General features: G+C 55.3%; 91 protein-coding genes, 2 pseudogenes and 2 riboswitches (1 of these 95 running past the window's edge). Of the genes and pseudogenes, 43 read left to right on the forward strand and 50 right to left on the reverse strand.

The annotated features are described in order from the left end of the window. Both V6N04_RS12485 and V6N04_RS12490 read left to right on the forward strand, forming a co-directional pair. Positions 1-378: pseudogene (locus tag V6N04_RS12485) on the forward strand (AAA family ATPase); the annotation flags it as partial. Then, positions 375-1,448, forward strand: a complete 1,074-nt coding sequence (locus V6N04_RS12490) for a ParB/RepB/Spo0J family partition protein (RefSeq protein WP_371170508.1) — start codon at positions 375-377, stop codon at positions 1,446-1,448. The pseudogene V6N04_RS12485 and the gene V6N04_RS12490, both read left to right, overlap by 4 nt. A gap of 177 nt (positions 1,449-1,625) precedes the next feature. Here the strand turns inward: V6N04_RS12490 and V6N04_RS12495 are convergent, their stop codons facing one another. Further along, positions 1,626-2,114: an ureidoglycolate lyase gene (locus V6N04_RS12495; protein WP_371170509.1), complete on the reverse strand. Its 489-nt coding sequence runs from the start codon at positions 2,112-2,114 to the stop codon at positions 1,626-1,628. Next, on the reverse strand, positions 2,111-3,526 hold the full coding sequence (gene puuE, locus V6N04_RS12500; protein ID WP_371170510.1) for an allantoinase PuuE: 1,416 nt from the start codon (positions 3,524-3,526) through the stop codon (positions 2,111-2,113). The genes V6N04_RS12495 and puuE overlap by 4 nt, the downstream gene beginning before the upstream one ends. A 182-nt stretch (positions 3,527-3,708) precedes the next feature. On the opposite strand from puuE, the gene ampH reads away from it, so the two are divergent. The 11 genes from ampH to hemA all read left to right on the forward strand — a co-directional run bounded on the left by ampH (position 3,709) and on the right by hemA (position 13,884). Next, positions 3,709-4,914 carry a D-alanyl-D-alanine-carboxypeptidase/endopeptidase AmpH gene (gene ampH / locus V6N04_RS12505; protein WP_371170511.1) on the forward strand — a complete coding sequence of 402 codons (1,206 nt, stop codon included), beginning with the start codon at positions 3,709-3,711 and terminating at the stop codon, positions 4,912-4,914. 137 nt (positions 4,915-5,051) lie between these two features. Then, on the forward strand, positions 5,052-5,504 hold the full coding sequence (locus tag V6N04_RS12510; protein ID WP_371170512.1) for a c-type cytochrome: 453 nt from the start codon (positions 5,052-5,054) through the stop codon (positions 5,502-5,504). A 21-nt stretch (positions 5,505-5,525) separates the two neighbouring features. After that, positions 5,526-6,890, forward strand: a complete 1,365-nt coding sequence (locus tag V6N04_RS12515) for a cbb3-type cytochrome c oxidase subunit I (protein ID WP_371170513.1) — start codon at positions 5,526-5,528, stop codon at positions 6,888-6,890. Position 6,891: 1 nt separating this feature from the next. Beyond that, positions 6,892-7,698, forward strand: coding sequence for a CbbQ/NirQ/NorQ/GpvN family protein (locus tag V6N04_RS12520; RefSeq protein ID WP_371170514.1), 807 nt, complete (start codon positions 6,892-6,894; stop codon positions 7,696-7,698). Between the two features lie 83 nt (positions 7,699-7,781). Beyond that, a complete protein-coding gene (locus V6N04_RS12525; protein WP_371170515.1) occupies positions 7,782-9,725 on the forward strand; it encodes a nitric oxide reductase activation protein NorD in 1,944 nt (647 codons plus the stop codon). Continuing rightward, complete coding sequence (locus tag V6N04_RS12530) at positions 9,722-10,258, forward strand: cytochrome c oxidase subunit 3 (protein WP_371170516.1); 537 nt, start codon at positions 9,722-9,724, stop codon at positions 10,256-10,258. The genes V6N04_RS12525 and V6N04_RS12530 overlap by 4 nt, the downstream gene beginning before the upstream one ends. Further along, positions 10,258-10,521 (forward strand): hypothetical protein, encoded by a 264-nt coding sequence (locus V6N04_RS12535; protein WP_371170517.1) that lies wholly within the window; start codon positions 10,258-10,260, stop codon positions 10,519-10,521. Before V6N04_RS12530 ends, V6N04_RS12535 begins: the two co-directional genes overlap by 1 nt. 76 nt (positions 10,522-10,597) lie before the next feature. Beyond that, positions 10,598-10,798 (forward strand): hypothetical protein, encoded by a 201-nt coding sequence (locus tag V6N04_RS12540; RefSeq protein WP_371170518.1) that lies wholly within the window; start codon positions 10,598-10,600, stop codon positions 10,796-10,798. Then, positions 10,798-11,046, forward strand: coding sequence for a hypothetical protein (locus V6N04_RS12545; protein ID WP_371170519.1), 249 nt, complete (start codon positions 10,798-10,800; stop codon positions 11,044-11,046). The genes V6N04_RS12540 and V6N04_RS12545 overlap by 1 nt, the downstream gene beginning before the upstream one ends. A gap of 18 nt (positions 11,047-11,064) precedes the next feature. Further along, positions 11,065-12,282 (forward strand): NnrS family protein, encoded by a 1,218-nt coding sequence (locus tag V6N04_RS12550; RefSeq protein WP_371170520.1) that lies wholly within the window; start codon positions 11,065-11,067, stop codon positions 12,280-12,282. A 378-nt stretch (positions 12,283-12,660) separates the two neighbouring features. After that, positions 12,661-13,884 (forward strand): 5-aminolevulinate synthase, encoded by a 1,224-nt coding sequence (gene hemA, locus V6N04_RS12555; RefSeq protein WP_371170521.1) that lies wholly within the window; start codon positions 12,661-12,663, stop codon positions 13,882-13,884. Positions 13,885-13,897: 13 nt separating this feature from the next. Here the strand turns inward: hemA and V6N04_RS12560 are convergent, their stop codons facing one another. From V6N04_RS12560 to V6N04_RS12605, 10 genes are all read right to left on the reverse strand, one after another. Continuing rightward, on the reverse strand, positions 13,898-14,617 hold the full coding sequence (locus tag V6N04_RS12560) for a sirohydrochlorin chelatase (RefSeq protein WP_371170522.1): 720 nt from the start codon (positions 14,615-14,617) through the stop codon (positions 13,898-13,900). Between the two features lie 57 nt (positions 14,618-14,674). Beyond that, entirely contained in the window at positions 14,675-16,237 is a 1,563-nt protein-coding gene (locus tag V6N04_RS12565) for a cytochrome D1 domain-containing protein (RefSeq protein ID WP_371170523.1), read from the reverse strand. Further along, positions 16,212-17,426: a heme d1 biosynthesis radical SAM protein NirJ gene (gene nirJ / locus V6N04_RS12570; RefSeq protein WP_371170524.1), complete on the reverse strand. Its 1,215-nt coding sequence runs from the start codon at positions 17,424-17,426 to the stop codon at positions 16,212-16,214. Before nirJ ends, V6N04_RS12565 begins: the two co-directional genes overlap by 26 nt. A gap of 1 nt (position 17,427) precedes the next feature. Further along, the gene (gene ahbB, locus V6N04_RS12575; RefSeq protein ID WP_371170525.1) at positions 17,428-17,916 is read right to left on the reverse strand and encodes a siroheme decarboxylase subunit beta; all 489 of its coding nucleotides are present in this window, start codon (positions 17,914-17,916) and stop codon (positions 17,428-17,430) included. Beyond that, on the reverse strand, positions 17,913-18,365 hold the full coding sequence (locus V6N04_RS12580; protein WP_371170526.1) for an Lrp/AsnC family transcriptional regulator: 453 nt from the start codon (positions 18,363-18,365) through the stop codon (positions 17,913-17,915). Before V6N04_RS12580 ends, ahbB (V6N04_RS12575) begins: the two co-directional genes overlap by 4 nt. Next, positions 18,362-19,360, reverse strand: coding sequence for a siroheme decarboxylase subunit beta (gene ahbB, locus V6N04_RS12585; protein ID WP_371170527.1), 999 nt, complete (start codon positions 19,358-19,360; stop codon positions 18,362-18,364). The genes V6N04_RS12580 and ahbB (V6N04_RS12585) overlap by 4 nt, the downstream gene beginning before the upstream one ends. Before the next feature lie 3 nt (positions 19,361-19,363). Continuing rightward, positions 19,364-20,515 (reverse strand): cytochrome D1 domain-containing protein, encoded by a 1,152-nt coding sequence (locus V6N04_RS12590; protein ID WP_371170528.1) that lies wholly within the window; start codon positions 20,513-20,515, stop codon positions 19,364-19,366. Further along, complete coding sequence (locus tag V6N04_RS12595; RefSeq protein ID WP_371170529.1) at positions 20,512-20,817, reverse strand: c-type cytochrome; 306 nt, start codon at positions 20,815-20,817, stop codon at positions 20,512-20,514. The genes V6N04_RS12590 and V6N04_RS12595 overlap by 4 nt, the downstream gene beginning before the upstream one ends. Then, positions 20,810-21,574 carry a uroporphyrinogen-III C-methyltransferase gene (gene cobA / locus V6N04_RS12600; protein WP_371170530.1) on the reverse strand — a complete coding sequence of 255 codons (765 nt, stop codon included), beginning with the start codon at positions 21,572-21,574 and terminating at the stop codon, positions 20,810-20,812. The genes V6N04_RS12595 and cobA overlap by 8 nt, the downstream gene beginning before the upstream one ends. 279 nt (positions 21,575-21,853) lie before the next feature. Next, the gene (locus V6N04_RS12605) at positions 21,854-22,225 is read right to left on the reverse strand and encodes a 4a-hydroxytetrahydrobiopterin dehydratase (RefSeq protein WP_371170531.1); all 372 of its coding nucleotides are present in this window, start codon (positions 22,223-22,225) and stop codon (positions 21,854-21,856) included. Positions 22,226-22,403: 178 nt separating this feature from the next. Here V6N04_RS12605 and V6N04_RS12610 point away from each other — a divergent pair, with 178 nt between their 5' ends. Then, positions 22,404-22,811: a hypothetical protein gene (locus tag V6N04_RS12610; protein WP_371170532.1), complete on the forward strand. Its 408-nt coding sequence runs from the start codon at positions 22,404-22,406 to the stop codon at positions 22,809-22,811. 14 nt (positions 22,812-22,825) lie between these two features. On the opposite strand, the gene V6N04_RS12615 is transcribed toward V6N04_RS12610, so the two are convergent. From V6N04_RS12615 to V6N04_RS12630, 4 genes are all read right to left on the reverse strand, one after another. Further along, positions 22,826-23,245: a cupredoxin domain-containing protein gene (locus V6N04_RS12615; RefSeq protein ID WP_371170533.1), complete on the reverse strand. Its 420-nt coding sequence runs from the start codon at positions 23,243-23,245 to the stop codon at positions 22,826-22,828. Next, positions 23,242-23,400 carry a hypothetical protein gene (locus V6N04_RS12620; RefSeq protein WP_371170534.1) on the reverse strand — a complete coding sequence of 53 codons (159 nt, stop codon included), beginning with the start codon at positions 23,398-23,400 and terminating at the stop codon, positions 23,242-23,244. Before V6N04_RS12620 ends, V6N04_RS12615 begins: the two co-directional genes overlap by 4 nt. Positions 23,401-23,421: 21 nt before the next feature. Next, positions 23,422-25,248 carry a NapC/NirT family cytochrome c gene (locus V6N04_RS12625; RefSeq protein WP_371170535.1) on the reverse strand — a complete coding sequence of 609 codons (1,827 nt, stop codon included), beginning with the start codon at positions 25,246-25,248 and terminating at the stop codon, positions 23,422-23,424. Positions 25,249-25,376: 128 nt separating this feature from the next. Then, positions 25,377-27,053 (reverse strand): cytochrome D1 domain-containing protein, encoded by a 1,677-nt coding sequence (locus tag V6N04_RS12630; RefSeq protein WP_371170536.1) that lies wholly within the window; start codon positions 27,051-27,053, stop codon positions 25,377-25,379. A gap of 268 nt (positions 27,054-27,321) precedes the next feature. On the opposite strand from V6N04_RS12630, the gene V6N04_RS12635 reads away from it, so the two are divergent. Next, on the forward strand, positions 27,322-28,821 hold the full coding sequence (locus V6N04_RS12635) for an O-antigen ligase family protein (protein WP_371170537.1): 1,500 nt from the start codon (positions 27,322-27,324) through the stop codon (positions 28,819-28,821). A gap of 9 nt (positions 28,822-28,830) precedes the next feature. Here V6N04_RS12635 and V6N04_RS12640 read toward each other — a convergent pair whose 3' ends face one another. Genes V6N04_RS12640 through V6N04_RS12655 form a run of 4 tightly spaced genes read right to left on the reverse strand, consistent with a single transcriptional unit; the run spans position 28,831 to position 32,717 of the window. Then, positions 28,831-29,496, reverse strand: a complete 666-nt coding sequence (locus V6N04_RS12640) for a polysaccharide deacetylase family protein (protein ID WP_371170538.1) — start codon at positions 29,494-29,496, stop codon at positions 28,831-28,833. 1 nt (position 29,497) lies between these two features. After that, a complete protein-coding gene (locus tag V6N04_RS12645) occupies positions 29,498-30,535 on the reverse strand; it encodes a lipid II:glycine glycyltransferase FemX (RefSeq protein WP_371170539.1) in 1,038 nt (345 codons plus the stop codon). Next, complete coding sequence (locus V6N04_RS12650; RefSeq protein WP_371170540.1) at positions 30,535-31,737, reverse strand: GNAT family N-acetyltransferase; 1,203 nt, start codon at positions 31,735-31,737, stop codon at positions 30,535-30,537. The genes V6N04_RS12645 and V6N04_RS12650 overlap by 1 nt, the downstream gene beginning before the upstream one ends. Next, positions 31,737-32,717, reverse strand: a complete 981-nt coding sequence (locus V6N04_RS12655) for a glycosyltransferase family 2 protein (RefSeq protein ID WP_371170541.1) — start codon at positions 32,715-32,717, stop codon at positions 31,737-31,739. The genes V6N04_RS12650 and V6N04_RS12655 overlap by 1 nt, the downstream gene beginning before the upstream one ends. Positions 32,718-32,875: 158 nt before the next feature. On the opposite strand from V6N04_RS12655, the gene V6N04_RS12660 reads away from it, so the two are divergent. Both V6N04_RS12660 and V6N04_RS12665 read left to right on the forward strand, forming a co-directional pair. Next, on the forward strand, positions 32,876-33,961 hold the full coding sequence (locus V6N04_RS12660; protein ID WP_371170542.1) for a GNAT family N-acetyltransferase: 1,086 nt from the start codon (positions 32,876-32,878) through the stop codon (positions 33,959-33,961). Next, complete coding sequence (locus V6N04_RS12665; RefSeq protein WP_371170543.1) at positions 33,954-35,123, forward strand: DegT/DnrJ/EryC1/StrS family aminotransferase; 1,170 nt, start codon at positions 33,954-33,956, stop codon at positions 35,121-35,123. The genes V6N04_RS12660 and V6N04_RS12665 overlap by 8 nt, the downstream gene beginning before the upstream one ends. On the opposite strand, the gene V6N04_RS12670 is transcribed toward V6N04_RS12665, so the two are convergent. The 9 genes from V6N04_RS12670 to V6N04_RS12710 all read right to left on the reverse strand — a co-directional run bounded on the left by V6N04_RS12670 (position 35,101) and on the right by V6N04_RS12710 (position 48,665). After that, positions 35,101-35,871, reverse strand: a complete 771-nt coding sequence (locus tag V6N04_RS12670; protein ID WP_371170544.1) for a class I SAM-dependent methyltransferase — start codon at positions 35,869-35,871, stop codon at positions 35,101-35,103. The genes V6N04_RS12665 and V6N04_RS12670 overlap by 23 nt on opposite strands. A 132-nt stretch (positions 35,872-36,003) precedes the next feature. Next, entirely contained in the window at positions 36,004-38,613 is a 2,610-nt protein-coding gene (locus V6N04_RS12675) for a right-handed parallel beta-helix repeat-containing protein (RefSeq protein ID WP_371170545.1), read from the reverse strand. 463 nt (positions 38,614-39,076) lie between these two features. Further along, positions 39,077-39,520, reverse strand: a complete 444-nt coding sequence (locus tag V6N04_RS12680; RefSeq protein WP_371170546.1) for an acyltransferase — start codon at positions 39,518-39,520, stop codon at positions 39,077-39,079. A 79-nt stretch (positions 39,521-39,599) separates the two neighbouring features. After that, positions 39,600-41,006 (reverse strand): oligosaccharide flippase family protein, encoded by a 1,407-nt coding sequence (locus tag V6N04_RS12685; protein ID WP_371170547.1) that lies wholly within the window; start codon positions 41,004-41,006, stop codon positions 39,600-39,602. A gap of 104 nt (positions 41,007-41,110) precedes the next feature. After that, positions 41,111-42,712: a VPLPA-CTERM-specific exosortase XrtD gene (xrtD, locus tag V6N04_RS12690; protein WP_371170548.1), complete on the reverse strand. Its 1,602-nt coding sequence runs from the start codon at positions 42,710-42,712 to the stop codon at positions 41,111-41,113. Between the two features lie 223 nt (positions 42,713-42,935). Continuing rightward, complete coding sequence (locus V6N04_RS12695; protein ID WP_371170549.1) at positions 42,936-45,383, reverse strand: tetratricopeptide repeat protein; 2,448 nt, start codon at positions 45,381-45,383, stop codon at positions 42,936-42,938. 214 nt (positions 45,384-45,597) lie between these two features. Next, a complete protein-coding gene (locus V6N04_RS12700; protein WP_371170550.1) occupies positions 45,598-46,167 on the reverse strand; it encodes a VPLPA-CTERM sorting domain-containing protein in 570 nt (189 codons plus the stop codon). Between the two features lie 216 nt (positions 46,168-46,383). Next, positions 46,384-47,934 carry a hypothetical protein gene (locus V6N04_RS12705; protein WP_371170551.1) on the reverse strand — a complete coding sequence of 517 codons (1,551 nt, stop codon included), beginning with the start codon at positions 47,932-47,934 and terminating at the stop codon, positions 46,384-46,386. 131 nt (positions 47,935-48,065) lie between these two features. Further along, positions 48,066-48,665 (reverse strand): hypothetical protein, encoded by a 600-nt coding sequence (locus V6N04_RS12710; RefSeq protein WP_371170552.1) that lies wholly within the window; start codon positions 48,663-48,665, stop codon positions 48,066-48,068. Between the two features lie 253 nt (positions 48,666-48,918). Between V6N04_RS12710 and V6N04_RS12715 the strand changes: the two genes are divergently transcribed. Beyond that, positions 48,919-59,262 (forward strand): amino acid adenylation domain-containing protein, encoded by a 10,344-nt coding sequence (locus V6N04_RS12715; RefSeq protein WP_371170553.1) that lies wholly within the window; start codon positions 48,919-48,921, stop codon positions 59,260-59,262. Between the two features lie 9 nt (positions 59,263-59,271). After that, positions 59,272-59,931, forward strand: a complete 660-nt coding sequence (locus tag V6N04_RS12720) for a 4'-phosphopantetheinyl transferase family protein (RefSeq protein WP_371170554.1) — start codon at positions 59,272-59,274, stop codon at positions 59,929-59,931. 349 nt (positions 59,932-60,280) lie between these two features. Here V6N04_RS12720 and V6N04_RS12725 read toward each other — a convergent pair whose 3' ends face one another. Beyond that, complete coding sequence (locus tag V6N04_RS12725) at positions 60,281-60,796, reverse strand: TetR/AcrR family transcriptional regulator (protein ID WP_371170556.1); 516 nt, start codon at positions 60,794-60,796, stop codon at positions 60,281-60,283. A gap of 74 nt (positions 60,797-60,870) precedes the next feature. On the opposite strand from V6N04_RS12725, the gene V6N04_RS12730 reads away from it, so the two are divergent. Beyond that, entirely contained in the window at positions 60,871-61,917 is a 1,047-nt protein-coding gene (locus tag V6N04_RS12730) for an alcohol dehydrogenase family protein (RefSeq protein WP_371170557.1), read from the forward strand. Between the two features lie 278 nt (positions 61,918-62,195). Here V6N04_RS12730 and V6N04_RS12735 read toward each other — a convergent pair whose 3' ends face one another. Continuing rightward, positions 62,196-62,741 carry a DUF6151 family protein gene (locus V6N04_RS12735; RefSeq protein ID WP_371170558.1) on the reverse strand — a complete coding sequence of 182 codons (546 nt, stop codon included), beginning with the start codon at positions 62,739-62,741 and terminating at the stop codon, positions 62,196-62,198. A 297-nt stretch (positions 62,742-63,038) separates the two neighbouring features. Beyond that, a riboswitch (glycine riboswitch) is annotated at positions 63,039-63,124 on the forward strand. Continuing rightward, positions 63,125-63,227, forward strand: a riboswitch (glycine riboswitch). Positions 63,228-63,258: 31 nt separating this feature from the next. Here V6N04_RS12735 and V6N04_RS12740 point away from each other — a divergent pair. The 4 genes from V6N04_RS12740 to bhcD all read left to right on the forward strand — a co-directional run bounded on the left by V6N04_RS12740 (position 63,259) and on the right by bhcD (position 67,684). Then, entirely contained in the window at positions 63,259-64,512 is a 1,254-nt protein-coding gene (locus tag V6N04_RS12740) for a D-amino acid dehydrogenase (protein WP_371170559.1), read from the forward strand. Next, positions 64,512-65,459, forward strand: coding sequence for a beta-hydroxyaspartate dehydratase BhcB (gene bhcB, locus V6N04_RS12745; RefSeq protein ID WP_371170561.1), 948 nt, complete (start codon positions 64,512-64,514; stop codon positions 65,457-65,459). The genes V6N04_RS12740 and bhcB overlap by 1 nt, the downstream gene beginning before the upstream one ends. 34 nt (positions 65,460-65,493) lie before the next feature. Beyond that, positions 65,494-66,657, forward strand: coding sequence for a 3-hydroxy-D-aspartate aldolase BhcC (bhcC, locus tag V6N04_RS12750; RefSeq protein WP_371170562.1), 1,164 nt, complete (start codon positions 65,494-65,496; stop codon positions 66,655-66,657). A 61-nt stretch (positions 66,658-66,718) separates the two neighbouring features. After that, a complete protein-coding gene (gene bhcD, locus V6N04_RS12755; RefSeq protein WP_371170563.1) occupies positions 66,719-67,684 on the forward strand; it encodes an iminosuccinate reductase BhcD in 966 nt (321 codons plus the stop codon). Positions 67,685-67,693: 9 nt separating this feature from the next. Here bhcD and V6N04_RS12760 read toward each other — a convergent pair whose 3' ends face one another. Then, positions 67,694-68,308 carry a helix-turn-helix domain-containing protein gene (locus V6N04_RS12760; protein ID WP_371170564.1) on the reverse strand — a complete coding sequence of 205 codons (615 nt, stop codon included), beginning with the start codon at positions 68,306-68,308 and terminating at the stop codon, positions 67,694-67,696. Positions 68,309-68,563: 255 nt separating this feature from the next. On the opposite strand from V6N04_RS12760, the gene V6N04_RS12765 reads away from it, so the two are divergent. Beyond that, positions 68,564-69,937 (forward strand): alanine/glycine:cation symporter family protein, encoded by a 1,374-nt coding sequence (locus V6N04_RS12765; RefSeq protein ID WP_371170565.1) that lies wholly within the window; start codon positions 68,564-68,566, stop codon positions 69,935-69,937. Positions 69,938-70,006: 69 nt separating this feature from the next. Further along, positions 70,007-70,420, forward strand: coding sequence for a universal stress protein (locus V6N04_RS12770; RefSeq protein WP_371170566.1), 414 nt, complete (start codon positions 70,007-70,009; stop codon positions 70,418-70,420). Between the two features lie 1,632 nt (positions 70,421-72,052). Here the strand turns inward: V6N04_RS12770 and V6N04_RS12775 are convergent. The 4 genes from V6N04_RS12775 to V6N04_RS12790 are packed head-to-tail and all read right to left on the reverse strand — an operon-like array spanning position 72,053 to position 76,261. Continuing rightward, positions 72,053-72,835: an arginine deiminase family protein gene (locus V6N04_RS12775; protein ID WP_371170567.1), complete on the reverse strand. Its 783-nt coding sequence runs from the start codon at positions 72,833-72,835 to the stop codon at positions 72,053-72,055. Next, positions 72,832-74,442, reverse strand: coding sequence for a 5-guanidino-2-oxopentanoate decarboxylase (locus V6N04_RS12780; protein ID WP_371170568.1), 1,611 nt, complete (start codon positions 74,440-74,442; stop codon positions 72,832-72,834). The genes V6N04_RS12775 and V6N04_RS12780 overlap by 4 nt, the downstream gene beginning before the upstream one ends. Then, on the reverse strand, positions 74,439-75,623 hold the full coding sequence (locus V6N04_RS12785; protein WP_371170569.1) for a pyridoxal phosphate-dependent aminotransferase: 1,185 nt from the start codon (positions 75,621-75,623) through the stop codon (positions 74,439-74,441). Before V6N04_RS12785 ends, V6N04_RS12780 begins: the two co-directional genes overlap by 4 nt. Continuing rightward, complete coding sequence (locus tag V6N04_RS12790; RefSeq protein WP_371170570.1) at positions 75,620-76,261, reverse strand: TetR/AcrR family transcriptional regulator; 642 nt, start codon at positions 76,259-76,261, stop codon at positions 75,620-75,622. The genes V6N04_RS12785 and V6N04_RS12790 overlap by 4 nt, the downstream gene beginning before the upstream one ends. 96 nt (positions 76,262-76,357) lie before the next feature. Between V6N04_RS12790 and V6N04_RS12795 the strand changes: the two are divergent. The 4 genes and pseudogenes from V6N04_RS12795 to V6N04_RS12810 all read left to right on the forward strand — a co-directional run bounded on the left by V6N04_RS12795 (position 76,358) and on the right by V6N04_RS12810 (position 79,505). Continuing rightward, positions 76,358-77,153, forward strand: a pseudogene (locus V6N04_RS12795) (ABC transporter ATP-binding protein). Between the two features lie 40 nt (positions 77,154-77,193). Next, positions 77,194-77,958 carry a transporter substrate-binding domain-containing protein gene (locus tag V6N04_RS12800; RefSeq protein ID WP_371170571.1) on the forward strand — a complete coding sequence of 255 codons (765 nt, stop codon included), beginning with the start codon at positions 77,194-77,196 and terminating at the stop codon, positions 77,956-77,958. A gap of 9 nt (positions 77,959-77,967) precedes the next feature. After that, complete coding sequence (locus tag V6N04_RS12805; protein ID WP_371170572.1) at positions 77,968-78,720, forward strand: ABC transporter permease; 753 nt, start codon at positions 77,968-77,970, stop codon at positions 78,718-78,720. Then, positions 78,717-79,505, forward strand: coding sequence for an ABC transporter permease (locus V6N04_RS12810; RefSeq protein ID WP_371170573.1), 789 nt, complete (start codon positions 78,717-78,719; stop codon positions 79,503-79,505). The genes V6N04_RS12805 and V6N04_RS12810 overlap by 4 nt, the downstream gene beginning before the upstream one ends. 7 nt (positions 79,506-79,512) lie before the next feature. On the opposite strand, the gene V6N04_RS12815 is transcribed toward V6N04_RS12810, so the two are convergent. Both V6N04_RS12815 and V6N04_RS12820 read right to left on the reverse strand, forming a co-directional pair. Further along, a complete protein-coding gene (locus V6N04_RS12815) occupies positions 79,513-80,064 on the reverse strand; it encodes a hypothetical protein (RefSeq protein ID WP_371170574.1) in 552 nt (183 codons plus the stop codon). Between the two features lie 706 nt (positions 80,065-80,770). Then, positions 80,771-81,709, reverse strand: a complete 939-nt coding sequence (locus V6N04_RS12820; RefSeq protein WP_371170575.1) for a LysR family transcriptional regulator — start codon at positions 81,707-81,709, stop codon at positions 80,771-80,773. Positions 81,710-81,892: 183 nt separating this feature from the next. Here V6N04_RS12820 and V6N04_RS12825 point away from each other — a divergent pair, with 183 nt between their 5' ends. The 10 genes from V6N04_RS12825 to V6N04_RS12870 all read left to right on the forward strand — a co-directional run bounded on the left by V6N04_RS12825 (position 81,893) and on the right by V6N04_RS12870 (position 94,332). Beyond that, entirely contained in the window at positions 81,893-82,909 is a 1,017-nt protein-coding gene (locus tag V6N04_RS12825; protein ID WP_371170576.1) for a TRAP transporter substrate-binding protein, read from the forward strand. 63 nt (positions 82,910-82,972) lie between these two features. After that, positions 82,973-83,548 (forward strand): TRAP transporter small permease, encoded by a 576-nt coding sequence (locus V6N04_RS12830; RefSeq protein WP_371170578.1) that lies wholly within the window; start codon positions 82,973-82,975, stop codon positions 83,546-83,548. Then, entirely contained in the window at positions 83,548-84,888 is a 1,341-nt protein-coding gene (locus V6N04_RS12835; RefSeq protein WP_371170580.1) for a TRAP transporter large permease, read from the forward strand. The genes V6N04_RS12830 and V6N04_RS12835 overlap by 1 nt, the downstream gene beginning before the upstream one ends. A 25-nt stretch (positions 84,889-84,913) precedes the next feature. After that, positions 84,914-85,405, forward strand: coding sequence for a universal stress protein (locus V6N04_RS12840; RefSeq protein ID WP_371170581.1), 492 nt, complete (start codon positions 84,914-84,916; stop codon positions 85,403-85,405). A gap of 243 nt (positions 85,406-85,648) precedes the next feature. Beyond that, positions 85,649-87,232, forward strand: a complete 1,584-nt coding sequence (locus tag V6N04_RS12845; RefSeq protein WP_371170582.1) for a hypothetical protein — start codon at positions 85,649-85,651, stop codon at positions 87,230-87,232. A 5-nt stretch (positions 87,233-87,237) separates the two neighbouring features. Then, positions 87,238-88,131, forward strand: coding sequence for an alpha/beta fold hydrolase (locus V6N04_RS12850; RefSeq protein WP_371170583.1), 894 nt, complete (start codon positions 87,238-87,240; stop codon positions 88,129-88,131). Continuing rightward, positions 88,128-90,266 (forward strand): sulfatase-like hydrolase/transferase, encoded by a 2,139-nt coding sequence (locus V6N04_RS12855; RefSeq protein ID WP_371170584.1) that lies wholly within the window; start codon positions 88,128-88,130, stop codon positions 90,264-90,266. Before V6N04_RS12850 ends, V6N04_RS12855 begins: the two co-directional genes overlap by 4 nt. A 21-nt stretch (positions 90,267-90,287) precedes the next feature. After that, a complete protein-coding gene (locus V6N04_RS12860) occupies positions 90,288-92,372 on the forward strand; it encodes a hypothetical protein (RefSeq protein ID WP_371170585.1) in 2,085 nt (694 codons plus the stop codon). Positions 92,373-92,403: 31 nt separating this feature from the next. Continuing rightward, positions 92,404-93,333, forward strand: coding sequence for a formylglycine-generating enzyme family protein (locus tag V6N04_RS12865; protein ID WP_371170586.1), 930 nt, complete (start codon positions 92,404-92,406; stop codon positions 93,331-93,333). Positions 93,334-93,411: 78 nt separating this feature from the next. Beyond that, entirely contained in the window at positions 93,412-94,332 is a 921-nt protein-coding gene (locus V6N04_RS12870) for a phosphoadenosine phosphosulfate reductase (RefSeq protein ID WP_371170587.1), read from the forward strand. 25 nt (positions 94,333-94,357) lie between these two features. On the opposite strand, the gene V6N04_RS12875 is transcribed toward V6N04_RS12870, so the two are convergent. The 3 genes from V6N04_RS12875 to V6N04_RS12885 form a co-directional block, all read right to left on the reverse strand. After that, positions 94,358-96,124: an FkbM family methyltransferase gene (locus V6N04_RS12875; protein ID WP_371170588.1), complete on the reverse strand. Its 1,767-nt coding sequence runs from the start codon at positions 96,122-96,124 to the stop codon at positions 94,358-94,360. 12 nt (positions 96,125-96,136) lie between these two features. Continuing rightward, a complete protein-coding gene (locus tag V6N04_RS12880) occupies positions 96,137-96,874 on the reverse strand; it encodes a methyltransferase domain-containing protein (protein WP_371170590.1) in 738 nt (245 codons plus the stop codon). A gap of 143 nt (positions 96,875-97,017) precedes the next feature. After that, entirely contained in the window at positions 97,018-99,258 is a 2,241-nt protein-coding gene (locus V6N04_RS12885; protein WP_371170591.1) for a glycosyltransferase family 2 protein, read from the reverse strand. Positions 99,259-99,503: 245 nt separating this feature from the next. Between V6N04_RS12885 and V6N04_RS12890 the strand changes: the two genes are divergently transcribed. Together V6N04_RS12890 and V6N04_RS12895 are read left to right on the forward strand one after the other, a co-directional pair. Next, entirely contained in the window at positions 99,504-101,303 is a 1,800-nt protein-coding gene (locus V6N04_RS12890) for an autotransporter assembly complex protein TamA (protein WP_371170593.1), read from the forward strand. Continuing rightward, positions 101,300-105,085 carry a translocation/assembly module TamB domain-containing protein gene (locus tag V6N04_RS12895; protein WP_371170594.1) on the forward strand — a complete coding sequence of 1,262 codons (3,786 nt, stop codon included), beginning with the start codon at positions 101,300-101,302 and terminating at the stop codon, positions 105,083-105,085. The genes V6N04_RS12890 and V6N04_RS12895 overlap by 4 nt, the downstream gene beginning before the upstream one ends. Here V6N04_RS12895 and V6N04_RS12900 read toward each other — a convergent pair. Genes V6N04_RS12900 through V6N04_RS12935 form a run of 8 tightly spaced genes read right to left on the reverse strand, consistent with a single transcriptional unit; the run spans position 105,082 to position 114,048 of the window. After that, positions 105,082-105,978, reverse strand: a complete 897-nt coding sequence (locus V6N04_RS12900; RefSeq protein WP_371170595.1) for an FAD:protein FMN transferase — start codon at positions 105,976-105,978, stop codon at positions 105,082-105,084. The genes V6N04_RS12895 and V6N04_RS12900 overlap by 4 nt on opposite strands. After that, positions 105,975-106,493, reverse strand: a complete 519-nt coding sequence (locus tag V6N04_RS12905) for a nitrous oxide reductase accessory protein NosL (protein WP_371170596.1) — start codon at positions 106,491-106,493, stop codon at positions 105,975-105,977. Before V6N04_RS12905 ends, V6N04_RS12900 begins: the two co-directional genes overlap by 4 nt. Continuing rightward, positions 106,490-107,311 (reverse strand): ABC transporter permease, encoded by an 822-nt coding sequence (locus tag V6N04_RS12910; RefSeq protein ID WP_371170597.1) that lies wholly within the window; start codon positions 107,309-107,311, stop codon positions 106,490-106,492. The genes V6N04_RS12905 and V6N04_RS12910 overlap by 4 nt, the downstream gene beginning before the upstream one ends. Further along, positions 107,308-108,204, reverse strand: coding sequence for an ABC transporter ATP-binding protein (locus V6N04_RS12915; RefSeq protein WP_371170598.1), 897 nt, complete (start codon positions 108,202-108,204; stop codon positions 107,308-107,310). Before V6N04_RS12915 ends, V6N04_RS12910 begins: the two co-directional genes overlap by 4 nt. Continuing rightward, positions 108,194-109,453: a nitrous oxide reductase family maturation protein NosD gene (locus tag V6N04_RS12920; RefSeq protein ID WP_371170599.1), complete on the reverse strand. Its 1,260-nt coding sequence runs from the start codon at positions 109,451-109,453 to the stop codon at positions 108,194-108,196. The genes V6N04_RS12915 and V6N04_RS12920 overlap by 11 nt, the downstream gene beginning before the upstream one ends. A gap of 4 nt (positions 109,454-109,457) precedes the next feature. Then, positions 109,458-111,371 (reverse strand): TAT-dependent nitrous-oxide reductase, encoded by a 1,914-nt coding sequence (gene nosZ / locus V6N04_RS12925; RefSeq protein WP_371170600.1) that lies wholly within the window; start codon positions 111,369-111,371, stop codon positions 109,458-109,460. Further along, the gene (locus tag V6N04_RS12930) at positions 111,368-113,509 is read right to left on the reverse strand and encodes a 4Fe-4S binding protein (protein WP_371170659.1); all 2,142 of its coding nucleotides are present in this window, start codon (positions 113,507-113,509) and stop codon (positions 111,368-111,370) included. The genes nosZ and V6N04_RS12930 overlap by 4 nt, the downstream gene beginning before the upstream one ends. A 59-nt stretch (positions 113,510-113,568) precedes the next feature. Further along, positions 113,569-114,048, reverse strand: coding sequence for a DUF2946 family protein (locus tag V6N04_RS12935; protein WP_371170601.1), 480 nt, complete (start codon positions 114,046-114,048; stop codon positions 113,569-113,571). Positions 114,049-114,223: 175 nt separating this feature from the next. Here V6N04_RS12935 and V6N04_RS12940 point away from each other — a divergent pair, with 175 nt between their 5' ends. Then, positions 114,224-115,042 (forward strand): alpha/beta hydrolase, encoded by an 819-nt coding sequence (locus V6N04_RS12940; protein WP_371170603.1) that lies wholly within the window; start codon positions 114,224-114,226, stop codon positions 115,040-115,042. A 28-nt stretch (positions 115,043-115,070) separates the two neighbouring features. On the opposite strand, the gene V6N04_RS12945 is transcribed toward V6N04_RS12940, so the two are convergent. Continuing rightward, positions 115,071-115,343, reverse strand: partial view of a type I polyketide synthase gene (locus V6N04_RS12945; protein ID WP_371170604.1) — the 3' portion only. The gene runs 5,799 nt beyond the window's last position; 273 of the gene's 6,072 nt are visible here — the last part of the coding sequence; its start codon lies beyond the right edge, outside the window; it ends in the stop codon at positions 115,071-115,073.

Below are 115,343 nucleotides of genomic sequence, written 5' to 3' on the forward strand. Positions count from 1 at the left end.
TTCATCGGCCAGTTGTCCGAGGCGCTGGAAGATTTGGCCCGTTTCACCAACTCTGTCCCCGCGGGGACAATGTCGCTTCCCAAGATATTTGCAGACGTCCGTTTCCTGCTGACGCGTTATGAGGCATCCAACGATTTGCACCGCGCGATGCGGACGGCATTTGGTAAGGTTTTTGGGGAACGATTGGCTGAACATCCAATCGAGATGACGCGCGCCGTTGAACAATCCGGCCGCTTCCTAAGCTCGATCTACGAAATTGATTACCGCGACATGACGCGGGAAACCTGGCGGCGGGCGCGGGGGTCGTTTGACACCGCGTATGAGGAATTCAGGAACAACCTGCTGACCGCTTGGGACAAGCTGGAGGATAGACCATGAGCAAACGACGCGTCTTTGATATCGATTTCCCAGAAGCTGACGCACCAGCGCCACCGACGTCTGAACCCATGGCCGAACCGCGGCGCGGACCAATGGCCTCGGCTATCTCAGAAAACTCCGCTGCCGTCGAAGAACGACAAGCGGTCGAGGCCGAGATTCGTGCCGAGAATGATCGGCTTGCGCATGAACATGTGCGGCTGAAGAAAGCGGGCTTGATCACCGATCTGATCCCGTTGTCGGCCATTCGAACAGACAAGCTAACCCGTGACCGTAAGCCTGGACGGGACGAAGATCTGGACGAACTGAAAGCCTCGATCCGTGACGTTGGCCTTTCAAACCCGATTCGGGTCGAACAGGTGGGCGAGGGGGCATATGAGCTGGTTCAAGGCTTTCGCCGTTTATCAGCGTTCCAAGAACTGTTTGATGAGACCGGCGATGAGGCCTTCGCCCGTATCCCTGCGGGGCTGATGGCGCATGGGGAAGAGCTTGAAATGCTCTATCGTCGGATGGTCGACGAGAACCTTGTGCGACGCGACATTTCCTTTGCTGAGATGGCCGAGCTGGCGCGCGGTTACGTGGCCGATCCAGAGACATCGGCGACCACAGCAGATGAGGCTCTAACCGCCTTGTTCGGGTCTGTATCCCGTCAGAAACGTAGCTACATTAAGCACTTCATGGCGTTGTTGGATGCAATCGGCTCTCATTTGAAGTTTCCCGAGGCAATTCCGCGGGCTTTGGGTCTAATGCTGGAAAAACGCCTGATGTCCGAAGAAGGGGCCGTAGCCAAGGTCAGAGCGGCTCTAGCTGCAGCATTAGTCACTACTCCTGAGGCCGAGCTTGCGGTGCTGCGTGAACAGACCTCTCCGCAGCCCTCTGCGGGCAAGCCGTCAGAGCCCAAACCCAAGGGTGTGGCGAAGACAACATTCCGGCAGGATGTGAAAGGTGGCACTGTTCGCTGTGCGGCGTCTGAGGGCCGGATCGAGATGCGGATCGCGCGGGATTTTTCCAACGTTGATCGTCATCGGTTGGAGGAAGCCGTGAAGGCGTTCTTTCAAGAGCTGGACGGTTAGGCCCAGTCGAAAGGGCAGGGGGTGTCCCCACGGGGACAGCCCAGTCCGAACCCTCCACCGACGGCTGAGAAGTCCCCGTGGGGACATAGATTGTTGGTCAGGGCCGATGGGAACGAGAAAAGGGCGCGTTAGGCGCTCTTATTGTTTAAAAACAGTAATTTAACACAAGAGTCACGGCTATTTGGGCGCTTCGACTGTTTTCGGCGCATCAAACCAGTGTTCCTGAAGGTTTTCACCAGCCCCAACCCGGTCCACCACAGCAAAAAGCCCCTGCGCGCCGATTGGTGCGAGCACGCCGTGCCATGTGCCTTTGTGCAGATTGATCCCTTGCCCCGGTGCGGTCAGAAATGCGCGCAGGTTTACCGGTACGCCACCACCATCCTCGGCAACCGTGACCAGCAGGGGGATGTTGTTCATTGGCAGGAACGCCTGACTGCCCAACGGATGACGTTCGACCATATCCAGCAAGTAAGGGAATTGGCGCGGCTTGCCGTCAAACAAGCTGATCGCCGCGCGTCCCGTCCCGAAATCCAGCAGGGCCAAATCGTGGTGGCGTCCACACATGCCTTGATTGATGATCAAGTCGGGCGAACCCGCAAGCTCGATCACATCCCCAAAGGGCGCGAAGGCTTCGGCGGTCAAAGGCTCGGCGATCAGCGTGCTCATGGCAGTAGGTCCGCCAAGCGAAACTCTGCGATCCGTTCGACCTGGCGGCAGGCTTCTGCAAATTCAGTTTCGCGGTCATTGCCGATCCGACGGTGGAATGCCGCCAGAATAGAGGCTTTGTCATGATCGCGTACTGCGATGATGAATGGGAAGCCGTGTGTGGTCACGTAATCAGTGTTGAGCTGGGTGAAAGCCTCGCGCTCTTCGTCTGTCAGAAGATCCAGACCCGCACCGGCTTGCTCGGACGTGCTTTCGGCGGTCAGCTTGCCGGCAGAGGCCAGCTTGCCTGCCAGATCGGGGTGCGCTTTCAGAACGTCCAGACGCTCGGCCTCGGTCGAGCTACGGAACGCGCGGCAAAGTGCATTGTGAACGCCTGCCGCGCTGTCATGGGCGGGGCCCAGTTCCAGATCAAATGCGCGCTCGGCGACCCAAGGCGAATGCTCGAAGATGCTGCCGTACAGATCGACGAAGCGGGCCTGATCCATCTGACTGGGGCGTTCAAAGCGGGCAGGGGGGTGGGTGGCGGCCCAATGCTGGGCAATCTCGACCCTGCGGGGACACCAGACGCCGTCATGGGCCTGTACGTGCTCTATGAAGCGTTTCAGGCCCGCTATCTTGCCGGGACGTCCTACAAGGCGACAATGCAGCCCCACCGTCATCATAGCAGGCTGACCAGCCTCTCCTTCAGCGTAGAGTGTGTCGAAGGCGTCGATCAGGTAGCGGCCGAAATCGTCACCTGTGACCCAACCGGGGGCCGTGGCGAAGCGCATATCGTTGGCCTCGAGCGTGTAGGGGATGATCAGCTGGTCATGTGACCCTATTTCAGCCCAATAGGGCAGGTCGTCGTCATAGGTGTCCGAGATATAGTCAAAGCCGCCCTGTTCGGCCACCAGCCGCACAGTGTTGGAGGAACAGCGCCCGGTGTACCAGCCACGCGGAGGCTCGCCCACAACTTCGGTGTGCAGGCGAATGGCCTCGACGATGGCGGCGCGCTCGTCCACTTCAGCCATGTCCTTGTGTTCGACCCATTTCAGCCCGTGCGATGCAATCTCCCACCCAGCTGACTTCATCGCAGCCACTTGGTCAGGGCTGCGGGCGAGGGCGGTTGCGACACCGTAGATGGTCAGCGGAATGTCCGCGCCGGTAAACAGACGATGCAAACGCCAAAATCCGGCCCGTGCGCCGTACTCGTAAATCGATTCCATGTTCCAGTGCCGTTGCCCTTCCCACTGGGCGGCACCGGGAATGTCGGACAAAAATGCCTCTGACGCGGCATCGCCATGCAGCACGCAATTCTCGCCGCCTTCTTCGTAGTTCAGAACGAATTGGACAGCGACCTTGGCGTTGCCCGGCCATTGCGGATGGGGTGGATTGGGGCCGTAGCCCCGCATATCACGGGAGTATCTTTTCACATTGACCTCTAAGCGACGTGTTTGGTTTTCCCAGTTATAGGCGAAAGGGCAGGGGGGTCACGAGGATTCAATCAATTGATGACAGTGGAGGAGTGGTTGGATTTTATTGACGGTACCGGCACTGGGTCTATTCTTTCGGTGCCAATACAGAGATTGGCATCAGTTTGTTGAAGGGGGTAAGCATGACGGTTGTGTTGGACAGTTCCAGATTAAGACAGCAAGACGGTTGCACGTGTAGAAAGATTGAGCGTTTGTTGGTCTGCGTTAAACGTGCCTTTGCCGGTTGCCTCACATCTCTGGCGATGACAATCGCGGCTCATGCGGATGCTCTGCTTGACGATGCTGTGGCATTCAACGGCCAAATCCTTCACTTGCAGACGGATGTACCGGGTTTGCTGTTCGCAGCGATCAGAGACGGCGACGTTGCAGTCGCGGGTTTCGGAGAGACGAAGCGAGGGAATGGTATCACTCCAGATGGTGATACGGTTCTGCGTTTGGGATCGATTACCAAGGTGTTTACCGGTGAAATGTTGGCGCAGGCGGTGTCGCGCGACGAGGTGGGATTCACAGATCAGATCGGGCCTTTGCTTCCGCCCAAACTTGCCACGGCATTGGAAAAACATCCGCCAATTCGCTTGATTGATCTTGTCACGCATTCAGGTGGATTGCCGCGAGAAGTCCCGCGGGCAAGCTCTCCTCAGGACGATCCGTTTAAGACGATAACGCTTGATGCGTTTGCGGATTGGCTGCGGGACACACCTTTGCTTTTCGCGCCGAGCACAAGCATTGCGTATTCGAATTTCGGGTTTGACCTGTTGTCAGCAGGCCTTTCGACGGCGGGTGGGGCTGCGTATGAAGATCTACTGGCGGAGCGTATTACCGGGCCATTGAAGATGGAGGACACAGGATTTGTTGTTTCCGCAGAAATGGCAGACCGGTTGATGACGGGTCATGCACCTGATGGCACCCCCATGTTGGAAGTCCCGTCCGGCAAAGTCATCACCGGGTCGGGTGGTTTACGCAGCACAACGAATGATTTGCTGAAATGGGTGCAATGGCACTTGGCAGACACCGAAGATCAAGCCGAAGTGCGCTTTCTGGATCATGCAACCTATGTGCAGCGCGATGGCATGCAAACGGTTCTGTCTATGGACGAATCCGATCGGATGGATGCGATGGGACTTGCCTGGGTTGTGATGAATGAAACCGACGAACATCCGTTCGTTTTGCAAAAAGCGGGGGCGCTGCAGGGGCAGATGTCGTACTTAGCTTTCGCACCAGAGCATGGCACCGCGGTTTTCGTGTCGATAAACCAGTTCGATTTCTCGGCTGCTTACGCGATGACGGAACTGGCGAATGAACTCCTGGCAAACCTAAGCGGCTATTAATCGGATTGCGTGCGCAAGTGTGCGCACGCAGATAGTTTCGACTTAGTTCAGAAATTCCCACCTCCTTAACAATAGTCAAGCTGATTGCCTGACGCCTCCTCTATCCAGAAAATCGGATAACTGAGCTGGAGGCCGATATGCGAGAAGTCATGACTAAGACCATGGCACGTAACGTGTTCTATGGCGGCTCGCTGTTCTTCATTGTGGTCTTTTTGATCTTGTCGGCACATTCGGTTCGCTATGTGGTGAACCAGTCGACAGCAAATGCGCCGCTGACGGACAGTGTCGCCCGTGGCAAACATGTGTGGGAAAAACATGCCTGCATCAACTGCCACACATTGATGGGGGAGGGCGCCTATTTCGCCCCCGAACTGCAAAACGTGATGACCCGTTGGGGTGTGCAAGAAGAGCCTGACGACGCTTTCGAAGTGTTGAAGGGCTGGATGGAAGCACAACCGACCGGCATCGAAGGGCGTCGTCAGATGCCTCAATTCAACCTGAGTGACGAAGAGATTCGCGATCTGTCGGAGTTTTTCCGTTGGGTTAACACAATCGACGCACAGGGTTGGCCGCCGAACGAGGCGGGCTAAGGCCGGACGAGGAGACAAGACATGAAATACCAAACACAAAAAATAGCCTATTGGTACTTCCTGGCAGCGATGGCGATCTTTGCCGTCCAAGTGCTGGGGGGCCTTTTGGCAGGTTGGATCTATGTCAGCCCGAACTTCCTGTCCGAGCTGCTACCGTTCAACATCATTCGCATGCTGCACACAAACTCTTTGATCGTGTGGCTGCTACTGGGGTTCTTTGGCGCGGCTTACTTCCTTGTACCGGAAGAAGCCGAGCGTGAGCTCCATTCACCAATGCTGGCCTACCTTCAGCTGATCATCCTTTTGGTTGGTACGTTGGGCGTGGTTGTTACGTACACGTTCGACCTGTTCCCCGGTCACTGGTTTCTGGGCAAGGAAGGCCGCGAGTTCATTGAGCAACCCGTTTGGGTGAAGCTTGGCATCGTTGTTGCGGCGCTGATCTTCCTGTTCAACATCTCGATGACAGTTCTTAAGGGTCGTAAGACTGCGATTACGAACGTGCTGCTTTTGGGCCTTTGGGGTCTGGTGCTGCTGTTCCTGTTTGCATTCTACAACCCGGCCAACCTTGCGCTTGATAAAATGTTCTGGTGGTACATCGTCCACTTGTGGGTGGAAGGGACTTGGGAACTGGTTATGGCCTCGATCCTTGCCTTCCTGCTTTTGAAGCTGACCGGTGTCGACCGTGAGGTCATTGAGAAATGGCTGTATATCATCGTCGCGACGGCTCTGTTCTCGGGCATTCTGGGGACGGGTCACCACTACTACTGGATCGGCTTGCCGGGTTACTGGCAGTGGATCGGGTCGGTGTTCTCATCACTCGAGGTCATTCCGTTCTTTGCAATGATGAGCTTCAGCTTCGTCATGGTCTGGAAAGGCAAACGCGACCACCCGAACAAAGCAGCGTTGCTTTGGGCATTGGGTGCAGCGACCGTCGCCTTCTTCGGCGCGGGCGTCTGGGGCTTCCTGCATACGCTGCACGGTGTGAACTATTACACCCACGGTACGCAGATCACAGCCGCCCACGGTCACTTGGCCTTCTTTGGCGCCTATGTGTCGGTGAACCTTGCGATCATCACCTATGCCATGCCGATCCTGACGGGCCGCGACCCGTATAATCAGGTTCTCAACATGGTTAGCTTCTGGCTGATGACCGGTGGTATGGCGTTCATGACGTTCGTGCTGACTTTTGCCGGCACCATTCAGACCCACATGCAGCGTGTTCTGGGCGAATACTTCATGGATATCCAAGAAGGATTGGGCCTGTTCTATGTCATGCGCTGGGGCTCGGGATTGTGTGTCGTGATTGGTGCCATCCTGTTCATCTATGCCCAACTGGCCCCACGTCGTGAAGTAATTGCGCGCGGTGCTGAAAGCGAAGGTGCCTGATATGGCCGCTGTAGAAAAAACAACGGAGGGGGCTCGCGCCCCCTTCTACTCACCCGTTTCTGACGAATGCGAAATTTTTGAAGCTGCCGAACGCCATGGGCTGCCGCTGCTTTTGAAAGGTCCGACCGGCTGCGGTAAGACGCGCTTCGTCTCTCACATGGCTGCCCGTTTGGGCCGCCCACTTTATACCGTCGCCTGCCATGATGACTTGTCCGCCGCTGACCTTGTAGGTCGCTATCTTCTGAAGGGCGGGGAAACCGTCTGGGTCGATGGTCCACTGACGCGCGCCGTGCGCGAAGGGGCGATTTGTTATCTGGACGAGGTGGTCGAGGCACGCAAAGACGTGACCGTCGTTCTGCACCCGCTGACCGATGATCGTCGCATCCTGCCGCTTGATAAAACGGGCGAAGAGATTGAGGCCGCTCCCGGCTTCATGCTCGTCGCATCCTATAACCCGGGGTATCAGAACATTCTGAAGACCCTGAAACCTTCAACCCGCCAGCGTTTTCTATCGATAGACTTCGACTTTCCCTCCCACGACCGAGAGATCGAAATTGTCACGCGCGAAAGCGGGCTGGATGTCAGCCGGGCGACGTCCCTTGTCCGGCTGGCAAACAAATTGCGCGGCCTGAAAGGGCAAGATCTGGAAGAGGGCGTCTCGACCCGTCTTGTGATCTATTGCGCCACGCTGATCGAAGATGGCATGGCCGTCGACCGTGCGATCCGCACGGCGATGATCGAACCCTTGTCTGACGATGAAGACGTCAAACGGGGTCTGATGGACCTGGTCACCGCGATCTATGGCTGATGCCACCCTGCGACCGGCCACAGTGTCGGTCGCAGGGTCGGTCGCAGCCTTTACACTGGATAACCTGACACCCGAGGTTCCCCATGTCTGAACGAATTTTTGACCCCTTTGAGCCCGAAGAGACCGTCGGCAAAATCTGGCACGCTTATGCGAGCCGATTGGACGCGCGGGCGTCGCATGACGACAATGCCGTCGCGCTAGACGATATCTCTGGCAGGCTTGGTGTCTTCTTCCGCGGGCTAGGTGGTTCGCATGCGGCCGAGATCAAACCGGCGACGCTGCAAGTCTCTAATCACCGGCTTTCCCTGCGCCGAGCTTTGGGCACATGGCGCGAACGCGAGGCGCGGCCCAGCTTTGATGGTGAGGCATTGCGCCTGCCAGAAACTATCGCTGAATTTCCTGCGCGCGAGGCCAACGCTGCGCTCTATTTCTGGCTGGTCGCGTCGGTCGCCCATGCCCCCGAGACTGTATCTGATGATGACCCGCTGCGCGCCGATTTGCGCGCGCTTCAGGCGTCTATTGCGATGACACAGGCGACGTTGAAAGATTGCCCGGGCCTTCGTGGGTTTTATGAAACCCTGATCGGGGCCTGCCGCGCCAGCCGCCCGGATGCCAAGCTTCCAAAATATGAAGCTGCGATGGAGGGTGCGATTGATCACCTGCTGGGTGGACCAGAACCCAAAGGCAAGCTTGACCGCGAGTTTGTTGCACTGATCCGTCAACCAGATACCGATTTGGACCACCTGCGCGCACCAAACGGGTATCGCCCCTTTCGCGCCGTGCCGATGTGGCCCGATCTGCGCCCGATGGTGAAACGCGCCGCCGCCGACCGGCTGCCCGAAAGCGAAGAACAAGGGCAGGGACCGGGGGACGAGGCCGACGGCACCAAAGCCGCGCGCCGATCAGGCAGTGATCTGGCCGAACGGCGTGACAGTCTGATCCTGCATCGGTTTGAAGCGATCTTCAGTTGGGTTGAAAGCCTGAACATGAACCGCCGGATCGAAGATGACGACGAAGATAACGCCCGCCGCGCTGCCGAAGACCAAGACGAATTGGTGCTGGGGCAGGTGTCCAAGAAAACCGCGACACGGTTGAAGTTCCACCTTGATTTGTCGCCAGAAGATGCGGAACGCGAACGCTTGTCGGGCAAGTATCTGTATCCCGAATGGGATCATCGCAAAGGGACCTATATCCCTGCCCACGCGCGTGTTTTGGCAAGTGTCGCTGACGAAGTTGAGGCGTTGGAGCATGACCCCGCCACCGAACGCCGCATCCGTGCGGTGAAACGCCAGTTTGAAGCTCTGCGTCCTAAACGCGTGATCCTTCCGCGCCAGATGGATGGTGACGAACTTGATCTTGAGGCTGCCATTGCGGCGCAGGTTGAGCTGAAAGCCACGGGCCGCTCCAGCGATCGCGTCTACCGCGCCGCGCGTGTGACGGAACGGGATTTGGCGATCTCGGTCTTGATGGATATCTCGCGATCAACCGAGGCGTCGATTGGCGAGCGTAATGTGATCGACGTGGAGCGAGAGGCGCTGACCGCCCTGTCTTGGGGGCTGAATGCTTGCGGCGATGATTTCGCGATCCATGCGTTTTCATCCCTGAAACGCGACCGTGTGTATGTGCAGGAATGCAAAGGTTTTGACGAGAAAATGGGTCCACGCGTTGAGGCGCGGATCGGTGGGCTGACGCCTGCGTTCTACACGCGGCTCGGGGCTGCGATCCGCCACATGACGGCAGAACTGGACGACCGCCCGAATACGCGCCGGTTGATGTTGGTCATCACAGACGGCAAACCCAACGATCTGGACCACTACGAAGGCCGCCACGGCATCGAAGACAGTCGCATGGCCGTGCGCGAAGCTCGTCGAAAGGGGCACGCGGTGCACGGCGTCGTTGTGGATCAAAAAGGGCAGGGATGGGTACAACGCATCTTTGGCACCGACGGGTTTTCCATCGTGCCAGACCCTACAAGGCTGACTGCCGCGCTGCCCGAGATCTACCGCCAGATCACAGGTGGGGCATGACTGACCAGACATCCGTTCTGGACGAACTGCCCGGAGACCTGATGATCTGGGTGCTGATCGTCTCGGAACTTTTGGTGTTTGGCGCGGGCTTGCTGGCATTTCTGGGCATGCGGGCGATGGACCCGGTTGGGTTTGCCGCCGACCAAGTCCAGCTAAACCGCGTGGCGGGGGGCGTGAACACAATCGTTTTGGTCACCAGCGGATATTGCGCGGCGCGCGCGGTGCAGTCTGCGCGTCACATGCGGGCGTGGCTATCTGGTGCCATGGCGCTTGGCCTCGGTTTTCTGATCGTCAAATGGCTTGAATACGCCGAAAAAGCACGCCACGGGATCGGGATCGAGACCAGTGATTTCTTCACCTTCTACTACCTTCTAACCGGCTTTCACGCCCTGCATGTCGTGGCAGGACTGGTGATCTTTGCGCTGTTGATGCGCTGGGGCAACCCACGCAACTTGGAAGCCGGCGCTGCCTTTTGGCACATGGTCGATCTGGTCTGGGTGCTGCTGTTTCCCATCATCTATCTGGTGCACTGATGCCAACACCGATCCTAAACCGCGCCCTTGTCCTGCTGATTGGCCTCAGCTTGGTCACAACCGTCTTCGCGGGCGTTCTGCCCGAGGCTGGGCCGGTCTTCGTCCTGACCGTCCTTGTCCTGTCGGGCCTGAAATCGCGCGTGATCCTGTCGGATTATCTGGGCTTGCGCACCGCCCCCAGCTTTCGGGGCGGCTTCACAGCGTTTCTGGTCGCGTTCCTAGGGCTTGCGGCACTGATCTATGCCTTGCCAATGGCAATGTGACATTGCTTGACGATGATCAAGGCTGGAGCGCGGATCGCTTGCTACGCTTGGGTCTGAAATTGACAGGAGTCTCATCATGAATTCTCTGAAATTGGCCGTTTGGGTCATGATCCTGGCCTCACCCGCCATGGCACACCACGATAAAACCCCACTGCGCGAAGCCGTTGTCGATGGGCACACGCACGATGTTGGCGGGGCGACCTTCTGGCTCGCGGGTGCAGCTGTTGCAATGATCATCGCGCTGATTGCTGTGCAGAAATCGGTGTTTCGCAAGTGATGGCGGATGCGCAAGACAGGTCCGGCCGTTGGCCGGTCTGGTTGCTGGCACTTGTGCTTTACCCATTTGCCGCAGGCGCGGCGGCAGTGAACCTGTTTTTCCTGACCCTCATGACCCAAGCCATTGGGCTTAACGCTTTGTCGCCGGTGCAATCCATCGTCGGAGGTGTCGCCCTTGGCGTGCCGTTCGCGTGGGTTGCGGGGAAATGGATGCGCGGATTGATCGACAAGGCAGAAGACGAAGCATAGCAAGCGAAGGGGCGGATCATGACCCAGTACCTTAGGCGCATCTTCGGCGAAGGGTTCCGTGCGTTTTTTCTGGGGGCAGCAATCTGGGCCATCTTGTCCGGCGTGATTTGGGAGGTCTGGCTGGGCGCGCAATCCGTTGGTGACGGGATCGAGCTGTCGAACCTCGCCATGTCTCCCTATGAATGGCACGCCCACGAAATGATCTTCGGCTATGCAGGCGCCGCGATTGGCGGGTTCTTTCTGACGGCTGTGGCAAGTGGGCGCGGTTTGGTGATCACGCTCAGTGTTTGCCTGTGGGCGGCGGGGCGACTTGCGCTGTGGCAATCTTCGGGGTTGCCAGCGGAACTTGTTGCTGGGATGGATCTTTCCTTTCTGCTGTTTTTAATCGTGCGGATCGCGGTTCAGCTCGCCCGTCGTCCAAAACCGCAACATGCGGTGTTTCTGGTGTTCTTGGCGGCTCTCATGGCGGGAAATCTGGCAGTTCATCTGGATTGGACCGGCATCATTCCGGGTGTCGCCTATGAAGGCATGCGGCTCGGTTTGCTGGCGCTGATCGGACTGATCGTCGTGCTGGGTGGACGCGTGACGCCCGGATTTATCCGCAATGCGATGAAACGCGCCGAACGACCCGAGGCCACATGGCCCCCCGTCACCCCCCGGCTTGATCGAGGGTCGGTGGCATTTGCTGTGCTGTTACCGTGGAGCCTGTTTGTCCCCGTCCTGAACCCAATGATCGCCCTCGCGCTTGGGGTGGTTCATGGGCTTCGCATGGCCCAGTGGCGCGGAACCTGGACGCTGCGTGACCCTTTGCTGTGGTCCCTGTTTGCAGCGCAGGCTCTGGTCGTCGCGGGCCTTGTTATGTGGGCATTTGCCCAATGGGGCATCGGGGACGAGATCGGCGCACTGCACGTTCTGGGGCTGGGCGGCATCGGCGGCATGACCCTTGCGGTGATGAGCCGCGCAATCCTTGGTCATACGGGCCGCGCGCCCGTTCCACCCACGCCCGTAGCGTGGGGGTATGGGTTGATGATCCTTTCGACGATAACCCGCTGGCTCGCCGCGGACCTTTTGTTCGTCTGGCATGACCTGTTGGTTTTGATTGCCGGCGCAGCGTGGATCGGGGCCTTTGTGCTGTTCCTGGTCGGATTTCTTCGCGCTTTAACCGGCCCGCGCCCAATACGCGACGTTCGGCCAACACCCCCCATTCCCGAGCACATGAAAACGGCTGCGGCTTGACGTTGGTTAAGTGCGTGCCACAGGACTTATGCCACATTCCGGGCAAGGCCCACCCAGCGAGGTTATCCCACAACCTCGTTCAGATTTTCGAATACGGCCTCAGTGATCATGTCGCCTCTGTTCTTGGGTGAGGCCGGCGGCGCAACCGATCACGCCCGGGTTTTCGAACCCATAGGCCAACCGCCCGAGCGCATCTAGGTGTGCTGCGAGGCCGGGTGCCATCCAACTGGGTGGCGGGCGGTTGGTCTTACCTATTTCGTCAATCGGGCGGTTTGATCACGTTTTTGATAATTGCCGCTGACTTGACAAACATCATGTTGACTGGTGCGCCAATCAGGTTCAATGGGCTCAACAGATGATGCACCGGAGGGATGTCCAATGGATTACCAACGCTACTTCAAAACCCGCCTGAACGCGCTGCGCGACGATGGCAATTATCGCGTGTTTGCTGATTTGCAGCGCAAGCGCGGTTCATTTCCGAGCGCGAAACATCGGGGTGCCGATGGCACCGGTGACGTTACGATCTGGTGCTCGAACGATTATTTGGGGATGGGTCAACATCCCGACGTGCTGGCCGCGATGCACAATGTGATCGACACCGTGGGTGCGGGCGCGGGTGGGACGCGTAATATTTCCGGCACAACGCATGAACACGTGTTGTTAGAGGCTGAGTTGGCTGACCTACACGGCAAAGAAGCCGCGCTTTTGTTCACATCTGGCTATGTCTCGAACTGGGCCGCCCTTGGCACACTGGCGTCACAAATTCCGGGCTGCATCGTGTTTTCAGACGCGTTGAACCATGCCTCGATGATTGAGGGTATTCGCCATTCAAAAGCGGCGCGGGTGATCTGGAAACACAACGATCTAGAGGATCTGGAGGCCAAACTGGCCGCTGCCGACCCCGACGCGCCGAAACTGATTGCGTTTGAAAGCGTCTATTCGATGGATGGTGACATCGCCCCGATCAAAGAGATTTGCGATCTGGCCGACAAATACGATGCCATGACCTATCTGGACGAGGTTCACGCAGTCGGTCTTTACGGCCAACGCGGCGGGGGTATTGCCGAACGCGAGGGTCTGATGAACCGTCTGACCGTTATCGAAGGCACGTTGGGCAAAGCGTTTGGCGTCATGGGCGGCTATATTGCCGCCTCGGCCGAGCTCTGTGATTTCGTGCGCAGTTTTGCCAGCGGGTTCATCTTCACCACCGCCTTGCCGCCCGCTGTGGCTGCGGGAGCACGGGCGTCCGTGCAGCACCTGAAACGCTCAAACACAGAGCGGGACAGCCATAAAGAACGCGTGGCAACTGTGCGCGCGGGGCTGGATGCGATGGGCATTCCCCATATCGATAACCCGTCCCACATCATCCCGGTAATGGTTGGTGACCCGGTGAAATGTAAATTCATAACCGACACGCTGATGCGTGACTTTGGAGTCTACATCCAGCCGATCAACTACCCGACTGTGCCCAAAGGGACTGAGCGGTTGCGGATCACACCGTCGCCTGTACACACAGATGCCGACATCGAACATCTGTTGGGGGCGTTGGAAGAGTTGTGGAGCCAGTGCGAGATCGCGCGGGTTCCCATGGCCGCGCAATAGTCACGTCCCGCCGCTAGGCCAGGGCCGCTTGAAGCGGTGTGCCTTGGCCGGCCAGATACGCTTTGATCGCGCGCGCGACCATGGCGTCGACGCCGGGCAACTGGCTGATCACGGGCAGCACCCGCCCTTTGAATCCACCCGCTTTCAGGGCGGCGTGAACGTCTTTGCGCACGTGGTCACCCTCCATCGCGAAGAACGGCAGACACAGGTCGTCTCCGTTTAACCTTTTCACTTTCTCGGGGATGGAAGGGTCTTGCTCTAGAAAACCGACCTCGACACGCGATCCAGTCAGAGCGATTTCTAGCTTTGCCGCGAAATCGCGGGTGGCACGTTCGGGGGCGGGGCGACCGCTGCCTGATCCATGTGCGACCAGAAACAAGGGTTCACCTTCGCATAAGCCTTCGGCCTGCAAACCCGCAGCCGCTAAGCCGGGCAAATCGGGGTCCATTCCGAACGGCGTCATCAACTCGACCGGAGCGTCACCAAGCCGACCAGCGAGGCAGGTCCGCACGAACCATCCATCCGACATGAACAGCGGATAGACCGGCGCGCCGGGCTTGGTTTTGGCCAGCACCTCGTTCACCCGACCGGGCGCGGCCAGCGTGGCGCAACCAAGCTTCACATCGGGCAAATGGGACTGCACACGGGCGACGTAGTCGGCCAACGCAGCCTCGGCCGGTTCAGGCGAGGACGGTTGCCCGTGCGAAATGATCAGGGCGTCGAAATGGTCCATGGCTGGCTCCTTTCAGGGCTGGCGGCGGAATAGGCAGGCAGGTCAAGGCGCGCGGGCCTAGTGGCTGGTGCCTTCCTCGAATGTGATCTTGTTCCAGATATTATACTTTCCAGACGGTTTGCGCATCGGCAGACGTTTGACCTCTTCCAATGTTTTGGCGTCATAGACAATCACCGCACCATCGTCTTCCCAGACCGAGACGAGCGCGTGGCTACCATCTTTGGTGAACTCGACATGGGCAACCGTGGCGCCAATTTCAGGCTGCAAGGTCTTCACGATCTCAAGTGTTTCCTTGTCGATGATGTGCATTTTGTCCTTGTTCGGGCCAAAGAACACGTCAACCCAAACATAGGGTGACGTCTTATGAGAGCGCATGAAGAAGCCGGGGCCTTCGGTCTTAATCCGTTTGACGGTTTCCCAACTGTTCATGTCGATCACAGACACGGTACCATCCTTTAGGTGCGGCGTGGCCATAACGGTCGAGCCATCCCGATCCCACGTGATGCCAGAGCCAAGATGCGGCATGCCGGGCAGGTCCAGATCAGCCACTTTCTGACCGATCACAAGATCAACGACCAAGCCGTCTTCGCCTTTTCGCGAGGCCCCCATGACATGTTCGTAGCTTTGGTCGAAGAAGAAATCATCCAGATAGTCGGGCGTGGTGATCTTGCGGATTGGGAAGTCAGTTTCTTGTGGCGTCGGACCCTCAATACGCCAGTCATGGGTAAATCCGCCTGCAAAAATGTTCAAATCCGGGTGTTCGCTGTACGAGACCTCCCAGATTTCAGGCACATCTTTCAGGGCCAACACGAAGCTTTCGCGAGGCGGGGCCTGATAAACCGCGGACACGCGGCTTGGGGTGCCGTCTTTGCCAACCACATCGTGAACTTCGGCAACGGACAGGTCATCCGTCGACAGGATGGTCAGCGTATTGGGCAGGTAATTGGCGACCGCCAGCCATTTGCCATCGCCCGACATGGCGATGTTGCGACTATTGAGGCCTGCGCGGACGCGGCCGACCTCTTTCAACGCCCAGATACCATATTTCTGGACCCAGCCATCGCGCGACATGATGAACACGTATTTCCCATCGGGAGTGAACTTAGGCCCGCCATGTACAGCAAAAGGCGTCGCGAACCGGTCGAGCACATCAAACGTGTCGCCATCTAGGACCGACACGTGGTGGTCGCCGGTTTCCACGACCAGCGTGATGTTCATCGGGTCCGAGGACCAGACTGGTGCATCCACCGGCGCATAATCTTCATTCACGACGCGACTTGCCGCGATTTCTTCCGGTCCCCATGGCGGGATGACCTCAAGCGGCGTTTTCAAATAGTCGGCAAGTTCGGCGATGCGGGTGTCATCCAGCTCTTCTATGAAGCCGGGCATTTGCGTGGCAACGCGCCCATCGCGAATGACCGCTTGGACGCGCGGCCCACGCATGCGTTTCAAGGTCTCTGGAATCAAGGCCGGACCCTGCGCGCCAAGGCGGTTGGCCTCGTGGCAATCCGCGCAGTATTCCATGTAGTCCGCTTCGGGGTCGGCACTTGCCGCGAAGGGCGAAGCGATCAGGACCGAAGCAAGGATGGTGGCTTTAAAAGAACTGGTGTTTCGGGTCATTGCTTTTTCCTCGGAAGGGGGTGACTTCAAGTCGGTCGGCTTCAGCCACACCAATTTCGTCATTTGTCAGGTAGCAGGCCGGATCTTCGGCCCATGGATCGCCCGTGACTTGCAGGGCGCGGATACGGGTGTTGCCGCCGCAGACATCCTGGATCGCGCAGGCCCCGCAACGTCCTTTCAGGGGGCGAGGGCGGGTGCGCAGGGTGGCGAGCATTTGGTCGTCGCCGGTCCAGAGGTCAGAGAACCTCGCGTCTTTCACATTGCCGACGGTGTAGTCGGACCAATAGGTGTCGGGGTGAACTTTGCCTAGAAAGTCGATATTGGCGACACCCAAACCGGAGGAGTTGCCACCCCAAGCCACAAGGTGCTCGCGCAGGTGGGCGATTTTGTCGGCGTCAAACCGTTCTGCTGCCCAACGCAGGAAGTAGCCTGCGTCAGCGTCGTTGTTGCCGGTCACGATGTCCAACTGGCGGCCTCCGTTTGCGCTTTCCCATGCGCGGTCCAGCAGCAGGTCCATCCCCTTGCGGGTCATCTGGTGATGGGCATCCTCGCCTCGGTTTTTGTCACCACGTCCGGCGTAAACCAGGTGGGACAGATAGAATTTATCGACGCCCTCATCATCGCAAAGCTTGATAAGGTCGGGCAGGTGATGCTGTGTGCCCTCGGTCAGGCAGAACCGCAAACCAACGCGCACATCGCGTTTCTTCAGCTCGCGCACACCGCGCACGGCCGCATCAAACGCGCCGTTCACACCACGAAACCAGTCATTCGTTTCGCCAATTCCGTCGATCGAGATGCCGACATAGTTGAAGCCGATCTCGGCGACTTGATCGGCGGTTTCTCCGAATATCTTTGTGCCGTTGGTGGACAGGGCCAAAACGCGGGTCAGCTTGCGTGCACGTTTGGCTAGTGGAAACAGGTAGGGGCTGTCGAGCGGTTCGCCACCCGACAGGATGATCGCGGGCACTTTGAATTGGCCGAGGTCTTCGAGCGTGTCGAAGGCTTGCTCTTCGGACAGTTCACCGGGAAAGTTCACGTCAGCGGAGACCGTATAGCAGTGGCGGCAGCGCAGGTTGCAGCGGCGTGTCAGGTTCCAGATCACCACTGGTTTCACCATGCCCGAGCCACGGCGTTGGTGGACCGGAGTTGGGTTGGCAAGCTGGTGCATATATTCGGTCAGGCGGAACATATCAGCCCCCTTTCTTGCGAAGCCGAAGCCCCGTCTTCTTCAAAATGCGTGTGGAATAGAGTGTGTCGGACGCGTTCAGAGCATCGCCCAGAAGGGCGACGATCTGCTGGCGTTTTTCCTCGACTTCTTCGCGGGATGATCCATGGACCATTGCGAACAGGTTATAGGGCCAAAGGGGCAGGGCGCGCGGACGTTCGTAGCAGTGGGTCACAAAGGGCAGGGCTCCGATTTTCGGACCCACTTCGGACAAAACCATGTCGTTCACGTCCCACACGGTCATGCCATTTGCGGTCATGCCCAGCTTATAGTGGTTGGGGGCGGCGGCGATCCGGCGGATCACGCCACTTTCCTTCATTGCCGCCAGGCGGGTGGTCAGATCAGCCTCGTCCAGTCCGAGCCTATCGGCCACCTCGGCGTAAGGGGCGGGGACGAGAGGCAGGCCAGTTTGCAGCGCTTCGATGATGGCGCGGTCAGTTGCGTCAATGCTCATGCTGCCACCCTGAAACCGATGAAGAATTCCTGAAGCTTGGGGAAACGGTGGACGGGCAGGCCGGTTTCATCCTCGATCTGATCCGAGATAACGTGGATATCTTCGGGCGTTTCGCAGGCCAGCACGAACCACATGTTCAACACATGTGAGCGTTCGTAATTATGGGCGACTTCAGGGTGGGCGTTGACCATCTCGCAGACCGCGTCGAACCGCTCGGGCGACACTTTCATGGCGCACAGACAGAACGCCCCGCCCATCGCGGCTGCGTCAAAGAACGGACCGAAGCGGGTCAGAACACCGGTTTCGCGTAAAGTGCGTACGCGGGTTAGCAGCTCGTCTTCGTCCAGGCCCAGTTTGTCGGCTAAAGGCGCAAAGGGGCGGTGGTCCAGCGGCAAGTCGTCTTGCAACGCATTCACAAGCGCGCGGTCGATATCATCGAGGGGTGTCATTCTGCGGACTCCTTCGCTTTGGCAATCATCGCGCCGGTTTGGCGAAAACAGCGGGTGGAAAAGAGAACTTTGTGGTCCACGTCACCAAGCGCTGGCAGCGCCTTGGCCTTGTCCAAAACCGCCAACGCATCTTCGCGTGATTGGGCGTGGATCATGCAGTAAAGCCTGTAAGGCCAAACATCCGCGACGGGGCGGCGTTCGTAGCAGAGCGTCACGCCGGGCAGGGCGGCCAGCTGGGTGCCGGCCTCAGATACCCGCCCCTCTGGTACGTTCCACACGACCATCGCGTTTGATTTCCAACCCAGCTGGCGGTGACGCACAATGACGCCAAGGCGCGACAGGATGCCCGCATCACTTAGCGCGCGAATGCGGCTGATCACATTTTGCTCGCTGCGGTGAAGTTGGTCGGCAATGACCGCATATGGGGCAGGGACCAGCGGCATGCCGGTGGTCAGAATGCTCATCAGTTCTTTATCGCCTTTGCGGATCGCGGATTGGTCCAGCGCGCGTGGGCTGGCATGGGTGATGGGTGCTGCGTCGGAGTTCATCTTGAACCCAAGATCGATGTTGAAAGGCTGCATCAGGCGCAGATCCAGCACTCGCAACCCCGTGCGGTCCGAGATACGCGCGAGCGAGGCATTCACCGCATCGCGATCCGGCCCGGTTGCGACAAACCAGATGTTCCACTGGTCCTCGCGTTCATAAGAATGGTTGACGCCGGGATCTTCGTTGATGATCGCCGCGACCCTCTCGATTTGACCTTCGGGCGCAGCGACGGCGGCGAGAGTCGACGCTGACAGAGTGTTCGGTGCACAGGTGGCCCCAACCCGCGTGATGCGACTGGCATCTTGCAGATCGGCAAGGCGGGTCAGTACGTCAGCCTCGGTGGTGCCTGTGACCTTCGCAAGCTCTGCGAAGGGTCTGGGCACCACGGGGAAGTCACGCTGCCAGTCGTCCAGCAGGGCGCGATCAATGGGGTTGGCGATATCCTTCATCGGTTAAAGCCCCGTCCGGTGCGCGCGTGCGGTGAAGAAGATGCCCGATGGGCTGTCGGCATCGATCTCGCGCAGCAGCTCGAACGTATGAGTGTCATAGACTTTGACTTTGTTCTCATCACGCACGCTGACCCAAATCTCATGGCCGCGCGGGGTGAATTCCATGTGCAGCACGGCAGGGCCGGGTTTGAATTCGTGGATGATCTTTTTCGTCATCGTGTCGATCACCTGAATGGTGTCGTTCATCGGGTGGGCGAAGTTGACCCAGACCTGACGTCCATCGGGGCGCGCCATTGCGAAGACGGGTTGGGAATAGGTTTGCGTGCGGCCAGTTTCTTCGAGCGTATCCGCGTCGATCCACAGAACCTCGTGATGGCCCACGGCGGGCAGCACAAATTCGGACCCGGTCAGCGCCCAGCCTTCAAGGTGGGGCATTTTGTAGACAGGCATATCTTCCTGTCCTCGGCCATAGTTCGGCAACACGCGGATCGGCTGGGGATCGTCCGCCCACAGGTCCAGCGCGGTCAGGCCGTCTTCACCGAAAAGGCCGGTGATATAGGTGCGTCCGTTGCCGGTGACCAACGCGTCATAGGGGTTTTTGCCCATGTCGGGGATTTTGGTGATCTGAGGGTCGTCTTCACCGGACATATCGGCAATCCACGTTTCGCCCGTGTCCCACATGGTGAAGACAAAGCGACGACCGGGGGCGTCGACCAGCCCGATGGTTTTCGACCCGGTCGGGATGTCCGCGACCAGCTCCAGCGTGTCAGCATCAAAGACGCGCACGCCGCCGGGTTCGTAGTTCGATACGGCAACCAGTTTACCGTCATCCGAGATCGCTCCGCCGATGGAGTTGCCGGCTTGCACAACGCGGTTTGCAATCTTGCGTTCAACGATATCGACCTTGGTCAGACCACCGTCGCGGCCGAAGACATAGGCGTAGCGTTCGTCGGGCGAATACACCAGCGAGGCATGGGATAGATCGCCCAAGCCTTCGATCCGCGCAAGTGAGGCGCGGTCGGACTGATCGACCAACAGGACAGAGCCTTTGGCGCGTTCGATTACCAGCCCCAGATCGCCGGTGGCGATGGTTTCGGCAATGGCGGTAGTGCCAAGCGTGGCAGCAAGAGCGATGGCGGAGATCAGGGTTTTCATGGGGTGTCCCCTTTCAGCAGATATTGGGCGATCCATGCGGCTTCGGCCTCGGTGATCAAAGGGCGCCATGGAGGCATCGCGGTGTCGGGAATGCCGTCGAGGATGACGGTCGTTAGCACCTCGGCGTCGTAATGTTCGATTGTCTCGGGTCGGATGTCCGGCCCCAACCCACCTTTCAGCGTCAATCCATGGCACGAGCCGCAATCCTGATGCACCAGTCGGGTTAAAGCCGTCTGGTCTATCGGTGCTTCGCCCCCATGGGCGGCGCCGGTTAGAAGCAGCAGTGCCAAAACGCTACGCATGGGCGGCGATCTCCTCGGCGGGATCGGGCATTGCGCCTGCGTAGAGCGTGACGACCTTGCCGATGACAAACAGTGTCGGTGGCTTCAAGCCTGCCGCCCGCGCGTCCTGTGCGATGTGATCTAGGGTCGAGATCAAGCGCTTTTCATCCACAGTCGTGGCTTTTGAGATCGCCATAACGGGTGTCGCACCGGGCAGGCCTTCGGTCATAAGACCAACAGCGATCTGGCCGATATTGGCCACGCCCATGTACACGACAAGCGTCGTGTCAGGATTGGCCAGTCGTTTCCAATCAAGGTCCAACACATCGTCGGCCTGACGATGGCCGGTTACATATTGTACGCCTGTTGCCAGGCCGCGATGGGTCAGTGGAACGCCGGTGACACTGGCCACACCTTGGGCGGCGGTGATGCCGGGGGCATATTCGACTTCGATGCCTTGGGCCTGCAAATGTGCAGCTTCTTCGGATCCACGCCCGAAAATCAGGGGATCACCTCCCTTAAGCCGCGCAACAGTGCGCCCGGCGCGGGCCTCTTCGGCTAAAATCTCGTTGATACCTTCTTGCGGGACAGTGTGGCGGTCTGAGGACTTTCCCACGAAAATCATCTTCGCATCTGCGCGCGCCATGCCGACAATCTCGTCCGAGACGAGGCGGTCATAGACCACCGAGTCGGCCTCAATCAGCATGCGGGTGGCCTTCATGGTCATCAGCTCCGGGTCTCCGGGGCCAGCGCCGATCAGATATACTTTACCGGTCATTCGTTCTCTCGCTCGTCAAATGGCTGGCTGGACGCCACACACCACTTGGCAGACGAAAGCGCTGGTTCGCGCGTGCAAGAAACATCGCCAGCGGGTGAGGCTTGGGCCGGTTTATGACGATAGAATGGGCCGGCGCGCGCGCGGGTGCCTTGACGAATGTTAAGGGGGGAGAGGTTTGGGCGCGGGGCAATGCCTGGTTTGTGGACCAGAGCCGCCGTTCAGAATATTAAGTGCAAGTCCGAACCAGCGTGGCGCGGTCGGTCCGTGAGCATTTTGTTCTCAGCCGCGTTCGTCCAGATTACATAGACAGGTGATCGGCTCCGAAATGTCTGATTGATAGCTTGCAGCGGTCGAAGCGTCCGCAAGTGCATCCATTTTCTTCGCCAACTTAAGATCCAGATGGGTTAGACCGTCGGCGTCGTGTGTTGCCAACGTGACGTCGACAGTTCTGTAAACATTGTGCCACTCGGGGTGATGGTTCCACTTTTCACACCAAATCGCTACGCGGGACATCCAGCCCCAAGCCTCTATGAAATTTGGAAAGATATATACTTTTCGGATTGCATCGCGGTCCGAAACCGCTCCCCAACCGGCGTCTCCCAAGGGGATGAGATGTTCTTGGCGCTCTTCGGGTGTCAGAATGTCTGCCAATTTCAGCTTTCCTCCACTCTAAAGAATATAACTTGACGAACAGCCGACGGGTTTCTGTATCCGTTCCGGGCTCTAAGCTGGCTTTGGGTATTTTCGCCTGTCGTCATTTGTAAAACAACCTCCAATTGGACATACCAACCTTCCCCCCCTTACTCTGAGGTAACCAAAGGAGGTTACCATGCCCACCATTATTGCCTCAGACTACCAAGTCCTGCGCGATGGATCGTTCAGTTTTGACGATGGGGATCGTGAACAGTGGCCATTTAGCGTGCCAAATGCGTTCCACTATTCAACCTCGTTGCGTAACCACGGTTTACTGACGTTCAACATTCGTCCCGCCGATACCGGACGGTTGACTGTTGTAGCCATAGGCTCTGGCCCCACGACAATCATGAACCGACGGACGTTTTCGCAAAGCCATACGCGGATGCATCAAGAGGCGTTCAATTTGGATGCGATTGTGTCGGCGACCAGTGACTCTATCGGCCAAACCATCGGCAGTCTTTTGATCGAGTTTCAGGTCGAAGATGGTCCGTTGATCTTGTCGGATATCGTCGTCCACTACAAAGTTGCTATCCCTGTGTAGGCGCAGAGGCGCGGCTACTCACCCACCACTTTAACCATCCCGATCATCTTCTGCGTTTCCCAATGGGGGCCGCAGAGGTAGCGTTGATCGCCCTCGGTCAGGAAGGTGAACTCTACCGTTTCCTCGGGGAACGCGCGGTCGCTTTCGGGTTCATCTGGGATGATGACGCTGTGGCTGGTGCGTTTGTCGACATTGACCCAGCGCACGGTGGTTCCGACGGGGACGGTCAGTTCTGCGGGGCAGAAGTTGTATTTGTACATTTTCACCACCGTGACGCCATCGGCATCCGCAGACGGCGCGCCGATCAGGTCGACATAGCGGTCTTCGGCCTCGGCGCAGATGGCGGCGGTTTTGTCATCGTCGGCAAAAGCAGAAGACACCGCACAAAGCGCGACGGTGAAGGGCAGGGTCAGTTTGAGCAGATGAAGTGTCATTGGTGATCCTTTCCCAAATCAAAGGGACGCGGCGGCAGGTAAAGCGTTTTCGGATATTGCTGATTTACAGCAATGTTTGAAAGCGCCCACGAGCTTGTCGGCTCTTGCTGCGGTTCTTCTTCACGCTCTGCAAGCATGAAGAAGAACCGCTTCATTGAGGCCACCGCCGCGCCAGTTTACTGCGCGACCACGTCGATGGTGGCCTCGCTGTTGTCCAGCGCGAGGCTGGTGTTTAGCGTCACATGGTGGAACCGAGCGGCGGCAAAATCATCGTGGATGGCAAAGCCAACCGTGTAGACTGTGCCGGGTTCAAGCGGAACGTCACCCACACCACCAGCCAAAGGCCGCGAGAATGTGACAGTCCAGGTGCCATCCGGTGCCAGATTGGCCGAAGCCGCCATTTCACCTTCATTCACCACGCGTCGATCCAACAGGTATCCGTTTTCAGACGCACCATCAGCATAGACCCGCATCAGGTCCATGAACGCGCCATCAGCCAGAAGCTGGTCGATCTCGGCTGCGTCCTTCAGCTGATCCCAACCACCCTGCGCTTTGCCACGGCGGCCTTTGACCTCGATCTTGGTCCGGCTTTCGGCCAAGTATTTCGTGATCGTTTTGTCGGCCTGAAGTTGCGCTGCGACGTCTCCATTTGCGGCGATTGCTTCGGCACCGGGGTCAAACGGCATATAGGTGTTGTCGGCGTGACAGGTGGCCCAGCAACCGACTTGTTCACCCATTTCGATCCCTTGACCGGTGATCATCATGCCAACCTTGATCTGGTTGTCCGGATCCATCTTGCCGCCATCCACGAAGGGGGCAGGGTGGTGACCGCCATCCGTCCATTGCAGGCGGAAATAGGCGTTCTGATCATCATGCGTGGCTTGCAGCACGGCATTGATCACACCGCGTTTGCCGGGGATGGGCGTTGGCTCAAGCTCGTCGCCTTTGCCACCACCGCCGGCGACGATTTTGTTGCCAATGGTCTCAAGCTCGGCCGCGTGGCATGTGGTACATTGATCGCCGCCTTTGGTCAGCGGACGGGCGCCCCCGTGTTGCTTGCCGTTTTGAACCCACTCAAACGAGGCTTGACCCGGATAGAACAGGGTCAGGTCTGTTGAAGGCACGTTGTCCCAGTTGACGTTTGAGGCAACATCGCCGCCAGATGGGGCGCCAGAGGTCGTTGCGCCAGAGGTATCAGACGCCGTTTCCTCAGACCCAGTCATTTCAGCTTCGACCTTGGCGCGTTCATCAACGCGAGCGGCTTCGACGGCAGCCATGATGCGGGCTTTTTGCGCCTCTTCATCGGCTTTACGGGCGGCCGCTTCTTCGGCCTCTTTCGCTTCGACACGGGCAAGGCTGTCCAGATAGGCCTGTGGAATTTCACGGGCGAATTTGGGGTTCGGGGCTTCCAGCGCTTCCAAATACTCCTCGTCCGCGCGATCACGCAGATCGAGGTGTGCAATACCCTTGTGGCAATCGATACAGGTCTGCCCGTTCTCCATCGCGTTCAAGTGTTGCTGACGGGCGCGTGGGGCCTGAAATTCAGGCATCATACTGTCGAAGTGGTGACAGTTGCGGCATTCGCGGCTGTCGGTAGCCTTCATCCGCTCCCATTCATTCATTGCCAGATGCAGGCGCTTGGCGTCAAACTTCTCGGGCGTGTTGATGGTGCCGGTCAGTTTGCCCCAGACTTCTTTTGAGGCTTGGATTTTACGGATGATCTTGTGGGTCCAGTCTTTGGGAACGTGGCAGTCGGAACAAACAGCACCAACGCCAGACCGGTTCACATCGTGAATGGTTCCCTGATATTCTTTATAAACGAAATCCTCCATCTCGTGGCACGAGATGCAGAAATCTTTGGTGTTCGTGGCCTCCATGACGGTGTTGAACCCGCCCCAGAAGATTATGCCGGCAACGAAGACACCTGCGATGCCGGCAAGCGGCATACCCCACAGGAAATATCGCCGCCAGAGTGGCTTTTTGGGTTCTTGACCATTGGTCATAATCCGAGCTCCGTATTGGCTGTGTCTCAGGTTTTTCGAAACGCTTTCGAACGTGCGGCCTGGGGTTCCGGGCAGCAATAAAGGGGCGGGCGTGGTGCCCGCCCCCTGACTTTCGTGAGCAGTCGTCCTTAGGTGACGTGGTTCGAACGATTATAGACGTTGAACTTGCCGGTTGGCGCGTAGAGACCTTTGATGCGCGCCTTCTCTTCCAGCGTTTCGGCGTCATAGATCACGATCTCGCCGTTTGGCTCTAGCGAGTCTGACAAGTTCCAGTTCGAGACCCAAACCTCGGTGCCGTCAGCGTTGAACTCGAAGTGCACAGCGGCGTGGCCTTCTTGTTCGGTCAGCTGGATTGTTTTCACAATCTCACCGGTTTCTTTGTCGATGACCTGAACCGATTGCTGCACTTCCGGGTCGGGGTGCTTGGTTTGGTCCGCCCAAACGTATTTCGACGTTGGGTGGGTACGGATGAATAGGCCGGGGCCGTCTGTTTCAACCGTGTAGCAGACCTTCCAGGCGTTCTCGGCGCTGGCTTCGGGGTCATTGCCCCAAACCGTAACTTCGCCGATCCCAAGGTGGGTAGTCCCGGCAACGGGGCCACATTTCGGATCGTTCCAGTTGGCACCTGGCCCGGGGTGGGGCAGGGCGCCCACATCAATCATGGCCTCAAGCTTGTGATCCTGAGTGTCCACCACAACCATCTTGTTCGAGGCGTTCGCCGCAATCTGGAAGTAGCGACCGGTGGGGTCAAAGAACCCATCGTGCAGGAATTTCGCTGTGTCGATCTTGTCGATGGTCAGATTGTCGAGATCGGTGTAGTCCACCTGCCACATCTGGCCCAGCTCTTTCACCGCGACCAGCCATGTCGGCTCGTTCGGAGTGGTGTAGATGGCGGCCACGCGGCTTTCTTCCACATAATCCCCGTCGATGTTTACACCGCGTGTCGATACGACCTTCAGCGGTTCCAAGGTATCGGCGTCGGCAATCACGAAATGCGGAGGCCAGTAGCCGCCACCAATGACGTATTTGCCATCGCCCGACACCGCAACGTCGCGGGCGTCATAGGCGATCTTAACCTCGGATACCAACATCTTGTCCGGTGTCTGCCAGAGGTCGATCTTGGTCATTTTGCCATCGCGACCCATCGTGTACCAGAAACGGCCGGGGTTCTTGGGCTCTTCGCCCTTGTGGTGCTCGGTCGCCTTGATGACGTGCACCGCATAGCCGGTCGGGATGTGGGTCAGCACCTCTTTGGTGTCACCATCGATGACCGCCACTTTACCGGCGTCACGCTCGATCACGACGAAGAAGTTTTCCCAGTTGCGGCCGTGCAGCGGCTCGGTCGGGTAGTCGGCTTCTTCGACATAGACCTTGCGGGTCTCTTTCATTTGCGCCAGCGACATTTCCGGCGGCTTGGGTGCCTCCATCATGATATAGGTCGCCATGTCTTTGATCTGTTCTGGTGTCATGATGTCCGAGAAGTTGTTCATCCCGCCTTCAGTGCCCCAGGCGATGATCTTTTCAAGACGTTCCTGACCAAGTTGAAGTGTTCCGCCTTCGGTAACAGTGCCATCAGCTGCAGTTTTCTTCCAATGTGGCTCAAGGTTCTTACCGGTGGCGCCTTTGCGCAGAACGCCGTGGCAACCTGCACATTGCTCGAAGTAGAGCTGTTTAGAAGCGTCGAAGGCTTCGGGGCTCAGGGTGGGACCTTCGGCATATGCAGGCATAGCAACACTGCCGAGCATCATGGCAAAGCCAATCCCGAGCGAACTACGAATTTTCTTTTGGGTGGTTCCAAGTGACATGATCACTCTCCGTTTGCTGGTGAGGCAAAAAGAGAATGCAATTTGCAGCGCCCGCGCTTCTTGACATTTGTCAACGAAGGGCGGGATTTTAACTTTTGGATGGCAAGCCGTCGGAGCTTGCAGGTTGCCGGATGTAGGAATCAACCTTCGGTGAGGGCTGCGACAAGTCCTTTGCGTTTCGCGGCACACTGGCTTAAATGCTGAGCCAAGTTATAGTTACATTAGCGCCCGAAATTTTGGCGCAGAGAGTTAATAGGGCACCGATATCGTGGCCACAGCCGAGCACATCGCGCCTAAGTCTTTTGGCGCTGCAAACAGTAAGAAGCGCGTCCTGCCGCTACCGGTCCTGATCTATCTGATCGTGGTCGTGGTGCCGTTCCATTTCAATGCTGGTCCTGTATTGCTGACCGGCGTCCGGGCGTTCTTGCTGGTGCTGATCGTGCCGCTGACGATTAAGCTTTTCACGGGTAAGTTTGGGCGACTTGTGTTCGCCGATTTCCTGTTCTTTCTGCATATGGGATGGGCTGCGATCGCATTGTCAGTCAACAACCCGGACCGGACGGTCCAGTTCATCGGCTCAAACGCGGTTGAATTCTTGGGAGGCTACATACTGGCGCGGGCCTATGTACGCTCGCCCGAGGTCTTGATGGCGGTTTGGAAGGTCCTGTTTGTTGTTGTGATCCTAACCCTGCCATTGGCTGCGTTCGAAGCCGTCACCGCCCGACCCATAGCGATCGAGATCATCAGCAAGCTGCCCGGCATTCAAAGCCTTGCCAATATTGTGATGGAATCGCGTATGGGACTGGATCGGGCTCAGGTCGTCTTTGCACACCCGATCCACTACGGCCTGTTTTGTTCGGTGACATTTTCTTTGTGCGTTGTTGGCATGAAAAAAGAGTGGGGCAATTTTCGCCGCTTGTTGACCACCGGTATGATCTGTACCGGCGTCTTTTTGTCATTGTCCAGTGGAGCGCTATTGCCGGTGGCGCTTCAAATCGGATTGATTATTTGGGCGGCTGTATTCGACAAGCTTAAGGCGCGGTGGATGCTCTTGATGTCGCTGATTGTGCTCGCGTACATCACCATCGATTTGCTTTCGAACCGGACGCCAATTCGCGTGTTCATGAGCTATGCGACGTTCTCTCCGCATAATGCGTTTTGGCGTGGGTTGATTTTTGAGTACGGCATTCAGAATGTGTGGGACAGTCCTGTATTTGGGATCGGCCTGAATGATTGGAAACGGCCAGGCTGGATGCATGCGAGCACCGTTGACAACTTCTGGCTGCTGATTGCGATGCAGTTTGGGATCCCCGGCTTCATCCTATTGGTGATTGGATATTTCGAGATTTTGATCCGCATAGGCGTCAGTAAAGTAGATGCAGATCCGGTCACATGGCGGTTGCGCCGCGCCTATATGTTTTCGTTCATCGGCATGACCCTGACGTTGAGCACGGTGCATGTCTGGACGAATATTTACTCGTTTACGTTCTTTATGCTTGGCAGCGGGGTTTGGTTTATCTTTGCCAAACCGCAAGCTCCTTCGGATGCGCCCGAGATTGAAGAGGAAGCAAGTGGCAGGCGCCCCAACCTTGCGCGGATTTCGAAGGATGCGCCTGTGCTGGCGCGTGGTCGCGCCCCTGAACCAACGCCAAAGAAAGAGACAGCGACGCTTTCCAGACCAAAGGAAGACGCGAGCGCGAAACGTCGTGGGGATGGCGTTCCGTTCACCCGATTCCCAAACGGGTCCGAGCCGAAACGTCGCCGATAATAAGGCGGGTCAGAAAAGCCTTTTACGCGTCATTCCGACGAGGCGCCGCAATCGCCGCTTCAAAGGCAAGTGCCCAGTGATCAAGAGCTCAAAGTCCTTCTTGCGCATCTGCCCCTGGACCGATGCGCGCGGACGAAGAAAAGCGCTTTTGTTCATTGCGCCGCAATCACTGGAATAGGCGCAGGTATATCCGTTCTTGCGAAGGGCTCTCAGAACCGCTGCGTTGTAGCCGCCGAAGGGGATGCCCGCTGTGGTGATGGGGATCCCGCAAACCTCTTCCAACGCGGCGCGAGAGTCTGCAAGTTCGTGGGTTAGATCGGCCGGGGGCAAAGTGCTCCAGTTTCGATGATCTACCCCATGGCTTCCAATGGTCATCCCGTCTGATTGAAGGGTTTGGATGTCGGTCGCATCCAAGGAACCAGCTTGTCCGATCCGACCCGTCAGCACAAAGAAATCCGCAACCAGTCCGCGCGTCTTGAGCTCGGGCAAGCCAATTTCGATGTCCGAGATGTTGCTGTCATCAAAACTGATGCGAATGTCATGGCTGCTCGGGTGGGCTGCGATCAGGTCCAGCACCTGTCGGAACTGGTCTTTGCTGACCCAGTATGCGGCCTCGTCTGGTTCAAGCTCTCGTTTCGGGGTGCCTATGCCATGGAAGATGATGCCAACGGTCATGTTATCTACGCCCCTTAAGACGACCATAGGCGGCCTCTAAGCCCAGAACCAGCGTGGACCACGGCCAACTTGGTCGCGCCTCATAAGGTCCAGGGGCATCAATGGCTACTCCGTTCATCCGATCTTTGAACCGGGCTACGGCGGGGTTCTCTTCGAAATCTACGCCGCCTAGGTCATACCAATCCAATCCGCGATCGCGCGACAGGTTGATTCCTTCCCAAGTCAGGAAGAACCCAGCCCGCAAGCGTCGGCCAGCATCGGCGGTGGCTCCGAACAGATACGTCGTGACTTTGCCAGAGGTGCCGATGACGATCCCCGCCAAGTCTTGGCCGTCTTTGGTGGCGATCAGAATATCATAGCGTAGGTCTTCGCCCTCCAGATCGAAATGAAACTCCGGCGAAATGTCGGGTTGGAATCCTTTCTCTTTCTGGATGTCGTCGAATAGCGAAAGAAATCGCTGTTGCAATTCGGGCGAGTACCCGGTGTCCAATGACAGGCCCGATTTCCACGCATAGCGCAGATCGGTGCGCCACTTGCCCATCAGCTCTTTCAACATAGTGTCGTGGTCTTTGCGCAGGTCCATGGCAAAGGACAGATACGTTGGCACTTTGTCCGTTGGCATGAAATCGCAAACCGCTGCGCTGCGGTCCGTCTGAGGTTTGTCATGCAGCGCGATCCCCGGGAAGCGCAGACGTAATACATGCCCTTCGCGACCACAAAGTTGATCACGCAAGGCTGTCAGGATATCTTGCAACCGGTTGTGATCGGGGTCGTTCCCATCGACGGGCAAAACTAACGGGCCCGATGGCACCCATGCGATTCCGCGACCCAATCCGGGGATGGTCTTTAGTCGGATTGATGTGGCCGCAATCATTCTCCCATCAGCCTCGACCACAAGAAACTTCAGCACGCCACCAATCCGCTTGGCCGCGGCGGTTCCGTAGGTCAGGCTTTGCTCAAAACTAAGGTCACGGAATTGTTGGGACACTTCGGGCCAGTCTTCAGCCGAGATATAACGCGTGGTCACCATGCTACTCATTATATCCTCGTCTTGATCCAATGGCGCGAAAGCGCGTGGAATTTCATCCCGGTGCGTGCGCGGATGCGGGGGGCGAGTTTTATGAACCACAGGCGATAGTAAAGGAAGTTAAAAGCTTCTGACCATGCGAGCACAAGCTTTAACCGACGCCGTGTGCTCGCGGTTGGTCGAGACAGGATGATCTGGTGAACATCCACCATCTGCCCACCGTAAGACAGCTTGTAAGGATATGTGCCCATCCCGCCTTCGACCCTTGTGACGCCTTGTTCGATCATAGCCTTGATCATTTGGACCAGTCCAACTTTACCGATGCTCAGCTTGTCGGCAGTGTCGTCCAAACTACGGGCTGGAAGGCGCCAGTGACATGTGCCGCCGCAGACGAGTGCAAACTGCGCGGCAAGTGGGCCGCTTTTGCCGGTTTGCGAGTGAAACTGCACCTGTTTTTTATCTTTCAGGGTGTCGGCCAGGTCCGGATAGAATGCGCTGCTTCCGGGCCAATCATGGAAATGTCCCCCTTTGCCGACGGCTTGCCACTGGATGTTGTGAAATTCGATGAAGTCTCGGAAGTCCTGCGCGTTGGGCACCGTCGTTTCGGTCTTCATGTCGAAAGCGGTTTCCAGTCCTTTCACGTCGCGCCGATATTGGCTGCGCCGTTTCTTTGAGAGCTTCGTCATGTAGTCGTCAAAGTCGGCAGGCAGTTCGAAGACGGTATGCGCACCCGCAGGTTTATCGATCCGGTCCGCGATCGAAGGATCGATCGAGATTGCTGGGGGCAACATCTCTGACAGCTCCGATACGGGGGTCAGGCTGATGGCGTCGATGCCATCATTCGTTAACAGATCGCGGCATGCGGTGTTCCAGATGGTGGATTGCGCATGCTTCAAGATTGGCAATCGGAAAATCAGGCAATGAGGATCCGTACCCGCCAGACGGGCCAAAGTGACGGGAACGGGTCCCGCCCATAGCCGTTCGATGGAGAACGGAAGGACACCGACGAGCTTACCCCGATCACGCATTACAAGGCACTTTAAGAGGCGGTTCTTCCCGAAATGTCGCCACCAAACTTTAAACCAGCCGGGCGTGAGATAGATGTCGGTATGAGTTTCATTGGCCAGTACTTCCCATTCTGCTTCAAGCGCCATGACCGCTTTGGGGTCGTTCAGCCAAATATGATCGAATGAAGGTGTGACATCATCCGCCATCAGGATACCGGCTCTTTCCCGAGGATCAGGTATCGCAACGATGCCAGCGATAGGCGAACCTTGGCTTTGGTTTCGGGGTCACTACGAAATAGGCGCATGGCTCCAAATACAGTGAGACGTAGCATTGCGGATAGGATGTTGATCAGTTTTGCGCCGATAAACCCGGCCTGCCCGTGATGTTTGCGCGCATAAATCAGATGGCTTTTCTGCATCTGGACGTGCATTCTTGATCGGATTTGCGATGTGCTTTTGGAACCGCCATCCAAATGGATGATCTGGGCCTCAGGCGAAAATACACAGCGCCAACCGGCCTGCCGGATGCGATAGCACCAGTCTGCCTCTTCTGAATATACAAAGAACGCATCGTCCAATGGGCCGACCTTCTCCAGGACGTGGCGGGGGACCAGCATGAACATGCCCGATACCACATCGACATCACGCTCGGATTTGCGATCCCAGTTCGTATACCATGGGCGGGCAAAGAGAGGAACCAGATCACCCAATCGCATCAACCCAAAATCCACGATCGCCAGATTCAAAAACCCGGGCTCGGCAAAACAAGTACGTTGGATCACGTCGGGGCCCTCCAATACCTGGCATCCGACGCATCCGACATCCGGGTGTCGACCGAGCCAATCAAGCATCTTGTCGATGGCCCCGTCCAGAATGATCGTGTCCGGGTTCAGCAGCAGAACATGTGCGCCGCGCGCCACGGCAAGCCCCTGATTGTTGGCGGCAGCAAAGCCGTTGTTCTCGGAATTGGCGATCAGGACAGCTTGCGGGAACTCGTCGCGCACCATTTGCGCCGATGCATCAGCACTTGCATTGTCGACGACAATCATCTCACAACTGGCACTGGTCTGATCGACAATTGACTGCAAACAATCCCGCAACAAATCGCAGGTATTCCAGTTTACGATGATAACTGATACGTCGACCTTGGTCATATCAGATATATCTGAGGTTGTTTCAGCGTCCATGACTAACGTTTCTCTTAAATAATTACTTAACTTCTATTATTTTAACGCCATACAGAATCTATTAATTTATGTCACGGCTTGGATGTGTCAGCGATATCACTGTCCGGGCGATCATTTCAAATGAATGCGACTTAATTGCGTCGATGTCAGGAACGTTAATGCAGATAGAATGCCTATCCGAACTGACCCCCGCCCAGGCGAAGGAATGGGATGCGTTTCTAGAAAACTCGCCTTTTCAACACCCCCGGCAGGATCACCGCTTTGCCGAAACTGAACGGATGGGTGGTGCTCAGGTTTGCTTTGTCACCGGTCGGGAAGACGGACAGATCGTTGCCGCCGGCCTTTTGTCGATGGAGCCGCATCGTTTCCTAAAGGGGCGCTATCAGGACGCGATTTTCCTTAGTGGGCCAGTCGCCGATTGCGTTGACACCATGCAGCGCTTTCTGACTGCTGCCCTGGGGCATCCCGACGTTAAGGGCATCGGGCAGGTGAGAGTGACCCCTTACTGGCTAGAAGACGATGCGCGCAGTCTTGATGCCGCATTGGGCAAGGATGGCTGGGCGATCTCTACTGATGGCGTATTTCGTAATACCGGCATTATCGACATAACGCCCGAACCCGACGAGATCATGGCGCGGTTCTCAAAAAGCGCCCGTCGCGAAGTGCGCCGCGCCGAGAGGGTTGGCGTGACGGTGCGGCCAATCACTGATCGCCCGGGTGCGATCGAATTTCTGCACAGCTTGAACAGGCTTCGGACCTCGCGTGGGCTTTTCTCGCTTGATGAAGAGAGCTTTCTTCAGAGCTTCGAAGATATTTATCAATTCGGTGATATGGGCCGTTTACTTGGCGCATTTCACGAGGACCGATTTGTTAGCGGTTTGTTGATGTACCGAAGTGCCCATACCGCGCATGGGCGCCATTTCACGACCGAGACGGAGCTATTGCACGAACTCAAGAATCTGCGCATTTCTCCGCTGCTTTGGTTGGAGGGGATGAAATGGGCGCGCGATTTGGGGTGCTTGGGCTTTGATGTCGAAGAGTATGTCGAGACCACAGACAAAACTGATAAGAAGTATAATATTTACAAGTATAAGTCTGAACTGGCCCCCAAGGCTGTGATCCGCATAGGGGAGCGAACGAAGGTCTCGAATATGGGTCTGCACCTGACCGGAAACGGTCCCCGATTGGCAAAAGCCATCGTACGTCGTTGGGTGCGTCGGATCAAAGGGTTGCGTCATGACTGAACGCGCACGCCTCTTGCTGGAGTGTGGGGACGAGATGCCAGCGATCCGACCGCTGCTGTCGCGTGATCCAAATGGCGGCGCGTTCGCGTTGTTTGCCGGGCGGCGTGTGAAATACAGTTTCAACACTCGGACTGCGATACGCGAGGCTTGTGACATATTGCGCCTTGTGCCCGGTGATCAGGTGCTTGTCCCAGCCTATAACTGCGGGTCAGAGCTTGATCCCTTGCTGGACGCGGGCCTGGACCTTCAATTTTACCAAGTGGATCGCACGACGCGTCCGGATTTGGACGATCTGGAGCGCAAGATCACTCCGGCCACCAAAGCCATCTATCTGATCCACTATTTTGGAATGCTTCAACCGGATGCACATGCCATCCGAGCCTTGTGCGAAAAAAACGGGCTTTATCTGATCGAAGATTGCGCGCTGAGCTTGCTGAGTGGCGAGGTACCGGCTGAAGGTCTTGCAGGCGATATCAGCCTGTTTTGCTTTTATAAGCTCCTGCCGGTGGTGGCCGGCGGGGCGATTGTCTTGAATTCGGACCGTCTGGAATTTGATGCAGAGTTTGACGCTGCGCCGCCGCGCTCGTTGGTGATGAAGCCGTATTTGCGGCTTGCGCTGCAAACCGTTCTGGGCGCTCGAAACATACGCAAAATAGCAATGAAACGGCGGCGCGTGAGCAACGATGTCCCCCGTGAGCCGTCAACCAGCGAACCAGACATGCCGGTGGGTTACTATTTCGATCCTGCATTGAGGCGTAGCCGCTTGAGCAGCTACACCAAGAAGGCTCTGGTTGGATTTGATGTCATGAACGTTCGCGAAAAGCGGCGCGAGAATTTCGCAACTTACCAGCGCATGCTAAAGGACGAACCGGGTCTTGTGCCGTTGTTTCCAGAATTGCCCTCAACAGATTGCCCGCTGTCTTATCCCGTGTTGGTCAACGATCGGGACGGCCTAGCGAGGAAACTCAGCGTTTTGGGAATTGCCGCAACACCCTGGTGGTCAGGCTATAATCAAAAGCTTGACTGGGGCGGGTTTGCGGATGCGCGATATCTGAAAGACCACATTCTTGCACTACCATGTGGTCAACATCTGAACGAAACACATATCACACTTATTTCCGACGAGGTTAAACGAGGTCTTAGCGCCGTGGCTCAGATTTGAACTGGTAAACAGCCCACGAACCGCCAAACGGTTCCCAGATCTTCTCAAGTGCCGGATGAGCGTCCAGCCTTTCGCGGTAGAACGGATTTTTATAGAGCAGATAGCTGGGGTACTCCGCATCTTGCGCGGCTTTGGCACAGTTTTCTATGACAGGCGCCATGATTTCAAAGTGAAATGGGTTGTACAGATAGGCGATCAGAGGTCTGTGGCGGGGCGTATAATCACGAGCATCTGCCAGAACAGGAGAAACCTTTTTCGCAGTGTGTTCGTTCTGCTTTGATAGGTTGCTCTTGGCGCTGGCGTGCAGTTTTGTGCAAAACTCCACGCCGATAACGTGGTCGAACGGATACCGTGCGGCAGAGGCAAGAATAGCCCCTTTGCCCGACCCATAGTCGAGGAAATCGTATTTTTCGTATGGAAGTTTAAGCGAATGCAAGACGTGGCGGAATTCCAGCTCGGGTGTCGGTTCGTACCGGTTCGCAGCCTTCCGTTTTAGCTCGGATACCGAAAGGTCGGCGACGTCGACAATACCGTGTACGTCCAATTGTCCGCTGTGTCGGCATTGGCCGAGTTTTGCAACAGGGCCCGACCATAGCCTCAGTCGACGAGCGGCACTAAGAATAAGAACCGAACCGGTCTGAGCGACGCCGTTATACTTGATATTCACATGAAGCAGTCGTGCGCGCCGACGCAGCGCATTATAGGGCGCGTCGAACTCCGGGTTCGAAGTGGTTCTTTTGAATAACACGTATACTGACCAAGCTGCTCGTTCTTTGTTACGGCAGTTAGCGATGTTTCATTGCAATTTGGCAAGGGCGAACATGAAAAACGCCCCGCTTCCAGTCGGGAAGGGGGCGCATTTCTAACTTTTGAATGGTGTTTATGCTAACAACTCTGGTTCCGGTACACTGGTCTCAACGAACTGCGCGTCCGCTTCCAGTGCAAATCCGGTGACATCGCCATCGAAGAAGCGATCCCATGCGGTGCCGATAGACCAGCCCCACTCTCCGCCGCCTGCGCCAACGAAGTCGATATCCAGGTCTTCGCGTTCCAGCACCAGCTTGTCGTCAACAAAGACTTGAATGCGATCCGCATCCGCGTCTGCCATGACAATGATCTGATGGTCGTCTGTATCGTCCAGGCCAAGATTGTCGACCTTGATGCCTTGCCAGAACGGTTGATCCTTGTTGGCTACATGGATGCTTAGGCCGTCACCTTCCAGTGCGACACCAAACTTCATGTGATTCCAGACCAGACGCTCCGTGTCGCCGTCGACCGAGTTGCGGTTGTAGTCGATGGCGAAGGTCAATTGATCGCTGTCTTCGTACTCTTCGAAGCGGCCAAGATACACGCTGTCGCCATTGCCATCCAGACGAACACCGTCGCCGTTGCCGATCACGTTGGCATCGCCGCCAAGGGCGTAATCGTCACCGATCAAAGAGCCAAAGTCGATCACATGGTCATCAACGACAATGCCGTCTGAAATGACCGGGCCCTCGTCAACAACGGGATCGTCTTCGCCGTCGTCGTCATTACCTTGATCACCGCCGTCTGTTTGACCATCGTCGCCACCAGGGTTGCCACCATCTGTATGGTCGTCACCGCCGGTTTGACCACCATCAGTTCCAAGGCCTGTTCCGATGCCGAAATCGCTGATTTCACCTTCAAAGAAGCGATCCCAAGCGGAACCAAGGGTCCATCCCCACTCTCCGCCGCCAGCGCCAACAAAGTTCAGATCGAAGCTGCTTTCGTCAAGGACAAGCGCACCATCTACATAGACTTTAAGAACATCGGTGTCTTGATCAGCAAGCACTTGGATAGTGTGCTCTTCCCGATCATCAAGGCCAAGGCCCTCGATTTTGAAACCTTCCCAGAAGGGACGTTCTTCATTGGCGACGTGAACCACAAGGTCGCCGTCGTTCAGCGTAAGGCCAAATTTCATGTGGTTCCAAATCAGGCGTTCGCTGCCGCTATCGACATCGGTCCGATTGTAGGTGATCGAGAAAGCGATTTGGCCGGACTGTTCGAGTTCTTCCAGACGTCCGAGGTAAGCATAGTCCCGGTCGCCATCCATTTGGATTGCACCGTTTTGAAGTGTAGCGTCACCTTGCAGGAAGCCCTCTCTGCTCGGCATGTCACAGAGCTGGATCACGAATTCGCCGTTGGTCGGAGGTGTTGAATCACCGCCGCCCGCTTGGCCATCGCCACCACCGGACTGGTCGCCGCCACCGGACTGGTCGCCGCCACCGGACTGGTCGCCGCCACCGGACTGGTCACCACCGCCGGATTGATTGCCGCCACCAGATTGGCTTCCATCATACTCTGGCTGCACTTTGCTGGCGCCAGCGTTTGTTTGGTCGATTACACCACCTGTCGCCGCAGTGGCGCTGTGCGCGCCTCCGCCCTGCAGTCCTGAGGTGTCTTCGAGCAGGCTAGCAACATAACCGGCCGAGCTGGGGCTCGTGTACTGAACCAGAACGTTTCCATTAACGTTCCAACCGCCTTGGCCGTTATAACCGCCAACCTCATAGGTGATATTGTCGGTGATCGTCACGGTGTTGGAGTTTTCAGACACGATGATGCGCGGCGTCATAATGCTGCCCGACCGACCGGCGTTGTTTCCGTTGCTCAGGTCGCCATCGGCTTGAAGGATTGTATTGTTGCGGATCGCTAGGTTGTCAGTTTCACCGACGGTGATACCGTGAACGTGTGCGTTGTAGATCGTGTTATCTTCGATCAGGATGTTTTTGTAGTACATCTCACGACCAGCTTGGCCCTGGTCCACAAGCTCGTTTCGCATGAAGATCGACTGCGTCCATGCGCCGGACCCGATGTCCAACGTGTTGCCACGGATCACTATGTCTGTGCTGGGGCTGTCAGTGCCGGTGGTCCAGAATTGCAGCATATCCTTGTGGAATGGTGATGCTGGATCCGAATCGAAGTCGTGAATGTAGTTGTCTTCGATGACGACGCGCTGGACGTCAGCAAAGTTCATCCCGTCACCGCTGATTGAATGCACGTCATTTTCGACGACCTTCACATCAGAGCTTTGCAGGATCTTCACACCACGGTGCCAATTGTGCACTTCGTTGTTTTCGATGTTGATGTTGTTGGAGTCGATAACCGTCAGGCCCCAAGCGGTGCCATATCCGGTGTTATCGTCGTCGCCAGAAATTTCGGTGTTTTGAACCGAGATGCCAGAGCTGTTCCGGATCGAAAACGGCTGAAGATAATCAGGATCGCCGTTTGAGTATGTGTAGTCGAACAGCAGATTGTCGAACGTGACATTCTGCGCATTGTTAATTTGTACTGACGAGAACTTTGCCGGTGCCGAAGGGTCGGCCGACGTAATGGTTACTGTGGACCCGAACTTCGAGCTGAGGTTCAGTTCTCCATAATTGCCAGACGCGAGGACAATTGAATCGCCGCCCTGGGCACTGCTAATCGCTGCAGAAAGCTGAGAAGCGTTGCTTACGTTATAGATGGTCATCTTTCACCTGCCATATTCCTATCTCCACTTTCCCATACGCAGAGATGTGAGTTCGTGCACCCCGGAGATAGATAATCAGTAGCGTTGAGGCGTAAACGCGCCGAGATTGTGTTCCATGCGTGTTTTTTCGCTCAAGGAAACAATGAAATTTGGACGTTTTGGCGTAAAAAACGCGGAAAACTGCCGATTGTTGAGCTATCCGCCTTAAATGCTGCCCCAATTGGGTCGCAATTAGGGCGTGTAAAATGATTCGTAATCTGTGACGCGCATCACAATTGTTCCCAAAACAGATACGGTAGGGTCGTTCGCCGGGGGTGATTCTCTCTCAAAGCGGGTCGAGGTGCGGTTGGAAGAACATGGTCCAGCCAGAGTGGCTCAAATAGGCCCCTATATATAGAGTGTCGTTCCACCTAGCGAAAAGCGCGCAGATGTGGGGCCCTGATCGGCGCTTTGTCGGCAATGATCAGGATTGTTGTTCAGGAATTAGGATGCCGTATTCTGTGGTCATAATGTCTGTGCGCATGATCTTGGCGGGATTGCCGGCGACGATTGTGCAATCTGGCACATCTTTTGTGACCACGCTGCCAGCCCCGATGATGCAGTGATCCCCGATGGTGACGCCGGGCATGATGATCGAGCCAGCCCCGACAAAACAGTAGGAGCCGATACGGGTATCCACATGTTTGTTGTTCACGAAATCATGGGTCAGGATGGCGACATCAAATGTGACGCTTGTGTGGGACCCGATATAGATACCGCCCGGATTGGTATAATCCAGCCGCGCCTTGGACGAGATTCGGGTGTTCTCGCCAATATGCATTCCAAAGTAGCGTGTCAAAATGGCGCGACGCAGGATCGTCCGATAGTGATAGACGTTGTTGCGCACTTGGTGGATAGGATACTGCATGGGCGGTTCCGGTTCTTAGGCCTAAGAAGTCTAAGGGGGTGTGGGGATTTCGACAATGTTATTGTCGTCCTGCGCCGGGCTAGACCTGACCCCTTTCGGAGACATAGCGACGTAGATATTGCATGGTGATCGGAGCGGCGAGGAAGACAGCGAAGATTAACACCATGATCGTGCTAAGCGAGGTCGGCGATGGGATCGTTGCGTACTTGAGCGATGTGTAGAGTCCGACCAAGAACAAACAAAACAAAGACAGACCGAGAGAGACAGCGATCGGACGAACGGAAATTCCAAGACGCCACCAGATCAGTCCGATCGACAAGCCAAAACCGACGAATTCGCCAATTGCTGCGATCCAGATGACTGGCAATAGCTCTCCAGTCACGATGGCGGCGTACCATGCAAAGGGTAGGGCGACCACACGCGCAAGGCTAGCGATCATCGAGTTCTCGGTCTGCGCCATAGCAAGTGAGATAGCGTTTCCACCCGCCTTGAACATCCGCAGTACCTGCACCAGCGCCAGCCAGGGCAAGATTGGGATGATCGCCTCGTATTTGGGACCAAGCAGCAAGTGGACCACAGGGCCGCCCAGCAACAGGACACCAAGGACAAACATCAGGCCGAGTATCAAGTAGGCTTGAATGATCGTCATGGCCAATTTTTTGAACTGTGCGGGCTCTTTTTGGTTTCTCGACAATTGCGGAAGGAAGAAGGACTGGACGCTCGTCTCTAACACCAGTGTCGGTGTCAGCGTAAGGGTGAACCCCATTGAGAACAGGGCCAGCGCTTCAAGCCCCAGCTCGCGCCCGACCACCAGTTTCTCGCCGTTGAAAATGACGAACAGGACTGCACCGCCCAACAGAATAGGCCAGCCGAAGCGGAAAGCGCGGATCATCGTGTCACGTTCAAAACTCATTCGGAACGGGCGTTCTGCCAAAAGGTGCGAGAATACGGTCGTTAGCGCCCACTGGATCAACAGGGAATATAGCATGACGCGGTAGTCACCATAGATATGATGCAGGGGCCATAATGCGACCACCGATATGATCGTTGGCAGAAGATGAGCGAGGATATTTGGTGTGTACTTCATCTGCCGTTGCAGGCGGTAGATGTCAAAATGGGTCAGGCCCGCGATGATGGGTACAACGGCCAACAGCTGATAGGTCCATGCCAGCTCTGGGATCCCCAAGAAGTTCGCCAGAGGGTGAGCGATGATAAACAGCGCACCGGCTGAGATGAAGCTGCGCAGGAAGTTGAAGCCTTGCAAGCCGGTCTGTAGCCGCGGATCGTCGCCGTTCTCGTTCTGGATGATGTATTGAGGCAGCCCGAGGGTCGACATCATTTCGACAATCGCCATGCTGATTGCGAAGGTTGACGCGATGCCGTAGTCCTCGACGCTGATCAAGCGGGCGACCACCAGATTGCGGACGAACAGCATCAGATAGAAAAACGAGTTCCCAGACAGCAGAACAATCGCGGATTTAAACATGGGCTGGAAACTCTTGTGACGGGCCAATCAGTGGCATGAACTGGTAATACAGCGAAAACGTATGAAAAATGAAGTGCCTGTTATCAGGTGTCTCGTGGCTTGTCTTATAATGGGACAAACCGTGGTAGGCGGGGCAGGCTTTGGTTCATGAAGTTGATCAGCCGAGCGTCAGCGTCGGCTTCGGTTTCGTCAGGACGGATAGGGGTAACATAGCGCACCAGCGCGCCGTCCGTCCGGCCCATCGTCAAGCTGTCGACCACGACGCCAATCTTGGCTTTGAAGTCATTGGTTTCCCGCTTCCCACGTTGCTCGAACCAGTAATAGACCAGCTGCTTACTTAGCCCCTTTTGGATGACAGAACGGTTGACAAAGAAGTCTCCGTAGGCTGGGACGTTGGTATTGATTTCGGTCGGTGAAAGGCTGAAGACTTCCCACCCGCCAACGGGCAGGCAGACTTCGGGCGAATGAATGCCGCTGCCTTCGGTTTGCTTGTCGTAGAATGCCACAAACATATTGATGTAGTCGGGCGAGCCGGGTGCGGAATAGGTCGTGTTCAGATAGTCGGTCGCTCCCAGAACCTGCTCGATTTCGGGGTCCAGACGAGAGCTTGTGCCGGACCACCCCTCGACCTGTCTGGGAAAGAGTGTGAAGGGCTCGCGGTCGACCTTGACGGTTTCGCCGTCCTGCAATGTTGACCAGCCCACTGATACGGCGAGTGTTAGCACTGCGGCAGTTGCCATGGCGGCGGATGGGTGGATGCCAACGATCCGCCCGGCGATTGGACCAAACCCGTGAGTATCCAGATCGATCGCTTCGCTGAGCGGTTTTGGGTTGGGGGTAAGGCGTTGAAGCAAGATTGCCATGATGAACAGGATCAGGATGCAGATCACGAAGATGACCCACCCTTCGAAGAAGTGCAAAAATCCCTCGGCCTGTTCGATGCCGTGGCTGTCGACCAGAATACCAATGACCCCGATTCTGACCGAATTCATAAATACGGTCAGTGGCGCGGCTGAAACCAGAAGTACGATTTTGTGCCAGATTGGTCCGCGATATAGGATTGCAAAAAGGTATGAAAAACTGAGTATCGGGAACAGATAACGCAGGCCAGAGCAGGCCTCAGCGACCTGAAGCTTATAGACGCCAAGATCGATGATGTTGCCTTCCAAAAAGACCGAAACACCAGCCATGCTGACAAACCAGACGCCAAGCGCGGAAGACAAATATTGCAACAGGATGGTCAGTTTCCAATAGAGGAACTGTGGCAAAGGCAGCATGAAGACAAGGTGAAACACCGGCAGTTGGTGCTTCTTGCCGCGCTTCCAGCCGAAAACCACCAGTGTTACCCCTGCAAGCCAGATAATCATCGCATAGGTCACGACGTCTGGAATGCGCGTCAGGTTGCCCAGTATTGCGACCAGCAGGGAAAACACAACGACGAGGACACCGGGCCACCGGTCGTGGACTGTTGGATTGGGCGGAGGGTTGTTTCGGAGCTCGCGCAGGAACAGGTATAGCGAGATGATCGGGATTAGCGGTCCATGGCTGTACTCTGGCGTGGACCAAGCGGCGCCAAGGGACACAAAACCAATCCAAAAGATTGGCAGCGAGGCGACGATAAGGAGTGTAAACCAGAAAATGCCAGCGATGTTGAAATCGGGCAGTAAGCGCGTGGCATCTTGTGGTTTGTCACTGGTGACGGACATGGATCCTGTCCCTTTGGAAATCAAAACAAAAATCGTGGTCAGTTGACTGGTCAAACTGGTTTGCAAAATATCGTACTATTTATCGGGCATTTTTTGGGCCTGGCCCATAGAAATTTAGCAAAACAGACAAGAAATGTGGCTTTCTCACCTGATTGTGACGGTGATGTTCACCTATCCGAAACGATTTGCCTGCGCACCTGAGATTGATGCGCGTTGTGGCTGATTAATTTCCATCCTCGGTTGGCGGCGCTGTCAGCCGTGCTATCTCTGCATCCATCGTTGCGACAAATGCTGGTGGGTTGTCGGGGTCCAACATTGCTTTGGTCTTTTCAAACTGCGCCAGAGCGTCCTCTTTTCGGTTCAACGCCGCATAGGCCATTGCAAGATGGAACTGTACCGTCGCGTTGCTTGTCATCTCGGCGGCGGCGGGTTCTAAATGAGAAACCGCCTCGTCGTAGTTTTGCAGGCGAAATGCGATCCATCCATACGTGTCTTGGAACGGGGCAAATTCCGATCCTCGCAACCGGCGTGCAACCTTATAGGCGCGTTCCAAACTGGCTGTATCCTCGCGGTGGTCGGCCAGCAGGCTCGCCAGATTATTGGCGACGATTTGGTTGTTGCTGTCCGTCGCGTAGAGATCCTCGTAAATCGTGATTGCGCCATCGATGTCTCCGGCAAACTCCAGTTCGCCAGCTTCGATCCACTTCAGTTCAGGATTGTCAGGCAATGTGGCACGCGCGTTTTGCAAGGTGACCGCGGCTCGTTCTTTGTCCCCTTGCGCGCGCTGCAGGCGATAGAGCGCGATCCAGGCTTCAAAGCTCTGGTCGTTGTCCGTCAGGATGCGTTCGAACAGCGCCTCGGCCTCGGCGGGTTGGTTGTTTTGTGCAAGGATCGAGGCCCGGACAAACAACAGCAATGGTATATCGGGGGTTACCTGCAACAGCCCGTCGACATGGGCGAGTGCGGCCTCGGGATCGTTTTGATCAAGAAAGCGTCGGATGATCGCGATATCGGCATTGTCCGCACCCTCTGTGCCTGCCGAGACGGATGCAAGGAACGCATTCAACTCAGCTTCACGGTTTTGCGCAGCCAGATGTCGGGCTGTAAGATCATTGGCAAGTGATTGGGCTTGTGGGGTGTCAAATCCTCGAAGTGTCCGCGCGACATGTTCGCTGCGGCCCCAGTCTTCCATACTGATGTAAAGACCGCCCAAACTGCCGAGGATCTGCGTGTTTTCTGGTTGAAGACGCAATGCCGCTAGTAGGATGTCCTCGGCAGGACGATATTTCTCTTGGCCGATCAGATAGGTCGCGTACCGTAGGCTTTCTTCGGGTGCATTGCCCGAGTTTTCGACCGCAAGCGCCAACATTTCGGCCATGAGTTCCTTGTTACCATCGCGTTCATGCGCGCGCGCCATTAGTGTCATGATGTCGGGGTCGTTCGGGTTATCAGCAAGAGCTGAGCGTAGGGTTATAATCGCATCGCCTGTCTGATCGTCCTGAATGAGCCAATCCGCGCGTCTTTTCAGAGCCTCAGAATGTGTCGAGTCGCGTTCCAAAACTTCTTCTATCAGGGCGCGCGCACCGACGGGATTTCCCGTGATCTCTAGCATTCGCGCCAATCCAACTTTCACGTTGTCGGTGTCAGCGGAGGGTTCTGCCGAAGCTAGAATACCCTGCATTTCCTCAATAGCTTCAGTGCGAAGGCCAGTATCGAAATTAATCGATGCTCTTAACGAGCGATAGAGAGACTGATGCTTGCCCCCACTTTCAACAAGCTTATCAAGTTCAGCCTTTGCCGCATCGGTGCCGCGAAACTCTGACAAAAAGCGAACCAGTGTGGCACCCGATTCAGGGCTTTCATCATTTGGATCCACCCGCTCGCGTAGCAAAACCTCGGCTTCGTCGGAGTTTCCGCCCGAAATATGCCATTGCACCAGGGCGGACAGGATCTGCTTGTCATCTGGGAAGGCAACGACCATCCGGCTGAGCTGCTCTTCGACGGACGCAGGATCATTGGTCTGGTAAAGGATGCTCAAACGTGTTTGCAGCAAATCAAGCGCTTCTGGGTTTTGTCCCAAAGCCTCATCAACGGCGTTTAGCGCGTTCTTCCAGTCTTGCAAGCGGATGTAGTCATCAATCATGAGCCGCCGAAGCCCAATCCGGTTGGGGTCTTCCTCAAGTAAAGCTATCGCGGCGATATTGGAGTCCCTCCGGGTGGCCTCGTCGCCAGCGATGACGGCATCCCGATAGGCCAGCGCTGTAAGCGACACCCGTGCGGTTAGGTCGTCAGGGGCAAGGTTGGCCAAATATTCGCCGTGACGACGAACCTCGTCCCAATTGCCATTGTTCAAGGCCATTTCCGCCAACGCGCGGCGTCCCTCAATATCGTCTGGGAACTGTTCCACAAGGCGCAAGTATTGACTGTAGGCTTCTGCAATATCCCCGGCATCGCGTTGCATGTTAGCGTAGGTCGCGCGGGCATCGCGGTGCTTGCCATTCAGGCTAAAGACGTTCTGAAATTCGACCTTCGCTCTGGCTACATCGTTGTTTTCGATATGTTCCAGTGCCGTTTTGTAGTGCTCTTCCGCGCGTTCTTCTGAAGACTGGCACGCCGAAAGAACGGTCAGAGTACATGCGAAAATGAAACCTGTCAGGATGCGATTGGTCATGGATATCATAGGGCTCGTAATAAGATGGGCCCACATTCGGGCCGGTAGATCAAAAGATTAGTAGTAATCAGTTTACACAATTTTTGGTGCGAAACACAGACAAGCATATGAGTGACAATAACTCAATTCACAACTCTGCGGGTATTTGCCTGAAATAGGACAATAAAAAAGGGCCGCGGAACGGCCCTTTCTAAAGTCGCGTGACCTATGTTGATCAGGCTTCTTTTTTGCGTTTGCGCGCCAAAGCACCCAGACCAGCAAGACCACCCAGCAGGAGGAAGCCAGCTGCAGGCAGTGGAACTGGTGCAACTTTGAATTCCTTGATGCGGAAGTGGTCATTGCCGCCATCGGCGCCAATGGTGAACGAACTCGCGACAACATTTCCGAAGTAATACGGGTTGCTGGTGCTTTCGTTCGCAACTTTCGAGCCATTCACATAAATATCTGCGTCATCGCGACGACCGAAATACGAGAATGTCACCGAAACAAGGCGAACGGCATAGTCGAATGTGAACGTGATTGCCTCGTCGACAAACCCGTCAAGCTGTGCGCTGCTGTCGCCACGGCCATATACACCCAAACCACCTGAAGTTTGTGTCAGATAGTCGGTACCGCGACCAGCGCGCCATGGGTCGATAGAACCCTGGGCGCCAACGGTCGAAAATGACCCCATTGTGCCCAGCGATGTTACGTCGCCACCGGTCGTCAGATCTACAACAGTTGAGGCACTGGCAGCGGTTGCCATCATGCCTGCAACAGCTGTGGTTGCTAGAAGTTTCTTCATATTCTTACCCTCTTCGTAATGACTTTTTGTAAAACAAAAACACTCGTTTTAATAAACCACCATCTAAAACTTACCATGCGCTCTGGTTTCTGTCACTGCGAAATTGGGCAAAAAGGGTCAAAAATGGGCAACATTATGGCTTTTCAGACTGTTAGCCGTGCCTATTTCCGAGCGATACGCCGCACTGTTTCGCCCAAAGAAACAATGAGGTTTGCCCTATTGGGTTTTCTGGGCGACAGCCGGCAGGCCGTCGACATCTTCAACGATTGGATAACTGGGCTTTTTGCCCCGCGCCTCGCCCTGGGCGTTAAACACCTCGGTGCCGATGGCGGACTGACGCTCCCATCCGGTCAAATCTGCCCCTTCATACGAATAGTCGTCCGCCCAGTTCGTTCGCGGGAATATCAACGGATCATAGGCGGTCCCGTCGCGCGCGGTTCGCACAAGACGTCTGATGCGCATGCCGTGTTCCGTGTCCAGTTCGTATATTCTGGTTTCGTGATGCGGTAGCAGCACAGAGAAGAACGCAGGTGCACTGTCATACGCGCCGTTATTGGCGAAAACTCCGACGTCGATCCGAGAGGATGAGACATCTTCTGAACCCGGGATCACATAGTTGTCCTGCCAGCCGATAGTAATCTTGGCGGAAGTGCCATTTTCGCCAAGTGGCTCGATGGTTACAAGATCACTGTTGCCGCGCAAAAGGTCCCACCTGAACGTCAAGGGACGGCCATTAGGGTCAGCAGTATCGGCGGCAGACAGGATGAACTCGCGGCGGAAATCCGGAGCGCGCCAGACGCGCGAAATGGCTGATGGCGTGTCAAACAATACCTCGCTTAGTCCTTCGCCAAAAACATCAATCCCGGGGCGAGCGTCGGGTTCGCTCAACACGGACAACCGGACCATTGGCGGGATCTCAGTCGGCTTGATCGCATTAGCGAGTGCGACCATCCGAGACAGGTTAATCCCACTGGCTGGAAAGGCTGTTGGGTGCGCCACACCGGTGAAATAAGCCCCGTGATCTGAAACTTGATCACGTCCTCGTCGGTAAACCATCTGGACGGTTGGGGCGATCAAGCCGGATTCCAACAGTCGCGCCTTGGTGTCGGGTTGGAAAGCGGCAAGAATCATCGCTAGCGCCTCTAGATGCGGTTGATCAGCGCCCGAAGCACCGTCGGCGATGACGTAGTAGGGGGTGTTTGCCGAAAACATGTCCTGTCCACCGGCCTCGTGATCTTGGTAGGATGGATAGACGTGAATCTGGCCATTTTCATAGTTTTGATACAGTGCGGTTGCGCCACCAGTCTGCATGCCAGTCAGGGCCATGCGGGGCAGGGACCGAGCAAAGGGGCCGGCGGTGATCGCTGTGGATGAATTCCCGATCAGTGGCGCATCAAAAAGCAGACCAAAGGCAGGCCCATAGTCGATGTTTTGGTCGCGTAGAACTGGATGATAAAGCAATTCGGTCATCTGCGGGTGGTTGGTCAGCGACAAGGGGGAATGTCCCCGGTCTCTGTTCTCGTAAAGATCGCCCACATTTCCCGAGGCGACTCCTCGGGCCATCAGTTCGCGTAATAGCTGGTGTCCGGGTTGGTTCGGCACCGATCCAAGCACTGGGGTGGACGTGCCGCTGGGAAACGAGATTCTGACGGTTGGGCGTTCAGTCAGTGGGGGTGGGGGTAGATGTTGCGGTGCGACATAGGCGACGCCTCCGTTCACATTGACCGGCTGCGGCCCGTCCAGTGCTAGAATTGGCGTCGCACTCAAACATACAACATATGCGACCCATGATAGGACGCGGCGTTTGTAAAACCCTCTCCACATCGGACCCATACTCCCCAGTTCTGGATTGCGGCGCACTCGATATTAGCAGATTCGGTGCAGTTTTTCGCGTCCGCCTATCTTTCGTCTTCAGATTGCATTGAATTTGCATGCGCCCGAAGCATCAACAGTGCGGCGATTATCAGCAAAATCGGCCCGGTTATCTCAAATATCCGCGATGCCCACGAGTTGTTGCCAAACACATGCGTGTGGTAGACATGCAAGAACCGCAGGGCGCGAAGCATCACGAACGCAACCACAGCCGCGACGCCCAGAAGCTCCAACCACATGCGGAGTAACGAATGCCGCAAGCCGACCATGATCCATATCGCCCAAGCTCCTAACAGCCCTGCGACCCCGAGCGCGAACGCCATCTGCACGCCGCGACGCATCCCATACCAGCCTTGAACTTGCGACACGCAACGACCCGCCGCGACGATAAATGTTTGTAAATCAAGCTGTTTGTTGGCCGCCAGGGCGGTAAGAAGTACCGCAGTTGTCAGCCAGAAATACCGGACAAAGCGATGCTGCGTGGACTCAAGAGCTGGCAGGCGCGCAGTTCGAAACGCGAGAAACGCGGCAGCCAAATACAACAATGTCGTTGCCCATCCAAGCAGGTCAGGGTCGCCGATGGCGGGGCTCCAGGTTTCAGTCGTGCAGGTCCAGAAAACATTCATGTCAGTCTCGGTTGGATAGAGGGTCGGCAGAGGATTTTTGCGTCGATGGGTTTAAAATTCATCCCGAAAACAGGCGAATAGATAGTGGATGTTCTTTCGTGGTTTCAATTTGTCGGACAGTTCCAATCAATCATGAGGATTGTTTACCCAACGGAATATTCACGTGTAATTTCGTGTGCAATATGTATCATCAATCTGTAAATGTGCCGTGTTATCGATTTTATTCTAAAACCTTTATTACAAAAGACCTCTGATGTCCCAGTCTGTCGTATCCATTTTTCGTGCCGTGGCCGAAGAAAGCGCTAATTGCATTTCTGTAGTGCAGGGCAACAGCTCGCTTAGCTATAAATCCCTTGATGCATGCTCTGATGCGTTGGCTCAAAAGTTGATCCGCGCCGGAGTAGCAGAGGGCAGTCTTGTTGGTATGTCTGGCCAGCGAGCTGTGGATACGATTGTCGCCACGTTGGCCATTTTGAAGGCGGGCGCGGCATATGTCCCGCTGCCGGGGTATTACTCGGATGAGCGTATTCGGACCATCGTCAAGGATGGTGGATTGGTGGCTATTGCAGGTCACATCCCGGCTATGGATCAGGCGGATATTCCGCAAGTTGACTTCTCACTGGACGAACTAAAAGGCGTGCCCAGTGGACTGCTTGAAGCTACACCCGATCCCGAGGCAATTGCCTACGTCATGTACACATCTGGCACCACGGGCGTGCCAAAGGGTGTGGTGGTGCCGCATCGCGGGATCACACGTTTGGTGCGCGGACAGAACTTCATGAAGCTCGGGCCGGACGAGCGGATATTGCAGAACTCTCCGATCGCGTTTGATGCCTCCACGCTTGAGATTTGGGGCGCGCTGTTGAACGGTGGGACGTTGGTCCTGCCTGACAGTGATGACACGTCGTTGCGTGGTTTGGGCAAGATCATCCAAGACCAGAATATTACCAGCATGTGGCTGACCGCCGGGCTGTTTCACGCCATGGCGGACGAGCGGCCAGAGGATTTCAAGCCGTTGCGTCAGCTACTGACCGGGGGCGATGTTGTGTCGCCCGACAAGGTCGCCAAGGTGCAGGCCGCTTGCCCAAAACTGAAGATCATCAACGGATATGGCCCGACCGAAAACACCACGTTCACGTGCTGCCACCCGATCACCAAGAAAGAAGCGAAGGCTGGCAAGCCGTTGCCCATTGGCAAGCCGATCAAAGGCACAGATGTCTTTGTTGTGGACGAGAATTTGCAACCCGTGGACGATGGCACGCAAGGCGAACTTTGCGCGGCTGGAAAAGGCTTGGCGCTCGGCTATCTGGGGCAGGAAGTGCTGACAAACGAGGTGTTTGTGGCTGCGCCGTGGGATGCTTCCATCCGACTTTATCGGACAGGTGATTTGGTTGAGCGTGACGCCAAGGGCGTCATTCGTTACCTCGGCCGTATTGATAAGCAGGTCAAAATCCGGGGCTTCCGCGTAGAGCTTGGCGGGATTGAGACCGCCTTGGAACAGTTTGCTGGCATCCGTCAGGCTGCCGTCGTTGCCCGCCCGGGTGCTGACGGCGCTGACAAGACATTGATCGGCTACTACGTGGCTAAAAAGGGGTTTGATGACAAAGGCTTGCAGGCCCATCTAGAAACGGTTCTGCCTGACTACGCTGTGCCCGCACATTTGGTTGAATTGGATGAATTGCCGCTCAACGACAACGGCAAGGTGGATCGCAAAGCGTTAGAGGCGCGCAAGCTGGCGACCAAAGCTGTGAAGGCCAAGAAAAGCGCCACGTCTAGTGATGTAAAATCGCTTGTTGTCAGCACATTGGTCGATGTTCTTCAGATTGAGGACGTAGACCTAAACACCAATTTCTTCGACCTTGGCGCATCTTCACTGCACATCGCACGGGTGCATGAGCGTTTGCAGGATAAGCTGAGCCGGGATTTCCCGATCTCTGATTTCTTTCTGCATTCGACGGCGGCGACACTGGCTGCGCATTTGTCTGACCCCAAACTTGCCGAACAACCCGCGCCGAAAGAAGCTCAAATCCGCGACCTGTCCAATAGCGGTCCGATTGCGATTGTCGGATTGGCTGGTCGGTTCCCCGGTTCCAAAGACGCACAAACCATGTGGCAAGGGTTGTTAGAGGGACGTGAGATGATCTCGCACTTCTCGGAGGATGAACTGGATGTCGATCCATCAAAGGACGACCCGGACGCGCCTTATGTCAGGTCCCGTGGTGCAATGCAGGAACCTGACATGTTCGATGCGCGCCATTTCGGTATCCCGCCGAAAGAAGCCGAACGCCTGGACCCGCAACACCGTATTTTGCTGGAAGTTGCGCAGACCGCGCTGGAAAACGCAGGTCACGATCCCGAACGGTTTGACGGACGCATCGGTGTTTTCGCGGGCTCCAGTCAGAACTCGTATTTGCTGAACAACCTGCTGTCGCCTCCGGGAGCTGCTCGCGCCTTGGCTGCGGGTTACCCGGTCAAGGATTTTGCGACGCTCTTTGGCAACGACAAGGATTTCATCGCAACCCGGATTGCGTACAAACTCGGGCTGCGCGGTCCGACGATTACGGTGCAATGCGCGTGCTCGACATCGCTGGTTGCCGTGGCGCAGGCATGTCAGGCCTTGCAACGAGGCGACGCCGACATGGCACTTGCAGGTGGGGTTTCGGTCACCTTCCCGAACAAGCGGCCTTACATGTATCTGCCTGATGGCATGGCGTCTGCAGACGGTCATTGCCGCACATTTGATGCGGACGCGACGGGCACGGTGTTTGGTGACGGGGCAGGGCTGGTGGTTCTGCGCCGGTTGGATGATGCGATTGCCGACGGCGACGACATCCTTGCTGTGATCAAAGGCTATGCGATCAACAATGATGGGCATGACAAGGCGGGCTATGCCGCGCCGTCGATCAAAGCCCAGACCGACGTGATCCGCGCTGCCCATCAGGCGGCGGGGGTCGACGCACGGTCGATCGGGTATATCGAAGCGCACGGGACGGCGACACCTTTGGGTGATCCGATAGAGTTCACGGCGCTGCAAACGGCGTTTTCGTCGGCCACAGATGAAAAAGGGTTCTGCGCCCTTGGCAGTGTGAAAACCAATCTGGGCCATCTGGATATTGCTGCCGGCGTGACCGGTCTGATCAAAACAGCGTTGAGCTTGAAGAACGAGGTTATTCCGCCGCTCCTGCACTACAAAAAGCCCAATCCGCGCATTGATTTCGACAGCTCCGCCTTCTTTCCGGTGGCCAAGAAAATTGATTGGCAGTCAGGCGGCGAACCGCGCCTTGCAGGTATCTCAGCCTTTGGCGTGGGCGGCACGAATATCCATATGGTTTTGGAGGAAGCGCCCAAGGTCGATGTACCCGCCAAACCTATCGAAGATAACAGCCCGCGCTTGTTCCCAATTTCCGCCTCTTCGCCCGATGCGCTGAAGGCTGCGGTTTCTAATCTGGGAGAGTGGGCGACCGAAAATAATGACGCCGAAGTAGATCGCATTACGGCAACCCTGCGCGACGGACGGCAGGGGTTTGGACAACGCGCGGTGTTGCTTGGGCGGTCGGTTACCGATCTGCCATCTGCTGCGAAGGGTTTCACTGGCAAGGGAACGGCTGCGGGCCAACGCGACGCACTTGCGTTCCTGTTTCCGGGGCAGGGGGCGCAGCATGCTGGCATGGCGCGCGACCTTTATGCCAATGAGCCTGTTTTCCGCGAGGCGCTTGGCCTTTGCACCACAATTCTGGAAGACGAGCTTGGCCTGAACCTTCTGGACGTGATCCACGCCCCGGAAGACCAACATGACCAAGCGACCGAGCAGTTAAAGAACACTGCACTTGCACAGCCTGCCATCTTCTCAATCGGGTATGCATTGGCGCAGCAATGGCGCCATTGGGGCATCACGCCTGACGTGATGGTTGGGCATTCCATCGGTGAATTTGCGGCCGCGACAATCGCTGGTGTGATCGAGTTGCCGGATGCATTGAAGCTGATCGCGCTTCGGGGTCGGTTGATGGCCGACTTGCCGCAGGGCGTCATGATCTCTGTCCGCGCGAGCGAGGAGGAGGTTACGCCGTATCTGGGCGACGGTATCGATCTGGCCGCGGTGAACGGTGCGAAATCTTGTGTTGTGGCCGGGCCGGAAGATGCCGCCGATAAGCTCTTGAAACGGCTTGAGAAAGACGAGATCGTCGCCTCGCGCCTGCACACAAGTCATGCTTTCCATTCACAGATGATGGACCCCGCAGTGGAGCCTTTCCGCAAGGCCGTTGCCGGTTTGAACCTGAGCGCGCCACGCATTCCGATCTTATCAACTGTCACCGGCGATTGGATGACCGATGATGAGGCGACGGACCCCGACTACTGGGCCATGCACATGCGCCGCCCGGTTCGGTTCTACGATGCCATTCAACTGCTTTGGGCCGAAAACCAACATATCTTCTTAGAGGCTGGACCGGGACGCACAATGGCCACCCTATCTGGGCAAAACCCGGATCGGAAAAAAGCCCAGCCGGCGATTGCTTCTCTGCCAGCCGCGCAGGCGGAAAACGGCAATTCGCATGAAAGCTTGTTCTCGGCCTTTGGCGAGCTGTGGGCGAATGGCTATCCGGTTGATTGGACGCGGATTGATAACGGCCGACCTGCGGCGTCACGCCTGCCCGGCTTGCCGACCTATCCCTTCCAACGCAAACGGTTTTGGGTCGAACCGGTTGATGTCACGGCGGAGTATGTCGCGCTGGACGCCAGCAACGACGCAGTCACGAGCGGTGAGCCGGATGAGGCGGCTCCTCAACTGACCGCCGGTGAAGCATTGCGCGATATGTTGTCAGAGCTTTCGGGTCTGGAACCGGATGAGATCGATGGCGAAGCCACCTTCCTTGAGCTTGGTTTTGACAGTCTTCTTCTGACCCAAGCGACAAGAGAGCTTAGCGAACAGTTTGGCGTCGATGTGGCCCTGCGCCAGCTAATTGACGGGTTCCCGAATATCGACGCCCTTGCCGATCATATTGAAGCCAATGGACGTTTGCCCGGGTCTGCTCCGGGTGAGAAAGCCGCCCCTGCTGAGCTAACAAAGATCGAAACAGACACGGCGGATGCCTCGCCGTCTTCAGCGCCGATCACAAAGATCGAACGCGAGGCCGACGAGTTAGCACCGGAGCAACGTGCGCACATTGACGCTCTCGTTGAACGATTTACGGCCAAGACCGCGAAGTCCAAGGCGCTGACCGCTGAGCATCGCATGACACATGCCGATCCACGCACCGCGTCGGGCTTCAATCGGCTGTGGAAAGAGATTGTATATCAAATTGTTACGGTAAAATCCAAAGGCTCGCGGCTGTTGGATGTGGATGGCAACGAATATATCGACATCCTGAACGGATTTGGCCCCGGTTTCCTTGGTCATTCGCCCGACAAAGTGGTCGAGGCGCTGCACTCGCAACTCGATGACGGCTTTGAAGTTGGACCGCAAAGTCTTGTTGCGATGGAGGCCGCACAGCTTTTCTGCGAGGTGACTGGTAACGAGCGGGCAAGCTTCGTCTGTACGGGGTCCGAGGCCGTTTATGCCGCCATGCGCTTGGCGCGCACCGTGACCAATCGCGACCGGATTGTTATGTTCGCGCGCGACTATCACGGCAACTTCGACGAAGTGCTGGTGCGGGCCGTTGAGGGGAAAGACGGGCCAAGGACGCTGCCCTTGGCACCGGGTATTCCGCGCGACGCTGTGAAGAACGTGATTGTACTGCCATACGGTACGCCCCAAGCGCTCGATTACATTCGCAAGAATGCCGACAGCTTAGCGGCCGTAATCGTCGAACCGGTGCAAAGTCGTCGTCCCGAATTCCGCCCCGCCGATTTCATCCGCGAAGTTCGTAAGGTGACGGAGCGGGCCGGATCGTTGTTTATCTTTGACGAGGTGGTTACCGGCTTCCGGTTTGGACCACGCGGCGCGCAGGCTTACTATGGCGTTGATGCTGATCTTGTGACCTACGGCAAAGTCGTCGGAGGCGGCATGCCGGTTGGTGTTGTGTCGGGTAAAGCGCGTTACATGGACACGTTTGACGGCGGCCAGTGGCAATATGGGGATGACAGCTTCCCCGAAGCGCCTGTGACCTTCTTTGCCGGTACGTTCGTACGTCACCCGCTTGCGATGGCGTCATTGCGCGAGATGCTCCTGTTCTTCAAATCACAGCCTGATTTTTTCTGGAAAACAGTGAATGCCAAAGGCGATCGATTGGCAGGTAGCATTGATCGCTGGTTTGTCGACAATGACATGCCGTTCCGAATGCCGAATTGCGGGTCGCTCATGTATCTGCGCATTGGCGAGGATCAGAAATTTGGCGCTTTGCTGGGTGCACATATGCGTGATCGCGGTGTGTTCTTGTTGGAAGGCTTCCCATCATACATGACCGCTGCCCATGATGATGAAGACATCGACTATGTGGTAGAGGCGTTCAAGGATTCCGCACTTGAGATGCGGGCGTCAGGGATGCTGTCGGGGCAGGGGGCATCGGACTATACCGGTCCAAACTTGTCCCACGTTCCCCCAAGGCTCAGCTTGTCTGATGGGGCAGAGAAGATCGCAGCTGATATGGCAAAGCCGCTTGAACCGCTTTGCGTGCCGACGACAGATGCCCAACGTGAAATCTGGGGCGCTGTGGTGATGAACCCGGACGTATCTCCGGCATATAATGAAAGCGTTACGCTGAAGCTTGATGGCACGGTGGGCGCCGCGAAACTGATCGCCGCAACCAAGCAGGCCTTTGCACGGCATGACGCGTTGCGGTCGACATTCTCGGATGATGGGACCGAGATGTGGATCGCGCCCGAAAGTGATGCGACGGTTGAACAGGTCGATCTGTCAAACTTAGGTTCCGCCGAAAGGACCGACGCGCTCAACGCCCTTTTGCGGGAACATGTGGCCACTCACTTCGACCTGAGAAATGGACCTTTGATCCGGGCGGCCTTGGTCAAACTAGGTGATACCGAACATCATCTCGTGATCACGGCACACCACATCGTTTGTGACGGCTGGTCCATTGATGTGATCGTGCGCGACATTGGGGAAATTTATACGGCGTTGGTCGATGGGCATACCTCCAGCCTGCCTGCACCGGACAGCATCATCGACTATGCCCGGTTAGAGGTCGAATGGTCGCATTCCGAGGATGCGAACAAGGATCGCGATCATTTCCTTGAGGAGTTTTCAGACTATCTTGATCCATCGACTGCGCCAGTGTTGGACATTCCAACAGATCGTCCCCGATCTGCGGTGCGTAGTGTGACGGCAGATCGGTTTGACGCAGAGATAGGCGAAGACCTTGTCGCCTTGCTGCGCAAGACCGCTGCCGGGCAGGGCTCCACGCTCGTGAACCTCTTGTTGGCTGCTTTCAAGGCTTATCTGGCGCGGATCAGTGGCAGTTCGAATATTACAGTCGCAGTCCCATCTTCTGGGCAAGCTTCGCGGGGAATGAACAGCGTGGTGGGGCATTGTGTCAACCTGATGCCTGTACACACCAAGGTGGACCCTGCGGCCCCGTTTGCCGATGTGTTGAAGGAGACGCAGAGGTCACTTTTGGATGCCAGTGATCACCAGCATTTTGGGTTTGGTGCCTTGGTGCGAGAGTTAAAGCTTCAGCAAGATTCAAGCCGTGTCCCGTTAACCCCCGTCATATTCAACATTGATAACGGGATTGACTTGTCAGACATGCAATTTGGGGATGCAAAGATCGAGTTCATTTCGAACCCACGTATCTTCGAAAACTTTGAAATCTTTCTGAATTTAACGGATAACCGCCGATCGATCACTGCAGAATGGACGTACAATACTGATTTGTTTAACGTCGAAACAATTGAAAGGCACAACGCCCAATTTAGTGAGTTTTTGCAGGCTTTGGCAGAGGGGCCAGCGACTGCGGTCAGAGATTTGCCTCTGATTGATGAAGGAGCACAATTGATGTTGCTTACCCAATGGCGGGGTAACGTTACCGATTATCCGAAGAGTACAAATCTTTCCCGCATTTTTGATCAACAGGTGGAGGCGACCCCAGATGCAACGGCTCTGATCGAGAGCGGGGTGTCTTGCAGTTACCAAGAGCTCGCAGATCGAGCTGCACATATCGCGATCGCTCTTTCGGGTGAAGGTGTGGCCATTGGTGATGTCGTTGGTGTTTGTCTTGAGCGTTCCATCGACATGGTGGCCGCCATGCTGGCTGTGATGCGGTTGGGGGCGGCATACCTGCCACTAGATCCGTCCAACCCAAAAGCGCGTATTCAGTATATTGCAGAGGATTCTCAGGCAATCCGGGTGATAACCAACGCTGATCTGGCAAGCGCGCTGGAGCTTCCCCGTACGTTCTTACTGGATGATCTGGCGACATCCCAGGATGGTCAGCTGCCCAATGTCGATATTGATCCGCTTTCCACGGCATATGTTTGCTACACGTCGGGGTCTACGGGCAACCCTAAGGGGGTGATGGGAACCCATCGTGCCAGCGTGAACCGCTTTGTTTGGATGTGGAACACCTTCCCCTTTCAACCCGGGGAAATGATGAGCCAGAAGACGGCGATTTCCTTTGTTGATAGCGTTTGGGAGATTTTTGGGCCACTGCTCGCGGGCGTTCCACAGGTGATTATCTCGCCTGACACTGTACGTGACCCGACAGCGTTTCTGGGTATGTTGGCCGAACACAAAGTGACGCGCCTGCTGGTGGTGCCTTCATTGCTGAAAGCTCTGGCAGAGACGCAGAGCAACCTGCAACAGACACTGCCATCGCTGCGTTTGCTATTTTGTTCCGGTGAACGGTTGCCGGCCTCGCTGGCACGCCGGATTCAAGAGATCGCACCTAAAGTGACGTTGGTGAATCTCTATGGCTCGTCAGAGGTTGCAGCTGATGTGACTTGCGAAATCGTCCACGATCCCGACACAGACGAGATCCCAATCGGGTCGCCGATCGATAATGCGCGGCTTTATGTGTTGGACGGTGCGGGACACCCTGTTCCCAATGGTACGGTCGGAGAACTTTATGTCGGCGGCGATGTCTTGGCCAAAGGCTATTTGCACCGCCCCGACCTGACTGCGGAACGGTTCGTAAATGACCCGTTTATGGATGATCCCGCCGCACTTTATTTCGCCACAGGTGATCTGGTCAGCAGCTTGCCTGATGGGCGGTTGATGTATCATGGCCGGTCAGACCACCAGGTGAAAATCCGGGGATCGCGTGTCGAGTTGGGCGAAGTAGAAGTCGCCTTGGCATCGCTTCAGGGTGTTTCAGAGGCAGTCGCAACCACCTTCGAGGATGCCGGTGGTGACACACAACTTATGGCATTCGTGACCGCTGTGGGTGCCGCCGCATTGGATGGTCCGGCGTTGCGAGGCGCATTGGCCGAGCACTTGCCGGACTATATGGTGCCTGCTCGGGTCCAAGTTCTGGATGCGATGCCGCTGAACCCCAACGGCAAGACGGACAGAACGGTACTGGCACAAATGACCACACAGTCGGCACCTGTCGATCGACCGCAAGACGCGACACCTCAGACAGATGAAGAGAAGAAGCTGCATAAAATCTGGACCGGTCTGTTGGGATTGGACGACATTGGCATCGATGACGACTATTTTGCACTTGGCGGTCATTCGTTGATGGCGGTGAAATTGTTCGCCCGCGTCAAACGGGAATTTGGCGTTGATTTGCCCATCGCGACGTTGTTGGCCTATCCGACCATACGCAAGCTGGCCTCGCAGGTGGCAGCCGAGGACGCGCCAGTCCTCAAAACCGGAGAGTTCGAGAGCGAGCCTTGGGACACAACGGCCGTTATTCACGCTGGTCCGGGTGATGGCCGCCGCCCTATCTTTATCGCGGGCGGTGTTGGCGGTAATGTGAACAACCTGTTCGAGCTGGGCCAGATCGTCGGCGAGATACGTCCGCTGATCGGTCTTCAAACTCGGGGTGTCATGGGTCACAATATGCACCCCACAATTGAAGAGATGGCGGCAGACCACATCAACAATATCAAACGGCATCAACCAGACGGACCTTACTTGTTAGCGGGGTACTCGGGTGGCGGCTTTGCTGCGTTCGAGATTGCCAGACAACTAAAGGCTATGGGTGATGAAGTCGGTTTTCTTGGGGTCATTGATGTCGAAGCACCTGGCTTCCATGTCGATTTGAGTATCCCGTTCAAAAAACGGTTCAAGATGGAGCAAGAACTGTTGCGTACGCAGGGCGCCAGCGGATTTGCGACACGCCTGATCGCGCGTGTGCGCAGCAAGTTGATGTCGGATAAAGTCGTCCGCGTGTTTAACCGGTTCAACCCTGACGCCTTTCGGCTTGAGGTTCTAAGCCAGCGCTGGGTTGAGGCGAGCGCGAAGTATGATCCTAGCCCCTATGACGGAGATACGTGGCTTGTGATCACCGAGGCTGATGGGTTTGCCGCAACAGTCGCTCGCGAGACGGATCCAGGTTTCGGATGGTCTCGCCTCGTTAATGGCAATCTGCGATTGGCGACCCATTCAGCCAATCACCTAGATATCCTGAAAGGCGAGGCGGCGCGTGATCTTGCGGCGATGATGGAAGAAGAGATCAGGCTGGGTGGAACAGACAAGGGGTAGGGGACCAGTATGTTGCAACCCTTTCTGCCCCCTTCCATAAAAGTGCTGGAATGCCATATTGGTGATGATCGACAGATTAGGTTGATTGAGGCGGAGCAGGTGTTGTCGTCCGACGAGATCGCCCGCGCAAATCGTTTTCGCTTTGACCGGGATCGGGAGCACTTCATCCGCGCGCGCGCTTTTTTACGAAACAGTTTGGCGATCGAAACTGGGCATGGGGCCGCACAACTGTCATTTACCTATGGTCCGCTTGGCAAACCTGAGCTTGTTTCATCGGGGGTCGAATTCAATCTCTCGCACAGTCAGGACACTGCTGTAATAGCTGTCTCGTCATCGGGGCCGGTTGGCATCGATGTCGAACGTATCGATCGATCTGTTGCCGTCAGCGACGTTGCCAAGGTCTGCATGACACCACGCGAACAAAATGTTTTGCAGGATCTTCTACCCAACAAGCGGTGCGAGAGGTTTTTTGATTTCTGGACCGCAAAAGAAGCCAGAATGAAGCTAACTGGGGAAGGGATGTCATTATCGCCGACCTCGATCTCACTTCAACTGACCGATGGCAGGCCGACCGGTTATGACACTCCTCAGTTACTTGGCGCACAGCTCGCCTATATCCCTCTTTCGGACGTAAGAGCCAGGTGTTGTGTCTGCTATACTTGTAATTGATGAAATGGTCGGGTGATTTACCGGTAATCACTCCATTCGCATAAACAGCCGGCCACGAAAATACCTGGCAAGGCCGGAGGAAATAATACGACGCTTTGGGCAAGCAGCCTGATACGTAGTACAGCGATTGCGTTCGCCATCCCTGTTGGAGCTCCTAATTGATGAGACTGTAAATGCAATGAAACCAGCCACCTAAGCCTTCGAGTTACCGAGACTCGTAAACTCGCCAGTTCTCAACCTATCTGGCGAGAACCAGCCGTTCGTTTAATGTGCAGAGAATGGCTGCAAAGAGCCCAAAGTGTTCGATGCTGCGGGTGGTTTGAATGGTTACTTTGGAAATGCCTTAGCGTTATACATGTACGGCCTCAGCCAAGTGTGCAAGTCGCTTTGCGCTGGTTAATGCTGCTTCCTTGGATAATGGCCAAGATTGGGTCAATCCCTCAATAATTACCATCAAATCGCTGGTGCTCACATCGGTTCCTGCCATTGCAACCGTCATCTGTGAAACCTCCGCCTTGTGCTGTTCCAACAACATGCGAAGGTGCGGGTCATTTGGGGCTGAGGCAACCGCTGCGTGGAACAAGCAACCGTGGCTTGCCTCTATCCGCATCCAGTCCGCTACGCGGTCGAGGGTCATGCTCATGCTCTGCAGCGATGATCCGGCGGGGTCGCCAAATACATGGATCAGATACCGTTGATGCCGATGTTCTAGCGCCAATCGAATCATAGCGTCACGAGACGGGGCATATTTGTACAGGGTGCGTAAACTGACACCCGCGGCGTCGCGCAAGTCTTCGACGCTGGGTTCGGCGAACCCCTGCGCAGCAAAAGCACGTTCCAATCCGCTTGCGATCTTGTTCGTCATTTCGTTCATGCTTGACGAAGTAGAGTAGTCCCTCTACTCACGCAAGTAGAGGAAACGTTCTACTGGAGACCATCATGGCCCTTCCCAACTTGATGTGTGGCGCTGTTTTGATCGGCCATGGTGGCCCTGAAATGCTCGAATGGCGCAATGACCTACCAGTCCCAAACCCGGGCGCAAACGATGTGATTGTCCGCGTGGGTGCCGCAGGGGTGAACAACACCGACATCAATACTCGTACCGCCTGGTATTCTAAGGGCGATGCCGAGGATGCGGATGCTACTTGGTCTGGCAAGCCTTTGGAGTTTCCACGCATTCAAGGTGCGGATGTGTGTGGCGTGATTGTAGCCGTTGGGTCTGGAGTCGCTGAAAGTCGTGTCGGCGAGAGGGTTCTGATCGAACCTTGCCTTCGCGTTGCTGATGGTGTCGAGCTAACCCCGCCTTGGTACTTCGGATCGGAATGTGATGGGGGGTTTGCCCAATATGCACGGGTCGACACCCGCCATGCTCATGCGATCAAAAGCGATCTTACCGATATTGAACTGGCTTCGTTCCCCTGTTCCTACTCCACCGCAGAAAACATGCTTACCCGCGCCAACCTTCGGGAAGGCGAGACTGTTTTGGTAACTGGTGCATCAGGCGGGGTAGGTTCGGCCACAGTGCAATTGGCTCGTGCACGTGGAGCAAAGGTGATTGCAATCACCAGCCCCGCCAAGATGGACACTTTGATCGATCTTGGTGCGGAACGGACATTGCCTCGTGACGCCGATCTGGTCACCGAATTAGGAGTAGGTAACATCGACGTTGTGGTGGATTTGGTGGCAGGGTCCAGTTGGTCGTCGCTGCTGGATGTTCTGCGTCCTGGTGGCCGCTATACCGTGGCCGGAGCGATAGGTGGTCCTATGGTCGAATTGGATGTTCGTACACTCTACCTCAAAGACCTCAGCCTATTTGGCTGTACAGTTTTGGAGCCAGAGGTTTTTGGCAACCTCATAGGGCACATCGAACGATCCGAAATCAAACCACTGGTCGCGGAGGTCTTCGCGCTGAGGGACATAACCGCTGCGCAAATGGCCTTCGGTGACAAGGGTTACACCGGTAAAATCGTTCTGGAGGTGGACTGAAAGAAGCAGACATTCAGTTGGCAATGATCAATTGCTGCTTTGTCCCGCACATCGGGCCTAAAAAGCTGAAATGCTGCGCTGGCGACGAATGACCGCTCTGGTGAAGCTGTGCCGTATCGTCACGCCTGAGGTCAGTGACCGGAATGGGCCGAAGTACGACGTATCATCAGCGTTGATAGCAGATGATGGGGGACAGAAAATAACGACAATGGAATGCAACTGAACCAGGTAGTTCTAGTTGACCGATATGCCGGCACCTCGACGATAGGCATAAGCAATCAATCCGGCAGCGAAACATGCGTGGCGATCGGCTTACCGACATCATCGAAAAGCGGGTTTCGTCGCCAGCCACCGGACAGCCGTGACCTGAGGGAGCGCACGGCAAATTTCCTTAAGAGGCGGCCCTGTCCATATTTTGTATCTGGTACGCAGCCCTTGGCGAATTTCCGGAACACGCGTATCTCAATCGGTGGCAACGTATCTTGCTTGGAAAGGTATGCAGTCTGGAGCGTCAGAAACGGAATGGCGCGTGTCGGCAACGTGTTCGCGAGCGGAGTGTGACAGCATGTCGTGAACCATCGAGCTGGTCCTTTGTCTGTCATCTTCGTCCACACGACCTTATCCGCACCTTTCGCGAACTGCGCGGCCTCTGGCGCGACCTGATAAAGATCACAGCCGCCGCATTCATCAAGGATATCTCTGGCGCCAAGACGCGTGGCGAAGCCGCGGCAGCTATCGCAATAGCAAACGACGCGGGTGCCGCCTTCGGGCGCAACAGTGAGCGCGACTTGGCCGCATTTGCATGTCCATGTGGTGGTACTCATGCGTGAGAGGATGACAGCCGGGGCGGTCAGAAGGAAGGGGATTTCTGCCTATTGGTCCGGCTTTCGACGATGCGGCATGGGTCTGCCGGCATCCCGACGCTGAAGCTAACAAAAAAAGGTGTCATGCACGAATGGCCGCAATGCCAATGCTGCAAGTTGGGGCACGGCTCATCGTTCGACTGTAGGCAGTCCTCGCGCGTTCGATCCACAATGTCTACACATTACACTTTCTCGGGATGCTTAGGGTGACATAGAAATCAATAGAAACGTGTTTACAATCCGGGAAAAGTTTCCTATAAGGGATTCGCGGGAGAGCTGCATTCTGTAGCGCCGAAGGAGCAACCGCCCCGGAAACTCTCAGGCTTCAGGACCGCGCAAGAAACTAGAACTCTGGAAAGTGAGGTCATTGGACCTCCGCCCAAGGTGTAAGCACTGCTTCATTCTGAAGTCGTGTGAAACTCTCAGGCCAATGACAGAGGGGGCACTTATATTCGCGGCTAACGCGAGGAGAGGTGCCATGAAAGACAACGCCAAAGTCGCCGTCATCGGGGCCGGTATCACCGGTATCACGACCGCCTATCAGCTTGCCCGAAAGGGCGCGGATGTTACTGTTTTCGAGGCGAACCCTTATCCGGCTATGGAAACCAGTTATGCTAATGGTGGGCAATTATCGGCGTCCAATGCGGAAGTCTGGAACAGTATCCCAACCATGATTAAGGGCGTTCAGTGGATGTTTTCATCTGGCGCGCCCCTACTGATGAACCCCAAGCCGTCGTGGCACAAATATTCTTGGCTGGCGGAATTCGTCGGTGCCATCCCGAACTACGAAGCCAACACTCTTCAGACCGTGAAGTGGGCGATAGATGCACGAAAGCAGCTATTGGAGATGGCGGGGGCGGAGAGTATCGATTTTGATCATGAAGAAACCGGTATCCTGCATTTCTACGAGACAAAAAAGCAGTTCGAAGTTGCGGAAAAAGTTACTGCGCTTTTGAAGAAGGGAGGTCTGGAACGCCGCCCTGTAACAGTAGAAGAGATCAGCAAGATCGAACCCACCCTCAAAGGCGACGTCTATGGAGGGTTCTTTACGGAAAGTGATTTCACCGGCGACATTCATAAATTTACCAGCGCCCTTGCAACTGCTTGCATAAAGCGCGGGGTGGACATGCGCCTGTCGACTGTTGTGGAAAAGCTGCGCAGTGACCATGGAAAAATTGAATTATTTAGTCGGATCGATGACAAGAACGTCAGTTCCTCTCCTGGTCAGCACAAAGAGGTATTTGACCAAGTTGTTGTTTGCGCTGGTGTGCATTCTCGCAAGTTTGCAGCCATGTTGGGGGATCGACTGAATGTGTATCCGGTCAAAGGCTACTCTATAACCGTGAATCTTGAAGACGAGGCTAATCAAGCGGCAGCCCCGATGACCAGTCTGCTGGATGACAATGCCAAGCTTGTTACCAGCCGCCTTGGCAAGCGCCGCTTCCGGGTTGCCGGGACAGCAGAGTTCAATGGTTACAGCAAAGACATCGTCTGGAAGCGCATCGACCCTATGTTGAAATGGTGTCACCGACATTTCCCGGACATGAGCACAGAGAGCTTTGTGTCGTGGGCAGGCTTGCGTCCAATGATGCCAAACATGCTGCCCCGAGTGGGCAAAGGGAACCGACCGGGCGTTTTCTATAACACCGGGCATGGGCATTTGGGCTGGACCTTGTCGGGGGCGACTTCGGACATCGTATCAGAATTGGTAATCACTGAAGGGGCAGCATAATGAACATTCCAAGCTATCAAGACATGTTGCAGGCGCACGAGCGCATTCAGCCTCATATTCGTAGAACGCCAATCCGAAGATCAAATTACCTGAATGAGCTATCCGGCGCTGATCTGTTCTTCAAATGTGAGAACTTTCAAGAGCCCGGCGCGTTCAAGGTGCGCGGAGCCTGCAATGCAGTGTTCGGGCTAACAGATGCGCAGGCAGAGAAAGGCGTAGCGACCCATTCTTCGGGCAATCACGCGTCGTGTTTATCTTATGCCGCCATGCTGCGCGGAATTCCATGTAATGTGGTTATGCCTCACACGGCACCGCAGGCCAAAAAAGACACGGTTCGTCGCTATGGCGGTTTGGTCACGGAATGTGAGCCCTCGACTACGTCGCGGGAAGAAACCTTTGCCAAGGTCCAGGCAAAAACGGGAGGTGACTTTGTTCACCCTTATAACGACCCGCGTGTAATTGCTGGACAAGGGACATGTGCAAAGGAGCTGGTTGAGCAGGCGGGCGACCTTGATATTGTTGTGGCACCGATTGGGGGTGGCGGCATGATCTCGGGCACCTGCCTAACGCTATCGACCCTGGCGCCCGAAACGCAGATTATTGCGGCAGAACCCGAGCAAGCCGATGATGCCTATCGAAGCTTCAAAGCTGGTTACATCATTGCCGATGATGCCCCCAAGACAATTGCCGACGGGCTGTTGGTTCCGCTTAAAGACCTAACCTGGCATTTCGTATCAAACCACGTCACCGATATTCTGACTGTTTCAGAGCAAGAGATTATCGATGCGATGAAGCTTATCTGGAAGCACCTGCGCGTGGTGATGGAGCCTTCAAGTGCGGTGCCGTTTGCTTCCATCCTAAAGAATAAGGACCGCTTCGCTGGCAAACGCGTCGGCATCATCCTGACCGGCGGTAACGTCGATCTAGACAAACTGCCCTGGCTTTGACCCCAACAAATTAAATCATAAACGGAGACCCGCAATGAACAAACCTCTGAACCTCAATGACTTTGACGTAGGCTATGACATTCCTGCTAAGCCCGGAATGGATGAGGCCGACATCCAGACGCCATGCCTTATTCTTGATCTTGATGCACTTGAGCGGAACATTAAAAAGATGGGCGATTACGCAAAAGCCAACGGCATGCGCCACCGAGCTCATGGCAAGATGCACAAATCTGTCGATGTTCTGAAGCTGCAACAGGATTTGGGTGCTGCGGTGGGCGTTTGCTGCCAGAAGGTATCCGAAGCCGAGGTATTTGTCCGAGGCGGTATCAAAGACGTGATGGTGTCCAATCAGGTGACCGTGCCGGCCAAGATTGAGCGTTTGGCCAAACTGCCGAAATTCGGCGCACGCATCTTAGTTTGTGTGGATGACCCGGAAAATGTGAAGGCCCTGTCGGACGCGGCTGTTCGCAACGGCACGCAAATTGAAGCACTGGTCGAAATCGACTGCGGTGCGGGGCGCTGTGGAGTGAACACTACCCAAGATGTCGTCAATATCGCGAAATTAATCGATGCTGCAGATGGCCTGAAATTCGCTGGTATCCAAGCCTATCAGGGCGCGATGCAGCACATGGATCTTTATTCTGATCGCAAGGAAAAACTCGACATTGCCATAGCACAGGTTGCAGATGCCGTTCAGGGCCTGAAAAGCAATGGCTTGGAATGCGATATCGTTGGCGGCGGCGGTACCGGGTCATACTACTTTGAAAGCACGTCAAACGTTTACAACGAACTCCAATGCGGCTCCTACGCGTTCATGGACGCCGATTATGGCCGGATTCTGGACGAGAACGGTAAGCGGATTGATGACGGTGAATGGGAAAATGCACTGTTCCTGCTAACCACCGTGATGAGCCATTCCAAAGCTGACAAGGCCATAGTGGATGCGGGTCTGAAGGCGCAATCCGTCGATTCAGGTCTGCCGTTTGTGTATGGCCGTGACGATGTGGAATACCTGAAATGCTCTGATGAACATGGCATTGTAGGTGATCCAAACGGTGTGTTGAAAGTGAATGACAAACTGAAATTGGTCCCGGGTCACTGCGATCCAACTTGTAATGTCCACGATTGGTACGTTGGTGTTCGCAACGGTAAAGTCGAAACCGTGTGGCCTGTGTCTGCCCGCGGAAAAGCTTACTGATCCCACCAAAGTCGGGCGCAGTTTCGCGCCCGGCCGCAATCCAAATTATCGGAGTGATCGAATGATTATCGTACCTGAAGCGAAAATTGGGAATCTGATTGGCCGCGATGAGTCCTACAAGGCCGTAGAGCAAGTCTTTGCTGCTATGGCCTCTGGCGATGCCTACAACTTTCCAGTCATCCGCGAGGCTATTGGCCATGAAGACGCGCTTTATGGGTTCAAAGGCGGCTTCGATAAGGTCGGACAGTCTTTGGGTCTGAAAGCAGGTGGTTATTGGCCCCACAATTTTGAGAAACGCGACATGATCAATCACCAGTCTACCGTCTTCCTGTTCGACCCGGACACCGGAAAGGCGCGGGCCATGGTGGGTGGTAATTTGCTGACGGCTTTACGAACAGCTGCCGCATCTTCTGTGTCGATCAATCATTTGGCGCGCAAGGATGCCAAAGTTATTGGCATGGTTGGAGCGGGTCATCAGGCGACGTTCCAACTGCGCGCAGCTCTTGAACAGCGCAGCTTTGAAAAGGTGATTGGTTGGAATCTGCACCCGGAGATGTTGCCAAACCTAGCAAAAGTTGCCGAAGAAGCGGGCCTGCCTTTCGAGGCAGTCGAACTGTCAGGGCTGCGTGATGCCGATGTAATCGTTACGATTACGTCGTCATTTGAACCGTCTTTGATGTCCGAACATGTTTCTGACGGCACCCATGTTGCATGTATGGGCACCGATACAATCGGCAAACAAGAAGTGGAAGCCGCTTTGATTACCCGCGCGACGGTGTTTACCGACGAAGTCGCGCAAGCTGTTACTTTGGGTGAAAGCCAGCATGCGATTTCTCAGGGGGTTAAAAACCAATCTGACATTCATCAAATCGGCGCAGTCATCAACGGCACCCATAGCGGTCGGACTTCAGACGACGAACTTACCCTATTTGATGGCACGGGTGTTGGTTTGCAGGATTTGGCAGTCGCGTCCGCCGTCGTTGATCTCGCGGTTGCAGCTGGTGTCGCAATAGAAGTGGATTTCTAGAGCGCCTGTTTAGCGTTCTAGCGACACCCACAGGACAACGGCATCTTCTTCGCTGGTTGAAATACACCCATGTCCCATACCGCTATCGTAGTACAGTGAATCGCCCGCTGTCATCTTAAGCGGGCGATAATGCTCGGACAGGAAGGTCAGATCGCCGCTAAGCACATACATGAATTCTTCACCCGAATGCCTGATCCAGGCTTCAAACTCAGATACATCCCGAGCTTTGATCGTGGATATGTAGGGCACCATGCTCTTGCTGGTCAGTTCGTTACATAACAGCTCATGCGCATAGGTTGCGGTATCTCGTGGCTCACCATGACCTTTGGCTGTGAAATCCCTGCGACCCGAAATGCCCTCATTGCCGCTCTGCATGAACAATTGTGGAGGGTTCATATCCAGCGCATGGGACAAACGGCGCACGATCTCAAAGCTCGGGCGCGTTTGATTGTTTTCTATTTTTGATAGTGTGGACCGTCCTATTCCGGCGGCACGGCCCGTCTCCTCCAGAGTCCAACCTTTGGTTTGGCGCGCTTCACGGATCGATTTGGCAAGCGCTTTGCTGTCCATTTCTGCGGACGTACCATCGGAAATTGTTTCATTGCTGTCGATGTTATCAGTCATGTTTCCTCACTGTCTATCATAGGCATACAACGCCACTCGTCCGATCACAATCGTGTCTATACGAGAAAATGTATTGATTAATAGCATAAATCCCTTATAGGAAACATGTGATCAGTTTGAGGGAATCGCCAGGTGCGACAAGCGATGTGAATTCATCGGCTTGGTTACAGGTTCCGGCGTTCCCTCCCGCACTGTTGCTGCGCCGCATACCGCGTTTGCATGCAGGGCTTAACCGAAACGCATTGGGAGGAAACCATGGAAGCGTTAAACTCGATAGTTGGAGCCATTAATGGCGTAGTTTGGGGGCCACTCATGCTGGTCCTCATCCTGGGGGTAGGATTTTTTCTCCAGGTTGGCTTGAAATTCATGCCGATCCTGAAACTTGGCACAGGCTTTCGGCTGTTGTTCGCAGGTCGTGAAAGCAGCGGCGAAGGACAGATCAGCCCATTCAACGCGCTGATGACGTCGCTGTCCGCGACCATTGGTACGGGCAACATCGCCGGTGTTGCGACAGCGGTATTCTTGGGTGGACCGGGCGCGTTATTCTGGATGTGGATAACGGCGCTTGTAGGCATGGCAACGAAATACGCTGAGGCCGTGTTGGCGGTGAAATACCGCGAAACGGATGAGCTTGGGAATTTCGTCGGTGGTCCGATGTATTATATCAAAAATGGTCTGGACAAGAAGTGGTACTGGCTTGCGCCGGCGTTCGCATTGTTCGGTGGCATCGCGGCATTTGGTATCGGTAACGGTGTTCAGGCTAACGGTGTTGCCAGCGTTCTGAATTCGGAATTTGGTGTCAACACTTCGGTTACAGGTGTTGTTCTGATGGTCCTGACGGCTGCTGTTATCCTCGGTGGAATTGGCCGGATCGGCGCTGTTGCTGGTAAATTGGTTCCGTTCATGGCTGTTGCGTATATCCTTGCTGGTCTTGTTGTTCTGCTGATTAACATTGGTGGTCTCGGCAATGCTATCAGCTTGGTCTTCACACATGCGTTCACGCCATCTGCCGCTGAAGGTGGATTTGCAGGCGCCGCTGTTTGGATGGCGATCCGCTTTGGTGTAGCACGTGGTGTCTTCTCGAACGAAGCTGGCCTTGGCTCTGCTCCGATCGCGCATGCTGCGGCGTCCACAAAAGGACCTGTCAACCAGGGTCTGGTTGCGATGCTGGGCACGTTCATTGACACGATCATCGTGTGTTCAATCACGGGCCTTGCGATCATCGCTTCAGGTGCTTGGACATCCGGCGAATCCGGTGCAGCGCTGACTGCACATGCATTTGAACTCTCGTTGCCGGGATTTGGTGGATCATTGATTGCGATCTCACTGTCGATCTTTGCCTTCACTACGATCCTTGGTTGGTCGTTTTATGGCGAAAAGTGCATCGGGTTCTTCTTTGGCGCAAAATCACTGATGCCCTACCGTATCTTGTGGATCATCATGATCTACTTTGGTGCGACAGCTGATCTTGGGTTCATCTGGCTGTTGGCAGATACTTTGAATGCGATGATGGCCATTCCGAACTTGATCGCCTTGGCGCTTCTCAGTCCGATTGTCTTCAAGTTGACCAAGGAGTTCTTTGCCTCGAACGGTGCAACTGAAGAACCGGATCAAACGGCTGCCGAATAGCTGATCTAAAGGAGGGCTATTCCATGGCCCTCCCAACCAAGAACCAGATAGACTGCGAGGAGATGAGAGATGGTAACGAAAATACTTCTGCCAATTGATCACACGGATGAACAATCCTGGAAAAAGGCACTGCCGATGGCGCGTGAACAAGCCAAACATTATGGCGCAGAATTGCACGCTGTTTCAGTCATTCCTGAGATTATCCAACTGCCGAACCTGCCAGCCAACTATGGCGCAGGGGCGAAGGATCATGTGAGAGGCAAAATACGCGAGATTTTGGCAAGCGGCGGTGAATCGGAAATTACCATTCACATCGAGCAAGGTAGCGTTTACCGCGAGATTTTGAAACTTGCTCACCGCGAAGGGTTCGACATGATCGTCATGGCATCCGCAAAAGGCGACTTCCCAAACTATGAGATCGGGCCGAACCTAGCGCGCGTCGTGCGCAACGCGCATTGCAGCGTTGTTGTCGTCCGATCATGAATACAATCGGGGAACTCTTCATAGTGGCAGAAGTTCCCCGATGCGTCGTGGGAAACTCGAAGATCAACTATCGTATGGGTGCAACAAATTTAGCAAATGCTGCCATTCGAGGAAACCGCAGCGAAAGGACGCATCCGTCCCACGATCCGTACATTCCGGCCTCAAGAAATGCTGAGCGGCGAGCGAATGACCGGAAACTCTGCTGCAAGGCGGAGCCGAAGTGTGTGCACCTGCGGCAATCTTGGTGCTGCGCGCGCAGCGAGACTTGAACACTTCTTCTATGGGCTTTTTCCTCTTTCGTGGCATAGTCTATGAACGACTACTCACAAACCAAGGGGCTTGGAGCGTCACTTTGCTCCTCCCTCAAACGACCTCGCTTTGATGATCGTGTCTCTTTCGGTGTCTCATTGGGTGTTTCAGGCATTGTTTTAGAGATATTGAGACGCTTGACGGCGCGACGTTGAAGAAAATCTCCTTACCGTCCTATTCTGCACGCAGCTTGAATCGACCCCAACAGGTGTGAGTCTAGTTAATTGAATCTAATTAATTAACCAATACTACTAAGTAACCCTATAAACAACATAACATTGATTATGCGCCTTTAAGCAAATTAAAGTCGCAAAACAGTATGTTAGGTAAAAATCGCCCCCCGAACGTCATTATGGAGGTCGTCAAGCGCGTCCTACCATATGTAGTTTGTGGCATTGGATCCTTGTCCGTCGGCAGAGTATTTTCACTAAGGGTGGCCTAGTACAAACAGCGCTACGGTTACGGCTGCGGCAACAACCTACTTGGTCCGTAATCTGAAAAATCGTGCACTGATCCTTGCTGTAGCTAGGATGAATGGCCGATCTTACCGCCGCGTAGCGGCGCGGAATTGCTCGCCCACGCGGCATTTCTTACGCTGAGAGCGACCGCAGCGAAAAATTGCAATGGCTGCAGTGGGCACTTTCCGGCCATTCTCAGCGCGATATACGAAGGGCCGTTTACTGATAGTTCAGCTAGAAATTCTCGAATTCCTGAGTCTCAGAAATTCAAAACTCTAAGTATTTGATTTTGTTGCAACCGCAGTCTCACTAATAGGTGATCCGACATCTCATGCTAGTAAGCGCCACATGAGCCTAGAATTACAGAAAAAGGATATTGGCCAATGCCACCCTTCTTGCGTCGGTTAGATCATCGGATTTTTGGGGACAACCGAGATGCTCTCGCACTCCGAAATGGCCTCAGTCCAGAAAAGAAGCCTCTGGTGCTCCCACTGTTGGTGAAAAATGCCTTATCCTCGCCGTCGCCCGCTTGGAAGTTTTCGGCCAGTAAGACGTCGTGTGTTGGTTTTATGCTCATACTCAAGATCTCCGTTCTTAAGATCTATCACGCATATCACCCTACTCCCTGCTTTTTGGCCCAAGGGGCCCGAGCGTGCTCAGACGGGCATTAGGAGGAACAATCCACTGCACCAAGCGCATTCTGGACCGTAGCCAACCCCAATAGGCCCCTCATCCTCTCATCGCCTGATAGAAGTAATCCATAAGGGGTTGGTGAGATAGCTGAGTAGCGTGCGTTCATCGATATTCTGGGGCTTGCGGTCATGTTTATATTGTTATTCGAACCCCGATGCGCGCTCCTCTGCTCTTAGAACCGCAGCGATAGGCAAGACATTCCGCCGTCAAGCTTAGCGCAATCGGTGTTGTCGATCTCGACAACGTCAAATCCTGCATGGTCCAGTATTTCGGCGGTGCGTGGGGAACCAGCTGCCATTAGGACCAAGTTGTTGAAGCGAATGGCGTTTGCGGCGGCCTCTTCGCCTTCGGCGACATAAAGTACACGATAGCCGTCGAAGCAGCCCGAGGCGTCCAATCGTCGTGTTGACAGGATTGTCTCGGCATCCATTAACGAGCAATCGGTCTTGAAATGTAGCACCCCTTCGGGGGTGAACACTTCGCGTAGTTTATAGCCCCACTCTGACGTGATTTTTTTCAATTCGGCGACACCTTTGGCGTCGGTCCGATCAGAGCGGCCTACTAGAATTTCACGGCCTGTCACAAGGATGTCGCCCCCCTCGATATGCCCGGGACCAGTGATCTCGCGAAGATCATCATAGAACCTGCTAAGTGTTGGCGCCATTTCAGATACTTCACCTAAACGAGACGGCGCGCCGGGCCGCATCAACACCGCGCCCTGCGGCAGACAAAGCGCGGTATCTTCGACGAACTGAGCGTCAGGGAACGCATCGAGTGCGTCAAGTTCGACCACCTCAGCCCCCGTGCTTTTCAGCGCAGCAACATAGGCTTGATGTGCCGCCAACATCCCATCGAAATCGGGGTTCCCGATGTCCTCCGCACGCAGCCCGCCTGCAATCGTCGGCGCCGGTCGGCGGGTAATTGCACGGGAAAATTCGAAAGTCGGGTCGCTCATGTTCGTTCCTTTTCAGGCTCAAAGGTCGGGGCGGTAATCTCGACCATCACTGGTCCATGTGTATTGGATGCCGCGTGCAATGCGTTTGCGACCGCTTGTGGTTCGTTCGCCACCCGCTCAAACGGGATACCAAAAGATGTCGCGGTGGCGGCGAAATCGGGCGGTGTCGGATCACAACCGATGATCTTCACCCCAACATCTCGCATCGAGGTGGCAATCTCTTGGTAGCCATGATTGTTCCAAATCACGAAGGTGATGGGCAGGCCCTCATCCACGGCAGCCATAATCTCGGGCAGTGAAAACTGTGCCCCACCATCGCCGACAATGCAGATGACGCGCGTATCCGGTGCCGCGATCGCGGCCCCAACGGCTGCGGGAATGGCATAGCCAAGTGCGCCGTATCCGGTGGCGGCATTGAACCAACCTCCGGCTCGGTCGTGATCATAATAGAGATTGCCCGCGTAGATTGGTTGCGCGGAATCCCCGATCATCAGAGCGTTGGGTTGTGCTTCCCGCATCGCTTTCAAAACTTCGACCTGCCGTCGGTAATCCGGACCAATCTCGTCCCAGGCTTCGGTTCTAGCGTGAGCCGCGCGCTCTGCCCCCCCAGTCCGGTTTTGTCCTACTGGTAACGCCTTCAGTAATGCCGGAATGACGTTCTTCACGTCGCCGTGAATGGCAAGCTCAGCTGGGTGTCGCTGTAGTTGCGCAGCACATATATCCACGCGGATCAACCTTGGCATCTCTGCCATGTGACCCGTTGCATACATGTCGTAATCAGTTGGCCCCAACTCGGTTCCCAGTGCCAGCACACAGTCTGCATTTTCGATCAGCTTACGCACCGCGGGCAGGCTGGGACTGGCGGGTACAGTCAGGGGATGGCCATGCATCACGCCACGCGCATTGACAGTCTGCACCACCGGCGCATCCATGCGTTCAGCCAGAGACTGGAGATAACCCGTCGTTCGCTTCGCTCCACCACCGGCGAGAATGACCACACGTTCTGCTGCTGTCAGTAGTGCTGCAGCTTCGGCAACTGGTATCGGATCTGCGGCATCTGAAGGGTTAGAGATGGCATCTGCCGGACCCTCTTGTGCACTACCTGCGAGATCCAACGGCACCTCGATGTGCATCGGACCAGGCCGTCTATTGGCAAAGCCTTCAAACACGCGGTCTAGGATCGGATTCAGGTCCTTGGCTTCTGACACCTGCTCTGAAATCAGTGCAACTGTTCTTGCCAGCGCCAACTGGTCGGGCAATTCATGCAGATGCCCCATTCCCTTTCCCAATGTGCTGGTTGGATTGACACCAGATACAACCAGCATCGGTACTGAATCTGCGCGGGCCTGTGCCATAGGGGTCAACGTGTTGGTCAGGCCCGGGCCAGTGATAACAAACGCCACGCCCGGATTGCCCGATACCCGTGCATAACCATCGGCCATAAATCCTGCACCTTGCTCATGTCGCGGGGTGACATGGCGAATACCAGAAGCGGCAAGCCCACGGTAAAGCTCGATGGTGTGCACGCCCGGAATGCCAAACACGCAGGTCACTCCGCGTGTTTTGAGGTTTGATACCAGTGCCTCTCCAACAGTTGGGGTTCTCATGCGACGTCACTGGATTTTTTGTTTGAATGAGCAACGATCCTGTCGACCGCAGTGTTGAATTCATTGTCATCAATGGTCAGCGCCACACGCACCCAATCTCTTAAGCTGTCACCAAAGGCCGATCCTGGCATCACCGCAACACCAGCTCGCAAAAGCTCCCAAGCATACGCATCCCCATCCAGCCCGGTTGCAGACACGTTGATTAATGCAAACATTCCCGCGTTAGGCCGATGCACAGTTAGATCAGATTCACTATTCAGGCGATCTGCCAAAACCGTAGCACGGGCCGCAAACCGTTTTGCCATGCCAGACGCCACATCAGATCCGTTGCGCACGGCTTGTTCGGTCATGTCTGCAATAAAGGGCTGGTTGCCAAACAACATGGTTTCAGAAAGGGGCAACAGTGCCTCACAAAATGAGCTTGGCCCCACACACCAGCCGCTTCGAAACCCGGGCGCAGCGTGCGATTTGGACACCGACGATACCGCGATAACGTGATCGGCCAGCGCCGGGTCCGTCAGCGGTGAGACAAAATCTGCACCATCGAACACCATTTCTTCGTAAACTTCATCCGAAATGATCCACAGGCCATGCCTGATCGCCAATTCGCCGATTTGGGCGATATCATCCGCGCTTAGGATCGAACCGGTTGGATTGTGCGGCGTGGTAAGCAGAATGGCGCGGGTGCGGGGTGTTATGCGGGCCGCAAGGTCACTAGCCTGCATTCGAAACCCGTGTTCCGATCGCAGTGGGACCGGCACCATCTTGGCCCCTGACGCGCAAACAACCCCTTCGTAAGTGGCATACATCGGGTCGCCGACCAAAACCTCGTCGCCAGCCTCAGCAATACCGGCCATCACCGCAAACAGCGCGGTCTGTGTACCCGGAAAACACAGAAAGTTCTCAGGTGTAAAGACCCGCCCGCGCGTTTGCGAATAGCGTTCAGCCAGCGCATCCAACAACCCGGCTTCACCTCTCCCGTTTGAGTAGCCCGTCCGGCCAGAGCGCAAAGCCGATACCGCCGACTCGATCAGCGGCTGTGGCGTCGGTACATCAGGCTCGCCGATTGTCATTTCAACGATGTCGGCGCCAGCCCGGATCAGGTCGCGGGCCTTCAGATGCACTTCCCACTTGGCACCACCTAAGCCTGCCAATCGTTCCGTCACTGCAGTTAACCTCATGGCTTTGCCGCCTTTTCTTCCAATGAAATTCCAATGATTGCACCGACTGAATAGAGGCCAATCCGGGCGAGCTCACCAGTATCAAATGCATCCGGCAACGCCCCGCCTTCCATCCACAACCCGTCGATCACCGCGTTGCACGCAATCGCCAACTGTTTCAATCGCGCCTTCGGACAGTTCTGTCCTGCCTCAGCCAAGGCGCCATCAATCAACCCTTCTAGATGATCTCGGAAATACTCGTAGGTGCGTTCGTGGATCGCTCGCATTTCGCCGTCGTGTTGTACTTTGTTCAAAAACCCGGCCCACAATGCAACCGACCGCGGGTCAACCACCGGGGGCGTCAGCGACGCTGCTACAAACCCCGCAAGCCGAGCCCTTGCAGATCCTTCTAGGACCGAGGACGCCGTTTGGTCCGTCAACATCGTCATGTGATATTCGTAGGCGGACGAAATCAGTTCTTCCTTGGTGCTGAAGTAGTGGCGGATCAGCCCCTGAGTTACGTCAGCCCGTTCAGAAATTTCCCTAACGGTTGCCCCACGCACCCCTTTTTCGGCCACCAAATCCAGCGTGGCTTGCACAAGCGCTTCCTTCCGCGTTTCAGCGGATTCGCGTTTAAATTTCCTGCGGGCAATGCTCACGTTGGGATCCAGTTTGCCAGATTGCTTAATTATACACTTGCATAATTGCTGGATGCGCGTCTTAACTACAAGCGGAAAATGGAAGTGCAGCAAGAAATGGAAACAACCACCGCAGCGACGCCAACACCTGACGCGTCTTCGCAGGACGAGGCGATCCGGGTAGAGGATTTGCATAAGTCTTTTGGCACACTGGAAGTCCTCAAGGGCGTTTCGCTTGCTGCAAAAAAAGGCGATGTTGTTGCGATCATTGGCGGTTCAGGATCGGGCAAATCCACGATGCTGCGCTGTATCAACTTCCTTGAAACCCCCAGTTCCGGCAAGATCGTGATCGGTGGTGAAGAGGTCGAGATGCGCTCTGACGGGAGCCCCGCAAATCGCCGACAGATCGAGCGTATCCGGACTCGGCTTGCTATGGTGTTCCAGCAATTCAACCTGTGGACCCACCGCACCCTGCTGGAGAACATAATAGAAGTGCCGGTGCATGTGTTAAAGGTCCCCAAGGCCGAGGCGATTGCGCAGGCCCATGTGCTGCTGAAACGAGTGGGCCTAGGGGACAAGGCCAACACCTTCCCGGCATATCTTTCAGGCGGTCAGCAACAGCGCGCTGCCATTGCGCGCGCTTGCAGTCGATCCTTCAGTTATGCTGTTTGACGAGCCAACATCGGCGCTGGATCCCGAGCTGGTGGGCGAAGTCCTTAAGGTAATCGGAGATCTAGCCGCCGAAGGCCGCACCATGCTGCTTGTTACTCATGAAATGAAGTTTGCGCGCGAAGTGGCCAGCCACGTCGTGTATCTCTACCAAGGCCGTATCGAAGAGCAGGGACCACCTGCCGAAGTCTTTGGTCGTCCCAAATCTGAACGATTGAAACAATTCCTCAGCACAGTTGGCTGACCGATCAAACCAGAACAAAATATCAACAGGGAGTTACAAAATGAACCTCAAATCACTGCTATTCGCTGGCTTTGCCGCAGCAACGATCACCGCAGGTGCGGCGAGCGCCGATCAGGTCAAGATCGGCATCGCAGCGGAACCTTATCCGCCTTTCGCATCGCTTGACAGTTCGGGCAACTGGATCGGTTGGGAAATTGACGTCATCAATGCCGTATGTACGGCGGCCGAACTGGACTGTGTGATCACACCTGTCGCCTGGGACGGCATTATCCCTTCACTTACAGGCCAGCAGATCGATGCCATTATGGCGTCAATGTCGATCACCGAAGAGCGCCTGAAAACCATCGACTTCAGCGACCCTTATTACAACACTCCTGCAGTGATTGTTGCTGACAAATCGATGGATATCGAAGCAACACCGGAATCACTTGCGGGCAAGATCGTCGGCATTCAAGCTTCGACCATCCATCAGGCCTATGCTCAGGAATATTTCAAGGATTCTGAACTTCGCGTCTATCAGACACAGGATGAGGCCAATCAGGATCTGTTTGCTGGTCGCATAGATGCGATCCAAGCCGACAGTATTGCTATGGCAGATTTCGTGAATTCAGACGCGGGGGCGTGTTGTGAGATTAAAGGCGCGGTCAAAGACGACCCTGCCATTCTGGGCCGAGGTGTCGGCGCTGGAGTTAGAAAAGGGCAAGATCAACTGCTAGAGGCTCTCAACAAAGGTATTGCGGCTATTCTGGCTGATGGCACGCATGAAAAGATAACTGAAAACTACTTCAGCACGAGCATCTACTAAACAGCTGCCGTGACCGGACTGCTCGATATGTTGGGCCTGGCACAGAGCGCGGAACTTCTGTCGCTCTCACCGCCGGGATGGGGAGGCAATCTGCTACGCGGATTGGCCCACTCGCTCCAGATTGCCTTTGGTGCATTTGCGCTTGGGCTGGTGATCGGACTATTCGGTGCATACGGCAAACTCTATGGCGGGAAGGTCACACGTGATCTTCTCGCTATTTACACAACGGTAATCCGCGCCGTTCCTGAGCTGGTGCTGATCCTGATCCTCTACTATGTCGGCACGGACGCGATCAACAAGATCGTAACCAGTCTTGGCGGTGACCGGGTTGAGATCAACGGAGTCGCTGCCGGGATTTGCGTTCTGGGTGTCGTTCAGGGTGCATATGCGACAGAGATCCTTCGTGGTGCTATTCAGGCCGTACCGCCTGGCCAGATTGAAGCAGCAAAGTCCTATGGCATGCCTGCGTTCATGACGATGCGCCGTGTCACGATCCCCGCGATGATGAGTTTTGCAGTTCCGGGCCTTGCCAACCTTTGGCTTATCGCGACCAAAGATACTGCGTTGCTTGCGGTGGTCGGCTTTAACGAGCTGACACTTGAAACCAGACAGGCCGCCAGCAGCACTCGGGCTTATTTTACCTTTTTCTTGGCAGCAGGATTTCTCTATCTGATGGTCACGCTGTTTTCCGGAGGCATCTTCTCTCGCATAGAAAAATGGGCGCGGCGAGGCCAGCCATCCCTGAAAGGGGGTGGCAGATGATCGATTTCAAAGCCCTGATGCAGCCGCATCGTATCGTGATGATGCTGATCTTTGCCGCGATCGTTTTATGGTGCGGGTATTCACTACGATGGGATTGGATTCCGAAATATACACCGTTGGCACTACAAGGGATCTGGACGGCGATCTGGTTGCTGGTCGTTACAGTGGTGCTCGGATTTCTGTTGGCTGTCCCGCTTGGGTTGGCGCAGGCTGTTGGGCCTTGGTATCTTGCCGCGCCCGCCCGGATATTTTGCACCGTCGTCCGCGGGACGCCCTTACTGCTGCAACTCTGGCTGTTGTATTATGGTCTGGGCTCTCTTTTCCCACAGTATCCCTGGATACGATCATCAGAGCTTTGGCCTTATCTACGCCAGGCGTGGCCTTACGCAGTGCTCGCGCTGACGTTGTCATATGCCGGATATGAAGGAGAGGTCATGCGCGGCGCGTTCAAGAGCGTCGCCAAAGGACAGTTGGAGGCTGCGAAGTCATTCGGCATGCCACGACTGACCATGTTCCGCCGGATTTGGCTACCGCAGGCGGTTCGCAACGTGCTTCCGACGTTGGGTGGCGAAACTATTCTGCAACTGAAGGCGACGCCGCTGGTTGCAACAATTACTGTCGTCGATATCTACGCAGTGTCCTCGCGGGTTCGGGCGGATACGTTCATCGTCTACGAACCCCTCATTCTTCTGGCGGTGTTTTATATTCTACTAGCTGGGCTTATTGCGCTGGCATTTCACTGGCTGGAAGTCCGCGTGTTGGGACATGCACCGCGCGACACCTGAGGGCACTCTATAATCCTTTCACGATATTGATCTTTTTGATATTGGGATGAGCAGAATTGTAATCACCGGTTCCCGCACGCACGCCTGTTTGATGGCCCGTTGTATTATTGATTTTGCGCTGCGGAACATCGTTGGCACCGCCAGGTAGTTGGCGGATGAAGTTTTGCGCAATCGACGCGGCGTTGATGGCCCCATCGGAGACAGCCGCATGCAAGGGTTGCGACAGCATCAGTGGGTGCGGGACTGCCAGCGGCGCCGTCAACTGCGACACGTAACTGAGCGTCGCCCCGATTGTGGGTTTAAAATGGCCACTGCAATTGTCCATATAGACGATCCCGCCGTTGATAACGTCCATTTCTCCAGCCGCCACAACGGTGACCGTCGATCCCATCGGTCGGTCGCTGGCAATCGCGGCCATCTGAGCATGGTTCACGAATTTACTTGAATTCTGGTTGCGATATTGCAGCAAGTTGAAAGCCAGTGGGGCCTTCCCGCACGCCTTCATGGCATAAAGAACGCTGCGTGTTCCTTCGGGCACAACAACGTAGAAGGTTGTCAAAAATGCCTGCCATCGATTTGCGCCAAACACTATCGTACATCTTGATTGCCTGGCAGTAACAACGCTCTGTGGTTGATACGAGTTGAACACCGTTGGCGGTGTTTGGTCCACCCAGTCCCCATTCATGTAAGTGGCCGTCGTTATCAACTGACCATTTTGAACCTCAAGCCTGTAAAGTGGAAGGCTGGGCGTCACCAGTTGGCCGTCCGCTTTTGCGGTGGACAATGCGCCAGAGACGGGTTGAGCGGGTTGTGCAGAAAGCGGTAGCTAAGCAAAGCCGAACCAATGACCAGCGTCAGAGCGGCTTTCCAAAAAGCGAAGATATGGGAGCGAGAGTCTTCATTGTACTATCGGGGTCGATATTTTCTGCAATCACGCAAGCTAATGATCCTTTCGTCCAAAGGCGATAACTAATGGTGGTATCGTAGTTATCCAATGCAACCATGATAACACATCCCGCGTCTTAGCGGAAATCCAGTACATGGCATCCACGGGGAAGTTTTCTATTTGAGATAGCTCACACGAAATTCGGTCGAGGAAGGAGACCGGCAATATCGTACAATACCGGACGTAGCGGGTTGTCGGGTGACCGCCGAAGGAAAGGTTTCTTTGCCGATCGGCACGAGATGACGACTTTGACCGCGCTCGTCATCCCCGTTGTGTGGAGTTGTAAGGTTTTGCGGATGGGCGGGCCGCCGAGGTCTCTTCAACCGAGCCGTGCATTGATTGATTGTTGGCCATCTTGGTATTTTTCACCACCATGTGAAGACTTCAGGCAATCCAGAAACAGGTTCAACCTTCGACCCGTGGATGCGCTTTTGCGGACAATGGCGGCCATGGTCGACGAGAATTTTGCTGCATCACATCTGACCAGCTGAATGAGGTTAGAATCCAGAAATGGTTGTGCTGTGTGGGTTGGAAGGAACCCGAGATACCGGCCCGAGAGGATGAGAAGAGCCAGCGCCTCTTCGTTTTGAACGAAGGCAGATTTTCTCAACTTTAGCTTTTGGTGTACGGCCATATTCGGTGAGTTGAAACTTAGCCCCGCGAACGAGAAACTTCTAATTTCGGTAAGTTGAATTTCGCCGGCCCCGCTATCGAACTGCTCATGTCCTTGGCCGCAATACAGGCGCATGTGTTCCCGATAAAGCCCCGTGTAGCTTAACATCGGTGATTGGCGGTGAAGGGGGACAATGCCTAAATTGAACCGCCCGTTGATGACGCCTTCTTCAATTACGTTCGGTGGCTCCATCGCGATATCAAGCGTCACTCCCGGCGCCTTATCGCGAAATAATTGGACCGCGCCGAAGATGTTGGCCTCGGGATTTGACGAAGAATGATCAAAAAAAGCGATCTTTAGTTTCCCCGTTAGGTCCGACCGCGCTTCGTCGATCTGCTCTCGGAATTTGTCGATCGAGGAAAAAAGCTCCTCGGCGGAGTTGAGGACATGTTGTCCATCAGAGGTCAGTGAAAATCCAGCCGGCCCGCGGTGACAAAGCTTTAGTTTCAGCCGGGTTTCTAAGTCAGATATGTGCTTACTGATTGTCGAGCGCCCAATATTCAACTCGAATTCTGCGGCGGTAAATCCTCCACATGCAACCACGGTCTGGAATATTTGCAGAAGCCGGATGTCGGCGTCCGCCAAGCGGGTTATTGTAGATTTAGGGGGAATGGTATGTTTCCTTTTTATCAAACATTACGTCAACTACTTTGCATTAACTCGACGGTAGTTGCAATCTAAGCTCCAAGCACTCGAATGAGTGTGCATGTCAAAAGACAGAATCGCGCTATGCTCAGAAAACATGAGTTTCATACCAAGGGAGGTATTATGACTTTCATCAATAAACTGTCTTCGTTCGCAATGGCGGCTTCGGTCGCGGCGATTGCGTTCGCCGCACCGGCATATGCCAAGAATTTCAAGATCGCGGTTGGCGATAGTGGCGGATCAAGCCAAGAGGCGACGGGCTTGGCATTCAAGGCTGCGCTTGAAGAAATCTCTGGCGGCAAGGATACCGCAACTTTGTTCCTGAACGGCCAACTTGGGTCGGAGCAGGACACTGTAAACGAAGCAGCCATCGGCACACTTGATATGTCGCTGCTTGCTATTAACAACATCACGCCGTTCTCACCTTCGGTGGGCGTGTTTACATTGCCATATGTGATCCTCAGCCTCGAAGACGCCGAGACGCTGACCCAGGGTCCGATCGGGCAAGAGTTGACAGAAAAGACAATTGAGGACGCTGGCGTCCGCATTGTTGCCTGGACCTACACTGGGTTCCGGGTTCTGACAAACTCCAAGAAACCCGTTAAGTCCGTTGCAGACCTTGAAGGTCTCGTGATCCGTGTTCCTAAGAACGAGATCATGATCGACACATACAAGTCTTGGGGCATTAGCCCGACACCAATGGCTTGGTCGGAAACCTTTGCTGGCCTTCAAACCAAAGTTGTTGACGGACAGGACAACCCGTATACGACCATCAACGCGATGAAGTTCTACGAAGTTCAGAAGTACGTAACAGAAATTCGTTACATCTTCTCAATTGAACCTCTGATCATTTCCGAGCAGGTGTTCCAAGGCCTGTCCGAAGAAGACCAGAACAATATTCTTGAAGCAGGCAAGGCTGCCACTCAAGCGTCAGCTCAATTCTTGCGCGACAAAGAAGCTGAAATCAAAGCCCTGCTGGTTGAAAAAGGTATGGAGATCTCCATCCCAGAGAACAACGAACAGGAGTTCATTGATCTGGCGACTGCTGCCGTATGGCCGAACTTCTACGAAAGCATCGGTGGTGTAGAGAAACTGAACGAAGTCTTGGCCGCCATCGGTCGCGACCCCGTTTCGCAATAATCTACTCATTACAAGAAACGGAAGGCGCCCTAGGGCGCTTTCCTCACAAATGGTGAGGGGCAAATGACCAAATTTTGGGGAATTCTCAACAATATAGAAAGCTATATATGCCGGACTTTGCTGTCGGTATTTGTATGCCTTCTATTTTTGCAAGTTATCGTACGAACCTTCTTCAATTTCTCATTTTCATGGGTAGAAGAGCTTTCGGTGTATATGTTCGTCTGGTTTGTTTTCTTTGGCGCGAGCTACGCTGCCAAGATGAATGCCCACAACCGAGTGACGTTTCAATTCAAGTTCCTTTCGCCGCGCGCGATTAGGTATATTGAAGCCTTTGCAGACCTGTTTTGGCTGTTTTTCAACGTCTACTTTATCTATCTGGCGATCGATTTCATCTTCAATAAGATGAACAAGTTCCAGTCATCGCAGACCCTCGGGTTCCATCTGAGCTGGGTTTATATCGTCCTACCGATTGCGTTCACCCTGATGACCATTCGCATCCTCCAGGTGAATTACAGGAAGATCATCTTGGATGAGGATCTGGTCGACCCGGATGCAATTGATCTGGACGAAGTGCGCGCTGAAACCGGTGCTGTAGAAATTGATATCGATACAATTACCCAAGAACAGGAGAAGAAGTGATGGGATCTGAAATCGTACTCCTCCTATTTGGCGGCTTTCTTGGGCTTCTTTTCATCGGAGCACCGATCACAGTTGCTTTGGGTGTTTCGACCCTGTTGACGTTCCTGTACCTCGGCGAAAACCCGATTAAATTCGTACAAATCGCGTTCACATCCGTCGGGTCATTCCCACTGATGGCTCTACCCGCATTTATTCTGGCCGGCGCCTTGATGGAGGCATCAGGCTTATCTCGAAGGCTAATCAACGTGGCCGAAAGCTTCGCCGGCCCCTTCACCGGCGGGATGTCCGCGGCAACTGTCTTTGCTTGCCTCTTCTTTGGCGCGATCTCGGGCTCCGGCCCTGCGACGACTGCGGCAGTGGGCATGCTTATGATCCCGGCCATGATTGACCGTGGTTATAGCCGCAGCTACGCTTCAGCTATTACAGCGTCTTCGGGTGGTCTGGGTATCGTCATTCCACCATCTATTCCGCTTATCATCTTCGGCATTGCGGCACTTGGTATGCCCGCCCCACCCGAAGCAGTCGCAGAGCATGGTCAATTCCAAACAGTATCGATTCCGAAGCTCTTTATTGCTGGGTTCATGCCGGCCTTCCTAATCGCAGGAAGTTTGTTGGTGATGAACTACATTCTGTCTAAGAAGAATGGTTATAAAGGTTCAAGCGAAGGTTGGTCTGCGCGTCAAATTTGGTGCGAGCTGTACCGGGGATTTTGGGCGCTAATGGCGCCGGTCGTGATCCTTGGTGGTATCTATTCTGGCTTCTTCACTCCAACCGAGGCAGCGATTGTCGCGATCTTCTATACTCTGATCGTCGGAACTTTCATCTATCGCGAGCTGAGCTGGGAAAAGCTGTTCACGTCACTGGAGACCACGACTTGGCTGACGGGTCGTGTTCTGTTGATCATGTTTACAGCAACAGTGTTTGGCCGTTTGCTGGTTGAGAACCAGATCCCTGCGGTCATTGCCGAGGGCATGTTGTCGATTACAGACAACCTGTATATCATCTGGACTCTGGTGATCTTCTTCCTGCTTTTCGTGGGTATGTTTATGGAGACGCTGGCAACCATTCTGATCCTTGTCCCGGTGATGTTGCCGGTAGCGTATAGCATGGGCATTGATCCCATCCACTTCGGCGTGGTCATGGTGTGTACTCTGGGTATTGGGTTTCAAACGCCACCTTTGGGCGAGAACCTGTTTATCGCTTCAGGTATTTCGAACATCTCGATCGAGCGGATCTCAGTGGCGGCGCTACCTTTCGCACTTATCAATACCGTCGCGATTTTCATCATCGCTTTCTTCCCGGAAATTGCGCTGTGGCTTCCACGCGTGATGGGCTATTGATCGTTGCAACAGAAAGGAATTCCTAATGCTACCTGAAGTCAAAGACATTCTGTTCGCAACGGACCTGTCGAAGAACTCTGATAATGCGTTGCGCCATGCTCTGACCATGGCGCGCGCGAACGGAGCGAAGTTGCATGTTCTTCACGTAACTGAGCCCCTTTCACAGGATGCAGTCGTAACACTGCAGATGTTTATGCAGGATGACGAATCACGCAAGAAAGCCATTCGGGATCGGCACGAGTCCGTAAAACAGATGCTTAAACAAAATCAGAAGGAATTTCTGAACTCGCTGTCCGGTAAAGACAAAGAGGCGTATTCCGCAGTGGGATCCGTTGAACTTGTTGATGGACACCCGGCGGAAATGATCCTGCAACGTGCGGCCGAGCTTGATTGCCAGCTGATTGTGATGGCAACGCATGAGCAAGGTACGGGTCACACCTTCATTGGCACGGTGACCAAACGTGTTTTGCGACGATCCTCTATCCCAACACTAATCGTGCCAAACCCGTCTGATTAATTTTTACTTCAACGTTGTGAAACTTGGCGGCCTTTGGCCGCCATTTTTTCATGCACTTACAGTCGTCTTCAGTGGATGGCCTCAAATAATATGGAACCTTGCTGGTCGACATGAAAGACCCCGCATGGTTGCGTCAAGATCACAGCAACCTCACAAAGGTCTTTGCGTCACCAATGGCTTCACATTAGACTGCAGAAAAACGGGCATCGAGCAGCCCAGTATTCTATTAGTTGGGGTCACCGTATGAAACTACCCACCATTGCGATGCTGTGGATGGAAGGTCCGTTGAGTTTCCTTGAGCAGCTTTGCGTGAAGTCATTTGTCGATGCGGGGCACAAAGTTGTTCTTTACCACTATGGACCGCTTCAAAACGTACCTGACAAGGTGGAGCTTGCCGATGCGAATGAGGTGTTGCCCCAATCGAATTTTCTGACCCACGAACGGACTGGTAGCCCAGCGCTGCATTCCGACTTGTTTCGATATCGGATGTTGGCAAAAAGCGACAACACGATCTGGGCGGACACAGATGCATATTGCATGAAGCCGTTTATTACGCCGAACGGACATTTCTATGGCTGGGAGTCTGCAAAGCACATTAATGGTGGGGTTCTGGGCCTGCCGCAAGACTGCGATACTTTGCAGCAACTGATCGCCTACACGAATGACGAGTTTGCTATCCCAACATGGTATGGCGAAGACTATGTGGAAGAGTTGCAAGCTGCAAAAGACGCGGGAAATCCGGTTCATGCGGGCGAACAGCCCTGGGGTGTTTGGGGGCCGCATGCGGTTACGCATTTCCTTCACGCGACCGGCGAGGTCAAATATGCCCTACCTCAGGAAGCGCTCTATCCGTTTACCTTCAAAGACCGTCGCCTAATGTTGCGCCGAAATTTCGATACCTCGCCTTATGTGACCGAGAACACTTCCTCGGTACACCTGTATGGTCGGCGCATCCGTGCGCGGATTGTGGAAAAAGAAGGTGGTGCGCCTCACCCTAAAAGCCTGTTGGGGCGTCTGTTGGTGAAACACGGCATTGATCCTGAAAAGGCACCTATCCCCAACAAAGGTAAGCCGAAACAGGACAAAGATAAGAAGCCAACCGAGACCAAGTCAGCGATCGAGGCTGGAGACGATGCAAATATCGCCCCCATCAAACCATCAGAGCGCTATGGTCGTGGGCAACTTAACTTAACGGATCTTGCCGACAATTATGGTTCGGACAAGGGGTCTGCAAAGCATCGGTATACAGAGCTCTATCAGATGCTGTTCCTGCCCTATCGCAATCGTGCTATCTCGTTTCTGGAACTCGGGATGCAACCAGGTCTTGATCCTTCGGAGGCGCCTTCTATCCAGATGTGGATGGAGTATTTTCCAAAAGCGCGCATCCATGGATTTGACTCGAAAGATTTCAGCGGGTTCAGCGCGCCGAGGTTTACGTTTCACCTGGGAAGCATGGATACGCGTGAAGATGTTCGGGCTGCAATCGGATCGCCAGACACACCATTCGATATCATCGTCGATGATGCGAGCCATGCGTCTCATCATCAACAAAACAGCTTTCTGGAACTGTTTGGCAATCTGCGGTCCGGCGGTATTTATATCGTCGAGGATCTGCGCTGGCAGCCTGACGAAATCGAGAAGCCGGGGATCACCAAGACTGCACCACTTTTCCAAAACTACATTAAGCATGGTGTCTTCAAGCACTCGGACCCAGATGTTGCGGAACAATTGAACGCCCTTCGTATTGATATCTCTGGTTGTTTCATCTTTCAGGCCAAGTTCAACAAAAACCGGCGCGATCAAGTGCTGGTGGTCCACAAACGCTAACTCAGATGTCCGAAGAAGACCATAATAAGATCCCAAGCTGGTACGCCGAGATTTTCCCAGCGGGTCCGCGTGATGGATGGTATCATAAACTCGGGCAACATGCCGCTTCATTCGTTGATCGTGGAAAGTCGTGTCTTGTCGTTTCATTCGATAACCTGTCCGACGCTGGGTACCCACATCCCGATATCGAACCATGGGCCGCAAAATTTGTCCGCGACAACGGGTGGAGCCATCTCGGGGTTTATGCGCGCGGGCCAAGTTGGTTTCGCGATGCCCAGCTTATCTCGTTTCTAGAGAAACTTAGAAATGACGGGTTCTTTGCTCAGTTTGACCGGGTTGCGCTGATCGGGACGTCGATGGGTGGTTTTGCAGCGCTCACCTTTTCGTCACTTGCGCCAGGGGCAACAGTGGTGGCCCTTAGCCCTCAGTCTTCACTGTCACCAGATGTTGTCCCTTGGGAAGTGCGGTTCGCCAAAGGACGTGCACAGGACTGGTCCCTGCCCTATTCTGATGCAGCGACACAAGTAGGGGATCATAAGCAGATCTACGTGATCTATGATCCCTTCTTCGAACCGGACAAGCGGCACGTTATGCGACTTCCACAGGCGCGGATCACACATCTGAAAGGGTTCGGGTTTGGACACAAGACTGCGGTGTTGTTGCGTCGGATCGAACAGCTAAAATATGTGATGTACGGTGCCATCAGTGGCACGTTGTCAGAAGAAGAGTTCTACAAACGTGCCAAGGCACGCAAGGGTATCTATCTATATCGGGTATCGATGGAAGCCCATTTGGCCGAGCGCGGTCATGATGATCGAGTGGAGCGCTTTCGAACGGCCTTTCGCCGTCGCCGTCGACTGACAGAACAATTGGCGGCCGCCGAGCAGGAGGCAAGTTGACCCGTCGCAAGAACATCATACTGATGACGATCGACGATGGTGGAGCGTTTTGGCGTTTTCGCGATGCGTTTGGAGAGCGACTGCAAACGCCAAATCTTGATCGTATATTCGCAAGCTCGGCAGCGTTCACATCAGCGTATTGCCAAGCTCCGATCTGCGGTCCATCTCGCAACAGTTTGATGTCTGGCCTGGCGCCCCACCAAACGGGTATGTTGGACAACTATATCAATATATTCACGGTATTGAGGCCAGAACAGCTATGGCAATATAGGCTTAAACAGTCTGGATACTATTGTTCAACTGCGGGCAAGATTCACCATAGCTTCGCACCCATTCCGCGAAAATTCCATGATATCCTCTATTCACACCCACCAAATCCATTGAAACTTGGTCCGCCACGTGACGTCTCGACCGAACGCTATGGCGGCTTGACCGGCGGCGGCGCAACCACTGATCCAGAAGATGACAAACTGTATTATGATCACCAGTCGGCGTCAGACGCTGTCGCATTTTTAGAGAACTATGATGACGACAGGCCGTTCTATCGGGAGGTCGGGTTTCACCATCCCCATATCCCACTGAAAACGCCTGCGGTGTTCAAAGAAATATATGATGTTGAGAACTTCACCCAACCCCCAGATTGGGACGATGGGTTCGAGACGGCGGAATACCCAGATAAATTCATGATTGAAAACATGGATTTACGAGACAAAGATTACTGGCGTAAGTCCGTTCGCAACTATTTCTCTGCCTATTCACATGTGGATCGCCACATCGGCCGGGTATGGGATGCCCTGCAATCTTCGCCTCATGCAAAAGATACGATTTTCATATTCACTTCGGATCATGGCTATCACCTTGGCGATAAAAACCGGATGCGGAAGTTCACGCTTTGGGAAGAGAGCTGTCGTGTACCTTTACTGATCCACGACCCGAGCGTTGAAGCACTAGAAATCGACGATCCTGTCGCACTCTTGGATATCGGACCAACCATCCTCGACTATGCAAACTGCCCTCCCCTGAAGGGTGCACCAGGGCGATCGCTGGTCCCTCAGGTGCGCGGGACATCGGTACCCGACAGGGCCGTGCCAACCTTTCTTTTTGGCAATAGCTCAATGAGGAAGGGCCGGTACCGGATCACGCTCTATCAAAACGAAGAAAGCGAGCTATACGATGTCGAGGCTGATCCTTGGCAAACAAAGAACCTTGGTCGAGATCACCCAGACTATGCCCGTATGAGAGCAGAGTTGGCGCAATGTTGCGCTGAGCATGGATTGATATTACCGGAGGCAAAGGATCAAGCAGTCTGCGGAACCTTCTACGCGGGCTTTTCGGACGCCGACATCGCCCCACCTGCCGGAGACAAAGGGACGATTTCCGGCCTGGATCACACCAAGATAGATCACGCACCAGCCGCCCCTGGACATCATGTTCATTTCTCGACCCTTGACCATGATGGCACCGCACCACTGCCAAATGCCTTCGCCAAGATGCACTACGGGGCAGATACGGGCGGTAAGGTGAAATCCTTTACTGTGGCCGGCAATCGTAAAGACAACGAATTTCTTTTTCCCGGAAGTTTCAACCGGTTCACATTAACTGTTCATCCGGGGCCGGGTGAGAATAACGTGATCGCGCAGAATGATGATCTTATCGTATATGGCGGCAATGGAGACACCAATATCCGGGCTGGAAATTCAAGCTGTTTTCTAGTGGGCGGTTCAGGCCGCAACGTGTTTCAGTCTGGCAAATCTCATAGCTATCTGGAGGGCGGGCCCGGAGACGCACAACTCTACGGCGGCAGTGGATATACCGAGATGATTAGCGGAGCGGGTACGAATTTACTCGTAACCGGGACAGGAAAAACACTGGTCAAGCTGACCGGTGGCTGTAACACAGTCCATATCAAATCGGCTGAGGTCCAGCTGAATATCTACCGTACCGGCCTGCCTCAAACCGTTGTTGGGTATTGTGGCGGTCCGGTCGATATCTCGGACTGGGCTGCGTTGGGACATACCCGCATCGAGACACATAAAACCGACGTCGTGTTGACCTGCGCGACGGAACGGGTTGTCTTCAAAGGAACCAATGTGAATGACTTAAGCCAGGCGTTGACTGGCAAGGTCGAGACGTGACCTGATCGGAAAGTTTCCTCTATGGCAAAGACCAGCTCGGCCAAAAAAATTTCCATATCTCCGAAGCAACACTCAGATCTTGTTGCAGGGAAAACGCTCATTTTGGGCGATTACCAACTGGATTTGACCATTCGCAGCTCGGCGCGGTTGGTTGTCTGCTTTTTTGATGCTGATGAAGATACGTCATGGCTAGATAGTGCTTGTCAGGACGCAAATTTCAGCCAAATCCGGATCGTTGCTGGCTCCGCTTCTGCATTCGGTAACCTAACCTTCCCGTCGTTCGCTCAATCTTTGGCAACAAGTAAACTCGTTCAAGATTTCAACGCCGTCAGCCTTTGCGGTGCAATGGCCGGTGGCGGTGCCGTTCTGCGATCTGGCGCGTATTTCGAAAGGGCCACGTTGGTGGCTTTCGATCCACAACTTGCTCAAGTATCCGGGCCGCAAAGCTCAGGAAATATAGCGTTTAATCCTGGCAGTGTAGGCTACGTATTTCACGACCCCCTCACTGGAAAGCAGACGGCGCTCAACAAGAGTTTGAGTGGCGAAAATATACTCTGGCTGAAATGCTTCGGCATGCAAGAACCCTGTTTGAATGGATTGTGGCGTATGCGCGTGCTGCCGCAAATCGTGGCAGCCGCATTGCGTGATGAACTTGCTCCTGGCCTGTTCTATAAACTCATCCGTCGGCGGAAAGACTACTATTTCTATCGAATAGGCATCGAAGCCGCACTTAACGCAAAGGGTCAAACTCCCCGCGTAAAACGATTTCGTGCAAAATTCCGGGCGCGGCGCGAAAAAGCCAACGAAGAAGCTAAGTTTTCTGACCTGAAGGCGAAAGCTGAACAGATGCGTCCGCAGCTGCCAAATGCTTGGGCGCGCGTAAATGCAACATCAACGGCGCGCTGGCCGAGTGCAGGTGGCAATGTATGGATGCTGGAGCAAACCGGCGATCACCTTCGCTATCTTTCAGATCAATGGCAGCACGTCACGATGGGATTTGAAGAACGCTCCGGTGTCACACTCGCCCAAACACCGGCAATCGCGCTTGGGTTTGTTGGTTTCGGGGCCGGTCTTCAAGTCGAGCGTCCGCTGCCGCGTCGGTTCGAATGGCACGTGACCGACGAAGCACTGAATGGTTCGGCCCCCGCCTTCGGAGCGCTGGCAGAAGCGACAGTTGCATCGGAGAATCGATATGCCGCGGGCGATGTACTGCACAGTGTGATAGCGGTCTCGCAGCCACAATCAGGGATCGTGGCCGAAGACGCATCAGTAAGCGGCAAGGCTTATCGCACCCTAATCAAGAAGGTCGAATTTGGTCATGAGGCACTTCAATCATGGGGGAAATCGCTGGTCGTTGACCGGATCAGGCTAGGGCTGCTGGCGGGTGCGCAAAACAGCACGCAAAACACCGCTGCCGATCACTACACAGAGGTCGCTTCAAACATCACACGGGATATTGCGCGGGTGACTGGGCAATCCACAACGCCCGCGGTCGTTGTCGTGCAGTCAGCCGGATCACAAACAGATGGCGCATCAGAGGTTATGCTGGCCGAAGGCCGCTTTGATATTGAAAATCCAGCGCTTCCAGCGGTCGTCGCAACCCCGACTTATCCATGGCGGCTTATGCCGGGAACACCGATGACATTGAGTGCGGGCGCGTCGCTGACTGTGGATGAGCTCTGCGCTGTTGCGCTTCAGGAAAAACAACAGGGGCGATCGTGGTATTGTCCAAGTCTGCAAATGGCTGTGGTCAAGGGAACCGTCATCCACGCGGAGTTTTCTTCATTGGCTGGATTGGTACTTGAGGACGGTCCGCACGGATTTAGGATCGACCAACAAGGCGAAGCGCCTACCATTCTAAGTGCCAAAGTGGTTTCTGATCGAGGCATAGAAATCGAGTGTGATCGCGCACCCGCGCATGATGGCAGTTTCCTGTGCTATGCTTGGGGGCACAAAGCGCCCGAAAGTAGCAAGGATTGCACAGCTAACCACGGCGCGTTGCGGGATAAGTGGCAGCAAAACAGCATAATTTCTGAGGGCCGGGTGCTTCGCCGTTATGCCCTGGCCGGACGTGTGCCATTGATGTTCGGGGATGCCATTGGTTGATCACCCTACCCCGCCCTGCTGCGCGCCAAATATGGACAAACCTACGCGCGTATCACCAAGTGTTTTGGAAGATATTCCGCACGCGGGCGCCTCTAAGACCCTGACAAATATCTGCCTTGGCGACCTGGTCGCAATCAAGGGCGGTTTCTTTGACATGGGAGCACGGCGGTCCCGATATGAGATCGATATGGACAGCCCTCAACGCAAGGTCAGAATCTCATCGTTTCTGCTTTCAAGATACGCTGTAACGAACGCCCAGTTTTCTGCGTTTGTCGATGAAACCGGTTACAAGACAACAGCCGAGCGCGAAGGCTGGTCATTTGTGTTTTCACAGTTTCTGAACGCACCCGAACTATTTCCAGATTACGCTGCTGGGACACCTTGGTGGCGCCGGGTCGACGGGGCAAACTGGCACGCGCCGGAAGGGCCGGAAAGCGGGATAGAAAATCGTCTTAATCATCCCGTTACACATGTCAGTTGGCACGATGCTACCGCATACGCCAGCTATCTGGGCGCCCGCCTACCGACCGAAGCGGAGTGGGAGTTTGCGGCGCGCGGAGGGCTCCGAGGGGCGAAGCATCCCTGGGGCAATTCTTTGGTGCCAGCAACTGGGCATGCACAGAATGTTTGGCAAGGCTCTTTCCCCGACACGAACACTCAAGACGACGGATACCATGGCACAGCACCCGTTGATGCGTTTGAGCCCAACAACTATGGGTTATTCAACATGACGGGCAATGTTTGGGAATGGTGTTCAGATTGGTTTGGCCCGTTGCCAGAGGGGTCCAGGGGTCGACCACCAAAGGACCCAACCGGCGCTGCGTCAGGCGTGGCAAAGGTCATGCGCGGAGGATCCTGTCTGTGTCATGCATCCTACTGCGAACGCTATTTTGTGCACTCACGCACATCTAACACGCCTGATAGCTCAACTGGGCATATCGGTTTCAGACTGGCCGTCTGACACACAAATGCGAACGATTGAACAGGTGCGCAAAGCCCATTAGAGTTTCCGCAACGTAGGGATCGAAGGGCAGGTATCGTGCTGGAAACACCATCCGACAGGAAACAGAAATGGCGCGAGAATTTCGAAAGTGTCGCTGCCGAGGGTGGCTTTTTCAAAGAACTGAGTTCGGAGCACAAAGCACTCTACGTTGAACAGGGGAAAACCTTGGTCGTGGCATTTGAGAACCTCGACGACGCCCGGCAAGATACCGAGAACCGGCTGCCTTGGGGGATGGATTTTCTGACATCCCATGGCTGGTCTGCGATCGGCATCATGGCACATGGGCATACTTGGTATCGCGATCCGGCGGTCTCGGCGTTTTTTGACCAGTTGGGGAACGACGGCTTCTTTTCAAAGTTCGACCGCGTGGTTTTTTACGGTGTTTCAATGGGGGGATACGCTGCCACGGCCTATGCGTCAGCCTGCCCCGGCGCGGACGTGATTGCGGTGAATCCTCAGGCAACGTTAAGCCGCAATGTAACACTTGGCTGGGAAAACCGTTTCAAACCTGCTTGGCGCCGGGATTACGGCGGTCCTTATGGCTATGGTCCCGACGGTGTGCGGGCGGCAGGCAAGGTGCGCTTATTTTACGACCCAACCATTGCAGCGGATGCAATTCACGCAACACTATACACCGGCGCCAACGTTGAAAAAATTCGCTGTCGCAACATGGGTCACGGGATGCTGACGACTTGGCGACATATGGGGGTGCTGAGCACCATTATCAAAGGGTGCATCACCGGTTCAATCACAGAAGCCGAAATTTACGCCCACCTAACTGCACGCAAGCGCAATCCGTATTATCAGAAGCGACTGCTTTCTCAGTTGCTGCGTAGAAATCGCCCTTACTGGGTTAGCCAATATTGCAACGCCGTTTTGGAAGATTGCGCGCCGCAAAAACGCCCCCATTTCAGGAACGCGATGATTGAAGCCAATAAAAAGCTTGGGCGAAGCTAAGGGAAAGTACAGGCAATTTTACAACTTAATCTGGGAAGTAGTTGTCCTTAAGCCATTGGCGCATCTCTGTAAAACTGGCCTGATGCTGTATTTGCTTGGCCCGCTCTTGGTGATAGTCCACTGCGTCTTTGTGCAGTCGGCTAAGTTTTTCGTCTGAGACCAGAATTTCCCATGTCTCTCGCGCAGCGGACAGTTTGTTGTCAATTGCACCATCGAAATGCCCACCCAACGCGCGTTTTCGATAGTAGTGCAAGTCGGCCGTTCTATCCTTGTTGACCACGTCACCCCGGTCTTGCTTCAACAAGAAGGATTCCGCACTGCGTAACGGATGGTGATCTAGTTGCACGAGATCGTATCTGCCGCGTCGATCGATACCGTTCTCGTGTTTCAACAAGAACTCTTCCGGCACGGGCTCACCCGATCCGTCAAGCCAAATCAATTGATCATGCGTCCCCGGGACGACACCTGGGCGGTGGACGGGCCAACTCTCAAAATTATCGAGGCCGTGAATAATCGATTTGACACCGCGCCTTGCCTGCCAGTGACCAGGATGATGTGTCTCGTGTTCACGAAAAGCCTCGGTCACCCAGGTATCGGTGATCTCCCATTGGGCATTGCTAGAGAAATTCAATTCTGAGATCGACAATACGTGAAACGGACCGGCGGCCTCGAAGAGATCGGTCAGATGTCCTTCTCCGACCTTGATGTTGATAAACTCATCAACATCAGTCTGGATGACATAGTCCGCCCGGCGCACTTGCGGCATATCCACCGCAAATTTCATCGCAAGAGGCTGGAAAAAGGTAGACCCTGCAGCGACAGCGGGATTTGGCAGATGGGTCACAACACCCAGCTCATCCAACCGATCCAACATAAGGTCTGTTCCATCGCTGCAATCATTGGTGAAAACCACGAAATCATTCACACCGATAGAGCGGTGATAGGCAATCCACTCCAAAAGGAACGGGCCCTCATCTTTCATGCAGGTTGGAATAACAATATGAGGCGCATCTGACGCGTGTTTCGGCTCGGATGCTCCACGCGTGTGGATACGCGGCGCCTCTGATTTGGGGTGTCTTGTCAGCACCCAAACACTGCCCGTCACGTATTCCTGTTCGGCGCGAAAGCCCTGTTCATCAAGGTTTTTCAATAAACTGCGTTGTCCCTCGACGCCATAGACAAGCGGATGCACTTCGATAATGATCGTCCGGACACCCTTCAGGTCGACATTTTCAAATACGTCGAGTTCACCACCCTCAATATCTGCAACAATAACGGTCGGACGAAGTTCTTCAATCAGGTCCCCAATCCCATAGGCCGGCAACATGACCTTCTCGCGATAGGGGCGGGAATCCGGCTCCATGCTGGAAGCCCAGAAATTCCCGCGAACATAAAATGGCACGTCCTCAGACGTTTTGTCCGCCGCGATGCCATTGCGTATTTCAACATTCGTTATGTCATTAATACGGTGAGTCTCTTCGATCAGGTCGATCAGCCCGGCATTTGCCTCGATCGATACTACCTTCTCAACACCGCCTATCTTTGAAATTGCACTGGACACCAATCCGACTCCGGATCCAAGCTCCAGAACGCGGTCGCCAGGAAACACCCATTTGCGGGCGGCGGAGCATTCTCCGCCTTCGTATTTGCCCATACGCATCTGACGTTCAATTTGCGGTGTGATGATGGAAGGCACAAAGGGGATACGGACCCCCTGCACTTCGATCACCTCGTCATATTTCAGAGCCGTCATGATTTCGGTTCTTTCGATATCAATAATGTGGTTGGTCATACTGGAACATCTCTATCCGTTCCATTTCTCAACATAGTCGGTTTGATAAGTACCGCGGGTATCGACCTGCCCCATTGGTTTGCGAACGACATAGCACATCACGATAGGGGAATTATTAGGTAGCTTGCCTTTTAGACGCGGGCGTACCCCAGTGACGTTGGGATTTGTCGTTGTAACCACCCGATCCGAGAAATTGGGCAGCAAGGGTTGCAAGATCATATCAAGCACCTCGTACCCCATTGCCTTCTCCCAAAAACCGTACACCATCTCTGGGTTGATCTGGTAAAATGAGTGGTTGATCCAGTTGTTACAAGGTGAGTGTCCAATCAGGACCCCCCCTTTCTTCAGCATCCGGTGCACATTGCGATAAGCGGTCGGAAGTTCGAAGATATGTTCGCAGGTTCCGCCGTCGTAGATCACGTCAAATCGTTCTTCAAGCGCTGGATCAAGTTCACCACTTAAGTCTTGGATAAGGCTTGCTCCTTCAAACTCAGAGAAGTCTAAAGAGTCTACACTTTCATATCCAAGTGCATCGAAAAACGCCTCGGAATAGTGGTTGTCAGCGTTTTGCAGATCGGCCTCGGTTTTCCCTGGCAGATAGTTCTGGATCGTTTCTTCCAGCAACTTCGCCGCTTTGCCTTTGCGTGTCCCAATCCATCGCTGGCGACCCAGCATCAGAAAAGATCCGCCAAGTTCGTGTTGCTTAGTGGTTTCGATAAGGCGCGCGGCCAGTGTGTCAGGAATAGCCATAGTTTGTCTGCTGCTCTGTTATTTGACGGAAGCGACGAAGCTCCTATCTATTCGAATTTTTGAAAACCTATCCCAGCGCCGTCCAGCGCGACAAGTCTGCAAGCGGATTATGCTATCCTTGTGGTATTATTATGTCAGACGGCTCAACCTTCTCGTTGCACAGTAAAAAACCACTTCTCACCCGGATCTCGGTCCACGACCTCGTCCGGGACGACATCAGGACCTGATAGGAACACGTTTGAGCCAAAGTGGCTGTGCATCACAGACAACTTTTGTAGCCTTGGCGCAGTTAGATCATCATAAAAACCTGAGTATTTTTCGGTCGCCCTCAACTCTGCGATTTTTGCTCTGTGGCATTGAACAGAATATGCGTGCGCCATTGCGATATCCGGATCATCCAATAACTGATCTAGCTCGCTTCGCATCATTTGAAGTCTGCTTTGGATAGAGCCGTCTTCCTCGGCGTTGTTGTTCATACGAAACCAATATGCGAGCCCCTGATCTCGATCTACGTGGTTTACACGTCCCCGATCGCGCTTAACTAAAAAGCTCTCGGCTGATCGCACGGCATAGTGGTTCAACTGGACCAAATCGTAGCCATACGAGCGAAGTGTCGACCGCCAACCATTGCGAAACATATCCCGCGGCATCGGTTTTCCTGACCCGTTCACCCAATTAATCTGGTCCCAAAGCTGAGGGCGCAGTCCCTTGGGCCGGTGGACTCCCAACTTGTTGAAGATGCCCGCATTTCGAAACAGAGTTTTGAAACCCCACGCCTGATGAGGCTTGCGCACGAGCTCTGGGGCGCAGCGTAGAAACTGTTCGGTCACGGGCTTGTCGTGATACTCATGCACGTCGCTGTTGCCAAATAATCGCCACGTCATCGAGATCATGTTGGCGTCTGGTACGGCCTCAAACAGCGCATTCAGCGTGCCGTCGCCAGTTTTGATGTTGATGAACTCATCAACATCAATACAAGTCACCCAGGTTGCGTCCTTGATCAGGGCTTCGTCCTCTGCGGCCTGCAAAGCAGCGTGCTGGGGCTTCAAATCGTTGGAACGAAACGGGTTTTCACGATGCTGTAGAATGCCTTTTGACTGCAAAAGGTCCAGCATTGTATCCGTACCATCAGTACAATCATTCGTGTAAACTATGAAGTCATCAACCCCGATGGCTCGGTGATAAGCGAGCCATTCCAAAATAAACGGCCCCTCGTTTTTCATTGTGGTTACGACAGCACAACGCCCCCTGCCCTTCATCTTCGACGTGTCGAAATCGATCTTTGGCATACGCACAGGTTTGTGAGAAAACTCATTGATCGACAAATCCAACAGATCTGTATTCTCGATCAGCGAAGTTTTGGGGACAATTTTTGACACCGAGTCATTTGGGTGACGCAATGCCATAAAACGGAAAAACATACGTGTGCGGCTCGTATCGGGCTGAACATTGCCTACTCTGACCAGACGCCAAATAGCATCATCCGAGGCCTGCCCCGGTGCGATGCACCACCTTTGACGTCCGCCGCGTGCATCAAACTGCACACAGATATGATCACCAAATCTGATGGGCTTGTCAGGCCGGATACGCCAAGGGTAACACTGGCGGCCAACAAGCGCGATCAGCCCGGTTGCTGCCGCGAAGGCGGCATCAAATATGTTTTCTGGGCCTGGTGGAACAAGATCAAACACGTCTATGTTGGCAACTGCGCGCGCGTTGGCAAGAAACCTATGCCGCACAATTTCGTAGATCGTCAGCGCCCCCAAAGGGCTCGTCCAGGGATCGGGCGTAGGAAGCTGCATCCGATCCTTACCCGGTGCTCCGGGTACGCTGAATGGATGAGATTCCGAAGGCAGCCCAGGCTTACCCAAAGGAACATCACTGGTGACAAGCAGGATTTTGCAGTCGCCACCACGCGACGCGAGACCGCGCCGAAGATCACGCGCAAATACCTTATCTTTGCCTGGCTCAGCACGATCAACTATGACGAAGGCCTGAGCGCGCTGGTGTCTTATGTGATAGTCCAACCACTCCAACACCAGCCACGCTGGCTCACCGTTACGCTCCGCAACGATGGCATTTGCGCCCTGCATAAAATCTAACTCCGCCTCGGCGGGGGTTAGCGCGACAACCTGTTCTTGAATTTCAAAAGAAACAGGCGCGTCCGCGGGAAGTGCATAGGTCAGGAACGTCGCTCCACCTATCGATTTTTCGCAAACAAGCTCTGAATTGATCGGGGGATGAATCAGATCGGATGTCACGTCCTGATCGAAAAACAGAGTAACCTCGCGCGTGTCTCCGACCCGTTTTTCAACCACGTCTAACAGCGTACATCCGTCCAGTTCACGACTGGCAAGACGGCGTTCGATCAGCTTAGCGTCCATGCCTCTGAAATCCCCGCCCCGATACCGCAACCATATTAGTCTTTTTACGCTTCTATCCAGAATACGGTGCGAGGTCATCACCTTCAAGAAGATGGTAAGGCAATTCTGTGACGTGCGCTGGGATTAACGCGCCGGTCGCCCCAGCAAGTTCCCGCTTATGGCGTGAAACCGGTGGTGGCCCCAGTGCGATCAGGATAGTCTGGGTGCAGGCATAGCTATGATTTGATTAGCTCGGGAGTTGAGGGTTGCGGCTTACCTCGTTTAAAGCACTGTTATTTATTGTATTTACGCTCACTGCGTTACCTATTCCTCTGTTAGCACTCGACCAAGTCGACCTTAAAGTTGCCGGGGGCGACAAAGACCTGAAATCAGCGCTTGAGAACGCGTCTTTGGTTCTTGCTGCGCAGGATGATGCCGATAAAGATACGCGCGATGTTTTTGCATCTGCGTTGGCCGAGTACGGACGCCTGACTCAGGTGCTCTATGCCAATGGGTATTACAGTGGCACGGTTCGGGTGTTGGTCGATGGGCGCGAGGCGGCACAAATACCGGTCTTCAACGTTCCCACCGCCATCCGTAGCGTGCAGATCTCGGTCACACCTGGCAAGCCCTTCACATTCTCTGTTGCGCAGGCCGCGCCTTTGGCTCCCGGAACTGCGCTGCCTCAGGACTTTCGCAAGGGCGAGGTTGCAAAAAGCGTGCTTGTGCAAAGCGCAGCGGACGCCTCCGTCGCTGGTTGGCGCAATGTTGGCCACGCAAAAGCCGCCCTATCTGGTCAGAAAATCACTGCCAATCACGCAACAAGTACGCTCTCTGCATCACTTTTCTTGTCGCCGGGACCAAAAGTCCGGTTCGGCAGGCTTGTGCAGAAAACCCCAAGCGCGGTGCGCGCCGATCGCATCGCCCGTATCGCGGGTTTTCCAGACGGTCATATCTTCTCGCCTGATGAGTTAGAGAAAGTTGCCAACCGGCTCAGACGGACCGGTGCTTTTTCGTCGGTATCCCTGACCGAGGCTGACACACTGGGGTCAGGGGACACGCTCGACATCGGCTTGGAACTGGTGGACGCAAAGCCCCGTCGCTATGGGTTTGGAGCCGAGCTGTCGTCACTAGAAGGGTTGGAGCTTTCGGCCTTCTGGCTGCATCGCAATATGTTTGGCGGGGCCGAGCGCCTGAAAGTCGAAGGCGGAGTGTCGGGTATCGGTGGCCAACATGGCGGAGTTGACTACAATCTTGGAGTGCGGATTGAACAGCCTGCCACCTTTGGACCGGACACCAACGCCTTCGCCTTTGCCAGCATCGCCTACGAGGATGAGCCGGGTTATATCTCACGCGTGGCCAATCTGGGTGGCGGTGTAACGCGCATCTTCTCGGACACGTTAGAGGCCGAGTTCGGCGCGGCACTTCGGTATTCCGAGACAACAGATACGCTTGGTGATCGCAGGTTCTTTCTGTTCACCCTACCATCGTCCGTGACGTGGGATCGCCGCAATAACAAACTCGACGCGACACAGGGCACCTTCCTAAAGGCCGAGGCCATACCCTTTATATCGCTGGACAACGGCGGCACTGGCGCATGGCTTTATGGTGACGGTCGCGCCTATCGGGGTTTCGGGGCTGAAGACCGGTTCGTGTTGGCGGGGCGGGTACAGGTTGGATCTGTTTTTGCGAGCAATAACAACAATATTCCACCCGATTATCTGTTCTATTCCGGCGGGGGCGGCACCGTGCGCGGCCAACCGTATCAGTCCCTCGGCCTGCCTGCGGGCGACGAAAGCGTGACCGGCGGGCAGTCATTCGTAAGCCTTTCGGCCGAGTTACGCACCCAGATCACAGATACAATTGGCGTTGTGGGATTTGTCGATGCTGGACATGTCGCAGCTGGAAGCTTCTTCGCCGATCAAGGCGACTGGCACGCGGGCGCCGGTTTGGGTGTTAGATATAAGACCCCAATTGGGCCATTGCGTCTGGATGTGGCTGCACCGATTTACGGCGACACCGGCGATGGTGTTCAGCTTTACCTAGGGATCGGGCAAGCGTTTTGAAAAAGATATTCCACATCGCAGCGTTGCTGGCCACATTCATTTGCGCAACCTCGGCTTTTGCGCAAACCGAAACGGATGACCGGGGATATTTGCAGGCGTTTCTAGAGGACAATCTTTCGGATGTCGGCCGCGACATTCGTATCGTTGGTTTCAACGGCGCGTTTTCATCCAGCGCAACGGTCGATCAGATTACGGTGGCTGACGACGAAGGCATCTGGTTGACGATGAATGGGATCGTCCTTGAATGGACCCGCTCCAGCCTGTTGCGCGGCGCGATCAACATCTCTGAACTGTCCGCCAAAGAAATCATAATCGCACGACAGCCGATCCCCGTTGGTGGTGTGCCTGCGCCCGAGGCCGCGGGGTTTTCATTGCCTGAACTGCCGGTTTCGGTCGAAATCGGATTGATCAAGGCCGCGCGCGTGGAACTTGGGGCACCCGTGATCGGAGAGGCCGCTGTGATCCAGCTTGAAGGCACCGCCAAACTGTCCGGTGGTGACGGATCGGCAAAACTTGATGTCCAGCGCATTGACGGAACAAAGGGCACGCTGTTGCTGGACGGTGCTTACAGCAATGCCAGCCGACAACTTGACCTGAATTTAGAGGTCGACGAAAGCGATGGCGGGATCGCCGCCAAGGTGCTTGATCTGCCCGGCCACCCTGCCATTGTGCTGAAAGTCGCGGGCTCTGGCCCTCTGTCGGACTTCATCGCCGATATTAATCTGTCCACCGATGGACAAGAACGTTTGGCAGGTCAAGTCGAGCTGCGCGAAGAGCCTGTACAGGCTGTTTCCACCGATGGAACTCCGGCGGTAACGCAACGGTTCAGCGCGAACTTGTCGGGCGATATCGCCCCGGTCCTTTTGCCCGAGTATCGAGACTTCTTTGGCGACAATGTCTCGCTTATGGCCGAGGGGCAGCGTTCCCCAGATGGTGCGCTTGGGCTGGACGTGTTGCAGGTATACACTGAAGCTTTGCAACTGAACGGGCGCCTAGCCCTTTCTGAGGACGGCTGGCCCGACAGTTTCTCTTTGGTGGGCCGAATTGCCGCTGCGACTGGCGAACCGGTGCTGTTGCCAATCTCGGGGGCAAAAACCCGTGTAAAGGCGGCTGACCTGAACATTCGATATGACGCCGCCAAAGGGGATGTCTGGCGCGCCGACTTTATCCTGACCGCCCTGACCCGCGATGATCTGGAGCTTGAGCGCGCGACGATCACGGCAACCGGGGACCTGATCCGCGGAGAGGGAACTCAGGTGGGGCGCGTCGATGGGGATGTTTCGCTCAAACTTCAGGGTATCGCGCCCAAATCCGGCGATCTGGCACAGGCGGTTGGACCAGCCGTATCGGGTAAGCTGGCATTTGAATGGCGCGAGGATGCGCCGCTTCAAATCGCGAAGCTAGACCTAAGCGGTACGGACTATACCTTGACCGGCGGATTAACCGCAGATGATCTGGAAAGTGGGATCACGGTCAACACCACCGATGACATGGTGCTTCGCGCAAATGATCTTTCGCAGTTCGCGGCCCTTATCGGCATCCCGCTGACCGGCGCCGTTCAGGTCGGTGTTGATGGGACAATGAGCCTATTGGGCGGGTCGTTTGACCTTGCCATCAATGGCACTGGCCGCGATCTAAGCATCGGGCAGAAGCAGTTCGATCCGCTTATCGTCGGGGACAGTACGCTTGATATCGTCGCCGTCCGGGACGAGGCCGGTACGCGACTTGAGAAAGTCGTGATCGCCACCGAGCAAGCCACTGCATCTTTATCCGCAAATTTAAAGACAGACGCCTCCACCGCTGCGTTTGACATCAGCGTGAATGATAGCTCGGTCGTTGATCCCGGCTTGTCCGGTGCGTCGACTTTGATCGGCACAGTGAAACAGACCGGCGAAAACTGGGCGGTATTGGCCGATGTGACAGCACCGGGCGGGGTCGAGGCCAATATCGACGGCTCAGTGCAGATTGGTGACAGCGGACCCGGCCTTTTGAAAGGTGATCTGCGCGTCAAGGCGGCTTCGATTGCCCCCTATGGTCGATTGGCAGGTCGCACATTGTCTGGCGCCCTAAATGCCGAAGGCACCGGGCAATACGACATCGCAACCGGTACGTTCGAGACTCAGCTGAACGCCACAAGCACCAACCTTCGACTTGGAACCCCGTCTTTGGATGCGCTGACCCGCGGTCAGGGCAGTTACACCGTTCGCGCCCATCGCGATGACACCAAGGTTGTGTTTCTGGACGCTCTGTCAGCCACCACGCCTGAACTAAACCTGCAAGCCACCGGGCGTTCAGACAATGGGCGCAACGCTTTGGATTTCAACGCCAAGCTTCGCGATCTGGCCACCGTTGCTGACGGGATCAGCGGCCCCGCAACCGCAAGCGGTACAGCGACGTTGCAAGGCGACACATGGCAAATCGCCGTCAAAGCAGATGGCCCCGGCGGCACGAATGCAAATGTCAACGGAACCGTGCAATCCGATGCCAGCCGGGCCAACCTGTCGATCAACGGCAGCGCGCCGCTGGAACTTGCCAATCGTCTGATCCAGCCCCGTCTGTTAACGGGGCAAGCCAATTTCGATCTGACGCTGAATGGCCCACTATCTCTGGCTGGGCTGTCAGGAACCGTGCAGACATCAGGCGCAAGGTTGGCCTTGCCAACTTTCCGGCAAGCACTGGATCTAAATACCGCGACCGCAACCCTGTCTGGCGGACAGGCGAACCTGAACATTCTTACGTCTGTCGAGGCTGGCGGCCAGATCAGCACACAAGGGAACGTGTCCCTCACCGCTCCTTATCAGGCTGACTTGCAGGTGGGCATCAATCAGGTGACACTGACCGACGGCGTGTTGTTTGAGACGTTGGTGAACGGAGATGGGACGGTACGCGGGCCATTGACCAGCGGGGCCACCTTACGCGCCAATCTGGCCCTTGGGCGCACAGAAATCCGCATCGCCGAGGTGCCCGCAAGCCCCGTCCCGATTATGGCAGAACTTGCCCATATCAACGAGTCTGCAGCGGTTCGCCAGACCCGGTCGTTTGCCGGGCTGATTGTTGAACCTCAACCCAAATCGGCCGCCGCCCGACCCTATCCGATCGACATTACACTTAGCGCGCCCAGCCAGATGTTCGTGCGCGGTCGTGGGCTGGATGCCGAACTTGGCGGACAGCTGCGCCTGAGTGGAACCAGCGATAATGTCATCCCGCTGGGGCAGTTCGATTTGGTCCGTGGGCGTCTGGACATTCTGGGCAAGCGCCTGACCTTGACCGAGGGTCGCGTCAGTCTTCAGGGCGGGTTTGATCCGTACCTTTATTTCGTCGCCGAAAGCCAGGCAGAAGAGGCGCTGGTGCGTATCAGCGTGACCGGCCCCGCCTCGGCCCCGGATGTCAGTTTCACCTCGGTGCCCGAACTGCCGCAAGACGAGGTTCTCGCGCGGCTCCTGTTTGGTCGCGACATCTCGAAAATTTCGCCGCTTCAAGCGCTGAAACTGGCCGCCGCAGTGCGCACGCTTGCAGGCAAGGGTGGGGAAGGCATCATCGGGAAGCTGCGCAACAACTTCGCACTGGACGATTTGGATCTGACCACCGATGAGAACGGCGAGGCGACGTTGAAAGCGGGCAAGTATATCTCGGACAATATCTATACCGATGTGGCCATCGGCGCGGATGGCGATACCGAGATCAATTTGAACCTCAACATCACCCCATCCCTGACAGCGCGCGGCACGTTGGGGGGGGACGGCACCAGCTCAATCGGTGTGTTCTTCGAGCGCGATTATTAGATCGGCTTGATCACCTCGATCTTCGCCTCGGGAAAGCCTGCAACCATGGCTTCGGCTTTTGTAGCGTCGACCAGGCACAATGCTGTGGACAGACCATCCGCGATCATAGCCGACGGCGCTGACACCGACACCAAACCGTTAACCGGACCCTTGCCGCTTGGTGACAGAATATGGTCCTGCCCATCACCGATCAACATTGCAGCGGGCACCGAAGTGGCGATGGCGCGATCCGTTGCAGTCAGCCGATGAACAATCGTACCGTCCGGCAGGGCGACCCCAACCGACCACGGCCCGTTGGGCCCTTTACCAATCGCGGCAATCTCGCCCATATCGATCAACACATCCCGAAGACCGTTGGCGCGCAATCGGGCCGCGATACGATCTGTCACCGCGCCCTGTGCAATACCGTTTAAGGTCAGCGCGGCACCCTCAGGCAAACTGACTTGCGATGCATCGAAACGTATTGCGGACCACCCGACCTTCTGCTTCGCCGTCTCGACTGCTGCAGCGCCGCTATCCTGCGCGATGGCCTTCCACAAAGGTTGGATCGTCGGATCAAACTGGGCGTTGCTTGCGTCATGAAGTGTCGAACAGGTGCTTAGCACATGGAGAAGCTCGGCCGACGGGTCGTCCAACACGCCAAACCGGTTTAGTCGCGACAACTCGGACGTCTCGCGGTACAGGCTGAAAATCTCTTCTAACCGCACCAATTCGGCTTCAACCATTGCGAAGATCTTATGCGCCTCTGCCTGATCGACACCGACAAGCTGCATTGACACCGGCGCACCCAATGCCTGCCCCGTCCATCGGGAAACCGCCGCGAAGGAACCGGTCGACGCGACACAGGCAGCGGCGGAAATGACCAGAAAGCGGCGACGGTTGAGCAAACTCATGAAGGTGTCTCCAGTTTCTGATCCAAGTTGACGGGGCCAAGGGCGGCATCGTCTGGGATGGTGTCTAAGCTCTGCACTTCACCACCGTATTCAGCGATGAATGATGCGGCGGAAGGCTCGTCTGCGAAGGGCACAATTTCTGGGGCACCCATGCCACCCGCAACATCCGCGCCCACCACATATACCGCGTCATGGGCGGTGATCCAGTTGTCGTTTCCCGGATCGGCCCAACTCCGCGCACGGCCCATGTCGCTGACGTAAGCGGCAGTGATTGCTGCTTCACGTTCCGGGCTTTTCAGATAGGCCACCATGTCGCGCACTTGCGCGAAAAACAGAGGGGCCGGGAAGCCTTCCAGATGGATCTGGCCCTTGGGCCCGCCGTGTTCAGCGATGTTCATTTGACAGAAATAGCTGAGTGCCTGTTCGGTCAGCTCAACAGGTGCCGGCGGGGCTTTTGCCTCGTCTTCGTTGCAGGCGACCAGCGCGAGCAAGGCCAGAAATGCAAAGCGCTTCATGGCTCGACCCTCTGAAAGGCGGCGCGCGCCATCAGGAAGGCCAGCACGGGCCAGATCACCAATGACAAAGGCGCGGCCCAGACAGGCAGCGTTTGTGCGGCCCCCGCCATGCCGGATGCCAGGGCGACCCCGTCAGAGGCGGCGATATTCCAAACCCGGAAGGCATCCGCTGGGTTTGCAACCATCAGCCATGGAAAGATCGAGCGTGTGAAACTGCCGCCCCCATCCATCACAACCGCGCCCAACAGGCCAAGGTCGTAAAGGACGACGAAGACAAGCCACAGGCCAGCCGACAGACCAGCGGCAGCGGTTGCGCTGCGTGACAGGGCAGAGACGAAATAACCAAGCGCAAGGAAGACCGCGCCCAACAGGATCGAGGTCAGGATCAGGCGTGCAAGCGCAACAAGGCTTTCAGCCCCGGCCCCTCCGAACCATGCGGCAACGGCTCCGGCGGTGCCAAAGCCCACTGTCATGGCAAACGCGAGTGCGGCCAAATGCGCGGCGAATTTGCCCAGCAAGATTTCACCGCGTCCGGCGGGATAGGACAGAAGCAGCGAAAGGCTGCCCCGCTCGGATTCACCTGCAATGGCATCAAAGCTGATCATCAGTGCCAGAAGGGGCGCGAGGTAGACTGAAAGCGTGGTCATAGATGTGACAGAGATCGTCAGCATATCAACGCCCAATGTGCCCGTCGGCGCACTGCCTGCAAAAGTTAGCGCCAGCGCAAACAGGACCATGATAACCGTTGCCATCAACAGCCAGCGGTTGCGCCGCAGAATCAGCATTTCGGTTGCAGCGATGGATAGGAAACGGATCATTGTGTCCCCTCCTTGGCGTAATGGCGATAGAGGTCCTCAAGCCGTGGTGGCGTCATCTCGATATCCGCCACGACCTCTCCCATCGCAGCGACGTCACGCAGGTGGGCCATTTTCTGATCCGGTGCACAAAGGATTTCGACTGACGCCCCGTTGATACGTGTACCGCCGGTCGCCTCGGCAATCTGATCAGCGTGTGCACCAGTTGCCCGGATACGAAGTTTCGTCGGCAACCCTGCCTGGGACGACAATCTTTCAAGGGTGTCATCTGCCACCTTCACGCCTTGGCGCAAAATGGCGATCCGATCCGTCTGGGCCTCAACTTCAGTCAACGCGTGGCTGGCGATCAGAACCGCTGTCCCCTGCCCTGCCAGTTCATCAATGATCGCATAGAGGTCTTGTCGCGATATCGGGTCGAGGCCACTTGTGGGTTCATCCAAAAGCGCAACTTTCGGGCTGCCAAGCAGCACCTGAGCCAACCCAAGCCGCTGCCGCATACCCTTGGAATAGGCTCCGATCCGGCGGTCCATCGCATCGGCCAGACCGACACGCTCCAACAACCCCGCGATATCCGCAGCCTGCCCGTCAAGGCGCGCAAACAAGGTTAATTGCTCGCGGCCCGTTAAGGCTGGGTGGAAGCTAACCGCCTCGGGAAGATACGCAGTCGCACGACGGGCCTGTGCGCTGCCGGGCTTCGCGCCATCGACGCTAATCCGGCCGCCCGTGAGGGATGTCAGGCCCAGAATTGTTTTGATCAGGGTGGATTTGCCCGCGCCGTTATGACCCAGAAGCGCCACGCGCTCGCCGGGTTTTACGGTCAGGGAAACATCATCCAGAACGGTCGCTTTGCCGCGATCCTTCCGAACGTTTTCAATAGTCAGTGCGTTATCCGTCATGGGGCACCTTTGCGATTGCAGGCGGTCTCGGTGCCTGCATGAGTGGGTGACTGTCCACCACCCCGCCCGGTAAAAGCGCGGGGAAAGCGGATTGAGACCAGCGCACCAACTGAACAGCCGGTGAGCCGAGGAGTAATTTTGCAGATGGCTGGGTCCACAGCACGTGATCCATGCTGTCGTTGGGCCGATAGGGCGCATCTGCCACGCCGTCTCCGTCAACGTCAAAGCCTGCAAAATCGGACCAGTGGTTGCCCTGCCCGTCTTCGGACCATTCGACCCATTTGGTCGACACGTATTTTACCTGCGTGCGATTGCCGATGAAACTGTTGCCAACGATCCGGTTGTTGTCAGATCCAGCGGTAAAGTGAATGCCAATCCCGCAGCCCTGAAACCAGTTGCCCGAGAAGTCGTTTTTGTTCGAATTGTATAAGAACGTACATTTCTCAGCCGCGTTCTTCACATAGTTCCCGGTGATCACCGACTTGTTCGCATAGTTCAGCATGACCCCGTGGTCGCGGTCGTTGATCGACACGTTGTCCGACACTTTCACGCGGGTCGAAAACATCACAGCATAGCCAAGGTGATTGCCAACCGACAGGTTGCCGGTCACTTCTGAATTGTCTGCGTACATGTAGTGCACAGCAAAGCGCAGGTCGCGGAACTCATTGTTTCGGAATATATTTTTCTTGGACGAGTTTACGAAGATACCATCGCGACCCCAGCGAACCTTGTTGCCTTCAACAATCGCGCCGGGCGCGTTCCAGACGTAAATCCCGTTGCCGCGCGCGTTCATGCGGCGGTCCTGGCGGCCTTCTATCCGGTTATCTGCCACCAGCGCATCCTTCGCGCCGTGGATATCAATGCCGTAAAGATTGCCCAGAACCACATTGTTCCGAATAACTGGCGCATGTGCGGTTTTTGTAAGTTGGATACCGCTGTCGATGCCTTCATGTTCTGAGCCTGAACCGATCACGGTCAATCCTTGAACAGTCACGTCAACACCGGTCACGGTGATCACACTGCCCTCGCCCTGCCCGTCGATGGTGGCTTGGCCACCGCCATCAAGCGTAATGGGCTTGTCCAGTACGACAGTCTCTAGATAGGTCCCGGGCCGCAGGCGAAGCGTGTCGCCTTCTGCGGCCCGAGCCAATGTTTCAGCAATGGCTCCCGGCTTTACGAGCACGTCCCAATCCGCCGCCTGCAAGCAGGAAGCCGAAAGAACGAAAACTAGGGTCAGGAGCCAGCGCATTTTCTTAAGCCTCGCGTGGCTCGACCATCATCCGGCCGCGCATCTCCATGTGGAGCGCGTGGCAGAACCACTGGCAATAGAACCAGTGAACACCCGGGCGGTCAGCAACGAAGGTCACAGACGCTGTTGCCTGCGGACCGACTTCCATGGCGACACCGAAGTTGGCCATGCAGAACCCGTGGGTCACGTCGTCCACATCATCAAGGTTGGTCACGTAAACGGTCACCTCGTCACCTTGTTTCACCGTGAACTTCTCAAGCGAGAAGGTCGGCGCGATCGAGTACATGTAGACACGCACTTTGGTCGGATCGTCCTTGTCCCGGATGATCTCGTCCGAGCCTTCTTCCAGATCGACGCCATCGGCTTCGGCCTGTTTGCGGGCATCTTCCCACATCGGGTCATTGCGATCCCAGACGTTGACCGGGTTCACGATGTCGCGGCGAACGATGATTGAATCGTGGGGCTCGGCGAAGGTCGGGCCATCATGGACCACCTTCATCTTATCGCCAGTGATATCAATCAGCTGCTCGTTCTCTGGCTTCAGAGGACCAACATTCAGGAAGCGGTCTTTCGAGAACTTGTTCATCGAAATCAGCCACTGCCCGTCAGCATCCGCCGTTTCACCCATCGAGGTCGAGTTGTGGCCCGGCTGATACTGCACGTCCACCTTGTCCAAGATCGGATCAACGTCTTCACCGCCGTAGGCTTGGATCGCTTTGGCGATGTCCCACTTCACAATCTGACTGTCCAAGAACAGCGTGGTGTACGCGTTGCCCTTATTGTCAAACGCAGTGTGTAGCGGCCCAAGACCCAGTTCAGGTTCGGCCACGATGGCGGTACGAGGATCAGCACCGGCAAACACTTCTGGCAGCTTGGTCACGTCGATCACCGAAACGGTGGGCGACAGTTTACCATTGATCATGATGTGTTGTTTGTCAGGCGCTGCGTTCACACCGTGGGGTGAGTTCGGGATCGGAATGTAGCGGGTATAGTTCTTGTTCTGACCCTTACGGCCATCAATCACTTTCACACCGTTCAGTTCCTGATAATCCCCGGCAGCTACACCCTTTTCGATCTCTTCGATGTTGAACACGACAACGTGGTCCAGTTCGTTCTCGGTCATCTCGGGCAAGGTCATCCCCATTTCCGAGTTATACGAGGTCGAAAAGGCGTATTTGCCCTGATAGTCACAGTCAGTGTTGTCTAGGTTACCCGAAACGATCACCTGCCATGCGATTTCCATCGTGTCACCATCGATTGCGGTGAAGATGTTGACGTATTCCTCTGGCTCATCAAGGATCTTGCCGTCGTTGATCAGCGGCGCTTCATGCTCGCCGTTGGCAAAGACATAGCCCGTGCGTGGGAACTTCTGTGGACGCAGGCCGTGGATGTCTTGCGCGTTCGGGATCTCGATGATCTTGTCGCATTTCATCACGTCACAACGCACACGCGCCACACGGGTGTTGGCTTTGTCGTTCATGAACAGGTAGCGACCGTCATAGGTGCCGTCTGTAAATGACATGTGCGGGTGGTGAAGGTCGCCGTTGTCATAGGTGACTTTGTTGTTGGCGGCGAGGAATTGCTTGGTCTCGGGCAGCAATCCTTCGGTCAGAATTTTCAGCGATTCATTCGTCTGCCCCCAACCTGTAGCCGAGCAGCGGTTGAACACCGGAACACGCATGAATTCGCGCATCGACGGCACGCCCAGAATGCGCAGCTCGCCAGTCTGACCCGACGACCAAAAGCCGTAATAGTCGTCCAACTCGCCTGGTTCCAGGCTTGCATTCGCGGCAGCGCTGGCCTCTTTCGCAGTCATAAGGGTCGAGCCTAAACCGGTGCCTGCGAAGACCGCGCCTGTGGCGGTGGCCCCCAGCATACCCCGGCGGGTCATAGAGAGTTTGTCGTTCTTGTCAGTCATTTTAAGTCCTCCTTAGGAACTGTCGTTCTTTTGGCGTTCGGATGGTTCGCCGGTGGATTTCTTGGCGGGATATTCAGGTCCGCCACGCCGGTCTTGGCCCGCCGCTTAAGCGTGCGGATGACAACCGGACATTTGTCGGCCGACTGGTACAGGACCTGGCAATGCAGGCAGTCGACACATTCGTTAGGATTGATTTCGCCCGTCGGGTGGATGGCCTGAACGGGGCATTCGTTGCTGCAGGTCTGACAGGGGTGACCGCATTCGTGATAGCGCTTCAGCCAGTCAAACATCCGCATCCGGGCGGGGATCGCCAGCGCGCCGCCAAGCGGGCAAAGGTAGCGGCAATAGAAACGCTCGATGAACAGCCCGGCAACCAGAAGGGCGACGGCAAAGATCACAAAGGGCCAGTCGCGCACGAATTTCAGGATGATCGCGGTTTTGAACGGCTCAACTTCGGCATAGGTTTCCGCCAGTGGGATCGACACCATGGACAGGCCAAAAAGACCGAAGAAGATCATGTATTTGACCGGCCACAAGCGTTCGTGCAGGCCCCAAGGCAGCGTCCATTGCGGGATTTTCAACGCCTGCGCGGCTTTGTTCAGAAGCTCTTGCAGCGCGCCGAACGGGCAAAGCCAGCCACAATACGCCCCCCTGCCCCAGAAGATTAGCGCGGCCGCGACGGCAAACCATTGGATGAACACCAGCGGGTCCAACAGGAACGCATCCCACGTGAAACCAGTCCGCAAACTGCCCGCCAGCGCCATCAAGTTCACGATGGACAGCTGCGCGTTTGCGTACCAGCCAAGGAAGACCAGCGTGAACGTCAGATATCCGATGCGGAACCAGTAGAAAACACGCGCATTCCGGGTTGCTTGAAACTGGAAAAAGAACACACCGGTCAACACCAAAAGCATGACGCCCAAAACGCCGATCTCGACGGTTTTGTCTTTCCAGATGCGTTTCCAAAGCGCCGATTTGGCGGCGGCTTCTGCGTCGGCGTCGTCAACGATAACAGGCGCAACCGCGACCGGTTCCAAAAGGCTCTCAGGCAGTTTGTACCCCAGATCGAAAGTCAGGAACGTCTTTTCGACGGCTCCGATGGCGCGTTGTGCCAGAAGTTGAAGCCGGAACGGAGCGGTCGGATCAAATTCAGCATCCGCTGGGATCTTGAAAATATCCAGCTCAGTAAAACTTGGGCTGTCGGACGTGGCCAAATCGCCCAACCGACGATGCTGTTTGTCAAAGAAACGCACCGAGTTGTCGCCTTGGATCAACTGAATACGGTCGAAAATGCCGCCGCGCACGTAACCAGAACCCTTAAAGCTATACGCTCCACGGCCTAGCAAAAGGATCGCTTGTTCGCCCTCCTCCAGCCACGCGGTCAGGTTCTTGTATTCTGCGTCCCCCAGCAATGTTCGCCCGATTGACGGCACCGATATTAGCGCCATGTCCATGTCGATGAACACATCCTCTGGCGCCCCACGTTCCGGGCGCGCAATGGCTTTTGGATCGCCTGTCGCATCGAACGCTGCGTTGATCTGTCCGATGTCTAGTGTCAGCCGGCGCACCGACCCGTCGCCAGATAAAGTGGCCCAGTCCGACACCGTATCCTTGGCCATGTCAATTTCGCGCTTTGGCCCATCCGGCGTTGCAGGCGACAGACCACCCAACCCCAACGCGCGCGCCACTTTGATACCTGATCTAACCAAACTATCGTCGATCACCATGATGGTCACAGTCGCGCCCGAAATGATGTCAAGGTCATGGGCATCGCCACCTGCGGCTGCCTCGGCCTTTAGATCAAGCCCGGTGTACCCTTCGGTCAGCTTGACCATCTTTGAATTGGGAATGCCAATTAAAACAATAGGTTCCGAGTGCTTCACAAGCTTTACACCCGTCAGCACTGCATCCGGGTCAATCGCGGCAACAACATGGATAGGTTTGCCTGAATACCCCGTTGTTCCAACAAAATCCGAGGTCAGAAAGGCGTAGGCAATCACCTCGTCCCCTTTCAGGATCGGGGCAACGGGCACATCCTCGCGGATCGGTCCAAACGCATCAGCGCCGGGGGCCAATTCACCAGGTGTCAGGTCGGGAAGGAATTTGGCAAGGCTATCCGCCTTTGCCGTATCCGTCATGACCCCAGACAGGATCAAAACAAGGGCACAAAGCCAGGAATAGATCGCGCGCTTTACGGTCACAGCGCACCTCCTTTTACAGGAATGGTCGCTGTCTCCGCACAAATTGCGCAATTCACATTTTCAAGGTACGCAGCCGGAGGCCCACGGGTTTCTGGCCACGCGCGATGATACGTTGGGCCGTTCAGTTGGGCTTGAAGTGCCTCGGCCCCTGCGTGATGCATCGGTTGCCAGTGCTGTTGGTGGGCTGTCCCAACCAACGCCATCGAACCCGTCGCACACAACGCACAGTTTTCGCAATCTGGACAGTTTTTCTGCTGAGCAGGTGCCCCGTCGCCAAGATCAACCTGCACATAAGACGTTCCAAAATCTGAACAAATCTCAATCCAAGTCCCGTCAGCCGCCTGCCCCATGGATGAGGTGAATAACTGCAAAACGAGGGCGGTCATCGCAACCATCGGAGCGAACAAACGACGCGCATGGCGGACTGGCCTGAGCCATCCGTCAACGACGTTTGCAATTTGCCCCACTTGGCGCATGTTCGAATCCCTTCCGCGCGGTACGGGATTCAGAATGTGGGACGGGTGAGGAAGACGCCTTGACGTTTGTTAAGTAATATCCCGCCATGCTAGTGTTTCGGAAATTTCTTGCATTGAGATTGCATATCTCGCCAACCACACCAAAGATGCGTTTCGTATCACCGAGAGGTCTAAGTTGAGTATTTTTCAGATCGCTGGAATCGGCATTGTGATTTGCGTGCTCAGTTTATTTGGGGGCATCGCGGTCTTCCAGAAAACAGCGGTCTACAAATTCTCACCGGAACCAATGCATCCTGCGGATTATGATCTTTCGTCTTTTCGAGATGTAACGATCGAGACAGAACACGATGACCCCCTGCGTGTCTGGGTTTCCGACCCCAAGCCGGGCAAAGCGGTCATCATTAGTTTCTATGGTAATTTCAGCCAGTTAGGGCCCTCCGTTAAACGATTGAAATCTTTGGTAAACCTTGGGTACGGCATCGCCGTCATGGAATATCGTGGTTCCGCTAAGGGAGCAGCCCGCGCAGGCGAGGCGGAATTCGCCAGGGACGCCAACGCGCTTTACGACAAACTTGATAGCGTGATGGGCGAAACGATTGGCCCCAACAACCGGGTGCTTCACGGGTTTAGCTTGGGTACAAGTATCGCGACCCAATTAGCAGCCAATCGTCCGGCTGCGGCTTTGATCTTGGAGTCTGGCTTCGACCAGCTATGCCGTTTTCAGGCGCGTCGTTGGAAGGGGCTGCCAGCGTGCAAGTTGATGTGGGCGGAGCGTCATGATGTCATCAACTCGATCACATCCGTCGACATGCCCATCTTGGTCGCTCATGGAGCGCTTGACCAAGCAATCCCCTTGCCCTGGTCCGAAGCCCTTTTTGACGCCGCACCCGCACCAAAGGAATTCATGCTCTACGATGACGGAGCACACGGTGATCTTCTTGATAAGGGCCTGGCAGACGATATCGAGGCATTCCTAGACCCTTACGTTAACTAGGGTCCCACCGTATGAAACGCGCTACGGGCTACGATTTCTTAAGCAGTATGTCGTTCAATATCCTGCCAATCTCTCCGATGGCGGGTTCTGTCATCATCGTAAAGTGATCGCAATCAAACTCCTGAATATCAATCTCGCCGTCGATATATCGATCCCATCCCAGCTGGGGACCCGCTGCAATAAACAAAGTCCCCGCCTTACGCGCCTTAAATAGTTTGACCGCCGCTATTTGATCGGGGGTATCGTATCTATTCTGGGCTTCGACAAATGCATCCGTCATCCGTTGGCCAATCAGATCATC

Origin of the sequence: Aliiroseovarius conchicola (assembly GCF_041403445.1) — a bacterium.
In the GTDB taxonomy this organism is placed as follows: Bacteria; Pseudomonadota; Alphaproteobacteria; order Rhodobacterales; family Rhodobacteraceae; genus Aliiroseovarius; species Aliiroseovarius conchicola.

What these genes read in the sequence shown, in the direction of transcription:
- V6N04_RS12490 (WP_371170508.1), top strand. Translation starts at nt 375, where the DNA reads ATGAGCAAACGACGCGTCTTTGATATCGATTTCCCAGAAGCTGACGCA.
- V6N04_RS12530 (WP_371170516.1), top strand. Translation starts at nt 9,722, where the DNA reads ATGACTGACCAGACATCCGTTCTGGACGAACTGCCCGGAGACCTGATG.
- hemA (WP_371170521.1), top strand. Translation starts at nt 12,661, where the DNA reads ATGGATTACCAACGCTACTTCAAAACCCGCCTGAACGCGCTGCGCGAC.
- V6N04_RS12510 (WP_371170512.1), top strand. Translation starts at nt 5,052, where the DNA reads ATGCGAGAAGTCATGACTAAGACCATGGCACGTAACGTGTTCTATGGC.
- V6N04_RS12800 (WP_371170571.1), top strand. Translation starts at nt 77,194, where the DNA reads ATGAACCTCAAATCACTGCTATTCGCTGGCTTTGCCGCAGCAACGATC.
- V6N04_RS12935 (WP_371170601.1), bottom strand. Translation starts at nt 114,048, where the DNA reads ATGCGCCAAGTGGGGCAAATTGCAAACGTCGTTGACGGATGGCTCAGG.
- V6N04_RS12540 (WP_371170518.1), top strand. Translation starts at nt 10,598, where the DNA reads ATGAATTCTCTGAAATTGGCCGTTTGGGTCATGATCCTGGCCTCACCC.
- V6N04_RS12560 (WP_371170522.1), bottom strand. Translation starts at nt 14,617, where the DNA reads ATGGACCATTTCGACGCCCTGATCATTTCGCACGGGCAACCGTCCTCG.
- V6N04_RS12715 (WP_371170553.1), top strand. Translation starts at nt 48,919, where the DNA reads ATGTCCCAGTCTGTCGTATCCATTTTTCGTGCCGTGGCCGAAGAAAGC.
- ampH (WP_371170511.1), top strand. Translation starts at nt 3,709, where the DNA reads ATGACGGTTGTGTTGGACAGTTCCAGATTAAGACAGCAAGACGGTTGC.
- V6N04_RS12625 (WP_371170535.1), bottom strand. Translation starts at nt 25,248, where the DNA reads ATGACCAATGGTCAAGAACCCAAAAAGCCACTCTGGCGGCGATATTTC.
- V6N04_RS12880 (WP_371170590.1), bottom strand. Translation starts at nt 96,874, where the DNA reads ATGGCTATTCCTGACACACTGGCCGCGCGCCTTATCGAAACCACTAAG.
- ahbB (WP_371170527.1), bottom strand. Translation starts at nt 19,360, where the DNA reads ATGAAGGATATCGCCAACCCCATTGATCGCGCCCTGCTGGACGACTGG.
- V6N04_RS12720 (WP_371170554.1), top strand. Translation starts at nt 59,272, where the DNA reads ATGTTGCAACCCTTTCTGCCCCCTTCCATAAAAGTGCTGGAATGCCAT.
- V6N04_RS12845 (WP_371170582.1), top strand. Translation starts at nt 85,649, where the DNA reads ATGAAACTACCCACCATTGCGATGCTGTGGATGGAAGGTCCGTTGAGT.
- V6N04_RS12680 (WP_371170546.1), bottom strand. Translation starts at nt 39,520, where the DNA reads ATGCAGTATCCTATCCACCAAGTGCGCAACAACGTCTATCACTATCGG.
- V6N04_RS12620 (WP_371170534.1), bottom strand. Translation starts at nt 23,400, where the DNA reads ATGAAGCGGTTCTTCTTCATGCTTGCAGAGCGTGAAGAAGAACCGCAG.
- V6N04_RS12725 (WP_371170556.1), bottom strand. Translation starts at nt 60,796, where the DNA reads ATGACGAACAAGATCGCAAGCGGATTGGAACGTGCTTTTGCTGCGCAG.
- V6N04_RS12840 (WP_371170581.1), top strand. Translation starts at nt 84,914, where the DNA reads ATGCTACCTGAAGTCAAAGACATTCTGTTCGCAACGGACCTGTCGAAG.
- V6N04_RS12520 (WP_371170514.1), top strand. Translation starts at nt 6,892, where the DNA reads ATGGCCGCTGTAGAAAAAACAACGGAGGGGGCTCGCGCCCCCTTCTAC.
- V6N04_RS12885 (WP_371170591.1), bottom strand. Translation starts at nt 99,258, where the DNA reads ATGGACGCTAAGCTGATCGAACGCCGTCTTGCCAGTCGTGAACTGGAC.
- V6N04_RS12740 (WP_371170559.1), top strand. Translation starts at nt 63,259, where the DNA reads ATGAAAGACAACGCCAAAGTCGCCGTCATCGGGGCCGGTATCACCGGT.
- ahbB (WP_371170525.1), bottom strand. Translation starts at nt 17,916, where the DNA reads ATGAGCATTGACGCAACTGACCGCGCCATCATCGAAGCGCTGCAAACT.
- V6N04_RS12525 (WP_371170515.1), top strand. Translation starts at nt 7,782, where the DNA reads ATGTCTGAACGAATTTTTGACCCCTTTGAGCCCGAAGAGACCGTCGGC.
- V6N04_RS12675 (WP_371170545.1), bottom strand. Translation starts at nt 38,613, where the DNA reads ATGACCATCTATAACGTAAGCAACGCTTCTCAGCTTTCTGCAGCGATT.
- V6N04_RS12835 (WP_371170580.1), top strand. Translation starts at nt 83,548, where the DNA reads ATGGGATCTGAAATCGTACTCCTCCTATTTGGCGGCTTTCTTGGGCTT.
- V6N04_RS12810 (WP_371170573.1), top strand. Translation starts at nt 78,717, where the DNA reads ATGATCGATTTCAAAGCCCTGATGCAGCCGCATCGTATCGTGATGATG.
- V6N04_RS12735 (WP_371170558.1), bottom strand. Translation starts at nt 62,741, where the DNA reads ATGAGTACCACCACATGGACATGCAAATGCGGCCAAGTCGCGCTCACT.
- V6N04_RS12515 (WP_371170513.1), top strand. Translation starts at nt 5,526, where the DNA reads ATGAAATACCAAACACAAAAAATAGCCTATTGGTACTTCCTGGCAGCG.
- V6N04_RS12910 (WP_371170597.1), bottom strand. Translation starts at nt 107,311, where the DNA reads ATGATCCGTTTCCTATCCATCGCTGCAACCGAAATGCTGATTCTGCGG.
- V6N04_RS12865 (WP_371170586.1), top strand. Translation starts at nt 92,404, where the DNA reads ATGGACAAACCTACGCGCGTATCACCAAGTGTTTTGGAAGATATTCCG.
- V6N04_RS12650 (WP_371170540.1), bottom strand. Translation starts at nt 31,737, where the DNA reads ATGGCGGATGATGTCACACCTTCATTCGATCATATTTGGCTGAACGAC.
- V6N04_RS12825 (WP_371170576.1), top strand. Translation starts at nt 81,893, where the DNA reads ATGACTTTCATCAATAAACTGTCTTCGTTCGCAATGGCGGCTTCGGTC.
- V6N04_RS12900 (WP_371170595.1), bottom strand. Translation starts at nt 105,978, where the DNA reads ATGAGTTTGCTCAACCGTCGCCGCTTTCTGGTCATTTCCGCCGCTGCC.
- V6N04_RS12595 (WP_371170529.1), bottom strand. Translation starts at nt 20,817, where the DNA reads ATGCGTAGCGTTTTGGCACTGCTGCTTCTAACCGGCGCCGCCCATGGG.
- V6N04_RS12700 (WP_371170550.1), bottom strand. Translation starts at nt 46,167, where the DNA reads ATGAAGAAACTTCTAGCAACCACAGCTGTTGCAGGCATGATGGCAACC.
- V6N04_RS12495 (WP_371170509.1), bottom strand. Translation starts at nt 2,114, where the DNA reads ATGAGCACGCTGATCGCCGAGCCTTTGACCGCCGAAGCCTTCGCGCCC.
- V6N04_RS12860 (WP_371170585.1), top strand. Translation starts at nt 90,288, where the DNA reads ATGGCAAAGACCAGCTCGGCCAAAAAAATTTCCATATCTCCGAAGCAA.
- bhcB (WP_371170561.1), top strand. Translation starts at nt 64,512, where the DNA reads ATGAACATTCCAAGCTATCAAGACATGTTGCAGGCGCACGAGCGCATT.
- V6N04_RS12930 (WP_371170659.1), bottom strand. Translation starts at nt 113,509, where the DNA reads ATGACGGATACGGCAAAGGCGGATAGCCTTGCCAAATTCCTTCCCGAC.
- V6N04_RS12775 (WP_371170567.1), bottom strand. Translation starts at nt 72,835, where the DNA reads ATGAGCGACCCGACTTTCGAATTTTCCCGTGCAATTACCCGCCGACCG.
- V6N04_RS12610 (WP_371170532.1), top strand. Translation starts at nt 22,404, where the DNA reads ATGCCCACCATTATTGCCTCAGACTACCAAGTCCTGCGCGATGGATCG.
- V6N04_RS12655 (WP_371170541.1), bottom strand. Translation starts at nt 32,717, where the DNA reads ATGGACGCTGAAACAACCTCAGATATATCTGATATGACCAAGGTCGAC.
- V6N04_RS12830 (WP_371170578.1), top strand. Translation starts at nt 82,973, where the DNA reads ATGACCAAATTTTGGGGAATTCTCAACAATATAGAAAGCTATATATGC.
- cobA (WP_371170530.1), bottom strand. Translation starts at nt 21,574, where the DNA reads ATGACCGGTAAAGTATATCTGATCGGCGCTGGCCCCGGAGACCCGGAG.
- V6N04_RS12640 (WP_371170538.1), bottom strand. Translation starts at nt 29,496, where the DNA reads ATGACCGTTGGCATCATCTTCCATGGCATAGGCACCCCGAAACGAGAG.
- V6N04_RS12565 (WP_371170523.1), bottom strand. Translation starts at nt 16,237, where the DNA reads ATGACCCGAAACACCAGTTCTTTTAAAGCCACCATCCTTGCTTCGGTC.
- V6N04_RS12850 (WP_371170583.1), top strand. Translation starts at nt 87,238, where the DNA reads ATGTCCGAAGAAGACCATAATAAGATCCCAAGCTGGTACGCCGAGATT.
- bhcD (WP_371170563.1), top strand. Translation starts at nt 66,719, where the DNA reads ATGATTATCGTACCTGAAGCGAAAATTGGGAATCTGATTGGCCGCGAT.
- xrtD (WP_371170548.1), bottom strand. Translation starts at nt 42,712, where the DNA reads ATGTCCGTCACCAGTGACAAACCACAAGATGCCACGCGCTTACTGCCC.
- V6N04_RS12645 (WP_371170539.1), bottom strand. Translation starts at nt 30,535, where the DNA reads ATGAGTAGCATGGTGACCACGCGTTATATCTCGGCTGAAGACTGGCCC.
- V6N04_RS12915 (WP_371170598.1), bottom strand. Translation starts at nt 108,204, where the DNA reads ATGACGGATAACGCACTGACTATTGAAAACGTTCGGAAGGATCGCGGC.
- V6N04_RS12905 (WP_371170596.1), bottom strand. Translation starts at nt 106,493, where the DNA reads ATGAAGCGCTTTGCATTTCTGGCCTTGCTCGCGCTGGTCGCCTGCAAC.
- V6N04_RS12665 (WP_371170543.1), top strand. Translation starts at nt 33,954, where the DNA reads ATGACTGAACGCGCACGCCTCTTGCTGGAGTGTGGGGACGAGATGCCA.
- V6N04_RS12630 (WP_371170536.1), bottom strand. Translation starts at nt 27,053, where the DNA reads ATGTCACTTGGAACCACCCAAAAGAAAATTCGTAGTTCGCTCGGGATT.
- V6N04_RS12590 (WP_371170528.1), bottom strand. Translation starts at nt 20,515, where the DNA reads ATGAAAACCCTGATCTCCGCCATCGCTCTTGCTGCCACGCTTGGCACT.
- V6N04_RS12785 (WP_371170569.1), bottom strand. Translation starts at nt 75,623, where the DNA reads ATGAGGTTAACTGCAGTGACGGAACGATTGGCAGGCTTAGGTGGTGCC.
- V6N04_RS12875 (WP_371170588.1), bottom strand. Translation starts at nt 96,124, where the DNA reads ATGACCAACCACATTATTGATATCGAAAGAACCGAAATCATGACGGCT.
- V6N04_RS12730 (WP_371170557.1), top strand. Translation starts at nt 60,871, where the DNA reads ATGGCCCTTCCCAACTTGATGTGTGGCGCTGTTTTGATCGGCCATGGT.
- V6N04_RS12535 (WP_371170517.1), top strand. Translation starts at nt 10,258, where the DNA reads ATGCCAACACCGATCCTAAACCGCGCCCTTGTCCTGCTGATTGGCCTC.
- V6N04_RS12580 (WP_371170526.1), bottom strand. Translation starts at nt 18,365, where the DNA reads ATGACACCCCTCGATGATATCGACCGCGCGCTTGTGAATGCGTTGCAA.
- V6N04_RS12695 (WP_371170549.1), bottom strand. Translation starts at nt 45,383, where the DNA reads ATGACCAATCGCATCCTGACAGGTTTCATTTTCGCATGTACTCTGACC.
- nosZ (WP_371170600.1), bottom strand. Translation starts at nt 111,371, where the DNA reads ATGACTGACAAGAACGACAAACTCTCTATGACCCGCCGGGGTATGCTG.
- V6N04_RS12770 (WP_371170566.1), top strand. Translation starts at nt 70,007, where the DNA reads ATGGTAACGAAAATACTTCTGCCAATTGATCACACGGATGAACAATCC.
- V6N04_RS12920 (WP_371170599.1), bottom strand. Translation starts at nt 109,453, where the DNA reads ATGCGCTGGCTCCTGACCCTAGTTTTCGTTCTTTCGGCTTCCTGCTTG.
- V6N04_RS12550 (WP_371170520.1), top strand. Translation starts at nt 11,065, where the DNA reads ATGACCCAGTACCTTAGGCGCATCTTCGGCGAAGGGTTCCGTGCGTTT.
- V6N04_RS12760 (WP_371170564.1), bottom strand. Translation starts at nt 68,308, where the DNA reads ATGACTGATAACATCGACAGCAATGAAACAATTTCCGATGGTACGTCC.
- nirJ (WP_371170524.1), bottom strand. Translation starts at nt 17,426, where the DNA reads ATGTTCCGCCTGACCGAATATATGCACCAGCTTGCCAACCCAACTCCG.
- V6N04_RS12545 (WP_371170519.1), top strand. Translation starts at nt 10,798, where the DNA reads ATGGCGGATGCGCAAGACAGGTCCGGCCGTTGGCCGGTCTGGTTGCTG.
- V6N04_RS12765 (WP_371170565.1), top strand. Translation starts at nt 68,564, where the DNA reads ATGGAAGCGTTAAACTCGATAGTTGGAGCCATTAATGGCGTAGTTTGG.
- V6N04_RS12615 (WP_371170533.1), bottom strand. Translation starts at nt 23,245, where the DNA reads ATGACACTTCATCTGCTCAAACTGACCCTGCCCTTCACCGTCGCGCTT.
- V6N04_RS12660 (WP_371170542.1), top strand. Translation starts at nt 32,876, where the DNA reads ATGCAGATAGAATGCCTATCCGAACTGACCCCCGCCCAGGCGAAGGAA.
- V6N04_RS12780 (WP_371170568.1), bottom strand. Translation starts at nt 74,442, where the DNA reads ATGAGAACCCCAACTGTTGGAGAGGCACTGGTATCAAACCTCAAAACA.
- V6N04_RS12685 (WP_371170547.1), bottom strand. Translation starts at nt 41,006, where the DNA reads ATGTTTAAATCCGCGATTGTTCTGCTGTCTGGGAACTCGTTTTTCTAT.
- V6N04_RS12710 (WP_371170552.1), bottom strand. Translation starts at nt 48,665, where the DNA reads ATGAATGTTTTCTGGACCTGCACGACTGAAACCTGGAGCCCCGCCATC.
- bhcC (WP_371170562.1), top strand. Translation starts at nt 65,494, where the DNA reads ATGAACAAACCTCTGAACCTCAATGACTTTGACGTAGGCTATGACATT.